Origin of the sequence: Streptomyces sp. NPDC002209 (assembly GCF_042890265.1) — a bacterium.
Taxonomy (GTDB): domain Bacteria; phylum Actinomycetota; class Actinomycetes; order Streptomycetales; family Streptomycetaceae; genus Streptomyces.
On sequence record NZ_JBIARX010000010.1, the window covers coordinates 1 to 114680 of the forward strand.

93 protein-coding genes, 2 tRNA genes and 1 riboswitch (1 of these 96 running past the window's edge) are annotated in these 114680 nt (G+C 72.5%); of the genes, 37 read left to right on the forward strand and 58 right to left on the reverse strand.

The genetic code is table 11. The annotated features are described in order from the left end of the window. Positions 1-406: 406 nt before the first annotated feature. Complete coding sequence (locus tag ACFYXK_RS20615; protein ID WP_389412433.1) at positions 407-1414, reverse strand: stage II sporulation protein M; 1008 nt, start codon at positions 1412-1414, stop codon at positions 407-409. Positions 1415-1525: 111 nt separating this feature from the next. On the opposite strand from ACFYXK_RS20615, the gene ACFYXK_RS20620 reads away from it, so the two are divergent. Continuing rightward, positions 1526-2476, forward strand: coding sequence for an RDD family protein (locus tag ACFYXK_RS20620; RefSeq protein ID WP_389412434.1), 951 nt, complete (start codon positions 1526-1528; stop codon positions 2474-2476). A gap of 13 nt (positions 2477-2489) precedes the next feature. Here the strand turns inward: ACFYXK_RS20620 and ACFYXK_RS20625 are convergent, their stop codons facing one another. From ACFYXK_RS20625 to ACFYXK_RS20660, 8 genes are all read right to left on the reverse strand, one after another. Next, positions 2490-3107, reverse strand: coding sequence for a hypothetical protein (locus ACFYXK_RS20625; RefSeq protein WP_389412435.1), 618 nt, complete (start codon positions 3105-3107; stop codon positions 2490-2492). Positions 3108-3196: 89 nt separating this feature from the next. Then, positions 3197-4633 carry an adenosylhomocysteinase gene (gene ahcY, locus ACFYXK_RS20630; protein WP_389412436.1) on the reverse strand — a complete coding sequence of 479 codons (1437 nt, stop codon included), beginning with the start codon at positions 4631-4633 and terminating at the stop codon, positions 3197-3199. Between the two features lie 273 nt (positions 4634-4906). Then, complete coding sequence (locus ACFYXK_RS20635; RefSeq protein WP_383514583.1) at positions 4907-5842, reverse strand: cation diffusion facilitator family transporter; 936 nt, start codon at positions 5840-5842, stop codon at positions 4907-4909. 93 nt (positions 5843-5935) lie between these two features. Then, positions 5936-7093 (reverse strand): mannose-6-phosphate isomerase, class I, encoded by a 1158-nt coding sequence (manA, locus tag ACFYXK_RS20640; RefSeq protein ID WP_389412437.1) that lies wholly within the window; start codon positions 7091-7093, stop codon positions 5936-5938. A 43-nt stretch (positions 7094-7136) separates the two neighbouring features. Continuing rightward, positions 7137-8270, reverse strand: a complete 1134-nt coding sequence (locus ACFYXK_RS20645) for an SIS domain-containing protein (protein WP_383514589.1) — start codon at positions 8268-8270, stop codon at positions 7137-7139. 140 nt (positions 8271-8410) lie between these two features. Continuing rightward, the gene (locus tag ACFYXK_RS20650; protein ID WP_030296876.1) at positions 8411-8596 is read right to left on the reverse strand and encodes a Trm112 family protein; all 186 of its coding nucleotides are present in this window, start codon (positions 8594-8596) and stop codon (positions 8411-8413) included. A 109-nt stretch (positions 8597-8705) separates the two neighbouring features. Then, entirely contained in the window at positions 8706-10076 is a 1371-nt protein-coding gene (locus ACFYXK_RS20655; protein WP_389412438.1) for a phosphomannomutase/phosphoglucomutase, read from the reverse strand. A 76-nt stretch (positions 10077-10152) separates the two neighbouring features. Then, positions 10153-10584 carry a DUF3499 domain-containing protein gene (locus ACFYXK_RS20660; protein WP_078988185.1) on the reverse strand — a complete coding sequence of 144 codons (432 nt, stop codon included), beginning with the start codon at positions 10582-10584 and terminating at the stop codon, positions 10153-10155. An 86-nt stretch (positions 10585-10670) separates the two neighbouring features. On the opposite strand from ACFYXK_RS20660, the gene ACFYXK_RS20665 reads away from it, so the two are divergent. Then, a complete protein-coding gene (locus tag ACFYXK_RS20665; protein WP_383514595.1) occupies positions 10671-11150 on the forward strand; it encodes a metallopeptidase family protein in 480 nt (159 codons plus the stop codon). Between the two features lie 19 nt (positions 11151-11169). On the opposite strand, the gene ACFYXK_RS20670 is transcribed toward ACFYXK_RS20665, so the two are convergent. From ACFYXK_RS20670 to ACFYXK_RS20680, 3 genes are all read right to left on the reverse strand, one after another. After that, positions 11170-12654 (reverse strand): DUF5719 family protein, encoded by a 1485-nt coding sequence (locus ACFYXK_RS20670; protein WP_389412439.1) that lies wholly within the window; start codon positions 12652-12654, stop codon positions 11170-11172. Further along, on the reverse strand, positions 12651-16301 hold the full coding sequence (locus ACFYXK_RS20675) for a glycosyltransferase (RefSeq protein ID WP_389412440.1): 3651 nt from the start codon (positions 16299-16301) through the stop codon (positions 12651-12653). The genes ACFYXK_RS20670 and ACFYXK_RS20675 overlap by 4 nt, the downstream gene beginning before the upstream one ends. A gap of 257 nt (positions 16302-16558) precedes the next feature. Then, entirely contained in the window at positions 16559-16822 is a 264-nt protein-coding gene (locus ACFYXK_RS20680; RefSeq protein ID WP_003983763.1) for a WhiB family transcriptional regulator, read from the reverse strand. A 647-nt stretch (positions 16823-17469) separates the two neighbouring features. Here ACFYXK_RS20680 and ACFYXK_RS20685 point away from each other — a divergent pair. The 3 genes from ACFYXK_RS20685 (at position 17470) to ACFYXK_RS20695 (ending at position 20393) form a co-directional block, all read left to right on the forward strand. After that, positions 17470-18033 (forward strand): cysteine dioxygenase, encoded by a 564-nt coding sequence (locus ACFYXK_RS20685; protein ID WP_389412441.1) that lies wholly within the window; start codon positions 17470-17472, stop codon positions 18031-18033. Positions 18034-18123: 90 nt separating this feature from the next. After that, a complete protein-coding gene (cofD, locus tag ACFYXK_RS20690; RefSeq protein WP_389412442.1) occupies positions 18124-19083 on the forward strand; it encodes a 2-phospho-L-lactate transferase in 960 nt (319 codons plus the stop codon). Beyond that, positions 19080-20393 carry a coenzyme F420-0:L-glutamate ligase gene (locus ACFYXK_RS20695; RefSeq protein ID WP_389412443.1) on the forward strand — a complete coding sequence of 438 codons (1314 nt, stop codon included), beginning with the start codon at positions 19080-19082 and terminating at the stop codon, positions 20391-20393. Before cofD ends, ACFYXK_RS20695 begins: the two co-directional genes overlap by 4 nt. A gap of 9 nt (positions 20394-20402) precedes the next feature. Here ACFYXK_RS20695 and ACFYXK_RS20700 read toward each other — a convergent pair whose 3' ends face one another. Both ACFYXK_RS20700 and ACFYXK_RS20705 read right to left on the reverse strand, forming a co-directional pair. After that, complete coding sequence (locus ACFYXK_RS20700) at positions 20403-21455, reverse strand: DNA-3-methyladenine glycosylase family protein (RefSeq protein ID WP_389412444.1); 1053 nt, start codon at positions 21453-21455, stop codon at positions 20403-20405. Between the two features lie 134 nt (positions 21456-21589). Then, complete coding sequence (locus tag ACFYXK_RS20705) at positions 21590-23014, reverse strand: peptidoglycan recognition protein (RefSeq protein ID WP_389412445.1); 1425 nt, start codon at positions 23012-23014, stop codon at positions 21590-21592. On the opposite strand from ACFYXK_RS20705, the gene ACFYXK_RS20710 reads away from it, so the two are divergent. The 5 genes from ACFYXK_RS20710 (at position 23013) to ACFYXK_RS20730 (ending at position 29026) form a co-directional block, all read left to right on the forward strand. Further along, the gene (locus tag ACFYXK_RS20710) at positions 23013-23144 is read left to right on the forward strand and encodes a hypothetical protein (RefSeq protein WP_389412446.1); all 132 of its coding nucleotides are present in this window, start codon (positions 23013-23015) and stop codon (positions 23142-23144) included. The genes ACFYXK_RS20705 and ACFYXK_RS20710 overlap by 2 nt on opposite strands. Positions 23145-23154: 10 nt before the next feature. Continuing rightward, complete coding sequence (locus ACFYXK_RS20715; RefSeq protein WP_389412447.1) at positions 23155-23907, forward strand: TIGR03089 family protein; 753 nt, start codon at positions 23155-23157, stop codon at positions 23905-23907. Between the two features lie 204 nt (positions 23908-24111). Continuing rightward, positions 24112-25320, forward strand: coding sequence for an LCP family protein (locus tag ACFYXK_RS20720; RefSeq protein WP_389412448.1), 1209 nt, complete (start codon positions 24112-24114; stop codon positions 25318-25320). A gap of 224 nt (positions 25321-25544) precedes the next feature. Next, a complete protein-coding gene (locus tag ACFYXK_RS20725) occupies positions 25545-27281 on the forward strand; it encodes an LCP family protein (protein ID WP_389412449.1) in 1737 nt (578 codons plus the stop codon). Between the two features lie 110 nt (positions 27282-27391). Then, the gene (locus tag ACFYXK_RS20730) at positions 27392-29026 is read left to right on the forward strand and encodes an LCP family protein (protein ID WP_389412450.1); all 1635 of its coding nucleotides are present in this window, start codon (positions 27392-27394) and stop codon (positions 29024-29026) included. 89 nt (positions 29027-29115) lie between these two features. On the opposite strand, the gene ACFYXK_RS20735 is transcribed toward ACFYXK_RS20730, so the two are convergent. Further along, the gene (locus ACFYXK_RS20735; protein ID WP_389412451.1) at positions 29116-30144 is read right to left on the reverse strand and encodes a glycosyltransferase family 2 protein; all 1029 of its coding nucleotides are present in this window, start codon (positions 30142-30144) and stop codon (positions 29116-29118) included. A gap of 175 nt (positions 30145-30319) precedes the next feature. Between ACFYXK_RS20735 and ACFYXK_RS20740 the strand changes: the two genes are divergently transcribed. Further along, positions 30320-31852: an LCP family protein gene (locus tag ACFYXK_RS20740; RefSeq protein ID WP_389412452.1), complete on the forward strand. Its 1533-nt coding sequence runs from the start codon at positions 30320-30322 to the stop codon at positions 31850-31852. 7 nt (positions 31853-31859) lie between these two features. Here ACFYXK_RS20740 and ACFYXK_RS20745 read toward each other — a convergent pair whose 3' ends face one another. Further along, a complete protein-coding gene (locus ACFYXK_RS20745; protein WP_389412453.1) occupies positions 31860-32411 on the reverse strand; it encodes an acyl-CoA thioesterase in 552 nt (183 codons plus the stop codon). A gap of 129 nt (positions 32412-32540) precedes the next feature. Between ACFYXK_RS20745 and ACFYXK_RS20750 the strand changes: the two genes are divergently transcribed. Next, positions 32541-33896, forward strand: coding sequence for an LCP family protein (locus ACFYXK_RS20750; protein ID WP_389412454.1), 1356 nt, complete (start codon positions 32541-32543; stop codon positions 33894-33896). A gap of 65 nt (positions 33897-33961) precedes the next feature. Here the strand turns inward: ACFYXK_RS20750 and ACFYXK_RS20755 are convergent, their stop codons facing one another. After that, positions 33962-35044, reverse strand: a complete 1083-nt coding sequence (locus ACFYXK_RS20755) for a sugar phosphate nucleotidyltransferase (RefSeq protein WP_389412632.1) — start codon at positions 35042-35044, stop codon at positions 33962-33964. A gap of 113 nt (positions 35045-35157) precedes the next feature. Then, positions 35158-36315 carry an acyl-CoA dehydrogenase family protein gene (locus ACFYXK_RS20760; RefSeq protein ID WP_389412455.1) on the reverse strand — a complete coding sequence of 386 codons (1158 nt, stop codon included), beginning with the start codon at positions 36313-36315 and terminating at the stop codon, positions 35158-35160. Between the two features lie 216 nt (positions 36316-36531). Between ACFYXK_RS20760 and ACFYXK_RS20765 the strand changes: the two genes are divergently transcribed. Continuing rightward, the gene (locus ACFYXK_RS20765; protein WP_389412456.1) at positions 36532-37875 is read left to right on the forward strand and encodes a UDP-glucose dehydrogenase family protein; all 1344 of its coding nucleotides are present in this window, start codon (positions 36532-36534) and stop codon (positions 37873-37875) included. 45 nt (positions 37876-37920) lie between these two features. Here the strand turns inward: ACFYXK_RS20765 and ACFYXK_RS20770 are convergent, their stop codons facing one another. From ACFYXK_RS20770 to ACFYXK_RS20785, 4 genes are all read right to left on the reverse strand, one after another. Continuing rightward, on the reverse strand, positions 37921-39024 hold the full coding sequence (locus tag ACFYXK_RS20770; RefSeq protein WP_389412457.1) for a dipeptidase: 1104 nt from the start codon (positions 39022-39024) through the stop codon (positions 37921-37923). 137 nt (positions 39025-39161) lie between these two features. Then, positions 39162-40358: a dipeptidase gene (locus tag ACFYXK_RS20775; protein ID WP_389412458.1), complete on the reverse strand. Its 1197-nt coding sequence runs from the start codon at positions 40356-40358 to the stop codon at positions 39162-39164. Continuing rightward, a complete protein-coding gene (purE, locus tag ACFYXK_RS20780) occupies positions 40355-40891 on the reverse strand; it encodes a 5-(carboxyamino)imidazole ribonucleotide mutase (RefSeq protein WP_389412459.1) in 537 nt (178 codons plus the stop codon). Before purE ends, ACFYXK_RS20775 begins: the two co-directional genes overlap by 4 nt. Then, complete coding sequence (locus ACFYXK_RS20785) at positions 40888-42006, reverse strand: 5-(carboxyamino)imidazole ribonucleotide synthase (protein WP_383515066.1); 1119 nt, start codon at positions 42004-42006, stop codon at positions 40888-40890. The genes purE and ACFYXK_RS20785 overlap by 4 nt, the downstream gene beginning before the upstream one ends. A gap of 244 nt (positions 42007-42250) precedes the next feature. Here ACFYXK_RS20785 and ACFYXK_RS20790 point away from each other — a divergent pair, with 244 nt between their 5' ends. Continuing rightward, positions 42251-42805: a GtrA family protein gene (locus tag ACFYXK_RS20790; RefSeq protein ID WP_389412460.1), complete on the forward strand. Its 555-nt coding sequence runs from the start codon at positions 42251-42253 to the stop codon at positions 42803-42805. Between the two features lie 33 nt (positions 42806-42838). Here ACFYXK_RS20790 and ACFYXK_RS20795 read toward each other — a convergent pair whose 3' ends face one another. Continuing rightward, entirely contained in the window at positions 42839-44104 is a 1266-nt protein-coding gene (locus tag ACFYXK_RS20795) for an ATP-binding protein (protein ID WP_389412461.1), read from the reverse strand. A 12-nt stretch (positions 44105-44116) separates the two neighbouring features. Next, positions 44117-44794 carry a response regulator transcription factor gene (locus ACFYXK_RS20800; protein WP_030865957.1) on the reverse strand — a complete coding sequence of 226 codons (678 nt, stop codon included), beginning with the start codon at positions 44792-44794 and terminating at the stop codon, positions 44117-44119. Between the two features lie 493 nt (positions 44795-45287). Here ACFYXK_RS20800 and ACFYXK_RS20805 point away from each other — a divergent pair, with 493 nt between their 5' ends. After that, on the forward strand, positions 45288-46781 hold the full coding sequence (locus tag ACFYXK_RS20805; protein ID WP_383514659.1) for a peptide MFS transporter: 1494 nt from the start codon (positions 45288-45290) through the stop codon (positions 46779-46781). Between the two features lie 69 nt (positions 46782-46850). On the opposite strand, the gene ACFYXK_RS20810 is transcribed toward ACFYXK_RS20805, so the two are convergent. From ACFYXK_RS20810 to hutU, 8 genes are all read right to left on the reverse strand, one after another. Further along, the gene (locus ACFYXK_RS20810; protein WP_389412462.1) at positions 46851-48197 is read right to left on the reverse strand and encodes a hypothetical protein; all 1347 of its coding nucleotides are present in this window, start codon (positions 48195-48197) and stop codon (positions 46851-46853) included. Continuing rightward, positions 48194-49294 carry a hypothetical protein gene (locus ACFYXK_RS20815; RefSeq protein ID WP_389412463.1) on the reverse strand — a complete coding sequence of 367 codons (1101 nt, stop codon included), beginning with the start codon at positions 49292-49294 and terminating at the stop codon, positions 48194-48196. The genes ACFYXK_RS20810 and ACFYXK_RS20815 overlap by 4 nt, the downstream gene beginning before the upstream one ends. Continuing rightward, positions 49291-50277 carry a hypothetical protein gene (locus ACFYXK_RS20820; protein ID WP_389412464.1) on the reverse strand — a complete coding sequence of 329 codons (987 nt, stop codon included), beginning with the start codon at positions 50275-50277 and terminating at the stop codon, positions 49291-49293. Before ACFYXK_RS20820 ends, ACFYXK_RS20815 begins: the two co-directional genes overlap by 4 nt. A 17-nt stretch (positions 50278-50294) precedes the next feature. Further along, positions 50295-50957: an LPXTG cell wall anchor domain-containing protein gene (locus ACFYXK_RS20825; protein WP_389412465.1), complete on the reverse strand. Its 663-nt coding sequence runs from the start codon at positions 50955-50957 to the stop codon at positions 50295-50297. Between the two features lie 158 nt (positions 50958-51115). Further along, positions 51116-52294 (reverse strand): imidazolonepropionase, encoded by a 1179-nt coding sequence (hutI, locus tag ACFYXK_RS20830; RefSeq protein WP_389412466.1) that lies wholly within the window; start codon positions 52292-52294, stop codon positions 51116-51118. A gap of 184 nt (positions 52295-52478) precedes the next feature. Then, complete coding sequence (locus ACFYXK_RS20835; protein ID WP_389412467.1) at positions 52479-53819, reverse strand: formimidoylglutamate deiminase; 1341 nt, start codon at positions 53817-53819, stop codon at positions 52479-52481. Continuing rightward, positions 53810-55000 carry an allantoate amidohydrolase gene (locus ACFYXK_RS20840; protein ID WP_389412633.1) on the reverse strand — a complete coding sequence of 397 codons (1191 nt, stop codon included), beginning with the start codon at positions 54998-55000 and terminating at the stop codon, positions 53810-53812. Before ACFYXK_RS20840 ends, ACFYXK_RS20835 begins: the two co-directional genes overlap by 10 nt. A 35-nt stretch (positions 55001-55035) precedes the next feature. Continuing rightward, positions 55036-56700, reverse strand: a complete 1665-nt coding sequence (hutU, locus tag ACFYXK_RS20845; RefSeq protein ID WP_389412468.1) for a urocanate hydratase — start codon at positions 56698-56700, stop codon at positions 55036-55038. A gap of 104 nt (positions 56701-56804) precedes the next feature. On the opposite strand from hutU, the gene ACFYXK_RS20850 reads away from it, so the two are divergent. After that, entirely contained in the window at positions 56805-58181 is a 1377-nt protein-coding gene (locus ACFYXK_RS20850; protein WP_389412469.1) for a diaminopimelate decarboxylase, read from the forward strand. A gap of 1254 nt (positions 58182-59435) precedes the next feature. On the opposite strand, the gene ACFYXK_RS20855 is transcribed toward ACFYXK_RS20850, so the two are convergent. After that, entirely contained in the window at positions 59436-60281 is an 846-nt protein-coding gene (locus ACFYXK_RS20855) for a MurR/RpiR family transcriptional regulator (RefSeq protein WP_266628678.1), read from the reverse strand. Positions 60282-60458: 177 nt separating this feature from the next. Between ACFYXK_RS20855 and ACFYXK_RS20860 the strand changes: the two genes are divergently transcribed. After that, complete coding sequence (locus ACFYXK_RS20860; RefSeq protein WP_389412470.1) at positions 60459-60824, forward strand: hypothetical protein; 366 nt, start codon at positions 60459-60461, stop codon at positions 60822-60824. 342 nt (positions 60825-61166) lie between these two features. Here the strand turns inward: ACFYXK_RS20860 and ACFYXK_RS20865 are convergent, their stop codons facing one another. Further along, complete coding sequence (locus ACFYXK_RS20865) at positions 61167-62549, reverse strand: cystathionine beta-synthase (protein WP_389412634.1); 1383 nt, start codon at positions 62547-62549, stop codon at positions 61167-61169. 134 nt (positions 62550-62683) lie between these two features. Here ACFYXK_RS20865 and ACFYXK_RS20870 point away from each other — a divergent pair, with 134 nt between their 5' ends. The 3 genes from ACFYXK_RS20870 (at position 62684) to ACFYXK_RS20880 (ending at position 66325) form a co-directional block, all read left to right on the forward strand. Next, positions 62684-63736 (forward strand): SGNH/GDSL hydrolase family protein, encoded by a 1053-nt coding sequence (locus tag ACFYXK_RS20870; protein ID WP_389412471.1) that lies wholly within the window; start codon positions 62684-62686, stop codon positions 63734-63736. A gap of 135 nt (positions 63737-63871) precedes the next feature. Next, the gene (locus ACFYXK_RS20875; protein WP_389412472.1) at positions 63872-65092 is read left to right on the forward strand and encodes an acetyl-CoA C-acetyltransferase; all 1221 of its coding nucleotides are present in this window, start codon (positions 63872-63874) and stop codon (positions 65090-65092) included. 420 nt (positions 65093-65512) lie between these two features. After that, positions 65513-66325: a hypothetical protein gene (locus ACFYXK_RS20880; RefSeq protein WP_389412635.1), complete on the forward strand. Its 813-nt coding sequence runs from the start codon at positions 65513-65515 to the stop codon at positions 66323-66325. Here ACFYXK_RS20880 and ACFYXK_RS20885 read toward each other — a convergent pair. Next, positions 66309-66674, reverse strand: coding sequence for a hypothetical protein (locus ACFYXK_RS20885; RefSeq protein ID WP_389412473.1), 366 nt, complete (start codon positions 66672-66674; stop codon positions 66309-66311). The genes ACFYXK_RS20880 and ACFYXK_RS20885 overlap by 17 nt on opposite strands. A 106-nt stretch (positions 66675-66780) precedes the next feature. Between ACFYXK_RS20885 and ACFYXK_RS20890 the strand changes: the two genes are divergently transcribed. Further along, entirely contained in the window at positions 66781-67011 is a 231-nt protein-coding gene (locus tag ACFYXK_RS20890; RefSeq protein ID WP_389412474.1) for a DUF4287 domain-containing protein, read from the forward strand. Positions 67012-67178: 167 nt separating this feature from the next. On the opposite strand, the gene ACFYXK_RS20895 is transcribed toward ACFYXK_RS20890, so the two are convergent. Both ACFYXK_RS20895 and ACFYXK_RS20900 read right to left on the reverse strand, forming a co-directional pair. Then, positions 67179-68027: a Bax inhibitor-1/YccA family protein gene (locus ACFYXK_RS20895; protein ID WP_389412475.1), complete on the reverse strand. Its 849-nt coding sequence runs from the start codon at positions 68025-68027 to the stop codon at positions 67179-67181. A gap of 135 nt (positions 68028-68162) precedes the next feature. Continuing rightward, positions 68163-68243 (reverse strand) — tRNA-Leu (locus tag ACFYXK_RS20900). A gap of 476 nt (positions 68244-68719) precedes the next feature. On the opposite strand from ACFYXK_RS20900, the gene ACFYXK_RS20905 reads away from it, so the two are divergent. Then, on the forward strand, positions 68720-69484 hold the full coding sequence (locus tag ACFYXK_RS20905) for an ABC transporter ATP-binding protein (protein ID WP_383515074.1): 765 nt from the start codon (positions 68720-68722) through the stop codon (positions 69482-69484). Positions 69485-69543: 59 nt separating this feature from the next. After that, positions 69544-72093: an ABC transporter permease gene (locus ACFYXK_RS20910; protein ID WP_389412476.1), complete on the forward strand. Its 2550-nt coding sequence runs from the start codon at positions 69544-69546 to the stop codon at positions 72091-72093. A 101-nt stretch (positions 72094-72194) separates the two neighbouring features. Here ACFYXK_RS20910 and ACFYXK_RS20915 read toward each other — a convergent pair whose 3' ends face one another. The 9 genes from ACFYXK_RS20915 to ACFYXK_RS20955 all read right to left on the reverse strand — a co-directional run bounded on the left by ACFYXK_RS20915 (position 72195) and on the right by ACFYXK_RS20955 (position 82994). Continuing rightward, positions 72195-73580 carry a class I SAM-dependent methyltransferase gene (locus tag ACFYXK_RS20915; RefSeq protein ID WP_389412477.1) on the reverse strand — a complete coding sequence of 462 codons (1386 nt, stop codon included), beginning with the start codon at positions 73578-73580 and terminating at the stop codon, positions 72195-72197. 223 nt (positions 73581-73803) lie between these two features. After that, the gene (locus ACFYXK_RS20920; protein ID WP_266666397.1) at positions 73804-75189 is read right to left on the reverse strand and encodes an NAD(P)/FAD-dependent oxidoreductase; all 1386 of its coding nucleotides are present in this window, start codon (positions 75187-75189) and stop codon (positions 73804-73806) included. A gap of 447 nt (positions 75190-75636) precedes the next feature. Then, a complete protein-coding gene (locus ACFYXK_RS20925; RefSeq protein WP_389412478.1) occupies positions 75637-76578 on the reverse strand; it encodes an exopolyphosphatase in 942 nt (313 codons plus the stop codon). Beyond that, positions 76575-77132 (reverse strand): DUF501 domain-containing protein, encoded by a 558-nt coding sequence (locus ACFYXK_RS20930; protein WP_389412479.1) that lies wholly within the window; start codon positions 77130-77132, stop codon positions 76575-76577. Before ACFYXK_RS20930 ends, ACFYXK_RS20925 begins: the two co-directional genes overlap by 4 nt. Positions 77133-77206: 74 nt before the next feature. After that, positions 77207-77695, reverse strand: coding sequence for a septum formation initiator family protein (locus tag ACFYXK_RS20935; protein ID WP_099891799.1), 489 nt, complete (start codon positions 77693-77695; stop codon positions 77207-77209). A gap of 106 nt (positions 77696-77801) precedes the next feature. Beyond that, on the reverse strand, positions 77802-79088 hold the full coding sequence (eno, locus tag ACFYXK_RS20940) for a phosphopyruvate hydratase (protein ID WP_030156501.1): 1287 nt from the start codon (positions 79086-79088) through the stop codon (positions 77802-77804). 318 nt (positions 79089-79406) lie between these two features. Beyond that, complete coding sequence (locus tag ACFYXK_RS20945) at positions 79407-80108, reverse strand: transglycosylase family protein (protein ID WP_389412480.1); 702 nt, start codon at positions 80106-80108, stop codon at positions 79407-79409. 2 nt (positions 80109-80110) lie between these two features. After that, positions 80111-80282, reverse strand: a riboswitch (cyclic di-AMP (ydaO/yuaA leader). 282 nt (positions 80283-80564) lie between these two features. After that, the gene (locus tag ACFYXK_RS20950; RefSeq protein WP_389412481.1) at positions 80565-81599 is read right to left on the reverse strand and encodes a transglycosylase family protein; all 1035 of its coding nucleotides are present in this window, start codon (positions 81597-81599) and stop codon (positions 80565-80567) included. Positions 81600-81701: 102 nt separating this feature from the next. Beyond that, positions 81702-82994, reverse strand: a complete 1293-nt coding sequence (locus ACFYXK_RS20955; RefSeq protein WP_389412482.1) for a cytochrome P450 — start codon at positions 82992-82994, stop codon at positions 81702-81704. A gap of 130 nt (positions 82995-83124) precedes the next feature. Here ACFYXK_RS20955 and ACFYXK_RS20960 point away from each other — a divergent pair, with 130 nt between their 5' ends. After that, positions 83125-84321 (forward strand): globin domain-containing protein, encoded by a 1197-nt coding sequence (locus ACFYXK_RS20960; RefSeq protein ID WP_389412483.1) that lies wholly within the window; start codon positions 83125-83127, stop codon positions 84319-84321. Positions 84322-84341: 20 nt separating this feature from the next. On the opposite strand, the gene ACFYXK_RS20965 is transcribed toward ACFYXK_RS20960, so the two are convergent. Both ACFYXK_RS20965 and ACFYXK_RS20970 read right to left on the reverse strand, forming a co-directional pair. After that, on the reverse strand, positions 84342-85331 hold the full coding sequence (locus tag ACFYXK_RS20965; protein WP_389412636.1) for a nucleoside triphosphate pyrophosphohydrolase: 990 nt from the start codon (positions 85329-85331) through the stop codon (positions 84342-84344). Positions 85332-85392: 61 nt separating this feature from the next. Further along, the gene (locus tag ACFYXK_RS20970) at positions 85393-86019 is read right to left on the reverse strand and encodes a SurA N-terminal domain-containing protein (protein WP_389412484.1); all 627 of its coding nucleotides are present in this window, start codon (positions 86017-86019) and stop codon (positions 85393-85395) included. A gap of 177 nt (positions 86020-86196) precedes the next feature. Between ACFYXK_RS20970 and ACFYXK_RS20975 the strand changes: the two genes are divergently transcribed. After that, a complete protein-coding gene (locus tag ACFYXK_RS20975) occupies positions 86197-88626 on the forward strand; it encodes a YfhO family protein (protein WP_389412485.1) in 2430 nt (809 codons plus the stop codon). 9 nt (positions 88627-88635) lie between these two features. Here ACFYXK_RS20975 and ACFYXK_RS20980 read toward each other — a convergent pair whose 3' ends face one another. Both ACFYXK_RS20980 and ACFYXK_RS20985 read right to left on the reverse strand, forming a co-directional pair. Continuing rightward, entirely contained in the window at positions 88636-90147 is a 1512-nt protein-coding gene (locus tag ACFYXK_RS20980; protein WP_389412486.1) for a protein kinase, read from the reverse strand. Then, positions 90144-90728, reverse strand: coding sequence for a hypothetical protein (locus ACFYXK_RS20985; RefSeq protein WP_389412487.1), 585 nt, complete (start codon positions 90726-90728; stop codon positions 90144-90146). The genes ACFYXK_RS20980 and ACFYXK_RS20985 overlap by 4 nt, the downstream gene beginning before the upstream one ends. A gap of 269 nt (positions 90729-90997) precedes the next feature. Here ACFYXK_RS20985 and ACFYXK_RS20990 point away from each other — a divergent pair, with 269 nt between their 5' ends. Both ACFYXK_RS20990 and ACFYXK_RS20995 read left to right on the forward strand, forming a co-directional pair. Beyond that, the gene (locus ACFYXK_RS20990; RefSeq protein WP_389412488.1) at positions 90998-91849 is read left to right on the forward strand and encodes a hypothetical protein; all 852 of its coding nucleotides are present in this window, start codon (positions 90998-91000) and stop codon (positions 91847-91849) included. A 72-nt stretch (positions 91850-91921) separates the two neighbouring features. Next, positions 91922-92104, forward strand: coding sequence for an antitoxin (locus ACFYXK_RS20995; protein WP_389412489.1), 183 nt, complete (start codon positions 91922-91924; stop codon positions 92102-92104). A 75-nt stretch (positions 92105-92179) separates the two neighbouring features. Here the strand turns inward: ACFYXK_RS20995 and mfd are convergent, their stop codons facing one another. From mfd to ACFYXK_RS21010, 3 genes are all read right to left on the reverse strand, one after another. Continuing rightward, a complete protein-coding gene (gene mfd, locus ACFYXK_RS21000; protein WP_389412490.1) occupies positions 92180-95713 on the reverse strand; it encodes a transcription-repair coupling factor in 3534 nt (1177 codons plus the stop codon). A gap of 202 nt (positions 95714-95915) precedes the next feature. Then, complete coding sequence (locus ACFYXK_RS21005; protein ID WP_389412637.1) at positions 95916-98441, reverse strand: ABC transporter permease; 2526 nt, start codon at positions 98439-98441, stop codon at positions 95916-95918. A gap of 53 nt (positions 98442-98494) precedes the next feature. Then, complete coding sequence (locus ACFYXK_RS21010; protein WP_369778606.1) at positions 98495-99271, reverse strand: ABC transporter ATP-binding protein; 777 nt, start codon at positions 99269-99271, stop codon at positions 98495-98497. 361 nt (positions 99272-99632) lie between these two features. On the opposite strand from ACFYXK_RS21010, the gene ACFYXK_RS21015 reads away from it, so the two are divergent. From ACFYXK_RS21015 to ACFYXK_RS21025, 3 genes are all read left to right on the forward strand, one after another. Further along, complete coding sequence (locus ACFYXK_RS21015; protein WP_389412491.1) at positions 99633-101333, forward strand: MFS transporter; 1701 nt, start codon at positions 99633-99635, stop codon at positions 101331-101333. 215 nt (positions 101334-101548) lie between these two features. After that, complete coding sequence (locus tag ACFYXK_RS21020; RefSeq protein ID WP_389412492.1) at positions 101549-101995, forward strand: hypothetical protein; 447 nt, start codon at positions 101549-101551, stop codon at positions 101993-101995. A gap of 91 nt (positions 101996-102086) precedes the next feature. Beyond that, positions 102087-102926: a hypothetical protein gene (locus ACFYXK_RS21025; RefSeq protein ID WP_389412493.1), complete on the forward strand. Its 840-nt coding sequence runs from the start codon at positions 102087-102089 to the stop codon at positions 102924-102926. Between the two features lie 25 nt (positions 102927-102951). On the opposite strand, the gene ACFYXK_RS21030 is transcribed toward ACFYXK_RS21025, so the two are convergent. After that, positions 102952-103809 carry an alpha/beta fold hydrolase gene (locus ACFYXK_RS21030; RefSeq protein ID WP_389412494.1) on the reverse strand — a complete coding sequence of 286 codons (858 nt, stop codon included), beginning with the start codon at positions 103807-103809 and terminating at the stop codon, positions 102952-102954. Positions 103810-103890: 81 nt separating this feature from the next. Here ACFYXK_RS21030 and ACFYXK_RS21035 point away from each other — a divergent pair, with 81 nt between their 5' ends. After that, a complete protein-coding gene (locus ACFYXK_RS21035; protein WP_389412495.1) occupies positions 103891-104439 on the forward strand; it encodes a CGNR zinc finger domain-containing protein in 549 nt (182 codons plus the stop codon). A 12-nt stretch (positions 104440-104451) separates the two neighbouring features. Here ACFYXK_RS21035 and ACFYXK_RS21040 read toward each other — a convergent pair whose 3' ends face one another. The 3 genes from ACFYXK_RS21040 to ACFYXK_RS21050 form a co-directional block, all read right to left on the reverse strand. Next, a complete protein-coding gene (locus tag ACFYXK_RS21040; protein ID WP_389412496.1) occupies positions 104452-105333 on the reverse strand; it encodes a DivIVA domain-containing protein in 882 nt (293 codons plus the stop codon). Between the two features lie 135 nt (positions 105334-105468). Beyond that, the gene (locus ACFYXK_RS21045; protein WP_389412497.1) at positions 105469-107895 is read right to left on the reverse strand and encodes an SUKH-4 family immunity protein; all 2427 of its coding nucleotides are present in this window, start codon (positions 107893-107895) and stop codon (positions 105469-105471) included. A gap of 7 nt (positions 107896-107902) precedes the next feature. Next, entirely contained in the window at positions 107903-108916 is a 1014-nt protein-coding gene (locus ACFYXK_RS21050) for an SMI1/KNR4 family protein (protein ID WP_383514765.1), read from the reverse strand. A gap of 230 nt (positions 108917-109146) precedes the next feature. On the opposite strand from ACFYXK_RS21050, the gene ACFYXK_RS21055 reads away from it, so the two are divergent. Then, the gene (locus ACFYXK_RS21055) at positions 109147-109737 is read left to right on the forward strand and encodes a YwqJ-related putative deaminase (protein WP_389412498.1); all 591 of its coding nucleotides are present in this window, start codon (positions 109147-109149) and stop codon (positions 109735-109737) included. Between the two features lie 11 nt (positions 109738-109748). Further along, positions 109749-110261 carry an SUKH-3 domain-containing protein gene (locus ACFYXK_RS21060; RefSeq protein ID WP_389412499.1) on the forward strand — a complete coding sequence of 171 codons (513 nt, stop codon included), beginning with the start codon at positions 109749-109751 and terminating at the stop codon, positions 110259-110261. A 90-nt stretch (positions 110262-110351) separates the two neighbouring features. Here ACFYXK_RS21060 and ACFYXK_RS21065 read toward each other — a convergent pair whose 3' ends face one another. Further along, on the reverse strand, positions 110352-111626 hold the full coding sequence (locus ACFYXK_RS21065; RefSeq protein WP_389412500.1) for a sensor histidine kinase: 1275 nt from the start codon (positions 111624-111626) through the stop codon (positions 110352-110354). 131 nt (positions 111627-111757) lie between these two features. Between ACFYXK_RS21065 and ACFYXK_RS21070 the strand changes: the two genes are divergently transcribed. From ACFYXK_RS21070 to ACFYXK_RS21085, 4 genes are all read left to right on the forward strand, one after another. After that, entirely contained in the window at positions 111758-112669 is a 912-nt protein-coding gene (locus ACFYXK_RS21070; RefSeq protein WP_389412501.1) for a hypothetical protein, read from the forward strand. A 10-nt stretch (positions 112670-112679) separates the two neighbouring features. Beyond that, a tRNA-Gln gene (locus ACFYXK_RS21075) sits at positions 112680-112751 on the forward strand. A 109-nt stretch (positions 112752-112860) separates the two neighbouring features. Continuing rightward, positions 112861-114306: a bifunctional UDP-N-acetylglucosamine diphosphorylase/glucosamine-1-phosphate N-acetyltransferase GlmU gene (gene glmU / locus ACFYXK_RS21080; protein ID WP_389412502.1), complete on the forward strand. Its 1446-nt coding sequence runs from the start codon at positions 112861-112863 to the stop codon at positions 114304-114306. 145 nt (positions 114307-114451) lie between these two features. Further along, positions 114452-114680, forward strand: partial view of a ribose-phosphate diphosphokinase gene (locus ACFYXK_RS21085; RefSeq protein ID WP_030297029.1) — the beginning only. Its footprint extends 749 nt past the window's final position; only the first 229 of its 978 coding nucleotides appear in the window; its start codon is at positions 114452-114454; its stop codon lies off the right edge, out of view.

Below are 114680 nucleotides of genomic sequence, written 5' to 3' on the forward strand. Positions count from 1 at the left end.
CACGCTGTTGAGTTCTCAAGGAACGGACGCTTCCTTTGTACTCACCCTCTCGGGCTTTCCTCCGGGCTTCGTTCTTCGTTTCCGACTCTATCAGACTCTTTCGTGTCCGATTCCCGGTCGAAGCGGGGTTTGCTTTCCAGGTTTTCGCTTTCGCGTTTTCCCTTTCCGGCGATGCCGACTCTATCAGAAGTTTTCCACCGGATTTCCCGGCTTCGGATTCCTGGATGAGGAGTCGACCGTGCCCCAGTGGAATTCAATTCCTTGGGGGCGAGAGAGATGTTAAGCGATCGCTGCCGAACTTGTCCAGTTCGAGGCAACCGTTGAAATCTACCTCCCCACGGCGGCTGTGTCAACAGTCGCCGTGGGACGACGAGGAGACTAGCAGCTCAGCAGGGTCGTACGCACATCAGGCCGCGGTCGGCAGCGTGGCCGTCTGGTCGGCGGCCTCCACGTCGCCCGCCTCGCCGGCGCGCGAGGCCCGGCCGCCCAGGACGTAGACGTACGCCAGGAACGCGGCCTCGGCGGCGACGCCGATCGCGATGCGGGCCCAGGTCGGGAGGCCGGAGGGGGTCACGAAGCCCTCGATCAGGCCGGATATGAACAGGACCACCGCCAGGCCGATCGCCATCCCGAGCGCGGCGCGGCCCTGCTCGGCGAGGGCGGCGCGGCGGGTGCGGGGGCCCGGGTCGATGACCGTCCAGCCGAGGCGGAGGCCGGTGCCCGCGGCGACGAAGACGGCGGTCAGTTCGAGCAGCCCGTGCGGAAGGATCAGGCCGAGGAACACGTCCAGGCGGTCGGCCGAGGCCATCAGGCCGATGCCGGTGCCGAGGTTGAGCATGTTCAGGAAGAGGATCCAGAGCACCGGAATCCCCAGGAACGCGCCCAGGACCAGGCACATCGCGGCCGCCTGTGCGTTGTTCGTCCAGACCTGCGCGGCGAACGAACCCGCCGGGTTGCTCGAGTAGTACGTCTCGTACCCGCCGCCCGGCTTCGTGAGCGCCTTCAGGTCGTCCGGCGCCGCGATGGCGCTCTGGACCTCCGGGTGGGTGGCTATCCACCAGCCCATGAGCACCGCTATCGCGACGGAGACCAGGGCCGTCGGTATCCACCAGCGGCGGCTGCGGTAGACCGCGGCCGGGAAGCCGACGGTGAAGAAGCGGGCCGCGTCGCGCCAGCCTCCGCGGCGGGCGCCGGTCACCGTGGCGCGGGCGCGGGCGACGAGCTGGGTCAGCCGGCCGGTGAGCCCGGGGTCGGGGGCGCTGGACTGGATCAGGGAGAGGTGCGTGGAGGCCCGCTGGTAGAGCGCGACCAGCTCGTCCGCCTCGGCGCCCGTCAGCCGGCGGCCGCGGCCCAGCAGCTGTTCGAGGCGGTCCCATTCCGCCCGGTGGGCCGTCACGAAGACGTCGAGATCCATCCGGTTACCGCTCCCCTGCCCCAGGACCGTGCTTCTGCTTACTCCTACCGTGGTCAGCTTGGCAGACTGGACGACCAAGGGGCGGGTCCGGTCACGGGAAAGGTGTGCAGGGTGAGCGATCTGGTGACGGGGGACGCGGTCGTCCTGGGGCTGCGGCCGGCGAGGCTGCCGAGCCGGGCGCTGGCGATCTTCCTCGACCTGCTCGTGTACCTCACCGGGTACCTGATCATCTCGATCGGGCTGACCGTCGCGACCGCCTCGCTGGACGTCGCCGCGCAGGCCGCGGTGTCGGTGGCGAGCTTCGTCCTGGTGCTGGTCGGCGTACCGATCGCGGTGGAGACGCTGTCCCACGGGCGCTCGCTCGGCAAGCTCGCCTGCGGGCTGCGGGTGGTGCGCGACGACGGCGGCCCGATCCGGTTCCGGCATGCGCTGGTGCGCGGGGCGATGGGGGTCGTGGAACTGCTGGGGACCTTCGGGGCCGTGGCCTGCATCGCATCGCTGGTGTCGGCGCGGGGGCGGCGGCTCGGTGACGTGTTCGCGGGGGCGCTGGTCGTCCGGGAGCGGGTGGCGGGGGCTCCGGTGATGCCGATGCCTCCGCCGCCGCCGTGGCTGGCCGGGCGGTTCTCCGGGCTGGATCTGTCGGCCGTACCGGACGGACTGTGGCTGGCGATACGGCAGTACCTGACGCGGATGAGCCAGCTGGACCCGCAGGTGGGCGCCGCGATGGCGGCGAAGCTCGCGGACGATCTGGTGGCGCGTACGGGGACGCCGCCGCCGGTGGGGGTGCCGGCTGCCGCGTTCCTGATGGCGGTGGTGCACGAGCGGCAGGTGCGGGATGCGGCGCGCGCCTTCGGGCCCGGCCGCCCGGCAGGTCCGGCAGGTCCGGCAGGTCCGGCAGGTCCTGGAGGTTCGGCAGGCTTCGGTGCTCCCGTGCCCGGCGGACTCGTGCCCGTCGCGCCCGTGCCCGTCGCCCCCGCCATGCCGGTCGCTCCGGCCGCGCCCGTCGCGCCCGTCGCGCCCGCGGAGCCCGTACGGCGGACCGGGTTCGCCCCGCCTGCCTGAGCGGCTGCTCCGGCTACTCCTCGAACGTCGAGGGCGGGCTCTCCAGGTGCTCGAGCTCGATGCCCGGGGCCGCGAGGACCACGTCCCCGGCCAGGTGGACCGTGTGGACCTCGCCGGTGTCCAGGGCGGTGACCCGGTACTCGTCCACCACGAGCGGACCGCTGTCCGTCGCGTGCTCGGCGTGCCCCAGCAGCGCCCAGGCCTGGTCGACCGTGCGGGGGGCCAGTACCGGGTCGGTGAGCGCGACGAGCCGGACCCGGGTGGCGGGGGCTCCGGGAGTCAGGCGCAGCAGGCGGGCCGTGGCGACGAGGAAGGCGGGCGAGGTGCCGGTGAAGCCGGCGGCGGGGACGTTGCCCTCGGTGGCCTCGCTGCCGGTGGGGTCGGAGCGCACCCAGGTGACTCCGTCGATGGCGGCGCCGCGGACCTGCCAGCTGGAGGCGTTCACCTCGAGGCGGATGGGGCGGCCGAGTTCGTCGACCGCCAGGTCGACCGAGCCTCGGTGGTCGCCGTCCGGGCCGGTGAGCTGGGAGACGTAGCGCCAGCCGGAGGGGCCGGGGGCGCAGTGGAAGTGCTCCTCGCCGAGGGGGGTGTGGTCGTGCGGGTCGTGGAGCGAGTAGCGGCCGCGGGGCATCGTGTCGGTCCTTGCCTGGGTACGGGGCAGGCCCCCGGCATCCGAGCCGGGGGCCTGCGTGACGTGCTGTCGCTACTGCCGCGCGGGCATCAGTAGCGGTAGTGGTCCGGCTTGTACGGGCCCTCGATCTTGACGCCGATGTAGTCGGCCTGCTCGGGGCGGAGCGTGGTGAGCCTGACGCCGAGGGCGTCGAGGTGGAGGCGGGCGACCTTCTCGTCGAGGTGCTTGGGCAGCACGTAGACGTCGGTCGGGTACTCCTGCGGCTTGGTGAAGAGCTCGATCTGGGCCAGGGTCTGGTCCGCGAACGAGTTCGACATCACGAACGACGGGTGGCCGGTCGCGTTGCCCAGGTTCAGCAGACGGCCCTCGGAGAGGACGATGAGGACCTTGCCGTCGGGGAACTTCCAGGTGTGGACCTGCGGCTTGACCTCGTCCTTGACGATGCCCTCGACCTTGGCCAGGCCGGCCATGTCGATCTCGTTGTCGAAGTGGCCGATGTTGCCCACGATCGCCTGGTGCTTCATCTTGGCCATGTCCGAGGCCATGATGATGTCCTTGTTGCCCGTGGTCGTGATGAAGATGTCCGCCGTCTCGACGACGTCGTCCAGCGTCGCGACCTGGAATCCGTCCATCGCCGCCTGCAGCGCGCAGATCGGGTCGATCTCGGTGACGATGACGCGCGCGCCCTGGCCGCGCAGCGACTCGGCGCAGCCCTTGCCGACGTCGCCGTAGCCGAACACGACCGCGACCTTGCCGCCGATGAGGACGTCGGTGGCGCGGTTGATGCCGTCGATGAGCGAGTGGCGGCAGCCGTACTTGTTGTCGAACTTCGACTTCGTGACGGCGTCGTTGACGTTGATCGCCGGGAACAGCAGCGTGCCCTCGGCCATCATTTCGTACAGGCGGTGGACACCGGTGGTGGTCTCCTCGGTGACACCGCGGATCTCGGACGCGAGCTGCGTCCACTTCTGCGGGGTCTCGCCGAGGGTGCGGTTCAGCAGGGTGAGGATGTGGCCGTACTCCTCGGAGTCCGCCGTGGACGGGTCCGGGGCGGAGCCGACCTTCTCGAACTCGACGCCCTTGTGGACGAGGAGGGTGGCGTCACCACCGTCGTCGAGGATCATGTTCGGGCCGCCGGTGGGGGTGTTCGGCCAGGTCAGCGCCTGCTCCGTGCACCACCAGTACTCCTCCAGCGTCTCGCCCTTCCAGGCGAAGACGGGGACGCCCTGCGGGTTCTCCGGGGTGCCGTTCGGGCCGACGGCGATGGCGGCGGCCGCGTGGTCCTGGGTGGAGAAGATGTTGCAGGAGGCCCAGCGGACGTCGGCGCCGAGGGCGACGAGGGTCTCGATCAGGACGGCCGTCTGCACGGTCATGTGCAGGGAGCCGGTGATGCGGGCGCCGGCCAGCGGCTGGGCCTCGGCGTACTCCCGGCGGATCGACATCAGGCCGGGCATCTCGTGCTCGGCCAGGGTGATCTCCTTGCGACCGAAGGCGGCAAGGGAAAGGTCTGCGACCTTGAAGTCCATGGGTGCTGCTCCTCATGGTTCGAGAGGGTGGGTACGGCTGAGCCGCGCATCGCCTGTGGGGACGGTGCACCGAGCACTCAGTCCGTCGGGGGCCCTCTCTCCCCTCGGCCGGTCGCGAGGACCGCCCGACCGCCATCAGCAGCGACGCCTGACACTGATGACGAATCTACACCGATCGGCCGAGGGCGCCCCAGTGGGTCGGGGAAGAAGTCGCCGCGCGCAGGGGCGCGTCGACGGGCGCGGCGGGGCCTTTCGTGCGGGTGTGGCGCGGGGTCAGGCCTTGGCGGAGGTGTCCGACTCCGCGTGGTAGATGTCCGGCTCCAGGTAGATCACACGGGCGATCGGGACCGCCTCGCGGATCCGGGCCTCGGCGGCGTTGATGGCGTCCGCCACCTGCGTCGCGGTGTCGTTGCCCTCGACCGCGATCTTGGCGGCGACCAGGAGCTCCTCCGGGCCGAGGTGGAGGGTGCGCATGTGGATGACGCGGGTGACGACGTCGCCGTCGACGAGCGCGGCCTTGATCTTCTCGACGTCCTCCGTGCCCGCGGCCTCGCCGAGCAGCAGGGACTTGGTCTCGGCGGCCAGCACGACCGCGATGACGAGCAGCAGCGTGCCGATGCAGAGGGTGCCGATGCCGTCCCAGACGCCGTCGCCGGTCGCGAGGGCGAGGCCGACGCCGCCGAGGGCGAGGACCAGGCCGACGAGCGCGCCGAAGTCCTCCAGCAGGACCACCGGCAGCTCGGGGGCCTTGGCCCGCTTGATGAACTGGGTCCACGACAGGGAGCCGCGGATCTCGTTCGACTCCTTGATCGCCGTACGGAAGGAGAAGCTCTCGGCGATGATGGCGAAGACGAGCACGCCGATCGGCCAGTACCAGGCCTCGATGGGGTGCGGGTGCTGGACCTTCTCCACGCCCTCGTAGATGGCGAACATGCCGCCGACGGTGAAGAGCACGATGGAGACGAGGAAGGCGTAGATGTAGCGTTCGCGCCCGTACCCGAAGGGGTGTTGGGGCGTCGCCTCGCGCTGGGCCTTCTTCCCGCCGAGGAGCAGCAGCCCCTGGTTGCCGGAGTCGGCCAGCGAGTGGACGCTTTCCGCGAGCATCGACGACGACCCGCTGAAGACGAAGGCCACGAACTTGGCTACAGCGATGGCGAGGTTGGCGGCGAGTGCCGCCACGATCGCCCTGGTTCCGCCCGACGCGCTCATGGGTTTCCGGAGTCCCTTCCTCGGTACGGCGCTCCTGCCCGGGGCGCCGCGCTACGGCGGCACATTGTTGCAGCAGTGGCCCCGGACGCCATGTCAGAGGGCGACGGTGGCGCGGAAGATCGTGCCGATTCCGGACAGTTCGACCTTTTCGCCTGCCGGGACGAAGACCGACTCTCCGGGGGACAACGTCACTTCACCGGCCTTCGGGCGGCCCGCCGTGCAGAGCAGGATCTGCGGGGCGTCGTCCGGGAGCGTGTGCGGGGCGGCGCCGGCGGCCAGGGCGAAGCGGGAGAGGCGGAATTCGTCGATGGGGCACTCGTAGACCTCCTCGCCGTTGCCCTCGGGGCGCTGCACGGCCGGGTCTCCGGGCTCGAACCGCACGATCTTCAGCAGCTCGGGCACGTCCACGTGTTTGGGGGTGAGTCCGGCGCGCAGCACGTTGTCGGAGTTGGCCAGCAGTTCCACGCCGAGGCCGTCGAGGTAGGCGTGCGGGACGCCGGCGCCGAGGAACATGGCCTCGCCGGGCTGGAGTCGGACGTGGTTGAGGAGCATGGCCGCGATCACGCCCGGGTCGCCCGGGAAGTGGTGCACGAGCGAGGCGTACGGCGCGTACGGGCCGCCGAGGCGTTCGATCGCGGCGCCGGCCTCGGCCACCGTACGGGCCATCTCGGCGCGGTCCGCGGTCAGTACGGCGGTGAGCATCTCGCGCAGGGCCGCCTCCTCGGGATGCGCCCGGAGCAGGTCGACGTACGGCACGAGGGAGTTGACGCCGAGGCCCGCGAGCAGGTCGGCGGCCTCCAGCGGCGGGCGGAAGCCGCACAGGCCGTCGAAGTGGGTGAGCGCGCAGATCATCTCGGGCTTGTGGTTGGGGTCCTTGTAGTTGCGGTGGGCCGCGTCGACGGGGATCCCGCGGCGCTCCTCGTCGGCGTAGCCCTCCTTCGCCTGCGCGAGGTCGGGGTGGACCTGGAGGGAGAGCGGGGCACCGGCCGCGAGGATCTTGAGGAGGAAGGGCAGCCGGGGGCCGAACCTGGCGACGGCGGCCGCGCCGAGCTCGCGCTCGGGGTCGGCGGCGATGACGTCCGCGAGGGTGGTCTCGCCGGCGCCGCGGTCGAGGCGGGACGGGGCGCCCGGGTGCGCGCCCATCCACATCTCGGCCTGGGGCTCCCCGGTGGGTGCGACGCCGAGGAGCTCGGGGATCGCGGTGGTCGATCCCCAGGCGTAGGGGCGGATCGTGTTCGTCAGGCGGTCCATCTTCGTCCGTCTTCCTGGATGAAGGGCCGGCACGGTGGTGTGCTCAGCCGTGTCCCCTGGTCGCCAGCGCCAGGTAGGCGGTGGCGAAATCCGTGACGGCGAGGAGTTCGGCGAGCTGTTCCAGTTCGCTGCCTTCCTCTGGTTCGAGCTCGCTGATGGCCGTGTCGTGGCTGAGGGCGAGTTCGCGCGCGGCCGGGGCGGCGGTGAGGCCGCCGGTGGGCCGGTCGCGCAGCAGGACGATGCGGGCGCGGAGGGCCTGGGGCTCCTCCACCCGGTCACGGAAGAAGTCTTCGGGATCGGCGCCGGCGGCGAAGGAGCCGGCGAGCAGGACCCCGTGGGCGGGCAACGCCTCGGGGAGGTCGGCGGCCAGTGCGGGGCGGCCGGCGAGTTCGGCGAGCGTGGCGGCGAAGCGGCGGCCGGCCGGGCCCGCGCCGGCGCCCTCGCTCCAGATGAGCGGGAGGGTGTCGGCGAGCTCGGCGGCGAGGGTCTTGGCCGGGTTGGAGTAGGTGGCGATGGCCGGTCCGCAGCGCTCGGCGGTGTGGTCGAGCCGGTCGGCGACGCGCTGGAGGGTGTCCGGGGCGGCGGTGATCAGCCCGACCTTGTCGAGGAGCAGCAGCAGCGGGGTCAGCAGGGCCCACAGGGCGCCGGGGCCGGCCGCGGCGGATTCGTCGTACTCCTGGTACGGGGCCTTGGCCATCGGTACGAGGAGCCCGTGCGCGCCGTCCACGGCCTCGCTCAGCGGGGAGCGCTCGGGCGCGACGGCGACGACGGTGCAGCCGCGCCGGTAGGCCTGCTCGGCGAGGACGGCGAGCCCGGGTTCGGTGCCGTCGGTGGTGGCGATGAGCAGCAGGTCGACGGAGCCGGCCCAGCCGGGCAGTGTCCAGCGCAGGGCGCCGGCGGCGTGTGCGACCCCGGTGGGGTGCAGGCGGGTGACGGGTGCGGAGGCTCCGGCGAGGGCGCCGAGCAGGTCGGCCACGCCGGTGGCGGCGGTGCCGGGGCCCGCGATGAGTACGGCGCGGGGCCGCCCGTCGGGGCGCAGGTCGGCGAGGCCTGCCTCGGTCGCGTGCCGGGCTGCGGTACGGACTCTGGCTCCGGCCTCGGCGGCGCCGCGGAGCAGGCCGCGGCGGTCGGCGCGGGCGAGTTCGTCCGGTGCGTCGAGGAGCGACTCGTCGAGCATTGCGGCCTCCGGCTGACAGCTGGTTCAGAAGGGCGGGCGACTCGGTTGCTCGGGCGCCCGGCGCTGCGACGGGCGCCCCGTGGTGCCTGTGCGGTACCCGCGCGGCCCGGGGACGGCCGCCCCGGGTGCCGGGCGGCGGCTCAGGCGGGGCGGCGGGCCTCGTCGACGAGGAGGACCGGGATGCCGTCGCGGACCGGGTAGGCGAGGCCGCAGTCCCGGCCGGTGCAGATCAGCTCGGGAGCCGCTTCGTCGGCCGACTTGTCCTCGAGGGGCGAGTGGCAGGCGGGGCAGGCGAGGATCTCCAGAAGGCCGGCTTCGAGCGGCATGGGGCGGTTCCCTTCGAACATGCGGATTGGGCGAGGTCAGCGTACCGCCGGGCCGCACGTCGCGCGGCCCGGCAGTGACACGGTGCTGAAGACGCGGCCTGGATGCGTCCTAGGCGCGGACGAGGGCGAGGACCTCGTCGCGGACCTTGGCGAGGGTCGCGGGGTCGCGGGCTTCGACGTTGAGGCGCAGCAGCGGCTCGGTGTTGGAGGCGCGCAGGTTGAACCACCAGTCGGCGGAGCTGGCGGTCAGGCCGTCGAGCTCGTCGAGGGTGATGCCCTCGGCGGCGGCGTACGCGGCCTTGACGGCGGCGAGGCGGTCGGCCTGGTCGGCGACGGTGGAGTTGATCTCGCCGGAGCCCTCGTAGCGGTCGTAGGAGGCGACCAGCTCGGAGAGCGGGCCGTCCTGGCCGCCGAGGGCCGCGAGGACGTGGAGCGCGGCGAGCATGCCGGTGTCCGCGTTCCAGAAGTCCTTGAAGTAGTAGTGCGCGGAGTGCTCGCCGCCGAAGATGGCGCCGGACTTGGCCATCTCCTCCTTGATGAAGGAGTGGCCGACGCGGGTGCGTACGGGGGTGCCGCCGTGCTCGCGGACGACCTCCGGGACGGACCAGGAGGTGATCAGGTTGTGGATCACGGTGCCGGTGCCGCCGTTGCGGGCCAGCTCGCGGGCCGCGACCAGGGCGGTGACGGCGGACGGGGAGACGCCCTCGCCGCGCTCGTCGACGACGAAGCAGCGGTCGGCGTCGCCGTCGAAGGCGAGGCCGAGGTCGGCGCCCTCGGCCTTCACGCGGGCCTGGAGGTCCACGATGTTCTTCGGGTCGAGGGGGTTGGCCTCGTGGTTCGGGAAGGTGCCGTCCAGCTCGAAGTACATCGGGACGACGTCGAGGGGCAGGCCCTCGAAGACGGTCGGGACGGTGTGGCCGCCCATCCCGTTGCCGGCGTCCACGACCACCTTGAGCGGGCGGATGCCGCTGAGGTCGACGAGGGACTTGAGGTGCTCGGCGTACCCGGCGAGGGTGTCCTGCTCGGTGACCGTGCCCGGGACGACGGCGTCGGCGACGGCCGGGGCGCCCTGGTCGGACCACTGCTCGACGAGCTCGCGGATGGCGGAGAGGCCGGTGTCCTGGCCGACGGGGGCGGCTCCGGCCCGGCACAGCTTGATGCCGTTGTAGCGGGCCGGGTTGTGCGAGGCCGTGAACATCGCGCCGGGCAGGTCCAGCGTGCCGGAGGCGTAGTACAGCTGGTCGGTGGAGCACAGCCCGATCAGGGTGACGTCGACGCCGCGGGCGGCGGCGCCGCGGGCGAAGGCGCCGGACAGGGCGGGCGAGGAGGGCCGCATGTCGTGGCCGACGACGATCGCCGTGGCGCCGGTGACCTCGACGAAGGCGGCACCGAACAGCTCGGCCAGCGACTCGTCCCACTCGTCGGGTACGACACCACGTACGTCGTACGCCTTGACGATGTTCGAAAGATCTGCGGCCACTGCCTGCCCTCCTGAGGTGCTGTGCGTGGGGCAAACCTACCCTGCACGGAGAGCGACTTTTCAGACCATGTGTATGTCAGGAGTCGGGCGAACGCAGGACGCGCAGGTGTCCTCGACGGGTCTCCCCGGTGTTGCCGCCGCCGCTGCCCGGACGGGTTCCCCCGGCCTCGGCGGCGCGGTCGTGGGGGCGGGCCGCCTCGCGGACGGCGTTGGCCAGGGCTTCGAGGTCGTCGCCGCTCGGGCGGGACGGCGCGGAGCCGTCGGTGAGGCGCACGACGTCCCAGCCGCGTGGGGCGGTCAGGCGCTCGGAGTGCTCGGCGCACAGGTCGTAGCAGTGGGGTTCCGCATAGGTGGCGAGCGGGCCGAGAACTGCGGTCGAATCGGCGTAGACGTACGTCAGTGTCGCGACGGCAGGGCGGCCGCACGCAGTGCGCGAACAGCGACGTACAAGGCTCACGACGTTGGACGGTACCGCACTCTTGACCGGGCCGCGACGACTCTCCCGCAGGCCACTCCCCGTGTCGTGCCTGCGGCGGGGCGCGGCGGGTCCGCAAACCCCCGGGTGGGAGGGGTTGCGGGGGCTACGCTGCGGGGGTGACGGACAGCCACCTGCCCCCTGCCCCGCCCCGCCCCGCCGAGCCTCCCGCCGAGCCGCGGCCCCGCCGTCGCGACCGGCACGGGCGCGGGATGCGCGGGCCGCTGGCCCCGCCGCAGGTGCCGCTGTCGGCGAGCCGGGCGGAGCTGTTCGGGGACCTCGTACGGGACTCGGTCGAGCGCCTGGAGCGGCGCTGGCCGCAGCTGGCGGAGGTGGAGTTCGTGGTCGCGGACGTCCCCGGGCCGCCGGGCGGCCCGGACGCCGGCTGGAACGACGAGGCGGTGCCGCTCGGGGCGCTGTCGGAGGCGACGGGCACGGGGCGGCCGGCGCGGGTCGTGGTGTTCCGCCGGCCGGTGGAGATCCGCACGAAGAGCCGGGACGAGCGGGCCCTGCTCGTGCACGAGATCGTGGTGGAGCAGGTGGCGGAGCTGCTGGGGCTGTCCCCGGAGACGGTGGACCCGCGGTACGGCCAGGACTGACGGGCCGTACCGCAGGCGCCTACTGCTGGTCGGTCAGGACCGTGAGGTCCTGCGTGGCCTTGGGGACCGAGACCATCGCGTGGTCGTCCGACAGCGGCTGGACCGTGAACATCGGGGTGCCCTCGTGGGGCAGGGTCAGGGTGCGGGCCGCGTACACGGGGCCGCCGGAGACGGTCTCGACCGTCAGCGCGTAGGCGCCCTTGGCCCCGGCCGGGGCCAGCGACACCGTCTGCGTCGTGCCCGCCTTGACCGTGACCTCCTTCGAGGCCGGCTCCCCGGCCTCGGTGCCCGCCGAGGCCGTGACCTTCACCTTCGCGTCGGTTCCGCCCGCCGCCGTCAGCGAGAGCACCGTCGCGTTCTCGTCGGCCCGGTTGTCGGCGACCGTCGCCCGCGTCCCCACCGGCCCGGTCGCCGGGACGAAGCCCAGGTCCTGCTTGGCGCCGCTGCCGCGGACCACGCGGACGGCCGCCACCACCGGGACGGCCTTCTTCTGGTTCGCCGGGGCCAGCAGCAGCGAGCCCGCCTCGCCGCGGGTGACGTCCTTCAGGTCGAGGCTCGCCGTCATGCCGCCCTTGAGGTGCAGCTGCTCGTTGCCCGCCGGGCTGATCGAGCCGCCCGGCCCGGCCAGCTTGACGGTGAGGTCCGCGTCCTCCTCGCCCGGGGCGAAGGCGACCAGCCGTACGGAGGTGGCGTCCGCCGGGATGCCGGGCAGCACCAGCGAGCCCGCCGGGTCGGCGGCGGCCGGCAGCCAGTCGGCGCCCACCCCCTCCTCGCCGACCTGCACGGAGGCGCCGACCCGGCCCGCCCGGGTCGTCACATGGGCGGTGACGTCCGCGAGCTGGGCCCCGGGGGCCAGGGAGGACAGCGAGACGGACTTGGTGGACCTGGGGTCGATGCGGATGTTCTCGCCGGTGCCGCCCTCGGACTTGACCGCCCCGTCCGGGCCGAACATCTTGATGTCGATCACGGCCGCGGTGTCGTCCGGGTTGGTGAGGTGCACGTAGTCCTCGCGCCCCTTGGCCGTACTCGCGCCCGGGAACCAGAAGTCGGTGCCGGGCGCGGTGCAGCCGACGCCGAGGACGCCGCGCGCCCGGCCGACCGAGACCTTCGTGGTCTGCTGCGCGGTCCAGCCGGGGGCCAGGATCCCGTCGGCGACACCCACCAGTGCGGGCGCCTCCGCGCCGGAGGCGGCGGCCCCGGCCGGCTTGCCGCGCTCCTTGAGCTCGAGGACCGGCTTGGCCTCCTTGGTCGCGCCGAGGAGGCGGGCCGTGCCCTTGCCGCCGCCGGCCGCGCCGGGGGTGATCGCCGTGTACGTGGTCTCCGCGATGTCCGAGGAGCTGGGCGCCGGGCAGACCAGCGCGGACCGCTCCACCGGCATCCGGGCCGCGGCCGCCGGCTTGGCGTCGGCGCCCGGCGCGGCGGGGGCGGTGAGGTAGCCGACGCCGGTGACGGCCGCCAGGGCCGCGGCCACCGCCGCCAGCGTCAGGGGTGCGCGCTGCTTCACTGCTGGGGGCTCCCGTCCGGACGCGGGTCGTGCTGTCCGTAGGTGTCGTACGGCTGCTCGTACGGGGGGTAGGGGTACGGCTGCTGTTGCGGCTGTGGCGGGTACCCCTGCTGGGGGTCGTATCCCTGCTGCGGGTAGGGGTACTGCTCGTACTCCGGGGCCTGGGCGGGCGTCGGCACGTACGGCTGCTGGGGCTGCTGGGGCTGCTGGGGCTGCTGGTCGTACGCGTAGCCCTGGTCGCCGTAGGCCTGGTACGCGTACGTCTCCTCCCCGTACACCGGCTGCGCCGGGATCTGCGCGTACGGATCGGCGACCGCGCCCGAGGGCTCCTCGGCGGCGGCCGTCGCGGCAGCCGCGGACTCCGCTTCCGCGCGCAGCCGGCGGGCCCGGCGGCCCTCTCCGGCCTCGCCCGCGGCGGCCCGGTCGGCGGCTTCCGCCTCCTCCTCGGGCAGGTCGTCGTCGAGGCTCGCCCGGCGGCCGGGCAGGGCCATCACGAGCAGCACCAGCGCGAGGAGGCCCTGGGCCCAGTGCCAGGCGGTCCGGGTCAGCGCGTCCTCGTGGACGAGGTCGAGGCGGCCGCCGGCGGCGGGCAGTTCGAAGCCCTGCGCCCAGCCGTCGAGGGTCTTGGGCTTGAGGGGCTTGCCGTCGAGGGTGGCCTGCCAGCCGGGGGCGGCCCGGTCGGCGATGCGCAGCACTCGGCCGGCACCGCCCGCCTCGCCCGCCGGGATCTTGGTGTGGGCCTCGACGGGGCCGGAGGCGACCGGGATGGGGGCCTCGCCCGGCTTGCCGGAGACGATGACGGCGCGGGCGACCTGGCGGTCCACGCGCCACAGGGCGCTGCCGTCGAGCTGGCTGAGGCGGCTGAGGCCGGGGGTGGCGTCGAGGACCTTGCGCATCTGCTGCGGGGCCCCGTCGCGGACCAGGATGTAGCGGATGGCGAAGCCGCTGAGCTGGTCGGTCTGGTCGGCGCCGGAGCCGGCGACGAGGCTGGAGACGACCTTGTCGAGCTGGGGGCTGCTGCCGGCCGCGGCGGCGAGTTCGGCGTCGCCGAGGCGGCCGCCGGAGCCGCGGACCAGGGTGTAGGAGACGGTGGCGGGCGAGGTGCCGCCGAGGACGAGGGTGCGGGCCTGGTCGCGGGTGCCGCTCTCCTCGGCGACGAACGCGGGGACCTGGACCGGGTCGCGCCGCTCCAGCGGGCCGTCGGCGCCGCTGATCATCCAGCCGGCGGCGCCGAGCAGCGGGCCTGCGGCGGCGCCGAGCGCGATCAGCGCGGCCAGCGGCTGGCGCCAGCCGAAGCTGCTGGCGGCGACCCGCTCCTTGGCGCCCTCGGCGCCGACGGCGGCGGCCGCGAGGAGGGCCAGTCCGTAGACGAGGGTGGCGGGCCCGGCCCAGCCGGTGCGGTTGACGACGACGGCCAGGAGCAGGGCGGCCAGGGCGGCGGCCCAGGCGGTGCGGACGGCGAACCGGCGCTCGGCGCGCAGCAGCGCGGCCAGGGCGGCGAGGACGATGCCGATGAGCAGCAGGCCGCCGGCGGTACGCGGGCCGCCGGGGCTGATGCCGAGCAGGTCCAGGGCGGTGGCCGAGCCGGAGCCGAACGGCAGGCCGGCCTCGTGCAGGAGCCGGCCGGGGTGCATGAACAGCGTCAGCGACCAGGGGGCGAGCACGAGGAGCGGGACGGCGAGGGTGGCGAGCAGCCGCAGGCCGTACGTCTTCCACTGGGCGCGGCGCAGCACGAGGGCGGCGGTGCCGAGGACGGCGGCCAGCAGCCACACGACGGGGGTGAAGGCCATGGCCAGGGTCAGCAGCAGGGTGTACGTCCACACCGGGCGCCAGCCGGCCCGTTCGCCCTCGGCCGCGCCGAACCCGAAGGCGGCGACCGCCGAGCGGGCGATGAGCGGGAGCAGGATCGCGAGGACGGCGGTGCCGAGGCGGCCGCCGGCGAGGGCGCCGGTGACGGCGGGCAGGAAGGCGTAGGCGACGGCCGCCCAGGCGCGCAGCAGCCGGGAGTCGACCAGCGGCCGGGAGGCGAAGTAGGCGGTGAGCCCGGCGAGCGGGACGGAGCAGACCAGCAGCAGGGTCAGCGCCGCGCCGGTGGAGCCGAACAGCACGGTGGCGAAGGCCCCGAGGACGGCGAGGTACGGGGGCGCTCCGGCGGTGGAGCCGGCGGCGACGGGCTGCCAGTCGTCGGTGTAGCTGCGCCAGAGGGCGAGCCCGCTGTCGGGGGCGGGCAGCAGGGCGCCGCCCATGAGGGAGCCGCCGCCGAGCAGGGCGCGGCAGGCGATGACGGAGACGAGCAGGAGGAGGGCGAAGAGGACGGGCGCGGGGTTGCGGGCGATCCGCTTGAGGCGCGCGAACTGTTCGATCTCGAGGTAGTCGGCGTCGTCGCCGCCGGGGCCGGACTCGACGGCTCCGCCGTGCCGGCCGACGGCGGCCGAGTCGGTGTCGCGGTCGCCGCCGAAGTACCCGGCGAGCTGTTCGGCGTTGGCCCGCAGGCTCGCGCCGGGCGGCGGGAACAGGGGGCGCAGTTCCTTGGCGGGGACGGCGGGGCGGCCCCGTCTGCGGCGGGCGCCGAGGATCCGGCCGGGGCGCAGCAGGGTGGCGAGGAGGCCGGTGATCTCGTCGACGGCCTGGCCGGGGGCCTTGCCGACGAGGTAGGCGAGGGTGCGCAGCACCGTGCCGACCAGGAGGCGCAGCAGGACGTACGGCAGGGCGCGCCCGGAGCTGTTGGCGAGCACCGTGTAGACGGCGCCGGCCTTGTCGACGCGGTGGGGGCTGGCGCTGGTGCGTCCGGCGCAGTCGACGGTGCGGCGCTCGCGGGCGGAGGCCTCGGCGTGCCGCAGGACGGCGTCGGGGGCGACGAGGACGGTGTGGCCGGCGCTCTGGGCGCGCCAGCAGAGGTCGACGTCGTCGCGCATGAGGGGCAGGCGGCGGTCGAAGCCGCCGAGGGCCTCGTAGACGTCGCGGCGCACCAGCATGCCGGCGGTGGAGACGGACAGGACGGGGCGGACCTGGTCGTGCTGGCCCTGGTCCTGTTCACGGCGGTCGAGGCCGGTCCAGCGGCGGCCGCTGCGGGCGATGGTGACGCCGGCCTCGAGGAGCTGCTTCTTGTCGTACCAGCCGCGCAGCTTGGGGCCGATGACGGCGGCGTCGGGGTTGTCCTCGGCGACGCGCAGCAGTTCGGTGAGGGCGTCGGGTTCGGGGGCGCTGTCGTCGTGGAGCAGCCAGAGCCACTGGACGGGGTCGCCGTGGGGGAGCTCGGGGAGCTCATGGGCGTCGTCGCGCCAGGTGCGGCTGACGGGGTCCCAGCCGCTGGGGCGCTTGAGGTAGGGGAGGTCCTCGGGGCTCGGGGTGCCCGCGGTGCGGGCGGCTTCGTCGACGGCGGCGCCGAAGCCGGTGCGGCGGGCGAGGTGGAGGACGCGGTCCTCGCCGAGGGCCTCGCCGAGCAGGCGTGCGGATTCGTCGGCGCTGCCGGTGTCGGCGGCGACGTGGCTCTGCGCGGGGCGTTCCTGGCCGAGGAGGCCGGCGAGCGTCCTGGGCAGCCAGCGGGCGCCGTCGTGGGCGACGAGGACCGCGGTGACCACGTGCCGGGGGAACTCGGGTGTGGCGGCAGCCTGGTAGGAGGCCGTCGACTGGCTGTGCAGGGACATCGCTCTACTGGCCCTCCGGCCTGGGGGTCCCCCCGGACGCGGTCCGGGGAGTGGGTCCGGGGGTGGTTGTGCTCCCGGAGGCTGCTGGACAGCGCCCCACACTAACGGCTGGGAACACAGCGGTCCGCCTCCTGCGGGGAAGGTGCAGGAGGCGGACCGTTTGCTCTGCTCATTGCTTTGTTCTGAAGCTTTGTTCCGAAGCTTGTTCTGCGTACCGACCGGTGTTGCCCAGTGTTGCCCTGTGTTGCGCTGCGTGCTCAGACGGCTGCTTTTTTCAGCCGTCGGCGTTCGCGCTCGGACAGGCCGCCCCAGATGCCGAATCGCTCGTCGTTGGCGAGTGCGTACTCGAGGCATTCGGAGCGGACTTCGCAGGCGAGGCAGACCTTCTTGGCCTCGCGGGTGGAGCCGCCCTTCTCGGGAAAGAAGGACTCGGGGTCGGTCTGGGCGCAAAGAGCACGCTCCTGCCATCCGAGCTCTTCGTCCGCCTCCTCGACCAGCAGTTCCTGAAACAGCTCGGTCATGTGCGCCCCTCGCTCTGTCTGTGCGTCCCCGTGGTGGTGCCGTTACTGATCGCTACGTAACGACACGAGTGAAATTACAAGTGGGCCGCTCCAGCGCAGTCAAGCCGAGATCTGCTATTGGGCCCCTTATTCACTCTGCGGAACCAAGCGTATGCAGAAAGTGTTCATATCGCCAAAAATCGTGACACATGCCACTGGCGCCCCACTGTGCCCGTGTTCACCCGCAATCGACGTACCACTCGGTGGTGTGGTTGCGATCAAGCCAAAGAAGCGGCGCAGATCACATTCCGGTCACGGAGCGGCGTGTCGTCGTCCGGGCGGTTCGGGTGGGCTCCGGCGTGACGTGGAGCGCCACCTCCCCTACATCGGAATGCACAAACCTTTCTCCGAGCACAGCAACCGGATCAGATGAAACTTTCGCGACAAACGAGGCATTGGGTTGACAGTCCGGCCCCCGACCCGGTCTCCTTGTCCCCATGTCAGTGACCTCAGCAGCCACCCGGACCCCCATTCGTGGGTTCCTGTGCGCTGCCCAGGTTCGCTGTTGCTGTTGCTGCTGTTGATGCCTTCGGAGCCGCGGCTCCCCTGAGCTCCGGCCACCCCCACAGCGACCGCCAGCACGACTGACATCCATCGAGGACTCCCCGATGAACACCACTGCGACCAACACCACTGCCGCACCCGTCGAGAGCGACCTCCAGATCGCCGGCGACATCCTCTCCGTCCAGCACCTCCTGCAGCCCGCCCGCGAGCACCCGGCCACCGTCGCCGAGTTCGTCGGCCTCTCGCGCAGCATCGCCGCGAACCGCGCCGAGTGGGAGCACCTGGTCGAGTACGACGCCACCACCCGCTGGTACCACCGGCTGCGCACCGTCCCCCAAGCTCTCGACTCCGCTCGAGCAGGGGGTGCCCCCATCGGCTACGAGGTCTGGCTGCTCAGCTGGGTCCCCGGCCAGGGCAGCGGCCTGCACGACCACGGCTCCTCCTCCGGCGTCCTGACCGTCCTCGACGGCGAGCTCACCGAGCACGGCCCGCGCGGACCGCTCGCCCTCGCCGCCGGCTCCCAGCGCGTCTTCGCCCCCGGGTACGCCCACGAGGTCGTCAACGACGGCCTCGACGGAGCGGTCAGCCTGCACGTCTACTTCCCGGGCCTGACCGAGATGCCGATGCACAACTGCTCCCCGGCCCGGCCCGAGACCCTTTCCGTCTGACGCGGCGGCCGGACCGCGCCCGGCGGCGGCGCCCGGCGCCCGACCGCCACCCTTCGACGACAGCCTGCGGCCGACTGACAGACTGTCCGCATGCGCATTGTTGTTCTGGCCGGCGGCATCGGCGGCGCCCGTTTCCTCCGGGGACTCAAGTCGGCGGTTCCCGACGCGGACATCACGGTCATCGGCAACACCGGTGACGACATTCACCTGTTCGGGCTGAAGGTGTGCCCCGATCTGGACACGGTGATGTACACCCTCGGCGGTGGCATCAACGAGGACCAGGGCTGGGGCCGCACCGACGAGTCCTTCACCGTCAAGGAGGAGCTCGCGGCGTACGGGGTCGGACCCACCTGGTTCGGCCTCGGGGACCGCGACTTCGCCACCCACATCGTCCGTACGCAGATGCTCGGCGCGGGTTACCCGCTGAGCGCCGTCACCGAGGCGCTCTGCGACCGCTGGCAGCCCGGGGTCCGGCTGCTGCCCATGTCCGACGACCGCGTCGAGACCCACGTCGCCGTCAACGATCCCGAGACCGGCGAGCGCCGCGTCATCCACTTCCAGGAGTACTGGGTCCGGCTGCGCGCCTCGCTCGACGCCGAGGCCGTCGTACCCGTCGGCGCCGAGCAGGCCAAGCCCGCTCCCGGCGTGCTCGAGGCCCTCGCGGCCGCCGACCTGATCGTCCTCCCGCCGTCCAACCCGGTCGTCTCGGTCGGCACCATCCTCGCCGTGCCCGGCATCCGCGAGGCCGTCGCCGCCGCCGGGGCGCCCGTCGTCGGCCTCTCCCCCATCGTCGGGGGCGCGCCCGTGCGCGGGATGGCCGACAAGGTGCTCGCCGCCGTCGGCGTCGAGTCCACCGCCGCGGCCGTCGCCCTGCACTACGGCAGCGACCTGCTCGACGGCTGGCTCGTGGACACCGCCGACGCGGACGCGGTCGCCGAGGTGGAGGCCGCCGGGATCGCCTGCCGCGCGGTGCCGCTGATGATGACCGACCTGGCCGCCACCGCCGCGATGGCCCGCGCCGCGCTGGACCTCGCGGAGGCCTCCCGGTGAGCGTCCCCTCCGTCCCCTCCGTTCCCTCGTACGAGGTGCGCGCCGTCGCCGGGATCCCGGAGGTCCGGCCCGGCGACGACCTCGCGCGGCTGATCGCCGCGGCCGGGCCGGGACTCCAGGACGGGGACGTCCTGCTGGTCACCTCGAAGATCGTCTCCAAGGCGGAGGGCCGGATCGTCCGCGCCGATTCCCGCGAGGACGCGATAGACGCGGAGACCGTACGGGTCGTCGCGCGCCGGGGCCCGCTGCGGATCGTCGAGAACCGGCAGGGGCTGGTCATGGCGGCGGCCGGCGTCGACGCCTCGAACACCGAGCCGGGCACGGTGCTGCTGCTCCCCGAGGACCCCGACGCCTCGGCCGCCGCGATCCGCGCCGGGCTGCGCGAGCTGCTGTCCGTCGACGTCGGCGTCATCGTGACCGACACCTTCGGGCGGCCGTGGCGCACCGGGCTCACCGACGTGGCGATCGGCTCGGCCGGGGTGCGGGTCCTCGACGACCTGCGCGGCGGGACCGACGCCCACGGCAATCCGCTGAGCGCGACGATAGTGGCCACGGCGGACGAGCTGGCCGCGGCCGGCGACCTGGTCAAGGGCAAGGCGGCCGGGCTGCCGGTGGCGGTCGTGCGCGGGCTGGGGCACGTACTGGGCGAGGGCTCGGCGGCGGCCGACCTGGTGCGCTCGCCGGCCGAGGACATGTTCCGGCTGGGCACCTCGGAGGCGGTACGGGAGGCCGTGACGCAGCGCCGCACGGTACGGGCCTTCACGGCGGACCCGGTCGACGCGGGCGCGGTCCGCCGGGCCGTGGCGGCGGCCGTGACGGCCCCGGCGCCGCACCACACGACGCCGTGGCGGTTCGTCCTGCTGGAGTCGGCGGCGGCGCGGCTGGAGCTGCTGGACGCGATGCGGGACGCGTGGGTCGAGGACCTGCGGCGGGACGGCAAGTCCGAGGAGTCCATCGCCAAGCGGGTCCGGCGCGGGGACGTGCTGCGCAATGCCCCGTACCTGGTGGTGCCGTGCATGGTGACGGACGGCGCGCACGACTACGGGCACGCCCGGCGCGATGCGGCGGAGCGGGAGATGTTCGTGGTCGCGATGGGCGCGGGCGTGCAGAACTTCCTGGTCGCGCTGGCCGGGGAGCGGCTGGGCTCGGCGTGGGTGTCCTCGACGATGTTCTGCCGGGACGTGGTGCGCAAGGTGCTCGGGCTGCCGCAGGGCTGGGACCCGATGGGCGCGGTGGCCGTGGGCCATGCCGCGGCGGCTCCGGCGCAGCGGCCGGCGCGGTCGGCGGAGGACTTCATCGAGGTCCGGTAGGGCGCCTGGTCACAGGCGGCCGATGTCCGTCTTGCGCATCTTCGGGGCGCGGCGGGGCGGTGCGTGGCCCGCGAGGAGGATCAGGCGGGCCGCGCGGTGGCGCTGGCCGGCGTACGGGGCGAGCAGCTCCAGCATGGCGTCGTCATCGGCGTCCCGGTTCCCGGCGAGGGCGTAGCCGATGATGCCGGGCAGGTGCAGGTCGCCGGTGGTGACGGCGTCGGCGGCGCCGTTGCTGCGCTGGAGGGTCTCGGCGGAGGTCCACGGGCCGATGCCGGGTACGGCCTCCAGCCGGGCGGCGGCCTGCGTGAGCTCCATGGCGGCGGCCTCCTCCAGCCGGTTCGCCACGCGGGCACAGCGGACGATCGCGGCGGAGCGCTTGGCGTCGACTCCGGCCTTGTGCCAGTCCCAGGACGGGATCATCGCCCAGGTCCGGGCGTCGGGCATGACGTACAGGCCCTGCGGGCCGTGTTCGGGGCCGGGGGCGGGCTCCCCGTACTGGGACACCAGGCGCCGCCAGGCGCGGTACGCCTCGTCGGTGGTGACCTTCTGCTCCAGGACGGTCGGGATCAGGGACTCCAGGACCAGTCCGGTACGGGTCAGGCGCAGGCCCGGGCGGCGGCGGTGGCTGGCGTGCACGAGGCGGTGGCGGGGGACGAAGGCGGCGGGGTCGTCGCCGTCGCCGAGGAGGGCGGGCAGGCCGTCGAGCATCCACTCGGCGCCGGGGCCCCAGGCTTCGGCGTGGACGGTGCCGGTGCTCGGGCGCAGGGCGACGCGGAGGGTGGCCGGGCCCCGGGGGGTGCGGCTGGTCTTCCAGACGGAGCCGTCGGGGGTGGTGCGGAAGGTGGGGTCGGCGGGGCCGCGTCTGAGCGGGCCGAGCGTGAGCCCGAGGTCGACGACCCCCTCGGGCTCCCACGTTCGGGCCAGGGCCCGGGCCCCGGGCCCCGCGGAGGCTTCGGTGCCTGCGGTGCCTGCGGTGCCTGCGGTGCCTGCGGTGCCTGCGGGCACGGTGGTGCGGCCGCCGCGGACGGCGGTGCGGGTGAGGGGGTCGAAGCGGCCGGCCATGCCATTGAGCGTAGCCCTGCGGGGCCGGTCCCCCACCCGGGCTGCGCCCGCCCGGACCCGTGCGGCTGCCCCGCCGCTGCCGGGACCCTGCCCCCGGACCCTCCCCCGGCCACCGCCGGGGGGCCGGGATCAGCCTAGGGGCGGCCCTGGAGTTTGGCCGATGAGGTGCGGGTGGGGGGGAGTTGGCCGTACAGGAGCTTGCCCGGGCATTCCGTGGCGAAGCCGTCGCGGTGGCCCGAGATGACGTTGAGCTTCACGTTCGTGCCCTTCGCGAAGAGGTTGCCGCCGCCCGACTTCAGGGTGGTCTTCGCCCGCGGGTCCCGGTTAAACAGCCCGAGCTTCCACGCCGTCAGCTGGGCCACCGCCTTCACCGCGGCGGCGGGCGGCGCGGTGCTCGTGTACGTGCCGATCACCGCGATGCCCATGCTGTCGGTGTTGAAGCCCATGGTGTGCGCGCCGAGCACGGCCTTGGCGACTCCGCCGGCCCGGCCCTCGTACACCGTGCCGCACTTGTCGACGGCGAAGTTGTAGCCGATGTCGCGCCAGCCGCTGCTGACCACGTGGTAGCGGTACAGGCTGCGCAGCACCTTCGGGGCGTCCTTGCAGGCGTAGTTGTTGCCCGAGGCGCTGTGGTGGACGAAGGCCGCCTTGACCGTGCTGGTGTAGACGAAGCCGGCCTCGCGCAGGGATTCGTCCGCGCCCCAGCCCAGCCGCGTGACGATCCGCGGCCGCGGGCCGATGTACGGGCGGGCCGCCGCGCTGAGGGTGCCTTCGCTGGCGAGGACCGCGTCGGCGGTGGAGTCCGCCTTGTTGAGCGCGGTGATCTCCTTCGCGCCGAGCGGGGCCAGCGGGACGTTGGCGGAGGAGGACTCCGCCGTCTCCATGGTCATGCCCGGCAGGGCCTCCACGTCGCCCTTGTCGTCGCCCTCGGGTTCGTCGGAGGTGCCCGACGCGCCGTTCTTGGCGTCGACCACCGTCACCGGGTCCGTCGCGCCCGGGTCGACGAGTTCGATCCGCATGCCGGACGGGAGCCGGGCCGCCGCGCGGGTGGCCGGGGCTCCGGGTTCCGCCTGGACGCGGACCTCGATTCCGTCGGAGTCGCCGACCCACAGCGGGGCCGTGCTGCCGCGGACCCGGCCGGTGCCGCTCTCCGCGGTGCCGAGGTCGGGGGCGTGTTCGCTGTTGTGGGTCTCGACGTCCTGCCAGTCGGACCAGGTCCCGGTCGCCACCGCGCGGGTGCGGACCTGGACCCGGCCGGACAGCTCGGTGCTCGCGTCGTCCCAGACGACGCCGACCAGCGAGAACCTCTTGACCTCGCGCGGCGGCAGACCCTGGGTCTCGGGCAGCCGCGGCGAGGCGCTCATGCCGGGGATGCCGGGGGACCGGTCGGCCGCGGGCCCCAGGGGGGCGAGCGGCAGCGACTGGGTGGACCCGGCTGGGGCCACGGGGGCGGCCGCGCCCATGGACGGCGCGGCCAGGGCCGGAGTGGAGAGCGCGAGCGGCAGGGCCAGGGCGGCGGCCGTCGCGACACCGATCGAGGAAGCAAGGAATCCACGCATGAAAGCGATGCTGAGCACACTCACCACGGAGCGCCATCGGAGAACTGACGGCCCGTCCGATCCGGGGCGGGTGTCCCTCGCCCGTACGGAGGAGCCGGTGCCCGCCGTACGGGCGAGGGCCCGCGCGTAGGCTGGGGCGGGTGAACGCCACTGACCGCACCCCTGCCGACCTGCTGCGATCCGCGCTCGCCGCCGATCCGGGCCGCCCTCTCGTCACCTTCTACGACGACGCCACGGGCGAGCGCGTCGAATTGTCCGTCGCCACCTTCGCCAATTGGGTGGCCAAGACCGCCAATCTGCTCCAGGGCGATCTGGGCGCCGAGCCCGGTGACCGGCTCGCGCTGCTGCTCCCCGCGCACTGGCAGAGCGCCGTGTGGCTGCTCGCCTGCGCCTCGGTCGGGGTCGTCGCCGAGGTGGGCGGGGATCCGGCCGGCGCCGATCTGGTGGTGAGCGGGCCCGACACGCTGGAGCAGGCCGCGGCCTGCTCCGGCGAGCGGGTCGCGCTGGCACTGCGGCCGCTGGGCGGGCGGTTCCCGCAGCCGCCCGCCGGGTTCGCGGACTACGCGGTGGAGGTGCCGGGGCAGGGCGACCGGTTCGCCCCGTTCGTCCCCGTGGACGCGAACGGCCCGGGGCTGGTGGTCGGCGGCGAGGAGCTCTCGTACGCACGGATCGTCGAGCGCGCCCGCGAGGACGCGGCGGAGCTCGGCCTCGGCGCGGGTTCGCGGCTGCTGTCCGGGCTCGGCTACGACAGCTGGGACGGGCTGTCGGCGGGACTGTTCGCCGCTCTGGCCGCGGGCGGGTCCGTGGTGCTGTGCCGGAACCTGGACCGGCTGGCGGCGGACGGCCTGGCGCAGCGGATCGAGAGCGAGCGCGTCACCCACACCGCCGCCTGAGGAGGCCCTGTCGCGGGGCGGAGCCGTCACCCACTCCGCCCAACCGCGGGGCCGGGCGATCTGTCACCCGCACGGCCCTAGACAGGGGGCTGCCCCCGGGCCGCACCGACGGGCCGGGGGCACGATCGGCAGAGGCCGTGCATCCACCCGTACGGCCCTCATGTGTCACCGACGCAGCCGGTGCGGCGAGGGGACGGAACCCGAGTGACGGACAGCGCAGGCATACCGGGCGGCACCCGGGCCGGGGGAGGCTCCTCGAAGCCTCCCCGCGGCCGCCGGCGCCGCCTGCTGCGCTGGATCGGGCTCGGGCTGGCCCTGCTGGTCCTGGCCGGGGCGGCCACCGGCTGGTGGCTCTACCGCAAGCTCGACGCGAACATCACCGAGGACACGTCCGCGGCGGCCGAGCTCGAGCGCTACGAGCGGGAGCGCCCCACCCACCTCGTGGGCGGCGCGCAGAACGTCCTGCTGATCGGCTCGGACTCGCGATCCGGCAAGGAGAACGCCCGGTACGGGCAGGACCGGGGCACCGAGCGCTCGGACACCGCGATCCTGCTGCACCTGCCCGCGGACCGCAGGAGTGCGACGGCGGTCTCGATACCCCGGGACCTGATGACGCGGATCCCCTCCTGCCTCACGGAGGGCGGGAGCAGGACCGCCGAGCGGCTCGCGCAGTTCAACTGGGCGTTCCAGTGGGGTGGGGCCGCCTGCACGATCCGTACGGTGGAGAAGCTCACCGGGATCCGGATCGACCACCACATGGTGGTGGATTTCGGCGGGTTCAAGAAGATGGTCGACGCGGTCGGCGGGGTGGACGTCTGCCTCATGCAGCCGATGGACGACCCCGAGGCGAAGCTGAAGCTCCCGGCCGGCCGGCAGACCCTGCACGGGGAGCAGGCCCTGGGCTTCGTGCGGGCCCGCTACAGCCTGGGCGACGGCAGCGACACCGAACGGATGGAGCGCCAGCAGCAGTTCCTCGGCTCGCTGGTCAAGAAGGTGCAGAGCAACGGGGTCCTTCTGAACCCGGGCCGGCTGTACCCGCTGCTGGACGCGGCGACCTCCTCGGTGACCACGGACCCGGGGCTGGCCTCGCTGCGCGACCTGTACGAACTGGTCCGGGGCATCCGGGACATACCGGCCGAGCAGGTCAAGTTCCTGACGGTGCCCCGCCGCCCGTACGCCGCCGACCCGAACCGGGACGAGCTGGTGCAGCCGGACGCGGCCCAACTCTTCGAGCGGTTGCGGACGGACAGGCCGCTGACGGTGACCCCGCCGACGGCCGAAACCGAACGGCTCCGGGAGACCGGCCGCGCCGCCGAGTCCGAGGCCTCCGCACCCCCGGCGGGAACCGGCTCCGCCCCGGCTCCCGTCCCCACCTTCAGGGGAACCACGGCGGGCACGGCCGATTGCCGGTAAAGCAATCCCAAAAGGCGGTGTCCGAACAGAAGGGGTTGGGGGGTTTGGCCCGTTATAAGGGGAGTGGAATTTGTCACCACCATGGTTTGCAGTTGACCTGGGCGGATAAGGTGAGCGATCCGGTGCCCCGGCCAGAAAAGAGGCCGTGCACCAGCAGCCGGATCGTTGACCGGGCGTCTTGGGGGAGGCGCGTCGCGAGGCACCGACGGAGGATTCGAGCAACCGTGGATGCGCAAAGCCGTGGGCGGGCGGACGAGATCGACCCCGCAGACCAGTGGGTGCTCAATCCCCGCACAGGCAACTACGAACTGCGACTGGACCGCTCCGCTGCGCAGCAGCGGCCCTCGGTGGCAGCGCCCCGCAGGCCCTCCTCGGCCCGCCCCGGAGCGCCGGCAGCCCCCAAGACCCCGTCCCCGGCGGTGCCCGCACCGCGGCGCGGCGAGGGTCCGCCCGGGCGGCGCGGCGGACGTCCGCGCAAGGGCGGCGGAGGCGGCGGCCGGCGCAAGAAGATCCTGGTCGTCACCGGCGGCACCCTGGCCTTCCTGCTGGTCGGCGGTTCGGTGGGTGCGTACCTCTACTACGACCACCTGAACAGCAACCTCAACGTCACCGACGTCGGCGACGCGGGTACGGGCGGGTTCAAGAAGGACCAGCCCATCAACATCCTGGTCATCGGCACCGACAAGCGCAGCGGCGCCGGCAACGAGGGCTACGGGGACGCGGAGAGCGTCGGCCACGCCGACACCACGATCCTCTTCCACGTCGCCAAGGACCGCAGCAACGCCACCGCGCTGTCCATCCCGCGCGACCTGATCACGAACATCCCGGCCTGCCCGACGAAGCAGCCCGACGGTTCGACGAAGACCATCCCCGGCCAGAAGGGGACGCGGTTCAACGTCAGCCTCGGCCAGGAGGGCCGCGACCCGGGCTGCACCATGCGCACGGTGAAGGAGATCACCGGGATCACCGTCGACAACTTCATGATGGTCGACTTCAACGCGGTGAAGGTGCTGAGCACGGCGGTCGGCGGTGTTCCGGTCTGTCTCGCGAAGGCCGTGGACGACGAGGACTCCAAGCTGAAGCTGGACGCCGGCGAGCACCGGCTGCAGGGCGAGCAGGCCCTGGCCTTCGTACGGACCCGGCACTCGTTCGGCAACCACGGCGACCTCGACCGGATCAAGACCCAGCAGCAGTTCCTGGGCTCGATGATGCGCGAGATGAAGTCGAAGGAGACGCTGACCAGTCCGAAGAAGTTCTTCTCCCTCGCCGAGGCGGCCACCAAGTCGCTGACCGTCGACTCGGGCATAGGGTCCATCGACAAACTCACCAACCTAGCCGGTGAGTTGAAGGACATAGACCTGAAGAACATCACCTTCACCACGCTCCCGGTGCTCGACAACCCGGCCGAGCCCGAGGGCAAGAAGGCGACCGTCGTCGTCGACCAGCGCCTGGCCGATCCGCTGCTGAAGATGATCCAGGGGGACGTCTCCCTGACGGAGGTCGAGAAGAAGGAGCAGGCGGCGAAGGACGCGGCCGACGCGGAGGCCAAGAGCAAGGCGGACGCCCTGCTCCAGGGCAACCGCGCGCCTGCGGGCGACGTACGGGTGGACGTCTACAACGGCGGCGGACCCGGGGGTGCCGCCTCCAGCACCCTGACCTGGCTGCAGAACAGCAAGGGCGTGAACAAGGCCAGCAACCGCGGCAATGCGCCCGCGAAGCTCGACGCGACCCAGCTGGAGTACGCGCCCAACCAGGCCGACCAGGCCCGGGCGCTGGCCGACATGATGGGTCTGCCGGCCACGGCACTGAAGATGGGCTCGGCGGACGCCGCGCCCAAGACCCCGATGAAGCTGACGCTCGGCGCGGACTTCAAGGGGGCGGGGGTCTCGCTGACGGCGCCTCAGAAGGCGCCGGAGGACATCCAGCGGGTCGAGGCCGACAAGGCGGTCTGCGCCAAGTAGGCCGAGCAGGGCAAGAAGGCCGGACAGCCCGGACCGGCTGTCCGGCCGGGGGCCGGCCTGTGCCGGTGGACCGGCACACCACGACACGAAGTGAATCTTGAGGGGGACGTGTGAGGCACAGCAGCGTGCGAGGGGAGGGGGCGCCCGCCCAGCCCGGCGGTGACATATCCGACGCCGGACCCGTCAGTGGCGGCGGGAAGCGGCAGGGCCGCCGGCGCGTGCTGCGCTGGGTGTCCTCCGTGCTGTCGTTCCTCATACTCGCGACGGCGGCGGGCGGCTACCTCTACTACCGCCACCTCAACGGCAGCATCAAGACGGACGCCCTGAACCTCGGCGAGACCAAGCTGGGCGGCTCCAAGCCCAACGCCTTCGGGCAGACCCCGCTGAACATCCTCCTCATCGGCTCCGACGCCCGTGACGACGCGGCCAACCAGGCCCTCGGCGGGGCCAGGGACACCTTCGACGGCCCGCCCCTCGCGGACGTGCAGATGCTGCTGCACCTGTCGGCGGACCGCAGCAACATGTCGGTCGTGTCGATGCCGCGCGACACGATGCTGATGATGCCGAAGTGCACCGAGCCGGGCGGCAAGGTCCACCAGGCCAGCAAGGGCCTCGTCCAGACCAACGAGTCCCTCGGCCGGGGCGGGCCGGGCTGCACGGTCGCCGCCTGGCAGGAGCTCACGCACATCCCGATCGACCACTTCATGATGATCGACTTCAAGGGCGTGGTGACGATGGCGGACGCCATCGGCGGCGTCCCGGTCTGCGTCCAGCAGAACGTGGAGTCGCGCACCAAGGACGGCAAGGGCTCCGGCCTGAAGCTCCCCGCCGGGACGAACACCATCCAGGGCGAGCAGGCCCTGCAGTGGCTGCGCACGCGCTACGGCTTCGAGGACGGCACCGACCTCGGCCGCACCCACGCCCAGCACATGTACATGAACTCGATGGCCCGCGAGTTCCGCAAGAACGCCAAGCTCAGCAACCCGGTGAAGCTCAACAGCCTGGCGCAGGCGGCCATCAAGGCCATGGTCGTGGACCCCGGCCTCAACAAGATCGACAAGCTGTACGACCTCAGCATGGAGCTCAAGAAGGTCCCCACCGGGCGGATCACCATGACCACCATGCCGTGGGTGTACAGCACCCGCGAGGAGGGCCGGGTCGAGCCCAAGCCGGTCGAGGCCGAGGGCCTGTTCCGGATGGTCCGAGAGGACATCGCACTCGACGGCAAGGGGTCCGGGAACCCGGCCGCCACCCCGCAGGCGCCGGCCGCCTCCGGCGCCTCCGGCTCCTCCGCGGCCCCGTCCCAGCCGGCCGCCGACCCTGCCGCACCTCCGGCGAAGATCCCGGTCACCGTGCGCAACGCGACCGGCGGCAAGGACGGCGCCCAGACCAGGGTCAAGGGCCGGGCCGACGACGTCGCCGCCCTCCTCGTCGGCAAGGGCTTCACCAAGGCCCAGTCCACGACGCAGACCGCGGCCGAGGACACCACCGTGATCCGCTTCTCGAGCCCGGACCAGGCGGGTGACGCGGCGGCCGTGGCCACCGCGCTCGGCCTGCCGGCGAGCTCCTTGGAGAAGTCCGACGACGTCACCGGGATCGTCCTGTTCGTCGGCAAGGACTGGCGGACCGGCAACGCGCCGACCCCGCCGCCGCCGGCCCCGACCAAAGCTCCGGACTCGGCCCGCCCGCTCAACGGCGACGACGACAAGGAGTGCATGGCGATCCAGCCGGGCTTCACCTGGTAGCGCACGCACGCGAAAGGGCCCGGGGTGCTGTCGGCCGACAGCACCCCGGGCCCTTTCGCGCTCCGCCTGCGCGGCTGTCGCCGGCCTGCTCAGACCTCGCTGGCGAGGTCGCGCTGCACTGCCGGGCGGCGGCTCGCGATGACCTTGGCCGCGAGCGAGCGCGGGCTGGTCAGGAAGCCGAAGCCCCAGGACATGTGCATGGTGGCCATGGCCACCGGGATCTGCGCCCGCGCCTTCAGGGACAGGCCCTTGCCGGCCGGGATCGAGCCGACCGTGATCGCCGCGAGGTAGCCGGCCGGGACCACGAAGCCCCACGGGGTGACGACCGCACCGGCCAGCACGCCGGCCGCGATCGCGCACAGGGCGGTCGGCGACGCCAGGTAGCGCAGGTTGATCGAGCCCGAGTGGTAGCGGGCCACGACGTGCCGCCAGCGGCCGTAGTCCTTGTACTGCTTGGCGAGCGCCCGTACGGACGGCCGCGGGCGGTACTGGACCTTCAGCTCGGGCGAGAACCAGATGAGCCCGCCGGCCTCGCGGATGCGGAAGTTCAGCTCCCAGTCCTGGGCGCGGATGAACTCCTCGTTGTATCCGCCGGCCAGCTCCAGCGCCTCGCGGCGGAAGACGCCCAGGTAGACGGTGTCGGCCGGACCGGCCTTGCCCCCGGTGTGGAAGGCCGCGTTGCCGACGCCGAGCTTCGAGGTCATCGCGGCGGCGACGGCGTCCTCCCAGGCGTTCTCGCCCTCGGCGTGCATGATGCCGCCGACGTTCTGCGCACCGGTCTCCTCCAGGAGGCGGACCGCGGTGGCGATGTAGTTCGGCGAGAGCATGCCGTGGCCGTCGACGCGCACCACGATGGGATGGCGCGAGGCCTTGATGGCGGCGTTCAGAGCGGCCGGGGTGCGGCCGGAGGGGTTCGGAACGGTGACGACGCGGGGGTCCTCGCGTACGAGCTCGGCGGCGATCTCGTCGGTGCGGTCCTTGGACGGCCCCAGAGCGATCACCACCTCCATCTCACCGGCGTACTCCTGTCCGAGGATGTGGCGGACGGAGTCACGCAGATGGCGCTCCTCGTTGAGCACCGGCATGATCACCGAGACTGCGGGCTGCTGGGCGGGCATGTGGTCCTTCACGGTCGGGTATCGGTGTCACGTTACCGCGTACGGGGGAAACGGGTGCGCGCCGCATGATCGGTAGGGACAGAGGCTGATCGTATGGGCCTACTGTTCTGACGATCTGCCCGCTGTGTCTGGTTCGTTCCTGTCGGCCCCTGCTGCCCCCGCGGAGGTGTCCCCCGTGCCCCAGCCACACCGCCCCACCCGACCCGCCCGGCCCCCGCAGCCGCAGCGCGCGCGGCGCGGCGGTGGTCCGGCCCGGCGCCGGGCGGACCGGCCGCGGTGGGGGGTACGGCTGGCGGCCGGGCTGGCCGTGGCGGTGCTGGGCTCCGGGGCGATCGGGCACGCGGTGATGACCGGCCTGGACACCGGGATCGACCGGGTGGACCCCTTCAAGGACATGAAGAACCGGCCGCAGGCCGGGCACGGGCTGAACTTCCTGCTGGTCGGCACCGACGGCCGGGACAGGATCACCCCGCAGGACAAGCGCGAGTACCGCCTCGGCGGCGCCCCCTGCCACTGCACCGACACCGTGATGCTGGTGCACCTCTCCGCGAACCGGGAGCGGGCCAGTGTCGTCAGCCTGCCCCGCGACAGCTACGCCGAGCTGCCCGCGCACCGGGACGAGTCCAGCGGGAAGCAGCACGGGCCGCACGCCGTGAAGCTCAATGCCGCGTACGCGGAGGGCGGGCCGCAGCTGACCGTGCGGACCGTCGAGAACATGACCCGGGTGAAGATCGACCACTACCTGGAGGTCGACTTCGCCAGCTTCATGAAGACCGTCGACGCGATGGGCGGCGTGGAGATCTGCACCGCCAAGGCCCTGCGCGACCAGAACACCGGCCTGGACCTGCCGCCCGGCACCCACCGGCTCGGCGGCGGACAGGCCCTCCAGTACGTGCGCTCGCGCCACGTGGACGGGGCCGCCGACCTCGGCCGCATGCAGCGCCAGCAGCGGTTCGTCGCCGCCCTGGTCAAGCAGGCGACCGGCGGCGGGGTGCTGCTGAACCCGGTGAAGTTCAAGGAGGTCAGCGCCACGCTGCTGGGCTCGGTCCGGGCCGACCGGGGCTTCGGGTCGGAGCAGATGCTGGCCCTGGGCCAGGCCCTGCGCGATTTCACCCCGGCCTCCTCGGAGTTCGCCTCGGTGCCGATCGGGGACCCCTCGTACCCCGTCAAGGGCATCGGCTCGACGGTGAAATGGGACGAGTCGAAGGCCGCGAAACTCTTCGAGGCGCTGCGCCAGGACCGGCCGCTGGTCCCCGCCGCACCGGGGCCGGTGCCAGGGCCGGGGCAGGCGCAGGGACAGGGGCAGCCGGGGCGCCGGGCACAGCAGCAGCTGGCGGTGCCGGTGGACGTGCCGCCGCAGCAGATCCGGGTGCAGGTGGAGAACGGGACGCGGATCGACGGGCTGGGCGGGCGCGTGGACACGGCGCTGCGCGCCACCGGCTTCGACACCACCCGGGCTCCGGTGGGCGGCGCGAGCCGCGACGTCAAGCGCACGGTGATCACGTACGACCCCCGCTGGGACCGCTCGGCCCGTACGGTCTCGACCGCGCTGCCCGGAAGCGAGCTGCGGGCGGTGGCGGGCCAGGGCCGGACGGTCCTGGTGATCGCCGGAGCGGACTACCGCAAGGTGGTGCCGGTCCGGCCGGAGGACCCGCACCAGGGCCGGTTCGGGGTGGTCACGGGCGACCAGGTGGTCTGCGGGAAGTGACCGCGGGTCAGTCGTCGTCGAAGCCCTGGGCCGCGCGCTCCTCGCGCAGCGCCATGATCGCCCGGCGGCGGGCGAGCCGGTGCGTGCGGCGGATCTGGGCCTCCTGGTTGCGGCGCCGGTCCTGGTCGGTCTCGGGGAGCACCGGCGGGACCGTACGCGGCTTGCCCTCGGCGTCCACGGCCGTGAAGACGAGGTAGGCGCTGCCGACCTGGGTGGCGGGGGTCGACTCGTTCCACCGCTCGGCCAGGACCCGTACGCCGATCTCCATGGAGGAGCGGCCGGTCCAGTTGCACTGGGCCTTCACGTGGACCAGGTCGCCCACGCGGACCGGTGCGAGGAAGGCCATCTCGTCCATGGACGCGGTGACGGCGGGACCGCCCGAGTGGCGCCCGGCGACGGCGCCGGCCGCGTCGTCCACCAGCTTCATGATCACACCGCCGTGCACCGTACCGAGGAGGTTGGTGTCGTTGGCCGTCATGATGTGGCTGAGGGTGGTCCGCGAGGCCGAGATCGGCTTGCCCTGCAGGTCGCCAGCCGTCTCGCCCGGTATCTCTGTCATGCGCCCACTTTAGGGGTGGCCGCCGGCCGCCCCCAAAGCCGACGCGGAGGCATCAGCTCTGCAACAGCACCGGAACGAAGCTCCGCCCGGACTGTCGGGCACCCCGTCCGGCCAGGCATCCTAGGCGGCATGAGTGAGTGGCCCCAGGGGCGCAACGACAGCGGCGACGACCGGTACGGACACGGCAGCGCACAGGCGCAGCCGGAAGGTGCCCGGCGGATGCCGCACGTCCAGCGCCGGCAGCAGCGGCCGGTGCCGCCGCAGCAGCAACCGCAGCGACCGGCGCAGCCGCCGGCCCGGCCCGGGCAGCCGCCCGCGTACGGGGTACCTCCGCAGCAGGCCCCGGGCCACGACACGTACGGCGGCTACGACAGCGGGTACAACACCGGCCAGGTCTACGGGCGCCCGCAGACCAGCCCCGCGGGTCCGGGCGGCCCGGGCGCTCCGAGCGGGCCCGGCGGCCCGGGAGGTCCCGGCGGGCCGGGCCGGCTGCCGGCCGGACCGGCCCCGGACTGGCGCAGGCGGATCAAGATCGGCTCCATCGTGCTGGTGACGGCGCTGCTCGCGACCACCATCGGCACCTACTTCTGGGCCGACTCCAAGGTGCGCCGCGAGGTCGACCTCGCCAAGGTCATCGAGCGCCCGAAGGAGGGCGACTGCACGACGTACCTGATCGTGGGCTCCGACAGCCGCGAGGGCCTGTCCGACGAGGACAAGAAGAAGCTCCACACCGGCTCGGCCGAGGGCAAGCGCACCGACTCGATGATGATCCTGGCGGCCTGCTCCAGCGGGAACACCATGATCTCGCTGCCGCGCGACTCCGACGTGGAGATCCCCTCCTTCGTCGGCTCCCAGTCGGGCAAGAAGTTCCCGGCGCAGGGCAGGCACACCAAGCTCAACGCGGCGTACGCGGAGGACGGCCCGGAGCTGCTGGTGCGCACCGTGGAGTACAACACGGGGCTGCGCATCGACCACTACGCGGAGATCGGCTTCGCCGGCTTCGCGAACATCGTGGACGCGCTCGGCGGTGTCGACATGAACATCGAGAAGGGCTTCAAGGACGAGAAGTCGGGCGCCGACTTCAAGGCCGGCGAGCAGACGCTCAACGGCGAGCAGGCCCTCGCCTTCGTCCGGACCCGGTACGCGTTCGCCGAGTCGGACCTGGCGCGTACGAAGAACCAGCAGAAGTTCCTGGCGACGCTGGCCAACCAGGCGGCCACGCCGGGCACGATCCTCAACCCGTTCAAGCTGTACCCGGTGCTGGGCGCGGGCCTGGACACGCTGATCGTGGACAAGGACATGTCGCTGTGGGACATGGCCGACATGTTCTTCGCGATGAAGGGCATCAGCGGCGGCGAGGGCGTGTCGATGAACATGCCGATCGCGGGCGAGCGCGGCGGCAACCTGCTCTGGGACAAGGCGAAGGTGCAGCAGCTCGTCAAGCAGATCCAGAAGGACGAGAAGGTCACCGTCACCGCCAACTAGGCGGACGCACGCCGGTGCATGACGATGCCGCCGACCGGGAAGGTCGGCGGCATCGTCGTACGCCGTTACCGGTCGGAGGAGAAGCGGACCGCGGCGGAGGGCAGTTCGGCCCCGCACCACACCCGCGCGCCCGCGCGCAGTTCGTTGTCCGAGCCGACGACGGCCCCGTCCCCGAGGACCGCGCCGTCCAGTACGGTGCGCGTGCCCACCGAGGCGCCGACGCCGATCAGGCTGGCGCGGACCTGGGTGTCCGGGCCGATGACCGCGCCGTCGAGCACGATGGATCCCTCGACGACCGCACCCGCCGCGATACGGGCTCCGGCGCCCACGACGGTGCCCCCGCACAGCTTGGCTCCGGCCGCCACCTCGGCGCCCGGGAGCACCAGGGACTCGCCGCGCGGGCCCGGCACGGCCGGGGAGGAGACGACTCCGCGTACGAGGTCGGCCGAGGCCTGGACGAAGGACTCGGGCTTGCCGAGGTCCAGCCAGTACGTGTTCTCGGTGACCCCGTGGAGCCTGGCCCCGGAGGCGAGCAGGCCGGGGAAGGTCTCGCGTTCGACGGAGACGGGGCGCCCGGCCGGGATGGAGTCGATCACGCTGCGGCGGAAGACGTAGCAGCCGGCGTTGATCTGGTCGGTGATGATCTCCTCGGGGGTCTGCGGCTTCTCGGTGAAGGCCAGCACCCGCCCCTCGGAGTCGGTGGGGACCAGGCCGAAGGCCCGCGGGTCCTCCACGCGCACCAGGTGCAGCGAGACGTCGGCGGCGGCCGCCCGGTGGGAGTCGACGAGCCCGGCGATGTCCAGGCCCGTGAGGATGTCGCCGTTGAAGACGAGGACGGAGGAGTCCGGTCCGCCGGTCAGCCGCTGCGCGGCGTTGCGGATGGCTCCGCCGGTGCCGAGCGGCTCGTCCTCGACGACGTACTCGAGCGAGACGCCGAAGGCGGAGCCGTCACCGAAGTACGGCTCGAAGACCTCGGCGAGGTAGCAGGTGGCCATCACGATGTGCGTGACGCCTGCGGCGGCGGCCCTGGCTATCTGGTGGGCGAGGAACGGAACCCCGGCCGCGCGCACCATGGGCTTGGGGGTGTTGACCGTGACGGGGCGCAGACGCGTCCCCTGCCCCCCGACCAGCAGGATGGCTTCCAAAATTGTTTCTCCCCACCCGGTTCGGGAGTCCGAAGGTCTCCAAAGTTAGCCCATCCGGGAGGCGGCACAGGCCGGAGGCGGCTGAATCGTGCTGCCGCCTCCGGCCGGCAGGGCTGCTACGGCAGGTTGCGCGCCATGACGATGCGCTGGACCTGGTTCGTGCCTTCGTAGATCTGGGTGATCTTCGCGTCGCGCATCATGCGCTCGACCGGGTAGTCGCGGGTGTAGCCGTAGCCGCCGAGGAGCTGGACGGCGTCCGTGGTGACCTCCATCGCGATGTCGGAGGCGAAGCACTTGGCCGCGGCGCCGAGGTAGGTGAGGTCGGCGTCGCCGCGCTCCGAGGCGGCGGCCGCCTGGTAGGTCAGCGCGCGGGCGGCGGAGACCTTCATGGCCATGTCCGCGAGCATGAACTGCACGCCCTGGAAGTCGCCGATCGGCTTGCCGAACTGCTTGCGCTCCCGGACGTAGCCCTTGGCGTAGTCCAGGGCGCCCTGGGCGATGCCGAGCGCCTGGGCGGCGATGGTGATGCGGGTGTGGTCGAGGGTCTTCATCGCGGTGGCGAAGCCGGTGCCCTCGGCGCCGATCATGCGGTCGGCGGGGATCCGCACGTTGTCGAGGTAGACCTCGCGGGTCGGGGAGCCCTTGATGCCGAGCTTCTTCTCGGGGGCGCCGAAGGAGACGCCCTCGTCGGACTTCTCGACGACGAAGGCGCTGATGCCCTTGGAGCGCATCGAAGGGTCGGTCACGGCCATGACCGTGTAGTACTCGGAGACGCCCGCGTTGGTGATCCAGCGCTTGACGCCGTTGAGGACCCAGAAGTCCCCGTCGCGCACGGCGCGGGTCTTCATGCCGGCGGCGTCGGAGCCCGCGTCGGGCTCGGAGAGGCAGTACGAGAACATGCCGTCGCCCTTGGCCAGCGGGCCGAGGTACTTCTTCTTCAGGTCCTCGGAGCCGGAGAGGATCACCGGGAGCGAGCCGAGCTTGTTCACGGCCGGGATCAGGGAGGAGGAGGCGCAGACGCGGGCCACCTCCTCGATCACGATCACGGTGGCGAGGGCGTCGGCGCCGGCGCCGCCGTAGCTCTCGGGGACGTGGACGGCGTGCAGGTCGTTGGCGACGAGCGCGTCGTGGGCCTCCTGCGGGAAGCGGGCCTCCTCGTCGACCGCGGCTGCGAACGGCAGGATCTTCGCCTCGGCGAGCGAGCGGACGGACTCGCGGAGCATGTCGTGCTCCTCGGCCGGGCGGTACAGGTCGAAGTCGGCAGAACCCGCCAAGACTCTCACTCCCCAAGTGTGGTGCGCGTGCGATGCGTATGCGCTGCGTGATGCTAACTACCGTTAAGTAACCCAAATCTTAGTGTCCGGCGTCCCAGCAGCGATATGTACGGGGTACGTGAGCTGCGTGACAGCCGGGTCTCCTGGGGAACGTCCCCGCGGACCGGCCCGACTATGCTCAGTGGCCGCAAACGGCCCCGCACCTCTGGAGCACCCATGGCCCCCCTCAGGATCACTGTGATCGGCACCGGCTACCTCGGCGCGACCCATGCCGCGGCGATGGCGGAGCTGGGCTTCGAGGTGCTCGGGCTGGACGTGGTGCCGGAGAAGATCGAGATGCTGTCCGCGGGCCGGGTGCCGATGTACGAGCCCGGGCTCGAGGAACTCCTCGCCCGGCACGTCGCGGGCCTGCCGGGCTCCACCGGGCGGCTGCGCTTCACCCAGTCCTGGGAGGAGGTCGGCGCCTTCGGCGACGTCCACTTCGTCTGCGTGAACACCCCGCAGAAGCACGGCGAGTACGCGTGCGACATGTCGTACGTCGACTCCGCGATGCAGTCGCTGGCCCCGCACCTGACCCGGCCGGTGCTGGTCGTCGGCAAGTCCACCGTGCCGGTGGGCTCGGCGGAGCGGCTCGCCGCCACGCTGACGTCGCTGGCCCCTGCGGGCGACGAGGTCGAGCTGGCGTGGAACCCGGAGTTCCTGCGGGAGGGCTTCGCCGTGCAGGACACCCTGCACCCCGACCGGATCGTGATCGGCGTCCAGGGCGACCGCGCCGAGAAGCTGCTGCGCGAGGTGTACGAGACGCCGATGGCGGAGGGCACCCCGCTGGTGGTGACCGACTTCCCGACGGCCGAGCTCGTCAAGACCGCCGCCAACTCCTTCCTCGCCACCAAGATCTCCTTCATCAACGCGATGGCGGAGGTCTGCGAGGCCGCCGGCGGCGACGTGGTCAAGCTGGCCGAGGCCATCGGGTACGACGAGCGGATCGGCTCGAAGTTCCTGCGCGCCGGCATCGGCTTCGGCGGCGGCTGCCTGCCCAAGGACATCCGGGCGTTCATGGCGCGCGCCGGCGAGCTCGGCGCGGACCAGGCGCTGACGTTCCTGCGCGAGGTCGACTCCATCAACATGCGCCGGCGCGGGCACATGGTCGAGCTGGCGCGCGAGGCCGTGGGCGGGTCCTTCCTCGGCAAGCGCGTCGCGGTGCTCGGCGCCACCTTCAAGCCGGACTCGGACGACGTCCGCGACTCCCCCGCCCTGAACGTGGCCGGGCAGATCCACCTCCAGGGCGGCCAGGTCACCGTCTACGACCCGAAGGGCATGGACAACGCCCGCCGCGTCTTCCCGACGCTCGGGTACGCGGACTCGGCGCTGGAGGCGGCCCGCGGCGCGGAGGTCGTCCTGCACCTCACCGAATGGCGCGAGTTCCGCGACCTCGACCCGGTGGAACTGGGCGAGGTCGTCACCGACCGCCTGATCCTCGACGGCCGCAACGCCCTCGACACCGACCGCTGGCGCGCGGCCGGCTGGACGTACCGCGCGATGGGCCGCCCCCGCGCCTAGGGACTGTCCGTCGTCAAAGGAGCGCCGGCCGCCGCCTGAGCCGCCCTACGCCGCCCTGCGGTGCTGGGCGGCGCGGGCCGTGAACTCCGCATCGCGCAGCACCCGCTGGGCGTTTTCCCAGGTCAGCATGGCCAGTTCGGTCTCCGACCAGCCCCGCTCGAGGAGTTCCGCGATCAGCCGCGGATAGCCCGAGGGATCGGTCAGGCCGGTCGGCCGGGGGGTTGCCTGCTCGGAGCCGAAGGTGGCGCCGAGGCCCACGCAGTGCGGTCCCGCGACGGCCCGCACGTGTTCCACGTGGTCGGCGACGGCGTGCAGCGAGTCCCCGGTCTGTGCGGCGTCGAAGGTCACCATCGCCAGACCGTTCGCCGCCCGCAGGGCCAGCAGCACCTCGTCGGTCACGTTCCCCGGATGCGGGTTCAGGGCCGCCGCAGCGGTGTGCGAGACGATCACCGGGGCCTTGGAGGCCCCCGCGAGCTGGCAGGCCACCTCCGGCGTACAGCCGGTCAGGTCCACCAGCATCGCCAGCCGGTTCATCTCCCGGACCACCTCGTGGCCGAAGGGCGTCAGGTCGTGGTGGGCCCAGGGCGCCCCCGCGGGCGCGAGGACCCGTACCCCCAGGGCGTGGAACGCACGCAGGGCGCCCAGCGAATCGGTCAGCGTACGGCCGGACACGGGGCCCAGGAACGAGGCGATCCGGCCCCGGTTGCGGGCATCGGCCATGTCGTCCGCGGTCAGCGCGAGGCACAGGCCGTCGGGATAACGGCGCATCAGGGCGAGCGCCACGTCGATCTGTTCCAGGGTCTCGGACACCACCTGGTCGGCGGCCGCGGCCTCGCGCGGCAGCAGCAGCGACCAGAACTGGGCGCCGACCCCGCCGGCGCGCAGCCGCGGGATGTCGGTGTCGACACCGCTGTCCGGGGTGTCGATGTCGTGGTACGGGCTCTGGCGCAGGGTCCAGACCAGTGTGTTGTGCCCGTCGGCGACGGGATGCACGGACAGCAGGGCGACGGCCCGCTCCAGGGCGCTGCCCGCTGCCGCGGCGGGAAGGTCCCCGGCTCCGGCGGAGCCGGGGCCCGCGGGCGCCGTATCGGCGGCGTAAGCGGTGTGTGCGGTGTACGCGGCGTTCTGTTCATCCTGCAGGTCGGCCATGGCGTTCGCTCCGGTCTCGGCGGCAGCAGGGAGGGATGCTGCCACCGTGACACGCCGGACGGCCCGATCGCCCGGCAGATGTGGCGTTCGGGTGTAACCCGCAGGTCACGCCCCTGGCCACGGCCGCCGGGCGGCCGCTACAGAACCGCGTTGGAGGGGCCGCGGGACACCGAGAGCTCGCGCGCCACCGCCTCGGCGTCGCGCAGCGCCCGTACCGCGTTGGACCAGGTCAGCTTGGCCAGGTCGGCGCGCGACCAGCCGCGCGTGAGGAGCTCCGCGATCAGGTTCGGGTACCCGGCCACGTCGTCCAGGCCGGCCGGGGTGAAGGCCGTGCCGTCGTAGTCGCCGCCGATGCCGATGTGGTCGACCCCGGCCACCTCGCGCATGTGGTCGAGGTGGTCGGCCACCGTGGCCGCCGTGGCCACCGGGCGCGGGCGCTCCGCCTCGAAGGCGCGGTGCAGGGCCATCGCCCCGGGCGAGGTGTCCAGGTGGTGGAAGCCGTGCGCCCGCAGGTTCTCGTCCGCGGCCAGGGTCCACTCGACCGCTGCCGGGAGGATGAACTTCGGCACGAACGTGGCCATCGCGACGCCGCCGTTGGCCGGCAGCTGCGCCAGCACGTCGTCCGGGATGTTGCGCGGGTGGTCGCACATCGCCAGCGAGGACGAGTGCGAGAAGATCACCGGCGCGGCCGAGACGGCGAGGGCGTCGCGCATCGTCGTCGCGGCGACGTGCGAGAGGTCGACGAGCATGCCGATGCGGTTCATCTCGCGGACGACCTCGCGGCCGAAGTCGCTCAGACCGCCGTGGCGCGGCTCGTCGGTCGCCGAGTCCGCCCAGTCGATCGTGTCGTTGTGCGTGAGCGTCATGTACCGCACGCCCAGCCGGTGCAGGGCGCGCAGCGTGGCGAGCGAGTTGTTGATGGAGTGGCCGCCCTCGGCACCCATCAGCGAGGCGATCCGGCCGTCGGCGCGGGCCGCCTCCATGTCGTCCGCCGTCAGGGCCCGCACCAGGTCCGCCGGGTAACGGTCGATCAGCTGGGCGACCGCGTCGATCTGCTCCAGGGTGGCGCTGACCGCCTCGTCGCCGGCGAAGTCGGAGCGGACGTAGACCGACCAGAACTGCGCGCCGACGCCGCCGGCGCGCAGCCGCGGGATGTCGGTGTGCAGCAGGCCGCTCTGGTCCCCGGCGATGTCGCGCTGCGCCAGGTCGTAGCGGACCTGCTCGCGCAGGGCCCACGGCAGGTCGTTGTGCCCGTCGACCACCGGGTGTTCGGCGAGCAGTTCGCGGGCCTCGGCGAGGCGGTCCGCCGCCACCGACGTGTGCGCCCCGCTCACTTGCCGAACCCGAAGGACTCCGCGCCCGCGACCTTCGTCCGCAGCCGCTTGCCCTTCTCGGTGGCCTGGTCGTTCAGCTCCTGCTGGAAGTCCTTCATCCGGCCGAGCAGCTCGGGGTCGTGGGCGGCCAGCATCCGTACGGCCAGCAGCCCGGCGTTGCGCGCCCCGGCGACGGAGACGGTGGCGACGGGAACCCCTGCGGGCATCTGGACGATCGACAGCAGGGAGTCCATGCCGTCGAGGTACTTCAGCGGCACGGGGACGCCGATGACGGGCAGCGGGGTCACCGAGGCGAGCATGCCGGGCAGGTGGGCGGCCCCGCCGGCGCCGGCGATGATCGCCTTCAGGCCGCGCTCGGCGGCCCGCTCCCCGTACGCGACCATCTCGCGCGGCATCCGGTGCGCGGAGACGACGTCGACCTCGTAGGGGATCTCGAACTCGTCCAGGGCCTGGGCGGCGGCCTCCATGACGGGCCAGTCGGAGTCCGAGCCCATGACGATGCCGATGACGGGACCTGTGGTGGAGGTGCTCATGCGGTGATCGTTCCCCTGAGGTAGCCGGCTGCGTGGCGTGCGCGTTCCAGCACATCGTCCAGGTCGTCGCCGTAGGTGTTGACGTGGCCGACCTTGCGGCCGTGTTTCACGTCCTTGCCGTACATGTGGATCTTGAGCTGCGGGTCGTGGGCCATGCAGTGCAGGTACGCCGCGTACATGTCGGGGTAGTCACCGCCGAGCACGTTCGCCATGACCGTCCAGCGGGCCCGGGGGCGCGGGTCGCCCAGGGGGAGGTCCAGGACCGCGCGGACGTGGTTGGCGAACTGGGAGGTGATCGCGCCGTCCTGGGTCCAGTGGCCGCTGTTGTGCGGGCGCATCGCCAGTTCGTTGACGAGGATCCGGCCGTCGGCGGTCTCGAACAGCTCCACGGCCAGGTGGCCGGTCACACCGAGTTCCTTGGCGATGCGCAGGGCCAGGGCCTGGGCCTCGCCCGCCAGCTCCTCGGACAGGTTCGGGGCGGGGGCGATCACCGTGTCGCACACGCCGTCCACCTGGACGGACTCGACGACGGGGTAGGCCACGGCCTGGCCGTGCGGGGAGCGGACGATGTTCGCCGCGAGCTCGCGGACGAAGTCGACCTTCTCCTCCGCCAGGACCGGGACGCCCGCCTTGAAGGGGGCCTCCGCGTCCTCGGGGGTCCGGACGAACCACACGCCCTTGCCGTCGTAGCCGCCGCGCACGGTCTTGAGGATGACCGGGAAGCCGCCCACCTCGTCCGCGAAGGCGGCCGCGTCCGCCGGATCGCTCACGATCCGGTGGCGGGGGCTCGGGGCGCCGATCTCGTCGAGCTTGGCGCGCATCACCCCCTTGTCCGCGGCGTGCATCAACGCATCGGGCCCCGGGCGGACGGGGATGCCGTCCGCTTCCAGGGCCCGCAGGTGGGCGATGGGCACGTGCTCGTGGTCGAAAGTGATCACATCGCAGCCGCGCGCGAAGGCGCGCAACGTCTCCAGATCGCGATAGTCGCCGATGACGACGTCGCTCACGACCTGGGCCGCCGAGTCCTGTGGGGTGTCACTGAGGAGCTTGAATCTGATGCCGAGGGGGATGCCCGCCTCGTGGGTCATGCGGGCGAGCTGACCGCCGCCGACCATGCCGACTACCGGGAACGTCACCTCTCCAGGGTATCCGCCGGTATTCCGCCATCCGGACGTGACCCTGGCCCGTTCTGGTCGACGCGCGTAGCATTCCCGCCCCGTGTGCCGTGCGTCGCACGGTGCGCGAAGGCACAGACGGGCCGGTGGGGCGACACTTAGCATGGCTGGGTTGACCGAAGGCGGCAGACGCCTCCACGGACGCCTCCGCGCGGGGCGGCGAAGGACAGGACCGATCCATCACATGAGCACCCCGCAGCAGGGATCCGCCCTCGATCGCCTCCGCGGCCTGGGCCGCGAGGTCGCGAAGTTCGGGGCCGTCGGCGGCGTGGGCGTGCTGGTCAACCTGGGTGTCTTCAACCTGATCCGCCACACGACGGACCTGCAGGTCGTCCGGGCGAGCGTCATAGCCACCGTCGTGGCCATCGTCACCAACTACATCGGCTTCCGGTACTTCACCTACCGCGACCGTGCGCGCACCGGGAGCTCCCGCGAGCTGCCGCTGTTCGCGGCCTTCAGCGTGATCGGCCTGGTGATCGAGAACGGCGTGCTGTACACGGCCACCTACGGGTTCGGCTGGGACGGCCCGCTCGCCACGAACGTGTTCAAGTTCATCGGCATCGGCACGGCCACCGTGTTCCGCTTCTGGTCGTACCGGACCTGGGTCTTCAAGGCCCTGCCGGAACGCGCGCCGGCCCCGGCCGCGGCCCGGGCCTCGGCCTCTGCGGTCGCCGCGCCGCACGGCGGGGGCGGGAGCGGCCCGAGCGCCGCGCGCGCCCCCGAGCCCGCCGGCAAGTAAGCCGTACGCGCCCCCCGCGGGCGCCCGCCCCGCTCAGCGGACCGTCTGCTCCGGCTCCGGCCGCTCCGGCGCCGTCCGGCTCAGGAACAGCGCGAACACCGGCGGCTGCGTCTGCAGCAGCTCCAGGCGCCCCCCGTCGGCCTCCGCGAGGTCCCGGGCCACCGCCAGACCGATCCCGGTGGAGTTGCGGCCGCTGATCGCCCGCTCGAAGATCCGGTTGCCGAGGTCCGGCGGGACCCCCGGCCCCTCGTCCGTGACCTCCAGCACCGCCTGGTTCCCGATCACCCGGGTACGCAGCGCGACCGTGCCGCCCCCGTGCATCAGGGCGTTCTCCACGAGCGTGGCCAGCACCTGCGAGACCGCTCCCGGGGTGCCGACGGCCCGCATGCCCGTCTTGCCGGAGCGCACGATGGCCCGGCCCGCGCTGCGGTAGGCCGGCCGCCACTCCTCCACCTGCTGCTTGACGACCTCGTCCAGGTCGAAGGGGACCGCCGAGCCCGTCCGCGGGTCCCGCGAGTTCGTCAGCAGCCGTTCGACCACGTCCGTGAGCCGCTCCACCTGGGTGAGGGCGATGCTCGCCTCCTCCCGGACGGTCTCCAGGTCCTCGGTGACCGTGATCTCCTCCAGCCGCATCGACAGGGCCGTGAGGGGGGTGCGCAGCTGGTGCGAGGCGTCCGCGGCCAGCCGCCGCTCGGCGGTCAGCATCCGGCCGATCCGCTCGGCGCTGGAGTCCAGCACGTCCGCGACCCGGTCCAGCTCGGGGACCCCGTACCGCTTGTGCCGGGGCCGCGGGTCGCCGGAGCCCAGCCGCTCGGCCGTCTCGGCCAGGTCGGTGAGCGGGGAGGCCAGCCGGTTGGCCTGCCGTACGGCGAGCAGGACGGCCGCGACGACGGCGAGCAGCGCCACCGCGCCGACCACGGCCAGGGTCCGCCCGACCTCGCGGGTCACCGTCGAGCGGGACTCCTCGACGACGACGATCTCGCCCTGTTCACCCTTGGCGGTGCCGCGGATGACGCTGTCGGGGATCCGGTCGCCGACCTCCACGGGCGGCTGCCCGGGGACGGTGATCCGGGCGTGGCTGCCGACGTCCAGCTGTTCGGCGAGGGCCTGGGCGTCGATGGGCTTGTGCTCCAGGACGTTCGCCTCGACGATGCCGACCAGGCGCAGCGCCTCGGACTCGATGCGGTCCTGGGCACTGCTGGTGATCGTCCGGGTCTCCACGATCACGAGGGAGACGCCGAAGACGGCGATGACGACGAGCACCACGGCGAGCGTGGAGTTGATCAGGCGGCGGCGCATGCTCCGGTGCCGCTAGCTCTTCTCGAAGCGGAAGCCGACGCCCCGGACGGTGGCGATGTAGCGCGGGTTCGCGGCGTCGTCGCCCAGCTTCTTGCGGAGCCAGGAGATGTGCATGTCGAGGGTCTTGGTGGAGGACCACCAGGTGGTGTCCCACACCTCGCGCATCAGCTGGTCGCGGGTGACGACCCGGCCGGCGTCGCGGACCAGGACCCGCAGCAGGTCGAACTCCTTGGCCGTGAGCTGGAGCTCCTCCTCCCCCATCCAGGCGCGGTGCGACTCGACGTCGATCCGCACGCCGTGGGTGGCGGGGGCCTGCGTGGCGTCGTTGGCGCCGCGCCGCAGCAGGGCCCGGACCCGGGCCAGCAGCTCGGCGAGGCGGAAGGGCTTGGTCACGTAGTCGTCGGCGCCGGCGTCCAGGCCGACGACCGTGTCGACCTCGTCCGCCCGGGCGGTGAGCACCAGGATGGGGAAGCCGTGGCCCTCGGCGCGCAGCCGGCGGGCGACCTCGAGGCCGTCCATGCCGGGCAGGCCCAGATCCAGGACGACGAGGTCGACGCCGCCCTGCAGTCCCGCGTCCAGGGCGGTGGGGCCGTCCTCCCGGACCTCGACCTCGTACCCCTCCCGGCGCAAAGCGCGGGCCAGGGGCTCCGAGATGGATGCGTCGTCCTCGGCGAGCAGTACACGCGTCATGTGGGTGATGGTAGTCCGCGGGGACGATGTGCAGGGGCGCACCTGCACACCCCTGTCTATCTGGTCTTATGTCTGAGGGCGGCCTTCGAATGTGGCCAAACGGTTCCCTGCCTGCCTGTGATCCATCTCTCAAGTCCTTTCATATGCCGCAGTGTCGTGTCGTATGGTGGCGAGACGCCTGATGCACTACCTCTGAGACCTTTGTGCCGAAAAGCGAGCCGAAGGTCTCGATTCTGTCCGGATCGATCAGGGGGTCTTGACGACCTTCCTCTTCGACTTCGGTGACAGTGAATGACCTGTGGGCCGGGCCCCGCGCGCGAAGATGCGCCCGGGGCGTGGATCCCGGTTACGGACATCCCGCTGCCCCCCTCCTCAAGGGACGGGGGCAGACCCCTGGGCGTGGGGTGGGACACCCGTCGCCGGTGCCGGCCACCCCCCACCGGGCGCTGTTCCGCTCACGAAGCGAAGCGTCCCGACCAAGCAAGGATCGACGATGGCTTCCAGCCTGACGAGGGACTCGGCCGCTACCGGCGAGAAGACCTTCCTCGGCCACCCCACCGGCCTGGCCTTCCTCTTCATGACCGAGATGTGGGAGCGCTACAGCTTCTACGGCATGCGCGCGCTGCTCGTGCTCTACCTGGCCACGAACGTGGCCGACGGTGGTCTCGGGATGAACGACGCGACCGCGGTCGCGATCTACTCCGTCTACAACGCGATGGTCTACCTGCTCGCCCTCCCGGGCGGCTGGCTGGGCGACCGCGTCTGGGGTGCCCGCAAGGCCGTGGCTGTCGCGGGTGTCGTCATCATGACGGGCCACTTCCTGCTGGCGGTGCCGGCGACCGTCTCGTTCTTCATCGGCCTGGCGCTCATCGCGGCCGGTTCCGGTGTGCTGAAGGCCAACATCTCCACGATGGTCGGCCAGCTGTACCGGGACGAGAACGACCCGCGCCGTGACGGCGGCTTCACGATCTTCTACATGGGCATCAACCTCGGTGCCTTCGTCGCCCCGCTGACCATCGGCTGGGTCGGCCAGGAGGTCAACTGGCACATCGGCTTCGCCATGGCCGGTGTCGGCATGGCCCTGGGCCTGCTGTTCTACTTCATCGGCTTCCGCCACCTGAACCCGGTCTCGAACCAGGTTCCGAGCCCGCTGAGCGCCGAGGAGAAGTCCTCGGTCGTCAAGAAGGGCCTGATCTGGCTGGGCGTCGCCGCCGCTGCCTACGCGATCATCGGCCTGGCCGGCATCTTCACGATCAACTACGCCCTGTGGCCGCTGACCATCGCCGGTCTCATCCTCCCGGCGTGGGCGATCCTGCGGATCAAGCGCGACAAGGACCTCTCGGTGGTCGAGCGGTCCCGCATGTCGGCGTACGTCTGGTTCTTCGCCGCGGCCGCGATCTTCTGGGCGATCTACGACCAGACCGGCTCCACGCTGGCCCTGTTCGCGAAGGACAGCACGGACAGCACGCTGTTCGGCTTCTCCTTCCCGGAGAGCTGGTTCCAGTCGCTGAACCCGCTGTTCGTGATGGCGCTCGCGCCGGTCTTCGCCTGGCTGTGGGTGGCCCTCGCCCGTCGCTCCAAGGAGCCGACCACCCTCGCGAAGTTCTCCTTCGCACTGGTCATGATCGGCGCCTCCTTCGGCGTCATGATGGTCGCCCAGGGCCTGGCCGGCGGCGACACGAAGGTCAGCCCGATGTGGCTGGTCGCCGTCTACTTCATCCAGACCGTCGGCGAGCTCACCCTCTCCCCCGTCGGCCTGTCGCTGACCACCAAGCTGGCGCCGCAGAAGTACGCCTCCCAGATGATGGGTGTCTTCTTCCTCGCGGTCACCGCCGGTGACTCGACCATCGCGCTGCTCCAGCTGCTCGGCGCCCCGACGGACACCCAGGGCTGGTTCGCCACCCAGGGCGTGCTCGCCGTCCTCGCCGGCATCGCGATCTACATGTACCGCAAGAAGGTCCAGCCCCTCATGGGCGGCGTGCACTGACGCACCCCCCGTACGCGCAGCGGCCCGGCACACCTCCTGGTGTGCCGGGCCGCTGCCGTTGTGTGCCGGCTACCGCGTGCCGCGCAGGCGGCGCCACGGGGTGAAGGTGAAGACCGCGCCGCCGAGCAGGATCACCGTGCCCGCCACCAGGGCGAGGGCCTTGATGCCGCCCTCGTCCTCGGCGCCCGTCTCGGCCAGGCCGCCCGAGGCGGTGGTGGAGCCGGTGGTGGCCGGCGAGCCGGAGCCGCCCTGCTGGGCGGTGGTGTCGAGCTCCAGCGAGACGCCGCTGCTGACCGCCTTGCAGGGCACGTTGATCGGCGTGGCCCCGGGGGCCATCGTGACGTCGATCGTCAGCTGGTCCGGGCTCAGCGTGACCTTGCCGGTCTTGCCGGGCTTGTAGGTGCCGGTCATGTCGCTGAGGCTGACCGGGGCCTTGTCCGGGATCGGCTCCGCGTTGGCCGGGCCGGAGACCTTGACCATGCCGCTGTCGGCGCCGCCGAGCTTGATGTTCATCGAGGGCTTGAGGGCCCCGGCCGGCAGGGCCATCGGGCTGGCCATCGCGCCCTTGGCGGTCTTGACGGTCAGGTCGTAGCTGCCGCCGTTCTTCTTGGCGTTGATCGTGACCGGGGTCTTGATGCCCCCGGGGACGACCGGACCGCAGTCGAAGGCGACCTCGACGGGCTTGCCCGGGAAGTCGGTCTGGCCACCGCCGCCGCCGCTGGTGGACCCGCCGCTGGTCGACCCGCCGCTCGTGGACCCGCCGCTCGCCGATCCACCGCTCGTGGACCCGCCGCTCGTCGATCCACCGCTCGTGGACCCGCCGCTGGTCGACCCGCCGCTCGTGGACCCGCCGCTCGTCGTGCCGCCGCTGGTGCCGGCCGCCACGTCGATGGTGGCCCCGACGCCCACGTCACCCGTGGGTGCGCACTTGGTGACGAAGGTGCCGAAGGAGAAGGTGACCGCGACGTCGTACTTGCCGGGGGTCAGCGTGATCTTGCCCGGTTTGGTGAGCTTCAGCTTCCCCTTCATCGTGGACATCTGCATGGGCGCCTTCTTGGGGATCGGCGGGTTCTTCTTCTCCCCGACGACCTTCAGCTCGCCGCCCCCGCCGCCCACCGTGATCCAGCCGGTGGGCTGGACCGAGTCCTGCGGGATGTCCATCAGGTCCGTGTTGTTCGAGGCCGGCTTCACGGTCTCCCAGGACACGTCGACCTCGTCCCCGACCTTCGCCGAGGCCGGAGCGCTGACCTTGGCGGTGGTCTCGCCCACCACCGGGTCGCCGCCGCCTGCCGGCGGCACGCACTTGACGTTGAACTTGGTCTCGGCCGCCTGGGCAGGGGTGGCCCCGATGGCTATGCCGGCGCCGCCGAGCAGCAGCGCGATCACGGCCGCGCTCACCCTCCGTTGCGTCTTCACGCATGTCCTTTCGTCGTCGGGCTGTTCTCAGACGGTGCGGACGCCTGGGGTACGTGTGGAGATCTCGGCCCCGGCGCGCTGTCCGGGGTGAACCACGGCAGGACCGCCGTGGGGGTCTGGGGGGAGTCCGGGGCAGCCGCCGGAGCGGACTCCGCGTCCGGGAGCGATGCCTGCGCACCCCGGTGGCGGCCGCCGGCCGGCGCCGTACGCGGCCGGACCCTGTCGACGACGGCCATGCCGATCCGGAAGACGGCGGCCGGGATCACCAGCAGGAGCAGGCCCCAGAACAGCAGCACCCCGTACGGGCGGTCCACGCCCCAGGGCTGGGTGGCCACGACCGTGTCCCCGTACTTGAGGGAGACCGTGTAGTCCCCGTGGGCCCCCGCCGCGAGGCTGACGTCCAGCCGGACCTCCGCCTTGCCGCCCGGCGGGATCGTGCCCTTCCACCGGACCTCGTCCCACAGCGGTGCGAAGACCCCGTGGGCGGTCCCGAGCTGGAAGACCGGGTCCTTGACCGGGGCCGAGCCCAGGTTGCCGACGGTGACGGTGAACTTCCGGCTGGGCGGGGCGCCGAACCAGGTCAGCACCCCGTCCTCGCCCTCGAGCCGGACCCCGGTGAGCATCGCCAGGCGCGCCGTGCCGGACTCGGCCGGCAGCTCGGCCACCGGATGGTCGGTGATCTTCAGGGGGGCGGCGACGGTGGACTGGTCCCCGTTGACGGAGGTGACGTTCACGACGCACGGGCAGGGCTTGGGCGGAGCCACCACGGGCAGCCGGGCGGTGAAGTGCCCGTCGTCGCCGACCGAGACCGCGGTTCCGTCGGCGTTGGCGCAGCTGTTGGTCCCGCCGATCATGTTCTGCCCGCAGACCAGCAGCATCACCAGGGTCTTGGCCCGCCAGCCGGTGCCGGTGACGGTGATCTCCGTGCCCTTCGCGGCCTCCTGGAGCGAGAGCGCCACGGCGGGCTTGCCCTCGGCGGCCACCGCGGCCGGGGCCGGGAACAGGACCAGGGCGCACACCGCCAGCCCCGCCGCCAGGAGGGCCCCGGCCCTGCCGCGAACCGTTCCGCCGACCGTTCCGCCGACCGTGGCGCTCACCTGGGTGCTCCCGTCAGCTCGTGTTCCGGTGCCCGGTTCCCCCCGGGTACGGGCTCCTCGTACGCCGGCGGCTCCCTGCGGCTGCGCCGGTTGCGTACGAGGAGCAGTGCGGCCGCGGTGACCCCGCCGAGGCCGAGCAGCCCGGCGCCCGTCCGGGCCGCGATCCCCCAGGGCACGAACCGGGCCGAGGCGGTGGCGGTGACCGGGGCCGCGCCGGGGGCGGTGACCGTGAGGGTGAGGTCGACGTCGTCGAGGACCGGGGCTCCGGGCCAGGGCTCGGTCAGCGACACCCGCTGGCCGGGGAGCAGCTCCACCGGCAGGGCGCGCGCGGTCCGGCCCGGGACCTCGCCGAAGAGGCCTTCCGCGCGGAGGGCCAGTTCGGGGGCGAGGGCCACGTTGCCGCGGTTGACGAGGGTGTACGCGACCACCGCGCGGGCGCCCTTGCCGCGCACGGAGACGTCCTCGACCGTGAGGGCGGCCAGCGTCGGGCCGCCGACGCGCAGGTCGACCCGTACGCCCACCTCACGGCCGTCTTCGGTGGCGACCACGGCGGCCGGGTGGTCGCCGGGGAGGGCGGCGGGCGGCAGGGTGACGGTGAAGGGGACCACCGCGCGGGTGCGCGGCGGGATCTTCACGGTGGCGGCGGCCCCGAAGCTGATCCAGGACCCGGCACCGGCCGATTCCCGTACGGGACGCACGGCGAAGGCGCCGCCGGCCGTGTTGTAGGCGTCGGCCCCGCGCAGGGTGACGGCGCGCTCCCGGTCGGAGATGTTGGTCAGGGCCAGCCGGTCCTCCAGGACGGTGCCGGCGGGGCCCGCGAGGTAGAAGGACGGCCGGGCCGCTGCGGCGCTGCCCGCGGCGGGCTCGGCGGTCCAGCCGGCCTCGTCCGCGGCGGCCCCCGCCGCGGACCCGTACAGCAGGGCCGCGGCGAACAGCGCGAGACACAGGCCCCGGACGCAGCGGGGGGTGTGGAGCACGGGCATGGCCGGGGGTGCTCCGTTCAGGACCGGGCCCGCTGGCCGCGCCGGGTCAGCCAGAGCACGCCGGCGGCGCCGGTGAGCAGCACGGTGCCGCCGAGGGTGCCGAGGGCGAGGGCGGAGTCGGTGGGCCCGGTCTGCGGGAGGGTGTCCTCCGGAGCGCCTTCGGACTGCGTACCCGCCGTCACCTCCAGCTCCAGGGACGGCTTGGGGCTGTTGCCGGGGGTGCAGGTGGTGGTGGTCCCCAGCGCCTTGATGGTGAGCACGCCCGCGGTGAAGGTGACCTTGCCGCTCTTCTTGGGGGTGTAGGTGCCGGAGAGGTCGGTGATCTTGATGGGGGTGTTGGCGGGCACGGCCTCGGGGTTGGACGGTCCCGAGACCGGCACGGACGCCTTCTCCGCCCCGTCGGCCATGATGACGGCGCTGGGGCTCATCGCGCCCTTGCCGAGTTCGACGGGGCTGGACGAGACGCCCTTCTGGAAGGACATCGTCAGCTTGTAGCCGGCGCCCTCCTTGACGGCCTTGATGTCGATGGGCGACACCGCCGACTTGTCCCCGATGGGGGTCTTGCAGTCGTACGCGACGTCGACGACGTCGGCGTGGGCTGCGGGGGCGGCCAGCAGGACCGCCGTTCCGGCCAGCGCGGAGGCCAGCGCAAGCGCGGTGGAGCGTTTCCGGTCGGTCACCTTCGTCTTCCCCTCGGGCCACAAGTTACTGACGACACATCAGATTGGTGGCTCAAGGTACGCCCGGGACCTTACGGAGGGAAGACACGGGACAGGCCTGGATCCACGGCCTTTCGGCCGCCTGGATTCAGGCCATGTCCGTGCGTGTCGGCGGTCGTTCAGACGGCGCGTACACCTCGCTGCCAGACGGCGCAGACGAGCGGGACGCCGGGGCGGTAGGCCAGGTGGACGTGGCTCGGGGCCTCCAGGAGGGCCAGGTCGGCACGGGCTCCGAGGGCGATCCGGCCGATGTCGGTGCGCCGCAGGGCGCGCGCACCGCCGGCGGTGGCCGCCCACAGCGCCTCGTCCGGGGTCATCCGCATGTCCCGGACCGCGAGCGCGATGCAGAACGGCATGGAACTCGTGTACGAGGAGCCCGGGTTGCAGTCCGTGGACAGCGCGACGGTGGCGCCCGCGTCGATGAGGCGGCGGGCGTCGGGCCACTGCGCGCGGGTGGAGAACTCGGCGCCCGGCAGCAGGGTGGCCACGGTGGTGTCCGCGGCCTGTACGAGGGCGTCGACGTCGGCGTCGGTGAGGTGGGTGCAGTGGTCGGCGGAGGCGGCCTCCAGCTCGACGGCGAGCTGCACGCCGGGGCCGTACGACAGCTGGTTGGCGTGCACGCGCGGGATCAGGCCGGCGGCGGCGCCGGCGGTGAGGATCGCGCGCGCCTGGTCGCCGTCGAAGGCGCCCTTCTCGCAGAACACGTCCACCCAGCGGGCGTACGGGGCGCAGGCCGCCAGCATCTCGCCGGTGACGAGGTCGACGTAGCCGGCCGGGTCCTCGGCGTAGTCGGGGGAGACGATGTGCGCGCCGAGGTAGGTGACCTCCTCGGTGTGCGCGGCGGCGATGCGCAGGGCGCGGGCCTCGTCCTCGACCGTGAGGCCGTAGCCGGACTTGGTCTCGAACGTGGTGGTGCCCTGGCGGCGCGCCTCGTCGAGGTGGCGCAGCAGGTTGGCCTCCAGCTCCGCGTCGGTGGCGGCGCGGGTGGCGGCGACGGTGGTGCGGATGCCGCCGGCGGAGTAGCTGCGGCCGGACATCCGGGCGTTGAACTCGGCGGTGCGGTCGCCGGCGAAGACGAGGTGCGAGTGGGAGTCGACGAAGCCGGGGATGACGGCCCGACCCTGCGCGTCGAAGACCTCGTCCGTGGCCGGGGCCTTGTCGGCGGGGCCGACCCAGGCGATCTTGTCGCCGTCGATGACGACCGTCGCGTTCTCGATCAGGCCCAGGGGGCTTCCGTCTCCGACGGACGGGTCGTTGGTGACGAGGCTGCCGATGTTGGTGATTGCGGTGGTGGTCATGGTTCCTCTCACGGTTTCCGTTCCCCCCACCCCTTCCCGAAACCGGGCTCCGCCCCGGACCCCGCGCCGCAAACGCCGGCGGGGCCGGACGTTCCAGCCCGTCCGGCGTTCGAGGACCGGGTCCGGGCAGCGCCCGGTTTCGGGAGGGGCGGGGTGGGGGAACGGCCCGCCGCAGGCGCCCCGGTCAGGCGCGTAGGGCGGCGATGGACTCGGACAGGGCGGACGGGACGTCCGGGACAAGGGTGTGCGACCCGTCGCGGACGATGTGGCGGCCGCCCACCACCGTGTGGCGGACGTCCGAGGCGGTGGCGGCGAAGACCGCCGTCTCGGCGCCGAGCCGCGGCAGCGGGCCCGCCGTACGGACGGAGTCCAGCGCGATCGTGGTGAAGTCCGCGAGCGCGCCCGCCTCCAGGCGGCCCGCGTCGGGCAGCCCGAGGGCGGCGTGGCCGCCGCCGGTGGCCGCGGTCAGCAGCGCGTTCGCCGTCCAGTGGCCCCGGGTCCGGCTGCGCAGGCGCTCGTTGAGCTCCATCGCCCGTGCCTCCTCCAGCAGGTCGATCACCGCATGGCTGTCGCTGCCCAGCGACAGCGGGCTGCCCGCGTGCTGGAGCTGCCGGGCCGGGCCGATGCCGTCGGCGAGGTCCCGCTCCGTCGTGGGACACATGCACGTACCGGTCGTGGTGCCACCCAGCAGCGCGATGTCCCCGTCCGTCAGGTGCGTGTTGTGGACGCCCGTGGTCCGCGGACCGAGCACCCCGTGGTCGGCCAGCAGCTGGGTCGGAGTACGCCCGTGCGCGGCCCGGCAGGCCTCGTTCTCGGCGGTCTGCTCGGAGAGGTGCACGTGCAGCGGGGCCTGCCGCTCCTCGGCCCAGCGGGCGACGGTGGCCAGCTGCCCGGCCGGTACGGCGCGCACGGAGTGGATCGCCGCCCCGATCAGGGCGTGCTCCCGGGGCTTGAGTGCCGAGACCCGCTCGGCCCACGCGTCGGCCGTGCCGTCGGAGAACCGCAGCTGGTGCGGGTTCGGTGCCTCGCCGAAGCCCGACGACAGGTACGCCGTGTCGAGCAGCGTGATCCGGATGCCCGCCTCGGCGGCCGCCTCGATCAGCGCCTCGCCCATCGCGTTCGGGTCGGCGTACGGGGCGCCGCCGGGCGCGTGGTGGACGTAGTGGAACTCGCCGACGTTGGTGATGCCCGCCAGGGCCATCTCCGCGTACACCGCGCGCGCGAGCGCGAAGTACGTGTCGGGGGTGAGGTTCTGGGCGACCTGGTACATGAACTCGCGCCAGGTCCAGAAGGTCCCGGAGCCCACCTGCACCAGGGAGCGCAGCGCCCGGTGGAAGGCGTGCGAATGCGCGTTGGCCAGCCCGGGGACGGTCAGGCCGCGCAGCGCCTCGGCGCCGGGCGGCGGGGTCTCGACCCCGGTCCGCAGGGCGGCGATCCGCCCGTCGGCGCCCGCCTCGAGGACCACGCCCGGCTCGACATGGGTGCCGAGCCAGGCGTGCTCCAGCCAGTACGTCGTCAGCGACATGCCAGCCCTTCCAGTACGTCGGCGAGGGCGAGGACGCCGGCCACGCAGTCGTCCTCGGGGGCGAACTCCCGCGGGGAGTGGGAGACGCCGGTCGGGTTCCGTACGAACAGCATCGCGGTCGGCACGGCCGCCGAGAGGATTCCGGCGTCGTGTCCCGCCCCGGTGCCGAGAACGGGGACGGAGCCGCCGAGGATGCGGTTCATCTCGTCGCGCAGGGCGTGCTCGAACTCGACGACCGGGGTGAAGGACTCCCTGACGACGGCCAGGTCGATCCCGTCCTGATCCGCGCGCTCGCGGGCGGCCTTCTCGACGGCGGTGACCACCGCGTCGAGGGTGGCCTGGTCGGCGGCGCGGGAGTCGAGCCAGCCGCGTACGAGCGACGGGATGGCGTTGACCCCGTTCGGCTCGACGGCGATCTTGCCGAAGGTCGCGACGGCTCCGGCGAGGGCCGCCTCCGTACGCGCGGCCAGGACGGTCGACGCGTACGTGAGCATCGGGTCGCGGCGGTCGACGAGACGGGTGGTGCCGGCGTGGTTGGCCTCGCCGCGGAAGTCGAACCGCCAGCGGCCGTGCGGCCAGATCGCGGACGCGATGCCGACGGAGTCGCCGGAGAGGTCCAGGGCCCGGCCCTGCTCGACGTGGAGCTCGACGAAGGCGCCGATGCGGGCGAGGCGCTCGGGGTCGGCGCCGATCGCCTGGGGGTCGTACCCGGCTGCCTCCATGGCCTGGGGCAGGCTGATCCCGTCGGCGTCGCGGAGCTCGTACGCCTTCTCCTTGGTCAGCTGCCCGGCGGCGAGCCGGGAGCCGACGCAGGCGAGGCCGAAGCGGGCCCCTTCCTCGTCGCCGAAGTTGGTGATGGCCAGGGGCCTGGCGAACTCCACGCCCCTCCTGCGGAGTTCGTCCAGGGCCGCGAAGGAGGACACCACGCCGAGCGGGCCGTCGAAGGCGCCGCCGTCGGGCACGGAGTCCAGGTGCGAGCCGGTGACGACGGCGTCACCGGCGAGGGGGTCGCCGAGCCAGGCCCACTGGTTGCCGTTGCGGTCCGTCTCGTACGCGAGGCCGCGGGCCTCCGCCTGGGCCCGGAACCAGGTCCGGCAGTCGGCGTCGGCACCGGTCCACGCGTAGCGGCGGTATCCGCCGGAGTCGGCGTGCCGGCCGATGGGGGCGAGCTCGTTCCACATGCTGTGGAACGAGGCCGCCCCTGCGGGGTTGTCGCTCACGCGTCGTCGCCCTCGCGCATGGGGACGCGGACGCCGCGCTCGTCGGCGACGGACTCGGCGATGTCGTAGCCCGCGTCGACGTGGCGGATGACGCCCATGCCCGGGTCGTTGGTCAGGACGCGGCGGATCTTCTCGCCCGCGAGCTTGGTGCCGTCGGCGACGGTGACCTGGCCGGCGTGGATCGAGCGGCCCATGCCGACGCCGCCGCCGTGGTGGATCGAGACCCAGGAGGCGCCGGAGGCGACGTTGACCATGGCGTTGAGCAGCGGCCAGTCGGCGATCGCGTCGGAGCCGTCGAGCATGGCCTCGGTCTCGCGGTACGGGGAGGCCACCGAACCGCAGTCGAGGTGGTCACGGCCGATGGCCAGCGGGGCGGCCAGCGTGCCGTCGGCCACCATCTCGTTGAAGCGCTCGCCCGCCTTGTCGCGCTCGCCGTAGCCGAGCCAGCAGATGCGCGCCGGCAGGCCCTGGAAGTGGACCCGCTCGCCGGCCATCTTGATCCAGCGGTGCAGCGACTCGTTCTCCGGGAAGAGCTCCAGCATCGCCTTGTCGGTCTTGGCGATGTCCGAGGCCTCGCCGGACAGGGCAGCCCAGCGGAACGGGCCCTTGCCCTCGCAGAACAGCGGGCGGATGTAGGCCGGGACGAAGCCGGGGAAGGCGAACGCGCGGTCGTAGCCGGCCAGCTGGGCCTCGCCGCGGATGGAGTTGCCGTAGTCGAAGACCTCGGAGCCGGCGTCCATGAAGCCGACCATGGCCTCGACGTGCTTCGCCATCGACTCGCGGGCGCGCGTGGTGAAGCCCGCCGGGTCCTTGGCCGCGTACGCCGCCATGTCGTCGAAGTCGACGCCGACGGGCAGGTACGCGAGCGGGTCGTGGGCGGAGGTCTGGTCCGTCACGATGTCGATCGGGGCGCCCTCGGCGAGCATCTGCGGGAGGAGCTCGGCCGCGTTGCCGAGCAGGCCGATGGAGAGGGGCTTGCGGGCGTCGCGCGCCTCGACCGCGAGCTGCAGCGCGTGCCGCAGGTTGTCGGCCTTCACGTCCAGGTAGCGGTGCTCGATGCGGCGCTCGATGGCGCGCGGGTCGACGTCGATGCAGATCGCGACGCCGTCGTTCATCGTCACGGCCAGCGGCTGGGCGCCGCCCATGCCGCCGAGGCCGGCGGTGAGGGTGATCGTGCCCGCGAGGGTGCCGTTGAACTTCTTGGCGGCGACGGCCGCGAAGGTCTCGTACGTGCCCTGCAGGATGCCCTGGGTGCCGATGTAGATCCAGGAACCGGCCGTCATTTGGCCGTACATGGTCAGGCCCAGCTGCTCCAGGCGGCGGAACTCCTCCCAGTTGGCCCAGTCGCCGACCAGGTTGGAGTTGGCGAGCAGCACGCGCGGCGCCCACTCGTGGGTCTGCATCACGCCGACCGGGCGGCCGGACTGGACGAGCATCGTCTCGTCCTGCTTGAGGGTCCGCAGGGTGCGGACCATCGCGTCGTACGAGCGCCAGTCGCGCGCCGCCTTGCCGGTGCCGCCGTAGACGACGAGCTTGTCGGGGTGCTCGGCGACCTCGGGGTCGAGGTTGTTCTGCAGCATCCGGAGGGCGGCTTCCTGCTGCCATCCCAGGGTGCTGAGCTCGGTGCCTCGCGCAGCACGTACGGGGCGGGGTCCTGACATGGCGGTGCCTCCTCCGATGTTGGTCAATCTATTCACATCCTGACTTCCTGAATAGATTCAGTCAACAGCTGCGGGCCGACCCGCCGGATGATTGGCTGACCGACATGGCTGTCGAGACGCACACGGCGGCGGGCGCGGCGGACGCCGCGGCGCGCCGGGACCTGGCCGTACGGGCCGCGGTCGAGCAGGGTCTGGTGGGCGGGGCGGATACCGCCGAGCCGCTCGTCTGCCTGCTGGACGTGACCGGGATCCGATCCTCCGCCGCCGCCCTGACCAGCGCCTTCGCGGCCGCGCTGGCGCCCGGCACGCCCGTCCTGCACGCCTTCGCGGTGAAGGCGTGCCCGCTCGTGCCGGTGCTGCGGCTGCTCGCGGACTGCGGCCTCGGCTGCGAGGTCGCCAGCCCCGGCGAGCTGGCGCTGGCCCGGGCGGCCGGGGTGGGGCCGGAGCGGACGGTCCTGGACTCCCCCGCCAAGACCGTGGCCGAGCTGCGCGAGGCGCTGGCGCTCGGGATCGCCGTCAACGCCGACAACCGGCAGGAACTGGAACGGCTGGACCTGCTGGTCGCCGAAGCTCCCACATCGGCCCCGCTGGGGATCCGGATCAACCCGCAGACGGGCGCGGGCGCCATCGACGCCCTCTCCACGGCCACCGCGACGTCGAAGTTCGGGATCGCGCTGCGGGACCCCGGGGCGCGCGAATGGCTCGTACGGGCCTTCCTGGACCGGCCGTGGCTGACCCGGCTGCACACCCACTCGGGCTCCCAGGGCGTGCCCCTCCCCCTGATCGCGGAAGGGGTCCGCGCCCTCCACTCCCTGGCGGAGGAGATCAACGCGGCGGCCGGCCGCCGCCAGGTCGACACCCTCGACATCGGCGGGGGCCTGCCGGTGAACTTCGCGTCGGACGCCGAGAGCCCGACGTACGCGCAGTACGTGGCGGCCCTCCGGGAGGCCGTCCCGGCCCTCTTCCGCGGCCGCTACGGCCTGGTGACGGAGTTCGGCAGGTCCCTGCTGGCCAAGCACGGGCTGGTGCTCTCCCGGGTCGAGTACACGAAGACCACCGGGGGCCGCCCGATCGCCCTCACCCACGCGGGGGTCCAGCTGGCGACCCGTACGGTCTACGCCCCGGGGGCGTGGCCGCTGCGGATCCTGCCGTACGACGCGAAGGGCACCCCGAAGACGGGCCCGCCCGTCGCCCAGGACATCGCGGGCCCGGCGTGCTTCGCGGGCGACCTGCTGGCCACGGCCCGGGAACTGCCGGAACTGGCTCCGGGGGACCTGATCGCGGTCCCGGACACGGGCGCGTACTTCTTCACGGCCCACTACGGCTACAACAGCCTCCCGCGCCCGGCGGTCCACGGCTTCACGACGACCCCCCGGGGCGAGGTCCGCTTCACCCTGGCCCGCCCGCCCCAGACGCCGGCGTCGATCGTGACGGAGGCGGGCGGCGATCTCCCCGAGGCCCTGGTGCGCGGGAACGACTGAGGGGCGGGGGCCTTCGCGGGGGCGGGGCCTCCACCCCCGCGGGGCAGGGCCGCGGTGCGGTGCCGGGCGGGAGCCGAGGAGCGGGCGGGCTGCGTCAGCCGGGATCGCCCAGTGGCGCCGGGGGCTTCGAGGTTCGGCGGCCAACTGGCCGGGATCGGGGAGGGTTTGGGGGTTTCCCGCCAGTCCCATAGTCCTTCCGGTGCGGGCCGGCCCGTCAAGGGCGCTCACTGCGTTCGCGTCGCTCCGCGATGGCCTGCGGCCACCCTTGACCGACCGTCCCACCCCGGAAAGACAAGGACTGCCGGGAAGCCCCCAAAAGAACGGTCACCTTGGACAGATGGACATACGGGTCCATCAGCGATGCAGGGGCCGACCCCGGGGACCGCACCCCCATACGGGGCCCGGATACAGGCCCTTCCCGGGTCGGGCCAGGCCAACCCGCACCAGACAGCGACCAGAAGCCCCTCAGTGGCCTGGAGGCGCGCCACATCGCGACGCGCTCCTCACGTCTCAGCGTCTGCGGCCCGTCGCGGGTTGGACACAGGCTGCCGCGAACCAACGGGACCATGGGCCGGATCCGTGCAGGGGAACTCCGCCGCCCCTCCGGGAGGCGGTATGACGGGGCGCCGCAGACGCCACACGGCCCGCCCGCCGGTTCGTCGTCGGCGGCCTGCGCCCGGCCCGTGCCGGGCTGATCGCCGCCCGTTCACCCCAGCCGTGCAGCGATCGCCGGCGGCCTGCTACCAGCCCAAGACGGCCGCCGGACGCCGAGACGTGAGGAGCGCGTAGCGATGTGGCGCGTCTGGACGCCCCCGGTGCCTCTCTGTTCGCTGTCCGGTGCGGGTTGGCCGGGCCCGACCCGGGAAGGGCCTGCTTCTGGGCCCTGTGCGGGGATCGGCCCCCCTTGGAGCGGGCCCCTGCATCGCTGATGGACCCGGGTCCGAAGCAGGAAGCACGGTGACCGTTCTTTTGGGGGCTTCCCGGCAGTCCTTGTCTTTCCGGGGTGGGACGGTCGGTCAAGGGTGGCCGCAGGCCATCGCGTAGCGACGCGAACGCAGTGAGCGCCCTTGAGGGACCGTCCGACCCCGGAAGGACTATGGGACTGGCGGGAAACCCCCAAACCCTCCCCGATCCCGGCCAGTTGGCCGCCGAACCTCGAAGCCCCCGGCGCCACTGGGCGATCCCGGCTGACGCAGCCCGCCCGCTCCTCGGCTCCCGCCCGGCACCGCGCCGCCGCCCGCCCCCGAAGGGCCGCTACTCCACGAACAGCCCTCGCGCCGCGGCGCGGGCGTCGAAGGCCTCCAGGCGGGCCTGGGCGTCGGGGAGGGCGTCCGCCATCGCCTCCAGCAGGACCCGGCCCAGCAGCATCGGCGCGCACGCCGTGTCGAAGGCCAGCCCCGTCCCGACGGGCGCCGGGATCAGCAGGTCCGAGGAGCGGGCCACCGGGGCGAACGCCGAGTCCGCGACCGTGACCACCTTCAGCCCGGCCGCCCGCGCGTGGTCCAGGGCCTCCGCCACCTCCCGCGGATGCCGGGGCAGCGCGAAGCACAGCAGCGCCGAGGCCCCCGCCCCGGCGGCCGCGTCGATCCGGTCGGCGAGCATCGAGCCGCCCTCGTCGAGGAGCCGTACGTCCGGATGCACCTTGGCGGCAAAGTACGCGAAACCGCGCGCCTGCGAGGACGCCGCCCGCAGCCCGAGCACGGGCAGCGGCCTCGATGCGGCGAGCACCCGGCCCGCCTCCTCGACCGGCGAGGGGTCGGCGAGCATCGCCGACAGCTGCCGCAGGTTCTCGATCTCACCCTGGACGGCCTGCTGGTACTCGTTGTACGCGTCCTCCTGCGCGGCCGCGGCGGCGCGCTCGGCGGGAGCCACCTCGCGCAGGTGCCGGCGCAGCGCCGGATACCCGTCGAAGCCGAGCGCCACCGCGAAGCGGGTCACCGAGGGCTGGCTCACCCCGGCCAGCTCGGCGAGCTCCACGCTCGACAGGAACGGCACGTCCGCCGCACCCCGGACCATGCAGTGGGCGATCCGCCGCTGGGTGGGCGTCAGCCGGTGCCCCTCGAACAGCTTCTGCAGCCGCGCTGCCGGGCTGTCGCTCATCCCGACCCCTCCGTCCCCGTGAATATTCAGTCACCGAGCACTCTGCATGCGGTTATGCAGCACGGCAAGCCGCGGACCGTTCCGCGAGACGGCTCGGGAAGCCCGGGGAGAGGGCGGCCCGGGATACGGGGGCTACCCCCAGTGCCGGGGCCGGCGGCCGTTCCTACGCTGGGGCGCATGGAGTCCCAGGAGCTGAAGAAGGAACTCGACGCGACATTGGACGCCCGGCGCGAGCTGGGGCCGGACTACGAAGCCGCGCTCGTGGACTCCTTCGTGGAGAAGGTCGACACCCAGGTCCGGCGCCGGCTGGCCGAGGAGCGCCTGGCCGCCGCCCGCGGGGGCCGGGACGGCGGCGCGCCGTCGCCGCTGGACGGCGGCTTCGGCGAACGCTTCGGCTTCGCGATCATCACGCTGGTCCTGGCGATCCCGCTGTCGGCCATCGGCGCCGCGCAGGCGGGGCTCAAGGGCCTGCTGGTCGCCTGGGCGGGCATTCTCGGCGTGAACTTCATCCACGCGACGAAGCGCCTCCGCCCGCGCCCCTGACCGCTGCGCGGGCACCGACCACGGCGCGGGCGAGCCGAGCCCCGGAAAAGAGTTGTGCGCGGGGACCGCCGCACCCTCGCTAGCGCGAGGGGCGGGACGACGGCGGTCCCCGCGAAGGACACGGGCCGGGTCAGGGCCGGCCGCGTCCGTGGCGTCCACGCGGTCCGGGAGCCGCTCCGGAATCACGCCAACGCCGTTCGGTGGTGCCGGCCGGGGCGTTTGCGCTCCTGCCGACAACCACCACTGTGCCGGAGCCGTGTTAAGCCGGTGCTGCCGTCACATGACGGGCCCGTACCTTTTGCGCGACATGCCGACACGGCGTCATCCCGCCACCGCCGACGCTTACTTCGCGCCCTTCGCGAGGAACGCCAGCAGGTCCTGGCGGCTGACCACACCGGTCGGCTTGCCCTCGACCAGCACGATCGCCGCGTCCGCCTCGCCCAGCACGGACATCAGCTCCGACACCGGCTCGCCCGAGCCGACCTGCGGCAGCGGCTTGCTCATGTGCTTCTCGAGCGGGTCGGACAGCGAGGCCTGCTTCGCGAACAGCGCCGCCAGCAGCTCCTTCTCCACGACCGAGCCGATGACCTCGGCGGCCATCACGTCCGGGTGGCCGGCGCCGGGCTTGACGATCGGCATCTGCGAGACGCCGTACTCGCGCAGCACCTCGATGGCCTCGCCCACGGTCTCCTCGGGGTGCATGTGGACCAGGGACGGCATGGCGCCCTCCTTGTCCGCGAGCACGTCGCCGATGCGCGCCGCGGGGCCCGCCTCCTCGAGGAAGCCGTGACCGGCCATCCACTCGTCGCTGAAGATCTTGCTCAGGTAGCCGCGGCCGCTGTCCGGCAGCAGGACGACGACCACGTCGTCCGGGCCGAGGCCCTCGGCGGCCTTCAGCGCCGCGACGACCGCCATGCCGCAGGAGCCGCCGACGAGCAGGCCCTCCTCCTTGGCGAGGCGGCGGGTCATCTGGAAGGAGTCCTTGTCGGACACCGCGATGATCTCGTCGGTGACGTTCGGGTCGTACGCGGTCGGCCAGAAGTCCTCGCCGACGCCCTCGACCAGGTACGGGCGGCCGGAGCCGCCGGAGTAGACCGAGCCCTCGGGGTCGGCGCCGATGACCTTGACCTTGCCGCCGGACACCTCCTTGAGGTAGTTGCCGGTGCCCGAGATCGTGCCGCCCGTGCCGACGCCGGCGACGAAGTGGGTGATCTTCCCGTCCGTCTGCTCCCACAGCTCGGGACCGGTGGTCTCGTAGTGCGAACGGGGGTTGTTCGGGTTGCTGTACTGGTCGGGCTTCCAGGCGCCGGGCTCGCGCGCGAGGCGGTCGGAGACGTTGTAGTACGAGTCCGGGTGCTCCGGGTCGACGGCGGTCGGGCAGACCACGACCTCGGCTCCGTACGCGCGCATCACGTTGATCTTGTCCATGGACACCTTGTCAGGGCAGACGAAGATGCACTTGTAGCCCTTCTGCTGGGCCACGATGGCGAGTCCTACGCCGGTGTTGCCGCTGGTCGGCTCCACGATGGTGCCGCCGGGCTTGAGGGCACCGCTCTGCTCGGCGGCCTCGATCATCCGGACGGCGATCCGGTCCTTCACGGATCCGCCGGGATTGAAGTACTCGACCTTGGCAAGGACGGTGGCCTGCAGGCCTTCGGTCACACGGTTGAGCTTCACCAGCGGGGTGTTGCCGACGAGGCTGATCATCGAGTCGTGGAATTGCACCATGTTCTCCAGGGAGGGGACTCCACGGGTTCTCCGGGAGGTCCGGCCAGACTATGCGGAAAGGGATTGGCCGACCGGCAGTACGGGGCAGGTAGGTCATCGAGGCCAGGCAGCAAAGCGAGGTGGCTCGAGAGGTGTCCAGGGCGAGGACGGCCCGCCGGATCGCGGCGGGCGCGGCGTACGGCGGCGGCGGGCTCGGGCTGGTCGGAGCCGCCGCCGTGGGGCTGGTGCTGGCGGAGGTCCAGTTCGCCAAGCGGACGGTGGGCACCGGACTGGGCGATCCGCCGCGGGCCGACGGACTGTACGGGAGCGAGTTCGCCAGACCGGAGGCGGGCCCCGGGCTGGAGCCGGGCACCGTGCCGCTGCGGCTCGCCATGCTGGGCGACTCCACGGCCGCCGGGCTCGGCGTGCGCCGGGCCAGGCAGACCCCGGCCGCGCTGCTGGCGTCGGGGCTGGCGGCGGTGGCCGAGCGCCCCGTGGAGCTGCGCAACGTGGCCCTCTCCGGGGCCATGTCCGACGACCTCGACCGCCAGGCGGGCCTGCTGCTGGACGGCGAGCTGCCGCCGCCGGACGTGTGCGTGATCATGATCGGGGCGAACGACGTGACGCGGCGCATGCCGCCGACGCAGTCGGTGCGCCACCTCACCTCGGCCGTGCGCCGGCTGCGGCTCGCGGGCTCCGAGGTCGTGGTCGGCACCTGCCCCGACCTGGGCACCATCGAGCCGGTGTACCAGCCGCTGCGGTGGCTGGCCCGCCGGGTCTCGCGCCAGCTGGCTGCCGCGCAGACCATAGGGGTCGTCGCCCTGGGGGCCCGCACGGTCTCGATGGGGGACCTGCTGGGCCCGGAATTCGCGGCGAACCCCCGCGAGATGTTCGGCCCGGACTCGTACCACCCCTCGGCGGAGGGGTACGCGACCGCCGCCATGGCCGTCCTCCCGACGCTGTGCGCGGCGCTCTCCCTGTGGCCGGAGTCGGACCGGCTGGAGGTGGCGCGGAACGAGGACATGCTGCCGGTGGCCAAGGCCGCGTCCGCCGCTGCCGGGCAGGCGGGCACCGAGGTCACGGCCGCCCGCGGCCCGTGGGCCCTCCTCAAGCACCGTCGCCGCCGCCGGGTCCCGGCCGAGGACGTCTCCGCGCCCCCGACCACCCCGGACCCCGTCCCGGGCCCCCAGGTGGCGGGCACCTAGGGGGAACAGAACGGCGGGGCGGGGCGTTTCACCCGCGGAGCGACCGGCATCACATGCCGAAGTCGGTGACCTCGACCGTACGGGGCGGTAACTTCGCATGCGGTCCCGCAACCACGCATCCCCCTTGGAGCCCCGATGCCCGAAGCAGTCATCGTTTCCACCGCCCGCTCCCCCATCGGGCGCGCCTTCAAGGGGTCCCTCAAGGACGTGCGTCCGGACGACCTGACCGCCACGATCATCCAGGCCGCGCTCGCCAAGATCCCCGAGCTGGACCCGCGCCAGATCGACGACCTGATGCTCGGCTGCGGCCTCCCCGGCGGCGAGCAGGGCCACAACCTCGCCCGGATCGTCGCCGTGCAGATGGGCATGGACTACCTGCCCGGCACCACGATCACCCGCTACTGCTCCTCCTCGCTCCAGACCTCCCGCATGGCGCTGCACGCCATCAAGGCCGGCGAGGGCGACGTCTTCATCTCCGCGGGCGTCGAGACGGTCTCCCGTTCCGTGAAGGGCTCCTCGGACGGCCTGCCGGACACCCACAACCCGCTGTTCGCCGACGCGGAGGCGCGTACCGCCGCCGTCTCCCAGAGCGAGGGCGCGTCCTGGCACGACCCGCGCGAGGACGGCCTGATCCCGGACGCGTACATCTCGATGGGTCAGACCGCCGAGAACCTGGCCCGCCTCAAGGGCGTGACCCGCCAGGACATGGACGAGTTCGGCGTCCGCTCGCAGAACCTCGCCGAGGCCGCGATCAAGAACGGCTTCTGGGAGCGGGAGATCACCCCGGTCACCACGCCGGACGGCACCGTCGTCTCCACGGACGACGGCCCGCGCGCCGGCGTCACGCTGGAGGGCGTCCAGGGCCTCAAGCCCGTCTTCCGCCCCGACGGCCTGGTCACGGCCGGGAACTGCTGCCCGCTCAACGACGGCGCCGCCGCGCTGGTCATCATGAGCGACACCAAGGCGCGTGAGCTCGGCCTGACCCCGCTGGCCCGGATCGTCTCCACCGGCGTCACCGGCCTGTCTCCCGAGATCATGGGCCTGGGCCCGGTCGAGGCGTCGAAGCAGGCCCTGAAGCGCGCCGGCCTGACCGTCGGCGACATAGACCTGTTCGAGATCAACGAGGCCTTCGCGGCCCAGGTCATCCCCTCCTACCGGGACCTGGAGATCCCGCTGGAGAAGCTGAACGTCAACGGTGGGGCCATCGCCGTCGGTCACCCGTTCGGGATGACCGGTGCCCGCATCACCGGCACTCTGATCAACAGCCTGCAGTTCCACGACAAGCAGTTCGGCCTCGAGACCATGTGCGTGGGCGGCGGCCAGGGCATGGCCATGGTCATCGAGCGCCTGAGCTGAGCCGGAGCGGAGGGTAGGGGTCGCCGCGACCGCATCGACATGCGGCTCCGCCGCGTGGCGAGCGGCGGCACCTGCCCGCAGCGCGGCGAAGACCGGCGCGACCACAAGAGGCGAGCGCCCGAGCTGAGCCGGAGCGGGCGTCCGTCCATGCGCCGCAAGGGATCCGCTTGATCCCTTGCGGCGTACGGACACCGAATCCAACCCCGTCGCGGCCGACCTGTGACCGAATCTCCCCCAGGATGTGACCTTTGTCCTGGGGGTTTGACATTTCCCCAGGTCAGGGCATATTCGCCAGCCCCCGGTGTGACCAAAGCCCTGTCCAATTCGTGACGTAATGCACTGCACGCCATTCCCAGGTCGGGACACTCTGATGTAGGAAGTCGGGGGATCGAATCAATCAGGAGTTAGTCAGTGAGCGCCATGTCTCTTGCCCTGCTGCTGACCACGGCCGCCGCCGCGGCCGTGGGCGCTGCTGCGCTGCACGCTGTACACGGCCTGCGCAAGCAGGTGGCGGCCCTCCGCGGTGAGCTGGCCACGCCGGCCCACGTCCGCGGCGGAACGACCGTCCCGCACGCCCGCAGTGCCGTGCATTCCCCCGCCGCCGAGATACGAGCCGCCGTGGCCGAGGCCCTGGCCGAGGAGCGCGAGCGCGAGCTCGCCGAGGCGCGGGCCTTCTGGGCCGCGCAGGAGGCCCGTGACGCCGCCGACGCCCCCTCCCTGCTGGGCGGCCTGCCCGGGCTCGGTGAGGACGGCCCGGCCGTCTTCCTGCCCCGCCAGGCCGATCTGGTGGGTCTGGAGCCGGTGCTCGGCGACGAGGCGGCCGACGACTACCCCGAGGATTCCGCCGAGCTGGCCGCCGCCCGCCGGCGCCACCCCTCGCACCCCGACTTCGTACCGGTCCAGGCCTCGGCCCCCGGCGCCGACCACGAGCGCACGGTCAGCCGCCTGGAGGAGCTCGCGGAGGCCCGTACGGCCCTCGCCGACGTCCGCCCGGGCCCGCTGGGCACGCTCGACGTGTACGTCTTCACCGACGGCACCACGCTGTGCATGACCCCGGGCCACCGGGAGACGGCGGAGCGCCTCGCCGAGGCCCTGCGCTCGGGCACCGCGCCGGTCCTGCTGGGCGGCTCGGGCATCTCGGGCGCCTATGCGCTGACCTTCTCCTGCGGCGACGCCCAGGACCCGGACAACAACGTCTACATCCTCGCGGACCGCGTCATCGCTTCGCTCTGAGCTCCGCCTGTTCCACCAGCCGCACGGCCTCGTCCAGCATCCCGGACGGGGCCTTCGCGCTGTGCGGGGTCTCCTCGGCAGCGGCGGCGCGCAGCGCCTCGGCGAGGTCCAGCCCGGCCACCGCGACCTGGTCCCCGACCACGAAGACCCCCGCGTCGGGCATCTTGCGCGCCGGAGCCGCCCCCTGGGCCTGCTCCCGCGCCTCCAGCGCCTGGGCCCGTACGGAGAGCTCCCTGGCCAGCTCCAGCGCCTCGGCGGCCGCCCCCTGCTGGAGGCGGCTCTGCGGCATGGCCCGCAACCGGTCGGCGAAACGTTCCACGGCGGCGGTCAGGGGCGAAGTATCAAGCACCCGGCCGACCTTACGCGCCGCCGCGGCACCATTGCCAACGGGCGAACTCTCCGGCACGGTGGCGTGAAGAGAACAGCACAGCACGGCGATACCTCCGGAGGCGCCCATGTCCGTAGAGTTCTCCGAGCAGACCCACCGCAACATGATCGACAGAATCCCCCGGACCACCGGTCGTGAAGTGTCCGACTGGCTCCGCACCGTGGACGACGGCCCCTCCCTCGTCCGGTTCGAGGAGAAGGTCAGCTGGCTGCGCGGCGCGCACGAACTCTCGTACGGCCAGGCCAAGGCGATCATCCACGAGTACGACCTGCGCAGGGCGGCCCGCAAATTCGGCTGAGCCCTCCCCGTCCCGATCCCCTCGACCCCTCGAATCCCTCGACCCCCCGATCCCTCTACCCGTCGTCCCCGACCCCGTACCCCCTCCGAGACGCGGGAAGGCCCCGCGAGCGGTGAGCTCGCGGGGCCTTCCCCACACCGGGTACGGGCGCCGGTACGGCCGGCCGACTAGTCGTCGCCGGAGAGGATCGAGAGGAGCCGCAGCAGCTCCGTGTAGATCCACACCAGGGTCACGGTCAGGGCGAACGCCGCCAGCCAGGCCTCGTCGCGCGGGGCACCGTACGCGATGCCGTCCTCGACCTGCTTGAAGTCCAGGGCGAGGAAGCAGGCGCCGAGGACGACGCCGACGATGCCGAACAGGATGCCGAGGCCGCCGCTGCGGAAGCCGAGGCCGTCACCGCCCGCGAAGACCGAGAACAGCAGGTTCGTGACCATGAGCAGCATGAAGCCCATGGCGGCCGCCATCACGAAGCCGTAGAAGCGGCGGGTGACGCGGATCCAGCGCATCTTGTACGCGAAGAGCACCGCGGCGAAGACGCACATCGTGCCGAGCACGGCCTGGATGACCACGCCGGCGCCGAGGTAGGTGCTGACGGCCGCGCTGAGGACACCGAGGAAGAAGCCCTCGAAGGCCGCGTAGCCCAGGATGATCGCCGGGGAGGCCTTGCGCTTGAAGGACTGGACGAGCCCGAGGACGAGCGCGACGAGCCCGGCGGCGAAGGCGACGCCGTACGACTTGCCGAGGTTCGCCGGGTCGACGGGCATGGCGATCCACGCGATCGTCGCCGTGAGGATGACCGTGCCGAGCGTCATGGCCGTACGGCTCACGACGTCGTCCATCGTCATGACGCCGGCGCGCGCGGGCGCCTGCGGCATGCCGGTGGTCACGTCGGTGGCGTAAGGATTCGTCGCGTACGGGTTGGTCCCGGCCTGCTGGTGCTGCGCGTCAAAGCCCGCGTAGCCCCCGCTGTCGCGGCTGAACCCCCGTCGCGAGAAGACCGGGTTGCTGCTCCTCATCTCACTCCTCCATGGCCACCGTGCGCGGCCTTGCAACAAGAGTAATGCGCTCGCAAAAAAAGCACCCTACTGCTGGAGGAGGATCTTAGGAGAAGGCACGGCGAAGCGCCGGAGATATTCAGGAGGGTGCGGGAGTGCCCGGAGCCGGACTTGAACCGGCACGGCCTAAGGCCAGCGAGGTTTAAGCTCGCCGTGTCTGCATTCCACCATCCGGGCAGGGCGTAGCGGCTCCCGTAAAAAGCACTGAACGCTGCGCCGAGCCTATCCGGAACGCCCAGGTCGACAGCGGGGTCTCTATCCGATGTTGTCTGATTTTATTGGCGCTTGAGGGGCCGTCAGGCACGAGAACACACGGTGGGCCCGTTACGGGCGGCGATCACCCCCGAAACGGGAATGACGGGATTTCGATGGCTCGCGCCACCCTGCCCGCCACCCTCCCGCCACCCCGGGCCACCCCGGGCCGCTCGCCCCTCCCGAGCACCGCCGGGCGCCCGGTCCGCCCCTGAGGACCACCCGGCCGGCCGTCATACCAGAGGAGGAGGCGGGCCGCCCGGCGATCAGACTCCAGTGGGCCTGGGAACGGGCACCTCGGCTGATCCCCGGCCGGGCGGGCGCGGCGACGATGGAAGGGTCCCGCCGATCAGCAGACCGCACCCCGGTCCGCAGCCCGAGGAGTCGCTTCCGTGACCACCATGAACTACGCCCCCCACACCACCCAGGCCGTGGCCGCCCGGGCCACCGGCCTCTCCAAGGTGTACGGCCAGGGCGAGACCCAGGTGGTCGCCCTCGACAACGTCTCCGTGGACTTCGGGCAGGGCCAGTTCACCGCGATCATGGGGCCCTCCGGCTCGGGCAAGTCCACCCTGATGCACTGCGTCGCCGGCCTGGACACCTTCTCCGCCGGCTCCGTCCGCATCGGCGACACCGAGCTCGGCACCCTCAAGGACAAGCAGCTGACCCAGCTGCGCCGGGACAAGATCGGCTTCATCTTCCAGGCGTTCAACCTGCTGCCGACGCTGACGGCGCTGGAGAACATCACCCTGCCGATGGACATCGCGGGCCGCAAGCCCGACAAGCAGTGGCTGGACACCGTCATCGAGATGGTCGGCCTCTCCGGCCGCCTCGGCCACCGCCCCACCCAGCTCTCCGGCGGCCAGCAGCAGCGCGTGGCCGTGGCCCGCGCCCTGGCCTCCCGCCCCGAGATCATCTTCGGTGACGAGCCCACCGGAAACCTGGACTCCCGCTCCGGTGCCGAGGTCCTCGGCTTCCTGCGCAACTCCGTCCGCGAGCTCGGCCAGACCGTCGTCATGGTCACCCACGACCCGGTCGCCGCCTCCTACGCGGACCGCGTCATCTTCCTCGCCGACGGCCGCATCGTCGACGAGATGCTCAGCCCCACGGCCGACGGGGTGCTCGACCGCATGAAGGCCTTCGACGCCAAGGGCCGCACCAGCTGAGGGACTGCCCCTCCGCCAGTCCTCCTCCGCTGACCCCCGACATCCTGGACTCCTCCACCATGTTCCGAACCGCCCTGCGCAACGTCCTCGCGCACAAGGCCAGGCTGCTGATGACGCTGCTCGCCGTCGTCCTCGGCGTCGCCTTCGTCTCCGGCACCCTCGTCTTCACCGACACCCTCGGCAAGGCCCTCTCCGGCCAGTCGGCCAAGAGCTACGACGGCGTGGCCGTCTCCGTGTCCTCGTACGGCCAGAGCCGCAACGAGGAGGGCCAGAAGGAGGGCGACCCGGGCATCAGCCAGCAGACCCTCGACAAGGTCAAGGCGCTGCCCGGCGTCGACTCCGTCTCCGGCCGGGTCTCCGGCTTCGCCGGCGTCGGTGACGAGAAGGGCAAGCTGATCGGCTCCGGCTGGTCCAACAAGGGCTCCAACTACGCCCCCGTCAAGGACGGCAAGGACCCCCGCTACACCTTCACCGAGGGCACCGGCCCGGCCAAGGCCGATCAGGTCGCCCTCGACAAGGAGACCGCGCTCAAGGGCAAGTACAAGACCGGCGACAAGGTCCGCGTCGCCACCAACGGCCCGGTGAAGGAGTACACCCTCTCCGGTGTCTTCACCACCGAGGACGGCGCGGTCAGCGCGGGCGGCAGCCTGGTCCTCTTCGACACCTCCGTCGCCCAGCAGCTGTACCTCAAGCCCGGCTTCTACGAGGAGATCTCCGTCGGCGCCAAGGCCGGCACCTCCGCCGACCAGCTGCTCACCGAGATCAAGCCGCTGGTCGACGCCAAGAACACCAAGGCGCAGACCGGTGCGGCGCTCGCCGAGCAGCAGGCGAAGGACGTGCAGAAGGGGATGAGCAACATGAACCAGATGCTCCTCGCCTTCGCCGGCATCGCCCTCTTCGTCGGTGTCTTCCTGATCTACAACACCTTCACCATGCTCGTCACCCAGCGCACCAAGGAGCTGGCCCTGCTGCGCGCCGTCGGCGCCAACCGCGGTCAGGTCATGCGCTCGGTGCTCTCCGAGGCCCTGGTCGTCGGCGTCGTCTCGGCCGCCGTGGGCCTGGTGGCCGGTGTGGGCCTCGCGGTCGGCATGCGCTCCGTGATCGAGTCCTTCGGCGCCAAGCTCCCGGCCGGCGACCTGGTGATCGCCCCGGGCACCGTCGTCGCCGCCCTGGTGATCGGCGTCCTCGTCACCACTCTCGCCGCCCTGCTGCCGGCCTGGCGCACCGGCCGGATCGCCCCGGTCGCCGCCATGGGCAGCGCCCACCTGCCGGCCACCGCCAAGTCCCTTGTCCTGCGCAACATCCTCGGCTCGGTCATCAGCCTCGTCGGCATCGGCGTGGTCATGCTCGGTGTGTCCATGGCCGGTGACGGCCGCATGGTCATCGGCGCCGGCGCGTTCTTCCTGATCATCGGCCTGATCGTGATCCTGCCGCTGCTGTCCAAGCCGGTCATCGCGGCGGTCCGCCCCGGGCTGCAGAAGGTGTTCGGCGTCCCCGGCAAGCTGGCCGCGCAGAACGCGGTGCGCAACCCGCGCCGCACCGCCGTCACGGCCGCCTCCCTGGCGATCGGCCTGACCCTGGTCACCACGCTGTCGGTGCTCGGCATCACCATGGGCAAGGCCGTCGACCGGATGAGCACGGACAAGCTCAAGGCCGACTACAGGGTCTCCATGGCAGCCGAGGGCATGCCCCTCGACAAGTCGGTCGCCGAGACCCTCGCCAAGAACCCCGCCGTCAAGGCGGTGTCCGAGCAGGCCGCCGGCTACCTCAAGATCGGCGACAGCTTCCGCTCCGCCTCCGGCGTCAACCCGGCCGCCATCGGCAAGCTGCTGAACATCGAGACCGTCAGCGGCTCGGTCGACTCCCTCGCCAAGGGCGAGGTCCTGGTCGCCGAGACCACCGCGAAGAAGCAGAACCTCTCCGTCGGCTCCGCGCTCCAGGTCCAGTACGACGACGGCCAGAAGGCCACGCTCAAGGTCGGCGGCGTCTACAAGGACCTCGAGGGCCTGCTCTCCCCGTACGTGCTCGACAACAAGATCCTCGGCGGGCACAGCGAGGACCAGTACATCCCCGAGGTCTACGTCAACACCGCCGGCGGCGCCTCCAAGGCCAACCAGCAGGCCGTCGTCGACGCCCTCGGCAAGAACCCGGCGATGACCGTCGCCACGCAGCAGGACATGCGCAACGAGATGGGCGGCATGATCAACACGATGCTGAACATCATGTACGGCCTGCTCGGCATGGCGCTGATCATCTCGGTGCTCGGCGTGGTCAACACCCTCGCGATGTCCGTCTTCGAACGGACCCAGGAGATCGGCATGCTGCGGGCGATCGGCCTCGACCGCGGCCGGGTCAAGAACATGATCCGCCTGGAGGCCGTGGTCATCTCGCTCTTCGGCGCGGTCCTCGGTGTCGTCATCGGCGTCTTCCTCGCCTGGGCGGTCGGCAGCACCTTCGCGAAGTCGGTCCCGAACTACGCACTGGTCCTGCCGTGGGACCGGATCGGCATCTTCCTCCTGCTGGCCGCCGTGGTCGGCGTCCTGGCCGCCATGTGGCCGGCCCGCAGCGCCGCCCGGCTGAACATGCTGACCGCCATCAAGACGGAGTAGCCGTCGCGGGGGCGAGGGGCGGGGAAGGGCCCCGGGGCACACGCCCCGGGGCCCTTCCCGCTTCCGTACGGGGTCTTCCGTACGAGGTCTGCCGTACGGGGTCACGCGCCCCAGGAGCGCAGCCGCAGCGGCAGACCCGAGCGGCCGGAGGCCGCGGACTTCACCGCGAGGACCTGGTTGACGCCGAGCCGGCCGTGCTCGAAGCCCAGCGCCGAGGCCGCCATGTACAGCAGCCAGACCCGGGCCCGCCCGGGCGAGGTCAGCCGTACGGCCGCCTCCCAGTGCTCCTCCAGCCGGGCCACCCAGGCGCGCAGGGTCAGCCCGTAGTGCTCGCGCAGCGCCTCCACGTCGCGGACCTCGAACCCGGCCCGCTCCAGCTCGCCCACCGTCGTGCCCAGCGGGGAGAGCTCGCCGTCGGGGAAGACGTAGGCGTCGATGAACTCGTCGACGCGGTAGGCCTCTTCGTCCGGCTCCGGCGGGCGCGCGATCTGGTGGTTCAGCAGCCGGCCGCCGGGGGCCAGCAGGGCGTGCAGGGTGCGGGCGTACTCGCGGTAGCGGTCGGCGCCGACGTGCTCGGCCATGCCGATGGACGAAATGGCGTCGTACGGGCCGTCCTTGACGTCCCGGTAGTCCTGGATCCGGATGTCGACCCGGTCGGCCAGGCCCTCCTCCGCGGCCCGCTTGCGGGCGTACACGGCCTGCTCGCGCGAGAGGGTGATGCCGGTGACGCGGACCCCGTACTCCCGGGCCGCGTGCAGGGCCATGGAGCCCCAGCCGCAGCCGACGTCGAGGAGCCGCTGGCCGGGCTCGAGGCCCAGCTTGCGGCAGACCAGGTCGAGTTTGTCCCGCTGGGCCTCCTCCAGCGTGGAGCCGGGGCTCCAGTAGGCGCAGGAGTACACCATCGAGGGGCCGAGGACGTGCTCGTAGAACTCGTTGCCGACGTCGTAGTGGTGGCTGATCGCCTGCCGGTCGCGGCTCCTGGTGTGCAGCGGCCCGCCGCGACGGGGGGCCTCCTCGGGCGGCGGCGCGGGCGCCGGCCACGGCCGGGCCAGGGCGACGAGCTCGCGCAGGGCGGAGCGGGCGGCCGGGTCGCGCAGCAGCGCGGCGGTCCCGGCGGCGCCCGCCGCAGCCCGGCCGGGCAGGTGCGGGCGCAGGGCGGCGAGTTTGCCGAGCCCGGAGCGGCGGACCGCCGGCTCGGCCTCGGGGGCGGCGGCGGGACCCCGCTCCCAGAGCAGACCGGCCACCCGGTCCAGCAGTTCGAACAGGTCGCCCTCGACGGTGATGTCGCCGGCGACCCAGGCACGGGCCAGGCCCAGTTCACCCGGTCGCCACAGGACGCGGCGCAGGGCGCGCCGGTTGGCCAGCACCAGGGTGGGGCCGGTAGGCGGTCCGGCCTCGCTGCCGTCCCAGGCCCGAATCCGGACGGGCACGGGGGCGCCCAGCAGTGTCTCGGCAAGAGTGGCCAGCCGCGGCGCGGCGTCGGTCATCGTAGGCACCTCCAGAACGATCCGACCGAACGGCCTACCCATTTCCGGGGGCCGTCAATCGGACACCGCTCCATCGGGCGGACCGCCGGAGGGGCTACGTGAGGGGGGGTGCCGGAGGGGCTGCAGGAGGGGCGCGCCGGGAACGCCGAAGGGGCCGCCCGCACCACGGATGGCGGGTGGCCCCTTCGGGGACGTGCTGGTGGAGTTGCCGGTCAGGCCCGGGTCAGGAGGCCTTTGCCTTCGCGGCGGGGGCTGCCGCGGCGGCCGGAGCCGGCGCCGGCTTGGCGGCCTCGTAGAACTCCTCGCGCGGGGTCTCGAGCGCACCGAGGGAGACGACCTCGCGCTTGAGGAACATGGCGAGGGTCCAGTCGGCGAAGACGCGGATCTTGCGGTTCCAGGTCGGCATGGCCATGCCGTGGTAGCCACGGTGCATGTACCAGGCGAGCCGGCCCTTGAGCTTGATCTTCATCTTGCCCATGACGATCATCGCGACGCCCTTGTGGAGGCCGAGGCCCGCCACCGCACCCTTGTTGGAGTGGGCGTACTCGTGCTGCGGGAAGCCCCGCATGCCCGAGATGACGTTGTCGCCGAGGACCTTGGCCTGGCGCAGCGCGTGCTGGGCGTTCGGCGGGCACCAGGCGTTCTCGACGCCGGCCTTGCGGGCGGCCATGTCCGGGACCTGGGCGTTGTCGCCCGCGGCCCAGATGTAGTCGGTGCCCTGGACCTGGAGGGTCGGGGCGGTGTCGACGTGGCCGCGCGGGCCGAGCGGCAGGCCGTAGCGGGCCAGCGCCGGGTTGGGCTTGACGCCGGCGGTCCACACGATGGTGTTGGAGTCGACCTCGAGGCCGTTCTTCAGCACCACGTGGCCGTCCACGCAGGAGTCCATGGAGGTGTTGAGGTAGATCTCGATGCCGCGCGACTCGAGGTGCTCCTTGCCCCAGGTGCCGAGCTTGGGCCCGACCTCGGGGAGGATCTTGTCGGCCGCGTCCACCAGGATGAAGCGCATGTCCTCGCGCTTGATGGTGGTGTAGTACTTCGCGGCGTCGCGGGCCATGTCCTCGACCTCGCCGATCGTCTCGGCACCGGCGAAGCCGCCGCCGACGAAGACGAAGGTGAGGGCCTTGCGGCGGACGTTCTCGTCCGTCGTGGACTCGGCCTTGTCGAGCTGCTCGAGTACGTGGTTGCGCAGGCCGATGCCCTCTTCGACGCCCTTCATGCCGATGCCCTGTTCGGCGAGGCCGGGGATCGGGAAGGTGCGGGAGACGGCGCCGAGCGCGATCACCAGGTAGTCGAAAGGCAGCTCGTACGCCTCGCCGACGAGCGGCGTGACGACGGCGACCTTGCGGTCCTGGTCGATGCTGGTGACCCGGCCGGTGAGAACCTCTGCCTTGGGCAGCACGCGTCGCAGCGGGACGACGACGTGCCGAGGCGAGATGCTGCCTGCGGCCACTTCAGGGAGGAAGGGCTGGTAGGTCATGTACGAGCGCGGGTCGACGACCGTGACGGTCGCCTCGCCGTAACGCATCTTCTTCATGATGCGCTTGGCTGCGTACAGGCCTACGTACCCACCTCCTACAACGAGGATCCTGGGACGCTCCGTGGTGCTCATGGAACGAGTATCCAGCACCCAAAGGGGTGTCGCTCGTGAGCCCCTTCACAAGGTGTCGGAAGGCCTCTGCTACACTGCGCGGCCCACGTGACGGAGGTCATGGCGCCGAACGGGAACCAGGGTGTAACGGGAGTCGTTGTTCACCCGTCCTGAACTGGGCTCAAGGCCTGTAAGCGGAGTAGACCACCGGGTTGGTGGATACCTACCGACGAGGCCGGACCGCACCCTCGAAACGCACGAACGCTCACGCAAAAGGGGCCTGCGGGCCCCGGGAGGCCCCCGAAGGGCCCTTCCCGCGGCCCATCAGGCCCCTTTTCCTTGTGAAGAACTTCACGAACTTTCTGTGGGCGAGGGGATCTAAGACCCCCGTAAAGGCCCTCAGAGGTCCTCGGCAGGCCTCCCGCGACCCTCGCACGAGCCCCGCACCAGCCCCCCGCGACCCACCCGTCAGGCGATGGACCAGGCGATTCCGTCGAGGATGTCGTGCTCCGAGACGACGACTTCCGAGGCCCCGATGCGCTCCATGATCGCGAGCAGCACCAGGGTGCCCGCGCCGATGACGTCCACCCGGCCCGGGTGCAGGACCGGGATCGCCGCGCGCTCGGCGTGCGTGGCCGTCAGCATCCGCTCGCTGATCTCCCGGACCGTCCCGTAGGGGACGCGCGCGTGGTGGATCGCCGAGGAGATGTACTCCGGCAGCCCGAGGGCGATCCCCGCGACCGTGGTCACGGAGCCGGCCAGGCCCACCAGCGTGCGCGCCTCGGAGAGCGGGACCGTCTGCTCGACGCGGTCCAGCGCCGCCTCGATGTCGGCCCGTATGGCGGCGATCTGCGGGGCGGTCGGCGGGTCGGTGACCGCGCCGTCCACCACCAGGTGGCGCTCGGTCATGCGGACGCAGCCCACGTCGACCGAGAGGGCCGCCCGGACGTGCTCCTCGCCGACCACGAACTCGGTCGAGCCGCCGCCGATGTCCACCACCAGGAAGGGCTTGTCCATGTGGGTGGTGCCCGTCAGCTCCTTGGTGGCGCCGATGAAGGAGAACTCCGCCTCCTGGTCACCGGAGATCACCTCGGGCTCGACGCCCAGGATGCCGAGGACACCCTGGACGAACTCGTCCCGGTTCTCGGCGTCGCGGGAGGCCGAGGTCGCCACGAAGCGCAGGCGCTCCGCACCCAGCTCCTCGATGACCGCCGCGTACTCGCGGCAGGCCGCGAAGGTGCGCTCCAGCGCCTCCGGGGCCAGCCGCCCCGTCTTGTCCACGCCCTGGCCGAGGCGGACGATCGTCATCCGCCGGTCCAGCTCGACCAGCTCGCCCGTGGCGGGGTCGCAGTCCGCGACGAGCAGGCGGATGGAGTTCGTCCCGCAGTCGATGCCGGCGACCCGGGTCACGCGTGCGACTCCGTCTCGTCCGCGGTCTGCGCCTTCTGCGCGCACGGGGTGACGCAGGCGCCCTTGGCCCACCACTCCGGCAGCATGGCGAGGGCCTCGTCGCCGAACGGGTTCACCCCGGGGCCGGCCGCCAGCGAGTGGCCGACCAGCACGTGCAGGCACTTCACCCGGTCCGGCATCCCGCCGGCGCTCGGGAAGCCCTGGAGCACCTCGATGGCGTCGCGGCGCCGGATGTAGTCCTCGTGCGCGGCCTGGTAGGCGGCGGCCAGCTCGGGGTCCTCGGCGAGGCGTGCCTGCATCTCCTTCATCACGCCGTTCGCCTCGAGCGTGCCGATCGCGGAGGCCGCGCGCGGGCAGGTGAGGTAGTACAGCGTGGGGAAGGGCGTGCCGTCGGGGAGGCGCGGGGCGGTCTCCACCACGTCCGGCTGGCCGCAGGGGCAGCGGTGGGCGATGGCGCGCAGCCCGCGCGGCGGGCGGCCGAGCTGCTGCTGGAACGCGTCGATGTCCGCGTCGGTCGGCTCGGTCCGGTCGGTCTGGGGCGGGGGCGTCTGCATGCCTGGAGGAAGTCTCTTCGTTCTCGTGGATGGGTGCGGTACTCGGGGTGCGGTACTCGGAGTGCCGCTGTTCGTCACTCGCCGGGGCGGTCGGCCTTGTCGACGCCGTCCCAGACGTTCGAGTACCAGGGCCGGTCGGATCCGGCCGTTCCGGTGCGGTGCCGCTCGGCGGCCCCGGCCCCGGGGTCGGTCATGATGTAGCTGATCTCGCCCGGGCGGACGAAGTGCAGGTGCTTGCGCGCCTGCTGCTCCGCGTACGCGTTGTCCTGCCAGCGGGCCTTCTCGTCGCGGAGGCGTTCGAGGCGCCGGCTCGCGGCCTCGGCGGCCCGCCGCTGCTCCGCGATCTCCGAGCGCTGGGAGACGTACTGGCGCATCGGATACGCGAGGGCGACGACCAGCGTACAGAGGACGAGCACCAGGAGCGCGGCCCGGCCGGTGAGCCGGCTGCGGCGGACCTGGCGGCGCGTCTGCGAGCGGTAGACGTGGGCGGCGGTCCGCTCGCCGAGCTGCTTGAGCCTGGTCGCGGTGGAGAAGGTGGAGAACCGATCCCGGTTCCCGGCCATTGATCCCGCCTCCCCTTGTACGCGGTACGCACTACGCAATACGTCCCCGCACACGGTACGGGACCGAGTGCGGGGACGTACGGAGGCTAGACCCCGAGGCTGGTGATTAGCCCTTGAAGCGCGGGAAGGCGGAGCGGCCCGCGTACACCGCGGCGTCGTCGAGGATCTCCTCGATGCGCAGCAGCTGGTTGTACTTGGCGACGCGGTCCGAGCGGGCCGGGGCGCCGGTCTTGATCTGACCGCAGTTCACGGCGACGGCGAGGTCGGCGATGGTGACGTCCTCGGTCTCGCCGGAGCGGTGCGACATCATGCACTTGAAGCCGTTGCGCTGGGCCATCTCGACGGCGTCGAGGGTCTCGGTCAGCGAACCGATCTGGTTCACCTTGACGAGCAGGGCGTTCGCGGAGCCCTCCTCGATACCGCGGGCCAGGCGCTCGGGGTTGGTGACGAAGAGGTCGTCGCCGACGATCTGGACCTTGGCGCCGAGGCGGTCGGTGATGACCTTCCAGCCGGCCCAGTCGTCCTCGTACAGCGGGTCCTCGATGGAGACGAGCGGGTACGCGGAGACGAGCTCCTCGTAGTACTCGGTCATCTCGGCGGCCGAGCGGGACTGGCCCTCGAACTCGTACTTGCCGTCCTTGTAGAACTCGGACGCGGCGACGTCGAGCGCGAGCGCGATGTCCTTGCCCGGGGTGTAGCCGGCCTGCTTGATGGCCTCGACGATGAGGTCGAGCGCGGCGCGGTTGGACTCCAGGTTCGGGGCGAAGCCGCCCTCGTCGCCCAGGCCGGTGGACAGACCCTTGGTGTGCAGGACCTTCTTGAGGGTGTGGTAGACCTCGGCACCCCAGCGCAGGGCCTCGGAGAAGGACTCCGCGCCGATCGGGGCGATCATGAACTCCTGGATGTCCACGTTGGAGTCGGCGTGCGACCCACCGTTGAGGATGTTCATCATCGGAACGGGCAGCAGGTGCGCGTTCGGGCCGCCGAGGTAGCGGAAGAGCGGAAGGTCCGAGGCCTCGGACGCGGCGTGCGCGACGGCGAGGGACACGCCGAGGATGGCGTTGGCGCCGAGCGAGCCCTTGTTGTCGGTGGCGTCCAGGTCGAACATGGCCTGGTCGATCAGGCGCTGCTCGGTGGCGTCGTAGCCAACGAGCTCCGGGCCGATCTGCTCGATGACCGCGAGGACGGCCTTCTCGACACCCTTGCCCATGTAACGGTTGGGGTCACCGTCGCGGAGCTCAATGGCCTCGAAGGCACCGGTGGAGGCGCCGGACGGAACTGCAGCACGGCCGGTGCTGCCATCGTCGAGGCCCACCTCGACCTCGACCGTGGGGTTGCCTCGGGAGTCCAGGATTTCCCGGGCTACGACGACGTCGATGGACGGCACGAGCATCTCCTTCTGGGATGTGACGCTGGGTGTGCGGTGGCATGTCAGGCCGTGGGATGGCCCCGCCGACTAGAGCCTAACCGGCTCCGGGCACTCGGCCAGCCGACCGCCCGCCCCCTGGGACGAAAAAGGGCCCGAATACCCGCCTTCCGGTACATAGGACGCCTGACCGCGGGCGTCCCGGCCGGTCCGGGGCGGGGCCGGAAGGGGAACAGGAGGGGAACGGGCCGGACAAACGCCACCGCCCGGCGCGTGGGGGGAAGACGCGCCGGGCGGTGGGGATGCTGCGTGCGGTGCTCGCTGCCGCAGTTGTTACGGCAGGGTTCAGCTGAGCTTCAGCTTCTGACCCGGGAAGATCAGGTCGGCGTCCGAGACGATGTCCTTGTTCAGCTCGAAGAGCTTCTCCCAGCCGCCCTTGACGCCGTTGGCCTCGGCGATGGTGCCCAGGGTGTCGCCGGACTTGACCTCGTACGAGCCGTTGCCGGTCTTCGGGGCCGGGGCCTCGGAGCGCTCGGAGCGGGTCGTCGGGGCCTCGGAGCGCTTCGTCTCCTTCTTCGGCTCGGTCTTCTTCGGCTGGGTCTTCTTGGTCTCGGTCTTCTGCTCCGTCTTCTTCGGGGTGTCGGTCGTACCACCGCCGGTGTAGGAGGAGTTGGAGAGACCGACGCCGCAGGACGGCCACGCGCCCTTGCCCTGGCCCTTGAGGACCTTCTCGGCGATGGCTATCTGCTGCGACTTGGAGGCCTGGTTGGCCTGCGCGGCGTACGCCTTGCCGCCGTACGCGGCCCAGGTGGAGGACGAGAACTGCAGGCCGCCGTAGTAGCCGTTGCCCGTGTTGATCGACCAGTTGCCGCCGGACTCGCACTGCGCAACGCGGTCCCACTCGCCCGCGGTGGCGGCGGAGGCCGAGCCGGCCGCCATCAGCGGGGCGGCGACGGCGACACCGGCGACGCCGGCGAGCGTGACGATGCGGGTGGTCCGCTGAATGGCCGTGGCGCGGCGGTGCTTGCCCTTGCCGGAAAGCAGCATGGAGTTCTCCTCACCGACGCCTACGAGGTGAGCTGTCGGGTTCGGGCGGATGAGTGCCCGGCCGTGCGACGTGGCGCACGACTTAACCCCTAGCCGTTTCCGTGACCGTCTCTCAACGGCCGGTCCCGGCGCCTACCTTGGTTCCCCCGCTCCTGCCTTCGGCGCTTGACGCGACGACTGTTCCCTCCGGCCGCCGGCAGGATTCGGCGATGCGGTCGAAGGAGCCCGCGGTGGCGGGCGACTCAGAAGGTAGACATGTCTCTCCCCGATGTTCAACGAGGAACACCGGGGAGAAACGGCCCCTACTTGCGCTCCCTTTAGGGGCGTTTGCGCAGGTGAGGACGGGGTTTGCGGAAGGCTCCAGGCGGGACACGCCAGTTGACCGGAAGAGACACATGTCTCACTTGCAGATAACGGACATTCAGCTCTTTCTGGGTGTCCGAAGTGCCGCTATTCCTAGCTTAGATCCAGGTTCTGGCCGGGCTTGATCAGATCGGCGTCGTTGCCGATGACCTGCTCGTTGGCCTGGTAGAGCGCGTTCCAGCCGCCCTTGACCCCCTTGGCAGACGCGATGGTGGCCAGACTGTCGCCCGCCTGGACGGTGTACGAGGGCGCCGACGACCCCTCAGATGCGGCGGGCCGCTCGAGGGCGGGCGTACCACGGTGCTTGCCGGTGGCGGAGGGGTCGGGGATGGCACTCGGGTTGGTGGAGGCACCCGGGGCGCCCGGTGCCGCGGGGGCGCCGGGGTCGGCCGGGACGACCGGAGCGGTCGGGTCCGCCGGGTTCCCGGGCGTGGTCGGGGTCCCCGGGGTCGTGGGCGCGGTGGGTGTCGTCGGGGCCGTGGGGGTACCCGGGTTCGTGGTCGGGTCGCCCGGGAGCACCGGGACGGTCGGCGACGTGGACGGCATGTCCGGGTCGGGCATGACGGGCAGTCCGCTGTTCGGTGCGAGCGGCGCCGGCGGAAGCGTGAAGACCGGGGCCGGGGTCGGGGCGCCGAAGTCGTGCGCCTTCGCGCCGGTGCCGCCGGCCGGGACCGAGTCGTCGGGGCGCGCGGGGCTCGGGGCGACGGGGCCGAGCGTGCCGGGCAGACCCGGGTCCACGGCCGCGGCGGGGGCCTGCTGGGTCAGCCCGGCCGACTCCGAGCACTGCCCCCACGCCTGGGGGCCCTGGGCGCCCAGGACCCGCTCGGCGACGGCGATCTGCTGCGAACGGCTGGCGAGGTCGGGGCGCTCGGCGAAGTCGAGACCGCCCGAGGAGTTCCACTGCTCCTGCGTGAACGAAAGTCCGCCGTACGACCCGCTGCCGGAGTTGGCGCTCCAGGAGCCGCCGCTCTCGCACTCGGCGACCTTGTCCCACGTGGAGGTGTCCGCCGCGCTCGCGCCGGTGGCGGCGAGCAGTGGCAGTGCCAGGGCGGAACCGGTGACTCCGGCGGTGACGACTATCGCGGGTACCTGGCGGGGGCGTCTGTGGCGGCCGTTCCCGGAACGCATGAGCTGCACCTTTCGCATAACGGCTGGGTAACGGCAGAACCTAGCCGTCTTAGCACGTTAGTCACAACTCTTGACGGGGGCTGACTTACGGTCAGGGAGCCTTCAGATGTTTCGAGCTGTGAACCTGACGGGAAGAGTGCGCAGGCCACGCATGATCAGACCCCCGCGCCAGCGAAGCTCGTTGGGCGGAACAGCGAGTTCCAGATCCGGCAGACGCGTCAGCAAAGTCGCAAGCGCCGTCTGCCCTTCAAGTCGTGCGAGCGGAGCACCCAGGCAGTAGTGGATGCCGTGCCCGTATCCGAGGTGCTGGTTGTCGGTGCGGGAGAGGTCGAGGGTGTCGGGATCGGCGAACCGCTCGGGGTCCCGGTCGGCCGCGGCGAGGACGACGAGAACCGGATCGCCGGCCGCGACGTCCTGTCCTCCGAGGGTCAGCGGCTCGGTGGCGAAGCGCCAGGTGGCCAGTTCCACGGGGCCGTCGTAGCGCAGCAGCTCCTCGATGCCGGTCTCCAGCAGGCCGCTCTCGCCGGCGGCGAGGGACTCCTGGAGGCGGGTGCGCTGATCGGGGTTCATGAAGAGGGCGTGCACCCCGTTGCCGATCAGGTTGACCGTGGTTTCGAAACCGGCGAACAGGAGGATGAAGGCCATGGCCGTGGCCTCGGCCTCCGTCAGGTGGTCCCCGTGGTCGCTCGCGCGGATCAGGTCGGAGATGAGGTCATTGCCCAGATCATCCCTTTTGCGGTGGATGAGTTCACCGAGGTAGGTCCGCATCTGCTTCACGGAGCGGGCGACACCGCCGCGCGGGCCGCCGCCGTGCCGGATCATCATCCCGGCCCAGTCGCGGAAGTCGTCCTGGTCCTCGCGCGGTACGCCGAGCATCTCGCAGATGGCGTAGATGGGCAGCGGGAAGGCGAACTCGTGGATGAGGTCCGCTTCCCCCTCGCCCCCCTCCCCCGCCTTTTCGACGATCTTGTCGATGAGGTGGTCGGTCAGCTCCTGCACCCGCGGGGTGAACTCGGCCACCCTGCGCGGGGTGAACGCCTTCGACACCAGCCGCCGCAGCCGGGTGTGGTCCGGCGGGTCGATGTTGAGCAGATGCGTCATCAGCTCCGCCTTGCGCTCCCCCGGGATCCCGGTCTTGCCCTTGGCGTGCGCCGGCTCCGCGTGGTGCGCCGGGTTCTTGCTGAGGCGCTGGTCCGCGAGGGCCTGGCGGGCGTCGGCGTACCGGGTGACCAGCCAGGCCTCGACCCCGCTGGGGAGCTTGGTGCGGTGCACCGGGGAGTGCTCGCGCAGCCAGGCGTACGCCGGGTACGGATCGGTCGCGAACTCCCAGTCGAACAGGGTGGGGCCCTGGGGAGGAATGCTGTCTTCGGGGGCTGCGGAGGTCGGCTCGTGCACCCGCTGACCGTATCCCGCGGACCGGCTGCCATCCCATATGGGGTGTTCGCCGCGGCTGTCCGTAGATCGGCCATCGCTTGACCTCGCGTTCCCCGGCCCTCCTACTTTCGGTTCTGTGGATGCGAGGATCTTGAAGAGCAGTTTCGCGGTGGTGGAGAGAAGGGCCGAGCACGCGGTCAAGTACTTCTACTCCCACCTCTTCTGGCACAACCCCGGGATCCGTGAACTCTTCCCGGCCTCCGCCGAGGACATGGAACGCCAGCGCGACCGGCTCTTCGCCGCGCTGACCCACGTGGTCGCCCACCTCGACGACGAGGGCCTCCTCCCCTATCTCCACGACCTCGGCCGCGACCACCGCAAGTTCCTCGCCCGGCCCGAGCACTACGCGGCCGTCGGCTCCAGCCTGCTCGCCGCGCTCGCCCGGACCTCCGGCGAGGCCTGGACCCCGGGCGTGGAGAAGGCCTGGTCCGAGGCGTACCAGGTGATAGCCGACGCCATGATGGAAGGAGCCGCCGCGAGCGAGGACCCGCCGTGGTGGGACGCCGAGATCGTGCGCCACCTCCAGTACGGGCAGGACATAGGGGTGCTGACCCTGCGCCCGCACGCCCCCTTCCCCTATCTCCCCGGCCAGTACGTGAGCGTGAGCAGCGAGCGGGTCCCGACGACCTGGCGCACGTACTCCATGGGGAACGCCCCGCGCCCGGACGGCACCCTCGACCTGCACGTCAGCCGCATCGAGCACGGCCGGCTCAGCACCGCCCTGGTCCGCGAGGCCCGGCCCGGCGACATGCTGCGGCTCGGCGCGGCCGGCGGGCAGCTGACCTTCCGCCGCGCCGACCGGCCGGTCAGCTTCATCGCGGCCGGCACCGGCTGGGCGCCGATCCGGGCCATGCTGGAGGAGCTCGCCGGGCAGCCCCCCGATCAGGACGTACGGCTCTTCGTCGTCGCCCGGGACGCCGCCCACCTCTACGACCGGCCGCTGATAGACGAGTACGCCGCCGCCTTCGGCTGGCTCGGCGTCACCTACATCACGCCCGCCCCCGGGCAGCACCGCAACCAGGCCACCGGGCGGCTCGCGACGGCGCTCGGCCACCGGGCGCTCTGGCCCGACCAGGACGTCTACCTCAGCGGCCCGCCGCCGTTCGTCGACGAGACCGCGCACCTGCTCCGGGAGCTCGGCGCCCTCCCCGGCCGGATCTTCCACGACTCCGTCCCCGCCGCCGGCACGGGCCACGGCCCCAACGGCCGGCCCCTGGGCTTCGGGGAGTGGTTCCTGAGCCGCCCCGCACCGCACTGGCACAACCCGTCGGGGCGCGCGCCCCGGTAGGGGTCCCTGCTGCCCGCGGGCTACTCGCCGACGCCCTCGGCGGCGCGGATCGCGTCCCGGTAGACGCGGGCCGCGGCGCGCAGCGCGGTCTCGGGGTCGACGCCCGCCGCCTCGGCACGCGCCGCCAGTTCGAGCAGTTCGTACCCGATGCCCTCGCCGCGGGGCAGCTCCACGGCCACGCCGCCCGTGCGGACCCGGCCGGCGAGCTTGGCCGCGAGCGCGAGACCGGGCTGGCCCAGCGGGATCCCGTCGGTGACCGACTCCCGCTGCTTCTCGACCGCCTTGGTGCGCTGCCAGTGCGCGCTGACGTCCTCAGGGGTCTGCGCGTCCGCGTCGCCGAAGACGTGCGGGTGCCGGTGGATCAGCTTCTCGACGAGGCTGCCGGCCACGTCGTCGATGGAGAACGGCTCCTCGGGATGCTCCTCGGCGATGCGCGCGTGGAAGACCACCTGGAGGAGTACGTCGCCGAGCTCCTCGCGCAGCGCCTCCCGGTCCCCGTCCTCGATGGCCTCGACCAGCTCGTACGCCTCCTCCGTGGCGTACTTGACCAGTCCTTCGTGGGTCTGGCGCGAGGTCCAGGGGCATTCCCGGCGGACCCGGTCCATCACCTGGACGAGGTCGAGCAGGCGGGCGCCGGGCAGATCGTAGGAGCCGGGAAGCAGCTCGAGGTCGGGCATGTCGACGCGGCCGGAGCCGGCGAGCCGGGCCAGTCCGTCGGTGAGCCGCTGGTCGCCCTCGCCGCTCGGGATCACCACGACCGTGCGGCCGCCGGCGCAGGCCTCGACCAGCGCGTGCGCGTCCGGGGTCTCGTGCGCGACCTCGACGCCCGCCTCGCGCAGGTACGGCAGCTGCGGGTGGCCCGGGTCGGCGCACAGCACCCGGTCCGCGGCGTGCAGGGTCTGCCAGGCCGGCCAGGACAGCAGGCCGGGCGCGACCCGGTGGCTGGCGGTCAGCAGGACGATCCGGCCGGCGGCGGTGTCGCCGGCGGCGGCAGGATCGGCGGCGGGCACGGCGGGGGCGGGTTCGGCGGCGTGGTCGTTCACCCTCCGAACCTACCTCCGGACGGGCGGCTCAGGCTCCGGCGGGGGCCTGCTCGGGCCTGGTCCGCTGGACGATCCAGGGGGTGTCCTGGTCACCGAGCACGATCTGCTGCGCATCCCAGACGCCGTAGCGCGGGTTCACCTCGATGTGCAGCGCCTTCGCGGCGGACGCGAGCTTCTCGACGGCCTTGTCCTGGCTGCCGTAGTGGTCGAAGAGCTTGTCGCGCAGCAGCTTGAAGCGGGCGTCGGCGTCGAGCTGGCCGGGCGCCAGCTGGGCCTGCTCGAGGGCGGCCGCGGCCAGCTTCTCGCTGCCGCCGGCCTTCTCCAGCTGGGCCTTGCGGAAGTCCTGGACCTCCTTCTCGCCGACGCTCACGCCCGCGTCCTTCGCGGCGCGTTCCAGGACGACGGTCTGGATCATCTTGTTGAGCTTGACGCGCTCCAGGCCGGGCGAGGCCTGGATGAGCTGCGCGGCGGTCGGCCCGGACTCGTTCTGCGCCGCGCGGACGTCGCTCACCTGGGCCTGGAGCGCGGAGGTGGTGATGCGTTCGCCGCCGACGACGGCCGCGGTACCGGGGCGGGCCTGACCCGAGCAGGCGGACAGCAGGGGGGCCGCCGCGAGCAGGGCGGCGGAGACGGAGAGCGCAGTGCGACGGTGCAAAGGAGCCTCCAGGGCCGGGAGATTGTGCGTCGGTGCACAAGGGCCGTGCGGTGATCGATGGTATGCAGTCAGGGTGGTCCGGGCCACCGGTTCGACCAACGATTCCCGGGGTGTTGGGGTGCGTATTCACTCGGTGGCCACCCTTTGGTCCACCGGCGCTGCCAAAGTCGGCCCACCATGTCGACACCGCACCGCTCGCCGCGCCGCCGGAGCCTGCACGGCTCGGCCCTCGCCGCCCTGATCACGGCGGTGGCCGTGTGCGCCGGGGACGCGGCCGCCCGCGTGTTCCCGTACGGGCACCGCCACCGCAGCATCAACGACCTCGGGAACCAGTTCGTCCCCTTCCACGCCCACCTGTGGGACCTCCTGCACGGGCGCGCGGAGGGCGGGCTGCTGCTCAACTGGCAGTCCGGCTACGGCACGAGCTTCCTGCCCGACTTCGGCACCTACCTCTCGAGCCCGTTCGCGGTGCTCGTCGCGCTGTTCCCGCGCGAGGACATCGACCTCGCCGTGTACGTGGTCACCGTGCTCAAGATGGCTGCCGCCGCGGCGGCGATGGCCTGGCTGCTGCGCACGCAGCGCCGCGGGCCGTGGTGGGCGGCGGGACTGCTGGCCGCCTCGTACGCGCTGTGCGGCTGGTCGGTGATCGAGGCCTCGTACAACCCGATGTGGCTGGACGGGCTGATCGCGTTCCCGCTCCTGTGTCTGACGGGTGAATGGGCGCTGCGGGGGCGCCGGCCGGCGGTCGCCGTCCTCGTGGTGGCGCTGTGCTGGACGGCGAACTTCTACACGGCCTACATGGCGACCCTGGGCGCGGCGCTGGTGCTCGTGTTGCGGGTGGTGCTGACGCGCCAGGGAGTACGGGAGCGGCTGCGGGTGCTCGTCCGCGGGGCGGGGACGACGCTGCTGGGCATCGCGGTGTCCGCCCCGGTGCTGGTCCCCCTCTTCCTGAGCTCGAAGCAGGCGTACCCGGGGTGGACGCGGCAGTTCGCGCCGGTGTCCTGGCCGGACCTCTTCGCGCGGGTCCTGCCCGCCACGTACTCCTTCTCCTCGCCGGCGCTGTTCGTGGGTACGGGGACGCTGCTGCTGGTGGCGGCCCTGCCGTTCCACCGGGCGGTGCCGCCGGCGACCCGCCTGGGGTGGGCGGGGCTGACGGCGGCCGTCCTGCTCTCCTTCCAGTGGACGCCGACGCACCTGGCCTGGCACGTGTTCGCGACCCCGAACGGCAGCCCGTACCGGCAGACCTTCGTGCTGGCCGGGGTGGCGGTGATCGCCGCGTGGACCGGGCTGGCGACGGCCGGGCTGCCGGGGCCGCGGGCGCTGGCCGCCGGGGCGGCGGTGCTGGCCGCGGCGGCCGCGGCGGCGAGCGGCAGCACCCTGGCGACGGCGTGGGGGTTCGCTCTGTTCTGCGGCGGGCTGGCGCTCGCGGCGGGGGCCTGGTGGTGCCTGCGCCACCGCAGGCTGGTCCTGCCCGCGGCCGGGGTGCTGGCGCTGGTACTCGTCGGCCAGGCCGCGGCGACGACGGCGTTCGGGCACAAGGGCAAGCTGGGCGGCCTGGACGACTACCCCTCGTGGGGGGCGGCGCACACGGCGCGCGCCGAGGCCCTGGCCGGCGCCGAGGGCTGGCCGGCGTACCGCACGGACCCGAGCCGGCCGGCGCTGTCGGGCAACGATCCGCTGCTGCTGGGCGGTGAGGGCGGCGCGTACTACAGCAGCCACACCCCCGACGTGTTCACGCGGACGATGGTGGCCCTCGGGGCGGGCTGGACCTCGCGCGGGCGCAACGTGCAGAGCATCGACAACCCGGTGACGGACGCGGTGTTCGCGGTCGGCGCCCGCCTGCGGCCGGACGGCACGATCGGCCGCGCGCAGGTGCCGCCGCTGATCACGATCCGCCCGCCGGGGCCCACGCCGTCGTACGCCGACGGCGACGGGCCCCCCTTCGCCAACCAGGAACTCCTGCTGGGCGCCCGGGTGTACGAGGACCCCGTCTCCCCCGGGGTGTGCCGGGCGGGCACGGAGGCCTACCTCTGGGCCCCGGAGTACAACGCGACGGCCCGCCTCGCGGACGGCCCCGCCTTCCGGCTGAACGGCAACGCCCCCCGCAACCGGGCGGCCCTGCAGCCGCTGGGCGCCTCCCGGGGGGCCTCATCGGCTCTGGTCTTCGACGCTGCCGCGCCGCCGCGCTGGGCCCTGTCCTGCCTGGACCGCGCCCGCCTGGACCCGGCGGTGGCCGCGCTCCGCGCGTCGGCGCCCACCTCCCTGCGGGTCGGCTCGTCGACCGTGCGCGCCACCGTCCCGGCGGGCACCGCGGGCACGGCGGTCCTCTCGTCCCCGGCGATCGCGGGCTGGACCTGCAACGACCGGCCGGCCACGCCGTACCTGGGCCTGGTCTCCGTCCCCGTGACCCCGGGCACCACGGCGATCACCTGTACGTTCCGCCCCCCGGGCCTCCTCCCGGGCACGGCCGTCGCGACAGCGGCCCTCCTGCTGCTGGGCGCGTTCCTCGCGGTGCAGCGCCGCCGCAGGCCCCGGGCCGGCCGGACGGTCGCACCGGGCGCCCGGGAGGCCGGCGCCTCCGCGGAGCTCGCCGCGACCGGGGCGTGAGCGCCGGCGTCAGCGGACCTGGCTCAGCCAGTGCAGGGTGCGGCGGACCTCCGTCGAGAAGGGGTGCGCCGGGCCGTGGACGCGCTCGGCGTCGAACAGGAGGCGGGCCAGGGTGTCGTGGGCCGCGGGGCGGTCGCCCATGGAGAGCAGCAGCTGGGCTATCCGGCGGCGGACCTCCAGCGGGAGGCCGGGGTCCGGGTTGGCGTAGTGGTTCTCGAACAGCGGGAGCAGGGAGCGGTATTCGGCCAGGGCGGCGCCGGGGGCGCCGAGCTGCTCCAGGCACTGGGCCGCGTCGTAGCGGAAGCGCAGGGACTGGGGGTCGCCGGCCGGGAACTCGTCGGCGAGGCGGCGCAGTTCGGGCAGGGCGCGGCGGTACTGGCCGTCGTCCATCAGCGTGGCGGCGTACTGCTTGCGCAGGGAGCGGACCACCGGTGAGTGCGCGCCGTGCTCGGCCTCGGCCGCCGGGAGGATCCCGCCGAGGATGTCCACGGCCTGGGTGAGGCGGCCCTCGTCCAGGAGGCTGCGCGCCTCGTCCACCGCGGCCGGGATGTCCGGCTTCCGGGGCGGCGTCGGCGGGACGGTCGGCTGCGGCGGAACGGTGGAGGCGCGGTCCGGCCAGGGGGCGTGGGGGCGCAGGAAGGGGCGGGTCGGGTCGAGCGTGCCCGCCGGCGTGCCCTCCTTGGGCAGCAGCGAGGCGAGGGCCTCGTACACGTGCTGTGCGGAGGCGGGCCGGTCCTGCGGGTCCTTCGCGAGGAGGTGGAGCAGGACCGCCTCGAGCTGGTGCGGGATCTCGGGGCGCATCCTGCGGACCGGAACGGGCGGCTCGTACAGGTGGCGGTGCAGTACGCCGAGTGCGGTGGACCCGGCGAACGGGACGTTGCCGCTGAGGAGTTCGTACAGCAGGACGCCGAGTGCGTAGAGGTCGGTGTGGGGGCCCACCGCGCCGCCCATCGCCTGCTCGGGCGCCATGTACGCCGGACTGCCGATCGGCGTGCCGGTGCTGGTGAGGCGGGTGGTGTCGGTGTCCATCACCGAGGCGACACCGAGGTCGAGGACCAGCACGGTGCCGTCCGGGCGGATCATCACGTTGCGCGGCTTCAGGTCGCGGTGCACGATCGGCACCGCGTGCACGGCCGACAGCACCCCGCACAGCTGGGCGACCACGGCGACCGCCCACGGCCAGGGGTAGGGGTCGTGCTGGGCGAGGTGGTCGGCGAGGTCGGTGCCCTCGACGTAGCCCATGACGAGGAACAGCTCGTCGCCGTCGCTGCCCGCGTCGTGGACCGTGACCAGGCCCGGGTGGTCCACCTGCGCCGTGACCCGGCATTCGCGCACGAAGCGGCGGCGCAGCTCGTCGGCGACGGAGCCGGGGCCCGCCACCTTGTCGGGGCGCAGCAGTTTGACGGCGACGCGGCGGTCCAGCCGCTGGTCGTACGCCGTCCAGACCTGGCCCATGCCGCCCTGTCCCAGGATGGAGGCGAGCTGGTAGCGCTCGCCGATGATCCGGTCGTCATCGGTCACCGGGCCGGGCCCTCGCCCTCGTTGCCGGGCGTGTTCGGGTTCGCCTGCGGATTCGGGTGCGGGTGCGGCGTCTGCTTGCGCAGCAGCTCGCTCAGCTCGTCGAGCTCGGCGCGCACCTGTCCGATCCGCGGCGGGGTGGCCGGCCCGGGAGCCGGTGCGGGGGCCGGGCTCGGCGTCGGGGTCGGCGTGTGCTGCTGGGCCGGCGGGTATCCGTACGCCGGCCGGGCCTGCTGCTGCGGCGGAACGTACGGCGCGGGCTGCGCCGGGTACCAGGGGGCGGCCGGGGCCGCCGCCGCGCGGGCTGCGTAGTGGCGGATGTCGGAGACGAGGAAGTACACGCAGGTCAGGAAGCCGGTGATGATGATGCCGAAGGCGCCGGTATCGCTCTGCCAGCCGTCGGTGTCGGGCGTCTTGTCGGCGCCGATCAGCGCGATCCAGGCGACGCTGAGCGCGCAGTTGACGGCCAGCAGCCACCAGTCCCGGGGCTTGCGGGTGACGACCGCGAGCCGCAGCATCGTGCCCCATCCCAGGAAGCCGCAGCTCAGGACGGGCAGCAGGGCGAACAGCACGCGCAGTGCCACGATTCCCCCGGTACTGGGCTGGGGGCCTTGCTGCGGCGGGAGGCCGGGGCCGTGCATCGCTGCTCCTGACGGACCGATTCGACGAAGTTTCGGGTCTGAGCGTATACAGCGTTTCCGGCCGCCAGTGAGGGGATGCGCGCAACCGTTGCAGGGTCGCCGCACACCTTCGTCCGCCGCGGGCCGAGCCGCCGGGGCGGAAATCGCCGGGGCCTCCTGACCGGCGGCGACTACCCTCGGCAGTCGAGTTGCTGTTCCTAGGGGGAATCCACATGCGCAGCCGGACCATCGGCATGTCGGTGCTGGCCACTTCGGCCCTGTTCGGGCTGACGACGGCCTGCCTGCCGGGGGGCGGGGGCAAGGCCGCCGACGTCGGCAGGGCGGCCCGCGCCGCCGAGCAGGCCTCGGACGCGGCCACGCAGTCGCCGACGGCCAGGGGCAAGGACAAGAGCACGGGCGTGCTCGCCGACCTGTCGGGCGCCGAGATCCTGAGCCAGTCGTACGAGGCCATGCGCAAGGTCGAGTCGGCGCACGTCGTCGCGAAGCTGCGCGAGGAGGGCAAGCAGGTGGAGTTCGACCTCTCCCTCGACAAGAAGGGCGGCTGCAACGGCGCGATCCGGTACGAGGCCATGGGCAAGGTGGACCTCGTCAAGTCCACCGACCTCGTGCACTTCAAGGGGGACACCGACTACTGGCGGGCCGTGGCCGCGAAGAAGCACACCCCCAAGAAGCAGACGGACGCGATGGTCACGATGCTCGCCGACCGCTGGCTGAAGATGCCGCTCTCCGATCCCGAGGCGGCCTCGTTCGCCCACGTCTGCGACCTGGGCAAACTGACGGGCGGGAGCAGCAAGCCCAGCCCGCTGGCCCGCAAGGGCGAGACGGTCGCCATCGACGGCAAGCAGGCGCTGACCATCACCTCGGCGGCCAAGGAGGGCACGGAGGTCGACTACATAGCCACCCAGGGCACCCCGTACCTGCTCAAGTCCACGATTTCGGGGGACGAGAGCGGGGAGATCCTCTTCTCCGCGTTCGGCACGCCGGTCGACACGGCCCTGCCGGAGGGCACGGACGTCCTGGACCTGTCGAAGCTGGGCGGCGGCGGCCCCGCCGAATCGGTCTGAGACCGACCTCGGCGGGCGGATCCCCGAGAACGCGCGTAGCGTCGCAAAAGGGATACGGAAGGGAGCCCTCGCATGGGGATCTTCGACAGGGCCAAGGAAATGCTGCACGGCCACAGCAAGCAGGCGAAGCAGGCGTCGGACGCCGCCGAGCAGCAGATCAACCAGCGCACCGGCGGCAAGTACGCCGAGCAGGTCGACCAGGGCCAGCAGCAGGTCGAGAAGCAGCTGGGCATCGACGACGACCCGAACAGGTAGCCCACGCCCGACCGGCCCGCGGCGCGGCCGGGGACCCGTGGGTCACCGGCCGCGCGCCCGGCCGTGCGCGACGGGCTACGACCCGAGGATCGTGGTGAGGAACTCCCCGGTCCAGGCCAGCAGTTCCCGCCCGACCAGCGGCTTCCCGCCCACCCGGGCGGTCTTCGGCCGCGGGATCAGCACCTGCGAGGTGGCCGGCTTGAGCACCGAGCCCGGGTAGAGCCGCTTGAGGCGCAGCTCCTGCGATTCGCGCAACTCCACCGGCCCGAAGCGGATGTTGACGCCCTGGAGGGTGATGTCGCCGACCCCGCAGGCCCGCGACAGCATCCGCAGCCCCGCCACCAGCAGCAGGTTCTCCACGGGCTCCGGCAGCTTGCCGTAGCGGTCGTGGAGCTCCTCGCGCACCGCCTTGATGTCCGCCTCGGAGTTCGCCGACGCGATGGACCGGTACGCCTGCAGGCGCAGCCGCTCGCCGGGCGCGTAGTCGTGCGGGACGTGCGCGTCGACGGGCAGCTCGATCTTGACCTCCAGCGGCGGCTCCTCCTCCACCCCGCCTTCGACGGCCGCCCGGTAGTCGGCGACGGCCTCGCCGACCATGCGGATGTAGAGGTCGAAGCCGACGCCCGCGATGTGGCCGGACTGCTCGCCGCCGAGCAGGTTGCCCGCGCCGCGGATCTCCAGGTCCTTCATCGCCACGTACATGCCGGCACCCATCTCGGTGTGCTGGGCGATCGTCGCGAGCCGCTCGTGCGCGGTCTCGGTCAGCGGCTTCTCCGGCGGGTACAGGAAGTACGCGTACCCGCGCTCGCGGCCTCGGCCCACGCGGCCGCGCAGCTGGTGCAGCTGGGAGAGGCCGAAGTTGTCGCCGCGCTCCACGATGAGGGTGTTGGCGTTGGAGATGTCGATGCCGGACTCGACGATCGTCGTGGAGACGAGGACGTCGAACTTCTTCTCCCAGAAGTCCACGACGACCTGTTCCAGGGCCTGTTCGGACATCTGCCCGTGCGCGGTCGCGATCCGCGCCTCGGGCACGATCTCGCGCAGCTTGGCGGCCGCCCGGTCGATGGACTCGACCCGGTTGTGGATGTAGAAGCACTGGCCCTCGCGCAGCAGTTCGCGGCGGATGGCCGCGCCGATCTGCTTCTCCTCGTACGGGCCGACGAACGTGAGGACCGGGTGGCGCTCCTCCGGCGGGGTGGTGATGGTCGACATCTCGCGGATGCCGGTCACCGCCATCTCCAGGGTGCGCGGGATCGGGGTCGCGGACATCGTCAGTACGTCGACGTTGGCGCGCAGCTTCTTCAGCTGCTCCTTGTGCTCGACGCCGAAGCGCTGCTCCTCGTCGACGATGACCAGGCCCAGGTCCTTGAACTTGGTCTCCTGCGAGAAGAGCCGGTGGGTGCCGATGACGATGTCGACCGAGCCCTCCTTCAGGCCCTCCAGGGTGGCCTTGGACTCGGTGTCGCTCTGGAAGCGGGAGAGCGCCTTCACGCTGACCGGGAACTGGCTGTAGCGCTCGGAGAAGGTCCCGAAGTGCTGCTGCACGAGGAGGGTGGTGGGGACCAGGACGGCGACCTGCTTGCCGTCCTGGACCGCCTTGAAGGCGGCTCGCACGGCAATCTCGGTCTTGCCGTAGCCGACGTCGCCGCAGATCAGGCGGTCCATGGGGACGGACTTCTCCATGTCCTCCTTGACCTCGGCGATGGTGGTGAGCTGGTCGGGGGTCTCCGCGTACGGGAAGGCGTCCTCCAGCTCGCGCTGCCAGGGGGTGTCCGGGCCGAAGGTGTGGCCGGGGGCCGCCATGCGCGCGCTGTACAGCTTGATCAGGTCGGCGGCGATCTCCTTGACCGCCTTCTTGGCGCGCGCCTTGGTCTTGGTCCAGTCGGCGCCGCCGAGCCGGTGCAGGGTCGGGGCCTCGCCCCCGACGTACTTGGTGACCTGCTCCAGCTGGTCGGTCGGGATGTAGAGGCGGTCGCCGGGCTGGCCGCGCTTGGCGGGGGCGTACTCGACGAGGAGGTACTCGCGGGTGGCGCCCTGCACGGTGCGCTGGACCATCTCGATGTAGCGGCCGACGCCGTGCTGCTCGTGGACGATGTAGTCGCCGACCTCCAGGGTGAGGGGGTCGATGGACTTGCGGCGCCGGGTCGGCATCCGGCCCAGGTCCTTGGTGGCGGTGCGCTGGCCGGTCAGGTCGGTCTCGGTGAGGACGGCGAGCCTGAGCGCGGGGTCGACGAACCCGTTGTCGAGGGAGCCGCAGGCGACATGGACGATCGACGGCTCCAGGGTGCGCAGATCGGCCTCGAGCCGGGCCGCGATGCCCTCGCCGCCGAGCACCTCGACGGTGCGGGCGGCCGGGCCGTGGCCCTCGGTGAGGTAGACGGTGTGCCAGCCGTCGGAGATCCAGCCCTTGGTGTCGGCGAGCGCGCGGGCGGTGTCGCCGCGGTAGGCCTCGGGGGCGTGCATGCCGAGCTTGAGGGTGTCGGCGGCCAGGTCGGCGTCGTCCGCCGCGAAGGGGGACACCGACCACCACATCATGCCCAGCTCGCGCGCGTGCTCCCGTACGTCCGCGATCCCGCGCAGCGAGGCCGCGCCGACGTCGATCGGGGCCTCGCCGCCGCCGGCGGTGGCGGCCCAGGAGGCCATCAGGAACTCCTGCGAGGTCGCCACCAGGTCGGCGGCCCGGGTGCGCACCCGCTCCGGGTCGCACACCACGGCCATGGACCCGGCCGGCAGGACGTCGATCAGCAGTTCCATGTCGTCGACCAGGACCGGGGCGAGGGACTCCATGCCCTCCACCGCGATCCCCTCGGCGATCTTGTTCAGCAGTTCACCGAGCTCGGGGTGGGCCTCGGCGAGGGCCGCGGCCCGCTCCCGTACCTCGTCGGTCAGCAGCAGCTCCCGGCAGGGCGGGGCCCACAGCCCGTGCTCGGCGACCTCCAGGGAGCGCTGGTCGGCGACCTTGAAGTAGCGGATCTCCTCGACCTCGTCGCCCCAGAACTCCACGCGCAGCGGGTGCTCCTCGGTCGGCGGGAACACGTCGAGGATGCCGCCGCGCACGGCGAACTCCCCGCGCTTCTCGACGAGCTCGACGCGGGAGTACGCCGCCGCGGCCAGCGCCTCGGTGACCTCCCCCAGATCCTTGCTCTCGCCCTGCCGCAGGCTCACCGGGACCAGGTCGCCGAGCCCCTTGACCTGCGGCTGGAGCACGGAGCGGATCGGCGCGACGACGACGGAGACGGGCCCCGCGGCCGGATCGTCCTTGCTCGGGTGCACGAGACGGCGCAGTACGGCGAGCCGCCGACCCACGGTGTCGCTGCGCGGCGAGAGCCGCTCGTGCGGAAGGGTCTCCCAGGACGGGTACTCGGCCACTTCGTCGGGCGGCAGGAACGAGCGCAGCGCCGCGGCCAGGTCCTCGGCCTCCCGCCCGGTGGCGGTGACCGCGAGCACGGTCCGCTCGGTCCGGGCGGCCAGCGCGGCGATGGCGAAGGGCCGTGCGGCCGGCGGTCCGACGAGGTCCACGTGCATGCGGTTGCCGTCACCGGCCGCGGTGACCGCCTCGGCGAGGGCCGGGTCCCGGGTGACGGCGTCGAGCAGTCCGTGCAGGCTCATGAAAGGAGGCTTCCGTCCGGTGGAGGGGCAACGCGAAGGGCCCGACACGTCTCACGGGCCGGGGCTTCCCACCCTACGACGCCGCCCCCTCGCCCGCGCGAGGGATTGCGGTCACTCCGGCGAGTGACGCAATGACCGCCGGCGGCCCCGGTCCGCCCGGATGGGCCGACCGGGGCCGCCGGCCCCCCGTACGACCGCGCAGCTACTCGCTCGCGATCGCGTTCAGTACGTTCATCCGCCCTGCCCGGAAGGCCGGGACCAGTGCGGCGAACAGGCCCACGAAGGCCGACCCGGCGAAGACGCCGATGATCGTCGGCCAGGGGATCTCCAGCACCTTCAGGCCCTGGAGGGCGAGCAGCTGCTGCGCGGTCGCTCCCCAGCCCATGCCGAGGCCGAGGCCCAGGAGGGCGCCGAAGAGGGCGATGACCACCGACTCCAGGCGGATCATGCGGCGCAGCTGGCGGCGGGAGAGGCCGATGGCGCGCATCAGACCGATCTCGCGGGTCCGCTCGACCACGGAGAGGGCGAGGGTGTTCACGACGCCCAGGACCGCCACGATGATCGCGAGGGCGAGGAGCCCGTAGACCATGTTCAGCAGCTGGCCGACCTGGTCCTGGAGGTCCTTCTTGTAGTCGGTCTGGTTGCGCACCTGGTACTGCGGGTACTCGGCGAGCGCCGTCTTGACCGCCGCGTACGCGGAGTCGGCCTTCCCGTCGGCGGCTTTGGCCAGCAGCATGAAGGGCAGGGGCATCCGGTCGGCCGGAATGTACTGCTGCGCGGTCGCGGTGCTGACGTACATCGCGCCCTTGTCGATGTTCCCCTCGTCCGAGGTGATCGCGGCGACCTTCAGCTTGGCGCTCCGGCCGTCGGTGAAGGCGACCGTCATCTCGTCGCCGACCTTGACGTGGTGCTCGTCCGCGTAGAGCGAGCCGACCGACATCGCGCCGTTGCCGTACGCCGCCGCGTGCTCGCCGGCCACCATCTTGCGCCGGACGTCCTGGACGTACGTGGGGTCGTTGACGCTCAGCTCGGCGTCCTTGGCGGAGCCGTCCGGCGCGGTGATCTTCGCCTTCACCAGCCGGTACGCAGTGACGTGGTCGAGGTCCTTCGCGCCGCGCAGCGCCTGCTCGGCCTGCGGGACGACCGGCTGCTGCGCCTGGGACTGGACGATGTAGTCCGCCCCGACCGACTTGTCGAGCTCGTCGGTGGCGGAGGCCACCATCGAGGAGCCGACCACCGAGAGGCAGGCGACCAGCGCCAGTCCGATCATCAGCGCGGCGGCGGTGGCGCCGGTGCGGCGCGGGTTGCGCAGCGCGTTGCGCTCGGCGAGCCGGCCGACGGACCCGAAGGGCCGCAGCACCACGCCCGAGAGCAGCCGGACCACGCCGCCGGCGAGCAGCGGGCCGATCACGATGAAGCCGATGAGGGTGAACAGCACGCCCAGGGCCAGCCAGAGCGAGCCGGGCACGGCCTTGTCGGCGGCCGCGGCGAGGAACAGTCCCGCGCCGCCGATGCCGGTCAGGACCAGGCCCAGGGCCGCTCGGACGCGGCCGGCCTTCTTGTCGCCGGGGGTGCCGGCGTCGCGCAGGGCGGCCATCGGGGAGACCTTGCCGGCCCGGCGGGCCGGGATGAACGCCGAGACGACGGTGACGATGGTGCCGAGCACCAGGCCCACGACCGGGGTGGTCCAGGCGATGGTCAGGTCGTCGGTGGACAGGTGCATGCCCATCTGGCCCATGAGCTTCATCAGGCCGACGGCCAGGCCCACACCGGCGCCGACGCCGAGGAGCGAGCCGACGAGGCCGAGCAGCAGGGCCTCGACGACCACGGACCCCAGCACCTGGCCGCTGTCGGCGCCGATGGCGCGCATCAGGCCGATCTCGCGGGTGCGCTGGGCGACCAGCATCGAGAAGGTGTTGAAGATCAGGAAGATGCCGACGAGGAACGCGATCCCGGCGAATCCGAGCATCACGTACTTCATGACGTTGAGGAAGGAGCCGACGTCCTTGCGGTTGGCGTCCGCGGCCTCCTTCGCGGTCTGCAGCTTGTAGGTGCCGGCGCCGACGGCGGCCGCGACGTTCTGCTTGAGCTGCTCGTCGCCGACCCCGTCCTTGGCGGTCACGTTGACGTGCGTGAAGAGGCCGGGGGCGCCGAGCAGCTTCTCCTGCGCGGTCGCGGTGTCGAAGTAGACGATCGCGGCACCCGGGTTGGTCACGGTGAAGGTGGCGATCCCGCTGATCCGGGCGCGGATGTCGCCGGTGACGGCGATGGTGCGCAGCTCGTCGCCCAGCTTCAGGTGGTGCTTCTCGGCGGTGTCGGCGTCGACCATCATCTCGGTCGGGCCGCGCGGGGCCCGACCGGAGGTGATCTTCATCGACTTGAGCTCGTTGTCGTTCCAGTTGCCCGCGATGGTCGGGGCACCGGTCGTCGAGCCCAGGTTCTCGTTCTTGGCGTTGACGACCGTGACGGACATCGAGACGACGCCGCCCTCGGCGCCCTTGACGCCGTCGGCCTTCTTGACCTGCTCGACGACCGAGGCGGCCAGCACCTCGGGCTTGCCGCGGTCCGGGACGCCCTCGCCGCCCTCGGCCGCCTTGGGGCTGACCGTGACATCGGAGTTGGTGACCGCGAACAGCTTGTCGAAGGTGGTGTTCATGGTGTCGGTGAACACCAGGGTGCCGCAGACGAACGCGACGGAGAGCAGGACGGCGACGGCGGAGAGCGCCATCCGCCCCTTGTGCGCGACGAAGTTGCGCCTCGAGGTCTTCAGGACGGTGTTGCTCACGAGGTCCGCCCGCGCGCGTCGAAGTCCTTCATGCGGTCGAGGACCTGGTCGGCGGTGGGCCCGTACATCTCGTCCACGATCCGGCCGTCTGCCAGGAAGATCACGCGGTCCGCGTACGAGGCGGCCACCGGGTCGTGCGTGACCATCACGATGGTCTGGCCGAGCTCGTCCACCGAGCGGCGCAGGAAGCCGAGGACCTCGGCGCCGGCCCGGGAGTCCAGGTTTCCGGTGGGCTCGTCGCCGAAGATGATCTGCGGGCGGGCCGCCAGGGCGCGGGCGACGGCCACGCGCTGCTGCTGGCCGCCGGAGAGCTCGGTCGGGCGGTGCTTGAGGCGGCCCGCGAGGCCGACGGTCTCCACGACCCGGTTCAGCCACTCCGCGTCGGGCTTGCGGCCCGCTATGTCCATGGGGAGCGTGATGTTCTCCAGGGCGTTGAGCGTCGGCAGCAGGTTGAACGCCTGGAAGATGAAGCCGATCCGGTCGCGGCGCAGCTGCGTGAGCTTCTTGTCCTTCAGGCCGGTGATCTCGGTGTCGTCCAGGTGGATCTGCCCGCTGGTCACCGTGTCGAGACCGGCGAGGCAGTGCATGAGCGTGGACTTGCCGGAGCCGGAGGGGCCCATGATCGCCGTGAACTGGCCGCGCTTGATGTCCACGTCCACCTCGTCGAGGGCGACCACGCGGGTCTCCCCGGCGCCGTAGGCCTTGACGACCTTGCGCGCCCGGGCCGCGACGGCTTCATGCCCTCCAGTACCCCCGTGCCTGGTTTCGGTCATAGCCGTTGTCACGGTGCTTCCCCTCGTTCGTCGCGCTGCTGCGCTTGTGCCCGGTTCCGGCACGTCGGCCGGATCCGGCGTGTGATGCCGTCGTGAAGTCTGCGCGGCGGAGGCGGCCGGCGCGCTGGTGCCCATCGCCGTATCCACCGGGGGGTTAACCCCACCCCCGCTCGTATGAACCAGTTAAGGACCTCCCCGGGCCGTCCTCCTCCTCCGCCGGGACGAAAGCCCCCTGGACCCTTGTGAGGAGCAACCCCTAGGGGTTCTCCACCCTTTGGGGGACCGGCTCTGGGGGATACCGCTGGATACGCCGTGATGAGAGGGTGTTCCCCGCAGGTACGTGCACGGTGAAAGGATCTTGGTGGGCGCGGAGGAGAGCACGGGAGAGCGCACCGGGGACGCTGCAGGAGAGAGCGGCGAAGCCGTCGCCGGGCGTCCGGTTTCAGCCAAGAGCGGCGGGGCCGGCGCCGGGCCGGGAGCGGGGGCACGAGCCGCGGCCGAGGCCGCATCCGGGGCCCCGGCGGCCCCCGGGAGCGGCAGCCGGCCCCCGCGCACCGCGCTCGTCGCCGCCCTCATGCTGAGCATGGCCCTCGTCGCCCTCGACCTCTCCATCGTCTCCACCGCCGTCCCCCAGATCGTCGGCGACCTCGGCGGGTTCTCCGTCTTCTCCTGGCTCTTCGCCGGCTACCTGCTCGCCGTCACCGTCACCCTCCCCGTCTACGGGAAGCTCTCCGACACCCTCGGCCGGGGGCCCGTCCTGCTCTTCGGCATAGCCCTGTTCGTCGTCGGCTCGCTGCTGTGCGCGCTCGCCTGGAACATGGCCGCCCTCATCGCCTTCCGCATCGTCCAGGGGCTGGGCGGCGGCGCCCTCCAGGGCACCGTGCAGACCCTGGCCGCCGACCTGTACCCGCTCAAGGACCGCCCGAGGATCCAAGCCAGGATGTCCACCGTCTGGGCCGTCTCCGCCGTGGCCGGCCCCGCGCTCGGCGGACTCATCGCCTCGTACGCCGACTGGCGCTGGATCTTCCTCATCAACCTGCCGCTGGGCGGCCTGGCCGGGTGGATGCTCGCCCGCCACCTCGTCGAGCCCGTACGGTCCCCCGGGCGCCGCGGCCCGATCGACTGGGCGGGCGCCCTCGGCGTCTTCGCCTGCGGCGGGCTGCTGCTCTTCGCGCTGGTGCAGGGCGGAGTCGCCTGGCCCTGGCTGTCCGCGCCCTCGCTCGGACTGCTGGGCGCGAGCGCGGTGCTGGTGGCGGTGGTCGTCCGGATCGAACGCCGGGCCGAGGAACCGATCATTCCGGGATGGGTCTGGCGCCGCCGCACCATCGCCGCCGTGAACCTGGCCCTCGGCGCACTCGGCCTGCTCATGGTCGCCCCGATGGTCTTCGTCCCGACGTACGCCCAGTCGGTGCTCGGCCTCGGGCCCGTCAGCGCCGGGCTCGTCATGTCCGCGATGACCCTCACCTGGCCCGTGTCCGCCGCCCTCAGCCAGCACGTCTACCGGCGCATCGGCTTCCGCAACTCCGCCGCCGTCGGGATCTCGCTGGCCGGCGTGATCCTGTTCTCGTTCACGCTGCTGCCGTATCCCGCCCGGCCCTGGCAGCCCACGCTGATCATGCTGCTGCTGGGCGCCGCCCTCGGCCTCTTCCAGCTGCCGCTGATCATCGGGGTCCAGTCCACCGTGGGCTGGTCCGAAAGGGGTACGACGACGGCCTCGGTGCTGTTCTGCCGCCAGGTCGGCCAGAGCCTCGGGGCCGCCCTGCTGGGGGCCGTCGCCAACGCGACCATCGCCGCCCGGCTGGCCGACGCCCCGATGCCCGGACTGCCGGACCAGCTCGACGACGTCTCCAAGGCCCTCGACCGGCCCGGGCTGCTCCCGCAGGCCGCCGCCGACTACCTGCGCGAGGCGGTGGCCGCCGCCGTGGACCACGTCTTCCTCGGCGCGACCGCCGCGGCCGTGGCGGCCCTGCTGGTCCTGCTCCTGGTGGCTCCGCGGCGGTTCCCGATACTGGCGGAGCACCAGGGGCACCAGGGGTCCGGTCCGGACGCGCGCGAGCCGTAGCGCCCGCTCCGGCCGGCCCCGGGTCCGGCCGGAGCGGGCGGAGCGCGCCTCCCGGCAGGTGTCAAGCCACGGGATCCCGCGACCTGACGGGGCGCGGACGCCGGGGCTTACTTGAGGCGGGCCCGGCTCGCGGAGCGGCCCACCCAGAGCGGCCGGAACAGCCCCGGCCGCACGGTCCACCGGGCATTCGTCCCGCCGCCCCAAGGAGAACTCCCATGACCCACCCCTTCCGGACCCGGCGTTTCCTCGTGTTCGCCGCCTCGACCGCCGCGGCGGCGGGAGCCGTGCTGCTGCCCACCGGCGCGTTCGCCGCCCCCGCGACGACGCCGCACACCGTCGTCGCCGACAGCCCGCCGGCGAACCCCTGCGACGGCCCCGGCAACATGGCGTGCAGCGGACCCCAGACCGGCACCATCGGGCACGTGGACGAGGGCGGCGGCGCCGTCGTCGTCGATCCCGGCGGGACGCCGCCCGACACCAAGGCCGGCCAGGGCAGGCACGGCCCCGGCAAGTGGGGCAAGAAGCACCCGGGCAAGAACCTCCCCGTCCCGGTCGGCAGCACCGACGACGGCGGATCGGTGCAACCCCCCATCGGTCGCGACGTGGTCTGTGACGTGGCCCCCTGCGGCCCCTCGACGCTTCCCCGGATCGAGGCCCTGTAGAGGGCACCCGGCGCCACCCCGCTTGTCATGCCCCCGGTCAACGGAGTACACCTCGGAGTCCTGAATCCGAGATCCGTTCCGGGGGGACGACATGGTTTCCGCACTCTTCGCACTGGCCTTACTGGCCGCCGTGGCCGGGCCGATCGGCCTGCGGCTGCGCCGCCACCCGGGCTTCGTCACCGGCCGCGACGGCCGGCTCTCCACCTCCACCACCCTGGCACTGGCCTGGACGGTGATCCTGGTCTGGCTCCTGCTCACGATCCTCGCGTACGGGCTCACGGCCGGCGGCGGCGCCGACTGGTTCGCCGGGGAGCACGGCCCGCTGTCCTCGCTGACCACCGTGTACCTGCCGCTGCTCGGGGGCCCGTACGTGGCCCTGATCGCGGCGAAGACGGTCGTCGGCATCCGCCTGGAGAACGGCACCATGGCCAAGCCCGCCCCGAGGCCCACGGACTCCGGGAAGCGGCCGCTGCGCGAGCTGATCGCGAACGACAGCGGGCGCACCGACCTCGTGGACCTCCAGTACGTGGCGCTGAGCGCGGTCACGATGCTGTACGTGGTGCTGTTCTTCCTCTCCGACGTGGGCGGCGGGCTCCCCCACCTCCCCGCCGAGATCTGGGCGCTGACGGGCGCACCGGCCGGGGCCTACCTGGTGAACAAGATGGCCACGCGGGCGAATCCGGTGATCACGGGTGTGGCGGTGCAGGGCGCCGCCCTGGTGGTGGAGGGCGGCGGCTTCGGGCCCGAAGCCCGGGTGGAGCTCGACTCCACCGCCCTGGCGACCGAGTACGACCCGGCGTCGGGCACCCTGACGGCGCAGTTGCCGGCCTCCGCGCCGACCGCCTTCACGGTGGTGGTCACCGCCCGCGGCCTGCGCAGCGACCCCTACCGCCACGCGCCGGCGGTCCCGGCCCCGCGGCCGGCGGGCTAGTACGCCGAGGGCGGGGCGGGGCGGGTCACGGGAGCTTCGCGAGGAACTCCCCGATCAGCGGGGCGATCTCCGCGAGGTGGGTCTCCAGCGCGAAGTGCCCCGCCCCCTCGAAGACGTGCACCTGGGCATCCGGCGCATCGCGCAGGTACGCCTTCGCCCCCGCCGGGGTGAAGAACGGGTCCCCCGCGCCCCAGACGACCAGGACCGGCACCCCGGCGGCACGCAGCCAGGCCTGCCAGGCGGGGTAGTGGGCGAAGTTCGACGCGTAGTCGAAGGCCAGGTCGGCCTGCGCGTCGGCCCGCCCCGGCAGCCCGAGGTAGTGCACGTCGAGCGTCCGGCCGTCCGGGGAGACCAGGCTCGTGTCGGCGACGCCGGTCTCGTACTGGAAGCGGATGCCCTCCGGGGTGAACAGCCCCCGCACCCGCTCCTCGTGGCCCGGCACGTCCCGCCGCAGTCCGGCGAACTCGCGGGCCGCGTCGGAGAGCCCCTCCTCGTAGGCGTTGCCGTTCTGCACGATCAGGCCCGTCACGCGGTCGGGCCGCCGCGCGGCGAGCCGCAGCCCGACGGGGGCGCCGAAGTCGAAGACGTACAGCGCGAAGCGGTCCAGTCCGAGGGCGTCGGTGAACCCCTCCACGACGTCGGCGAGCCGGTCGAAGGTGTACGTGAACCCGTCCGGGGCCTCGGTCCGGCCGAAGCCGGGGTAGTCGGGGGCGATGAGCCGGTACGGGGTGTCGCCGAGCGCGTCCATCAGCCGGGCGAACTGGTGCGAGGAGGTGGGGAAACCGTGCAGGAGCAGCAGGACCGGGCCGTCGGCGGGGCCGCTCTCGCGGTAGGCGACGCGGACCCCGTGCACCTCGGCGGTGCGGTGGTGGACGAGCTGCATCACATGCCTCCAATGGCTTTGTTTCCATTAGTCTCACCGGAGATCGCTAATGGGTCAAGTGCTTCAAGTACCATTAGCTGCATGACGTTCCCGCTCACCGGTGAGCCCCTCGCCCTGGACCTCCTCAACACCCGGCCCGTCGGCGCGGGCGACCTGATCGCCGGCCCCGAGGGGCTCGCGGCCTGGCTGGCCGTCCAGGAAGACCGGCTCGAGCCGGTCGCAGAGGTGGGCCCGGCAGAGGTGGCAGCCGTGCACGCCGTACGGGAGGCGGCCGGCGCGGCGCTCGCGGCCGCACGGCGCGGCGAGCAGCCCCCGGCCGGCGCGCTGCACGCACTGAACGAGGCATCGGCGGGCGCCCCCGCCCACCGCGCTCTCGCCTGGACCCCGGGAACCGGCCTGACGGCCGCCCCGCACCGCAGGGGCACCCCGGCCCGGCGGCTCGCGGCCGAGCTGGCGCAGGCGACGGCGGACCTCCTGACGGACCCCCGGGTGCAGGACGTACGGGAGTGCGAGGGCGCCGACTGCGTCCTGCTGTTCCTGCCGGCGCACCCGAGGCGGCGCTGGTGCGTGGCCTCGACCTGCGGCAACCGCGCCAGGGTCGCCCGCTACTACGCCCGCCACAAATCCTGACCGGGCGCCGGGTCAGCCCTCCGCCGGGGCGCGGCCCGTCAGGGCCGCAAGGCTCGAGCGGACGTGGTTCATGTGGGCCCGCATCTCGTCCTGCGCCTCCGCGTGCTCGCGCAGGATCCGGTCCGTCTCACGGCCCGCACGCTCCTCCCGGACCCGGGCCTGCGCCAGCAGCTCCGCGGCCCGCGCCTCCGCGTCCTCCTGCCCGTGCCGCGCCGACTCCTCCGCCTCCGCGTGACCGCGCCGCGCCTCCGCCAGCCGGCCCTCCGCGTGCCGCTCCAGCTCCGCGAGGCGCGCCTCCAGATCGGCCTCCCGGGCCGCCAGCTCCCGCTCCGCCGCGTCCCACTGCTCCACGTGCTCCTGCTCGCGGTCGGCCAGCAGGGCATCCGACCGGCGCCGCATCTCGGCCAGCGCCGTCTGCGCCTGCGAGCGCCACTCCGCCGCATCGTCCCTGGCCTCCGCCCGGACCGCGTCAGCCTCCCGCTCCGCCCGCAGCAGCCCCTGCCGCGCCCGGACCTCCGTCTGCTCGCGCACCGCCTCCGCGTCCTGCCGCGCCAGCTCCGCCACCCGGTCCGCGTACGCCTCGGCCGCGCCCGTCGCGTCCACCGCGTCCACCCGCGCGTCGCGGCGCACGGCGTCCGCCTCCTCCTCCACCAGCAGCAGGATCCGCCGGGCCCGCTCGCTCAGCTCGTCGTACGTCTGCGGAGCCAGCTCCGCCACCGCCTCGCGCAGCCTCCCCGCCTCCGCCTCCATCCGCTTCGCCAGGACGGTCAGCCGCGCCACCCGCTCCCACGCCTCGTCCCGGCCGGCGGAGAGCCGGGCGAGATACCGGTCGACCTCTTCCGCGCGGTAGCCGCGACCTCGTACGGTCGCGAAACCCGGTCCGTGAGGTGACATGGGTGCAGTCATCCTGGAAGCGCCTCTCTCGGGGGGATTCCTGTCAAGGATGCGCCATTTGCTCTCGGAAGCCGGAATGGCCGGGCCGAGACCCCGTACGAGGGTCCCGGCCCGGCCATCCAACTGATCATCCGATCAGAGCAATCCGTCCCACATCTGCTCCAGGAGCACCGACCACCAGCTCTCCGGCGACGCCAGCGCCGCACTGTCGAGCCCGGCCAGATTCGTCTGGAAATCGACGGTCCAGCGCCCCGCCTGCTCCGGCGTCAGATGCTGGCGCAGACGCCACATGTGACCCAGCATCGCCAGCGAACGGGCGAACTGCGGCAGGCTCGAATTCACGAACTGCGGCGGCACCGGCGCACCGCCGGGACCGGCCTCCACCGGAACCGCCACGATGTGCGCCGTCCCGTACTGCACGCACAGCGCCTTGCCGAAGTCGCTGCCCACCACCAGGTACGAACCCGCGTCCGACGCAGGCTGCACCTGCCGCTGCGCGGCCAGCTCCGCCAGCGTCGGCACCGGCTGGCCCGGCACCGCCTGCGCCCAGAAGAACGGCCCGAAGTCCGTCGGCAGACCCGCCCACACCAGCGTCTGCGCCACGATCTCCGGCACACCCTGACGGGAGACCGCCCGCTGGTCGAAGCGGAACACACCCTGCGGACCGAACGCCCCGGCCAGCTCCGCGCCGATGGCGTCCAGCGGAATCGCCGGCTGGAGCGGCACCTGCTGCAGCGGCGCCCGTACCGGCGCGGGGCGCGCCGGACCGTCCGCCACCTGGTGCAGCTCACCCTGATGGGTCAGCAGATGCCGCATGCCCTGCTGACGGCCCGCGTGGTCCTTGCCGTACGGGGCCACGCTCGTGATCCGGACCTGCGGCCAGGTCTCGCGGATCATCCGCGCGCAGTAGCCGCCGGGCAGCTCGCACGACTCCAGCTCGGTGTGCAGTTCCAGCACCTGCTGCGGCGGCACGTTCATCGCGCGCAGCTCGTACAGGATCTGCCACTCGGGGTGCGGGGTGCCGGGCGCGGAACGCCGGATGAGCTGCTGCTCGGAGCCGTCGGGCGCCCGGTAGCGCAGTACGGCCTGGTAGCCCGGGCCGACGGTGGGCGCACCGGTGGGCGCCGGGGGCTGCGCCGCGGGACCGGGACCGGCCTGCGGCTGCCCGGGCGGACCGGGAGGCGCGGGCGGCTGACCCGTCACGGCCGGACCGGCCAGCATCGTCGCGGCATGGTCGAGCCCGCCGCCGGGCGCACCGGGCGCACCGGGAGCCCCCGGCGGACCGGGAGGCTGGGGTACGCCGGGACCCGCGAGCATGGTGGCCGCCTGATGGGCCGAGCCACCGGGCGCCCCGGGCGGGCCGGGAGGCGCGGGCGGCTGACCGGCACCCGGAGCACCGGGCGGACCGGGAGGCGCAGGCTGACCCGTCACGGCCGGACCCGCCAGCATCGTCGCCGCATGATCCAGCCCACGCCCCAGCGAACCCGGAGCACCAGGCGGACCCGGAGGCGCCGGCGGCTGCCCCGCACCCGGAGCACCCGGCGGACCCGGAGGCGCAGGCTGACCCGTCACGGCCGGACCCGCCAGCATCGTCGCCGCATGGTCCAGCCCGCCACCGGGCGCACCCGGAGCACCCGGAGCACCCGGAGCACCCGGAGCACCAGGCGCACCAGGCGCACCGGGAGCCCCCGGCGGGCCGGGCGGCGTCACCGGCTGCCCGCCCGGCCGGGAGACCTGGGCCTTGCTCGTCGGCGCATCGGCGATGGACCCGGAATCCGGGCCCGCGTCGGCCCCGAGGTGCAACGCAGGCGCGATCGCCGTCTTCGGGAGCTGGCTGCCCCCGGCCATCAGCGTGGTCTTCGCCTCCGAGGCCGTGCCGGACGGCGGCGCCATGTCCTCCAGGTCCGAGCCCGACAGGGGCGGCGCGAACACCGTCGCGGGCAGCGGTACGGACACGTCGTCCGCACCGGGGTTCACATCGGTCCCGGCCCACGGCGTGGCCCCCACGGGCACCCCGTCGTTGGCCGTCGGCTCGTACGGCACCTCGCGGCGCAGCGGCACCGCCTCCACCGGCTCGGGCGCGGACGCCCGAACGGGTTCCGGCGCAGCCGGAACCACAGGCTCCGGCGCAGACACGGGGGCAGGGGCGGGCTCAGGCACCGGCGCAGCCGCGGCCGGCGCCGGCGGAATCCCCGCCCGGTCCGCCGCCTCCTGCAGCCACTCCGGCGGACTCAGCATGAACGAGGTCTGCTCCGAGTCGATCCGCGGCGCCGGCACCGAAGCCTCCGCCACCGGCGCGGCCGCAGCCCCGTACTCCTCCTCGTACCGGCGGATCACCTCACCCACCGGCAGCCCGGGCCACAGCGTCACCTCACCGCTGTCCCGCGCGATGACCAGCCTCTGCCGGCCGCCACCGGACACCGGACCGGCCGCGCGGTCCTCCGCCCACACCACGAACCCGAGCCCGAACTCCCGTACGCGCACCTCCCGGTGCTGGTACGCGGGCACGTCCCCGTTGATCCACTCCTCGGCGCGCTCCTGCGCCTGCGCAAACGTCACCATCGCGCCGTCACCCCTCCACCGGTGCCGCACCCGGCCCCGCAACCGACCCGGACACGGGAACCGAGCGGGCGAATCCGCCGTCCACCATCAGACCGGCCACCGTCTCCAACTCCGGCGGGTTCCCCGCCAACCGCTCCAGGAAGGCATCGAAATCGGCACCGCACGGCAGCAACAACCGCTCCACGCGCTCCTGCACCGACCAGCCGTCCCGGTCGCGGGCGTCGTCGTACGGGGAGAACCAGACCGAGCCGATCGCCTGGCCCTTCACCTTCACCGCGAGCAGACCCCCCTGGACGAAGGCCACGCACAGGTAGTCCTTCGTCAGGTGGTCCCGCAGACACTTGTTGACGTACACGAGGTCGTTGACCGCCGCCTCCTCACGCACCGTGAAGAAGGGCTGGTCCACCAGCAGACCGAGCTCCACGTCCAGCCCCGCGCCCACCGGCGCACAGCCGCCCGCCGCCTTCAGGAACGCGCGGTACGCCTCCGGCAGCCGGTAGCCGAGGTCCTCCTCGACACCCTGCACCGCCTCCTCGGACACCGACACCACCGACTTCGGCAGCCCCAGGTGCACCGGACGCAACTCCTGCAACGGCCGCGTCCCACGCTTGCCGTGGTCGACCGGCGCCGTCGCCAGGCCCGCGTGATGCCGCAGCAGCGCCTTCACCTCGACCGGGACCAGCTCCATCCGACGCGTCTTCGCCACGTGGTGCCACGTCCAGCCGTGCGGGGTCGCCACCGGTCCGACGGTGTCCCACAGCGCATGGCCAGCCGCGTGCATCGCCGCGTTCGCGGACACGCAGTCCGTCAGCCGCAGCTCGTCCACACCGAAGCCCTCCGGCGGCTCGGCGATCTCCACCGCCGCACGCGCGTACGGGGAGAAGTCGGGATGTCCGTCCCCGTCCATCCGCACACCGTGGGGATGCCGAGCAGCCCGGACCGGGTCCGGGAAATGCACGACCTGCCCCGAGTACGCGGCGTTGGGTGGCGCGGCCTGCTGCCCGAGCCGACCTGTCGTCATGGCGGTAGCCCCCTGCTGGATCTGGCTGGTTCACCACAGCCTATGTGCTCCGGCAAGAGCGTCACCCGCCCGCAACCCCCGCACCCGCGCACGGGCCAGGAACATCCGAATTGATACGAATATTCGACCCCGCTTCCACACGACAGGTGACATTTGACAGGCTGTCCCCTCAGCACGGGGGCGTGCGCGACAGCGGCCACCACCGCCGCCACGGGAGGGAAGACGCGACCATGCAGAACACCGCCACACGCACAGACACGGCCGACGGCGCCTCAGGAACGGGCGGACAGGCCGCACAGGACGGACAGACAGCCGGACCGGCGGGCGGCCCGGCCGGCGACCCGCGCCTGCGCTGGAGCAGCACCGACGGCCGACCCGCCGCCCCCGTACTGCGCTTCCGCCGCGACGGCATCCTCCCCACCGTCGCCGCAGCCCTCTCCGTACGCGGCGAAACCCTCACCGGCACCGCCGGCAAGGCCGACCAGCCACCCGCACTCCACCCCCTCGTCCAGGACTTCCTCGACACCCTCACCAGCGGCCAGCGGGAACGCTTCACCGGCCGCTGCCCCGAGGCGATCCTGCTCTCCCGCCACCTCACCGCCGCCGAAGGCGCCCGCAGCCGCCGCGCCTCCCGCAAACCCCTCACCGCGAACGAAGCCCGCCGCTCCCTGAAACACTCCAAGATCACCGCCCGCCGCATCCGCGAAGACGGCGACCCGCTCCACGGCACCTACGCACCCCCGTGCCGCTCCTGCGAAGCCCTCCTCGCCCACTTCGGCGTCCGCGCCGTCGACCTCACCCCCGCGTCAGAGAAGGCCTGACCCCCGCCACCATGACCACCTCCTCCGCCTCCTACGACCGCTCCTCGGCCACCCGCTTCCCCGCCGCCGTGGACACCGCCCTGCGCACCGCCGGCTGGGAGCCCGGCCGCTGGGACATCAAGCAGGCCGAGTTCTGGGCCGACGCCCTGCGGGACCACACCACCCCCGCCGGACACCGGCACACCGTCTTCCCCGCAGCCGTCGAGGCCTGGGCCGAATTCGGCGGGCTCACCGTCACCGCCCCCGGCACCGGCCGCCAGATAGCGCCCGTCCCCGTGCGCCTGGACCCCCTCACCGGACTCCACCTCGCACGCACCTTCGCCGACCTCGGCCGCGCGCTGTCCACCGAGCTCTGCCCCCTCGGCGTCGACGCCGACGCCGGCTCGCACCTCGCCATCGACCGCGAGGGCCGCGTCTACGGCATCGACCACACCGGCGACTGGTACCTCGGCGGCGCCGTGGACGAAGCCCTGACCCTCCTCCTGACCGGCCTCCAGCCCACCCGCCTCACCACGACCCCCTGACCCCGACCCCCTGACCCCGACCCCGCCCGGGGCCCGCCCTGCGGAACGGCCGCGGCACAGCCCCGGAACGGCGGCCGCCCCGGGGCGGGCTCATGCCCGCCGGGGACCACCCGGCAGGACCGCCGAGACCTTGAAACCACCCTCGTCCGTCGGACCGGACACGAACACCCCGCCCAGCCCGAGCACCCGCTCACGCATCCCGACCAGCCCGTTCCCACCGCTCGGCAGCCCCGGCCGCACCCCGTCCGCCCCGCACGGCCCGTTCTCCACCTGCATGGCCACCTCACCCTCCCGATGAGCCAGCCGCACCACGACCCGCGCCCCCGGCGCATGCTTGTGGCAGTTGGTCAAAGCCTCCTGCACCACCCGGTACGCCGTCTGCTCCACCTCCGCCGGATACCCCGCCCCCGCACCCCGGACATCCAGCTCGACGACCATCCCGGCCGCCCGCGACTGCCCGACCAGCGCCTCCAGCTCACCCAGCGAGGGCCCGGGCCCGTCCTCGAAACCCCCCACCAGCGCAGCCACCGGCACCACCGCAGGAGCCCGCTTCGGCGACTCGGCCGCCCGCAGCACCCCCAACATCTCCCGCAGCTCCGTCAACGCCTGCCGCCCCATGTCACCCACCAGCGCCGCGTTCTTCGCCGCCCGCACCGGATCCTTGGCCGCCACCGCCTCCAGCGCCGCCGCATGCACCACCATCAGCGACACCCGGTGCGCCACCACGTCGTGCATCTCCCGCGCGATCCGCGTCCGCTCCTCCGTACGGGCCCACTCGGCCCGCTCCTCCGCCCGGTCCGCGAGCAGCGACAGCTCCCGCTCCAGCGAGTCCGCCCGCTCCTGCAGGCTCTCCATCAGCCGCCGCCGCGCCCCTATGTACAGACCCAGCAGCACCGGCGGCACGGTCAGCGCCACCGCCACGAACACCGACAGCACGATGACGAGCGACTGCGAGGCCCCCTGGTCCCCGCTGGTCCGCACGTACATCACCACGAACGTCGCCACCAGCGACATCGAGGCCAGCGTCGCGGTGATCCGCCGCGGCACCTCACAGGCGGCAAGCGTGTACAGCCCCACCACCCCGAGCAGGAACCCCATCGCAGCCGGCGACACGGCGATCCCCACCAGCACCACCGCGATCGGCCAGCGCCGGCGCAGCACCAGCGTGGACCCCACCACGATCCCGAACAGCACCCCGACCGCCACCGGCACCCCGGCCTCGCGCGCGAAGGGCACCCCCTCGACGGCGCACTCGACGGCGGACACCGCCGCCAGCCCCACATCGAGCACGGCCCCCCGCCGCCGCTCCCACCACAAGGGCCCGTCGCGCCCGGCCCCGCCCTGCTCTTCCCCCGTAAAGGTCATGCCGTCCAGCGTACGCAGCGCCCCCAGCACAGAGGCGACCGAAATTCCGGCAGACCTGCGGTAATCGCACGTACGACTGAATCGTCCGCTGACCAAGACCTGAATCCCGCATTCCGGACGACATTGGCGACATGACCGAAATCCGACGTCGCCCGGGCGACGGCACAGGCGGCCTCCGCACGGGCGCCGCAACCTTCGAGGACCTCCGCGAACAGGCCATCGCCCTCCGTCGCGAGGGCCTCAGCCGCCGCCAGATCCGCGACCGCCTGCGCGTCCACAACAACGACATCCTGGGCCGCCTCCTGGACGGCGAACCGGCCCCCGAATGGACCAGGCGCCCGAACGCGAAGGACGACCTCCGCGACCGCGCCCGCGAACTCCGCCTCCAGGGCATGACCTACGACCAGATCCAGCTCGAGCTCGGCTGCTCGAAGAGCTCGATCTCCCTCTGGGTCCGCGACCTCCCGAGGCCGGCTCCGAAACGGACCCCTGGCGAGCAGGCGACGCTCGCCTCCCGCAAGCGCTGGGAACGCGAACACGCGGTACGGGACAAGCAGCGGACGGACACGAAATCCGCAGCGCGATCCGAGATCGGGAACCTCGGCGACAAGGAGCTCTTCGCCGCAGGAGTCGCCCTGTATTGGGCGGAAGGAGCTAAGGACAAGACGTACGACCGCCGAGAGAAGGTGCATTTCATCAACAGTGACCCGGGGGTCATCCGGGTGTTCATCGCCTGGCTCGAGCTCATCGGCGTCGAGCGCGAGCGCATCCGCTATCGCGTGGCGATCCACGAATCGGCCGACGTGGCCGCGGCCGAGCTGTACTGGGCCGACCTCGTAGGCGTGGACGTGAAGCTGTTCGCCAGGACCACCCTCAAGCGGCACAACCCCAAGACCACCCGCAAGAACGTCGGAGAGAACTATCGAGGCTGCTTGATTCTGTACGTCAGCCAAAGCGCCGAACTTTATCGTCGCATCGAAGGCTGGTGGTGCGGCATAGTAGATGCCGTCGACTCGACCGACGAAGATCAATGTCCGGTTTAGTCCAAAATGGTCCCCTGTGGTGTAATTGGCAGCACTGAGGCTTTTGGTGCCTTATGTCCGGGTTCGAGTCCTGGCGGGGGAGCTTCACAGGTTCGGGTCCTGACCGGTCGGTCGGGACCCGGCCTCGTTCCCGGGGTGTAACGCCCCGGTATCCTTCACGGGTCCACCACCCGAAGCCGAAGGGCATCCCCGTGAGCGCCAACCGCCCGGCAGCCGTCGTCGTACTCGCAGCGGGTGAAGGCACCCGCATGAAGTCGGCCACTCCCAAGGTTCTGCACGAGATCTGCGGGCGCTCGCTCGTGGGCCACGTCGTCGCCGCCTCGCGCGAGCTGGACCCCGCACACCTCGTGGTCGTCGTCGGCCACGCCCGCGAGCAGGTCACCGCGCACCTCGCCGGGATCGACGCCGGCGTCCGCACCGCCGTCCAGTACGAGCAGAACGGCACCGGGCACGCCGTCCGCATGGCCCTGGAAGAGCTCGGCGGCCAGCAGGACGGCACCGTGGTCGTCGTCTGCGGCGACACCCCCCTGCTGACCGGCGAGACCCTCGAGCAGCTCGCGGCCACGCACGAGGCCGACGGCAACGCCGTCACCGTGCTCACCGCCGAGGTCCCGGACTCCACCGGCTACGGCCGGATCATCCGCGGCGCGGACGGGGCCGTCACCGCCATCGTCGAGCACAAGGACGCCACCGACTCCCAGCGCGCGATCCGGGAGATCAACTCCGGGGTCTTCGCCTTCGACGGGGCCCTCCTCGCCGACGCCCTCGGCAAGGTGCGTACGGACAACAGCCAGGGCGAGGAGTACCTCACCGACGTGCTCGGCATCCTGCGCGAGGCGGGGCACCGCGTCGGCGCGGCGGTCGGCGCCGACCACCGCCAGATCCTGGGGATCAACAACCGCGTGCAGCTCGCCGAGGCCCGCGCCCTGCTGAACGCGCGCCTGCTGGAGCAGGCGATGCTCGCGGGCGTGACGGTGGTCGACCCGGCGAGCACGTTCGTGGACGTGACGGTGACGTTCGGGCAGGACGCGCTGATCCACCCCGGCACGCAGCTGCTCGGCACGACGCACGTCGCCGAGGGCGCCGAGGTCGGTCCGAACACGCGGCTCAAGGACACGCAGGTGGGCCCGCGGGCCCGCGTGGACAACACGGTGGCGGACACGGCGGTGATCGGCGAGTCGGCGTCCGTCGGCCCGTACGCGTACCTGCGCCCCGGCACGAACCTGGGCCTGAAGGCGAAGGCCGGCACGTACGTGGAGATGAAGAACGCGACGATCGGTGAGGGCACGAAGGTGCCGCACCTGTCGTACGTGGGTGACGCGACGATCGGCGAGTACACGAACATCGGCGCGGCGAGCGTGTTCGTGAACTACGACGGTGAGCACAAGCACCACACCACGGTCGGCTCACACTGCAAGACGGGTTCGGACAACATGTTTGTGGCGCCGGTCACGATCGGGGACGGCGCGTACACGGCCGCCGGATCGGTGATCACGAAGGATGTGCCGCCGGGTGCGCTGGCGGTGGCCCGTGGTCAGCAGCGGAATATCGAGGGCTGGGTGGCCCGCAAGCGTCCGGGAAGCGCTGCGGCGACGGCGGCTCAGTCGGCGGTCCAGGAGGACTCCGACCCCCGTTGAGGCCTCGTTGAGGTGAACTGACCGGAAACAGGTACGCCCGGGACGGCGTACCGTGATAGGTGCACGCAATTCGGCTGGCTCACCGTGTGCGGGACGGACGCACACGGGGGCGAGCAGCTTTCAACACGTCTGAGGAGACTGTGCTGTGACCGGGATCAAGACGACCGGCGAGAAGAAGCTGATGCTCTTCTCCGGCCGCGCCCACCCCGAGCTGGCCGAGGAGGTTGCGCATCAGCTGGGCGTTGCCCTCGTGCCGACCAAGGCTTTCGACTTCGCGAACGGTGAGATCTACGTTCGTTTCCAGGAGTCGGCTCGTGGCGCGGACTGCTTCCTGATCCAGAGCCACACGGCTCCGATCAACAAGTGGATCATGG

What these genes read in the sequence shown, in the direction of transcription:
- ACFYXK_RS20710 (WP_389412446.1), top strand. Translation starts at nt 23,013, where the DNA reads ATGAAAGCGATGCTGAGCACACTCACCACGGAGCGCCATCGGAGAACT.
- ACFYXK_RS20790 (WP_389412460.1), top strand. Translation starts at nt 42,251, where the DNA reads ATGAGCACCCCGCAGCAGGGATCCGCCCTCGATCGCCTCCGCGGCCTG.
- ACFYXK_RS20835 (WP_389412467.1), bottom strand. Translation starts at nt 53,819, where the DNA reads ATGTCGCTGACGACGTACTGGCTGGAGCACGCCTGGCTCGGCACCCAT.
- ACFYXK_RS20820 (WP_389412464.1), bottom strand. Translation starts at nt 50,277, where the DNA reads ATGCCCGTGCTCCACACCCCCCGCTGCGTCCGGGGCCTGTGTCTCGCG.
- ACFYXK_RS20930 (WP_389412479.1), bottom strand. Translation starts at nt 77,132, where the DNA reads ATGCAGACGCCCCCGCCCCAGACCGACCGGACCGAGCCGACCGACGCG.
- purE (WP_389412459.1), bottom strand. Translation starts at nt 40,891, where the DNA reads ATGAGCACCTCCACCACAGGTCCCGTCATCGGCATCGTCATGGGCTCG.
- ACFYXK_RS20995 (WP_389412489.1), top strand. Translation starts at nt 91,922, where the DNA reads ATGGGGATCTTCGACAGGGCCAAGGAAATGCTGCACGGCCACAGCAAG.
- mfd (WP_389412490.1), bottom strand. Translation starts at nt 95,713, where the DNA reads ATGAGCCTGCACGGACTGCTCGACGCCGTCACCCGGGACCCGGCCCTC.
- ACFYXK_RS20750 (WP_389412454.1), top strand. Translation starts at nt 32,541, where the DNA reads ATGAGTGAGTGGCCCCAGGGGCGCAACGACAGCGGCGACGACCGGTAC.
- ACFYXK_RS20805 (WP_383514659.1), top strand. Translation starts at nt 45,288, where the DNA reads ATGGCTTCCAGCCTGACGAGGGACTCGGCCGCTACCGGCGAGAAGACC.
- ACFYXK_RS20705 (WP_389412445.1), bottom strand. Translation starts at nt 23,014, where the DNA reads ATGCGTGGATTCCTTGCTTCCTCGATCGGTGTCGCGACGGCCGCCGCC.
- cofD (WP_389412442.1), top strand. Translation starts at nt 18,124, where the DNA reads ATGCGCATTGTTGTTCTGGCCGGCGGCATCGGCGGCGCCCGTTTCCTC.
- ACFYXK_RS20950 (WP_389412481.1), bottom strand. Translation starts at nt 81,599, where the DNA reads ATGCGTTCCGGGAACGGCCGCCACAGACGCCCCCGCCAGGTACCCGCG.
- ACFYXK_RS20650 (WP_030296876.1), bottom strand. Translation starts at nt 8,596, where the DNA reads ATGCCGCTCGAAGCCGGCCTTCTGGAGATCCTCGCCTGCCCCGCCTGC.
- ACFYXK_RS20880 (WP_389412635.1), top strand. Translation starts at nt 65,513, where the DNA reads ATGTCTCTTGCCCTGCTGCTGACCACGGCCGCCGCCGCGGCCGTGGGC.
- ACFYXK_RS20935 (WP_099891799.1), bottom strand. Translation starts at nt 77,695, where the DNA reads ATGGCCGGGAACCGGGATCGGTTCTCCACCTTCTCCACCGCGACCAGG.
- ACFYXK_RS20915 (WP_389412477.1), bottom strand. Translation starts at nt 73,580, where the DNA reads ATGACCGACGCCGCGCCGCGGCTGGCCACTCTTGCCGAGACACTGCTG.
- ACFYXK_RS20675 (WP_389412440.1), bottom strand. Translation starts at nt 16,301, where the DNA reads ATGTCCCTGCACAGCCAGTCGACGGCCTCCTACCAGGCTGCCGCCACA.
- ACFYXK_RS21045 (WP_389412497.1), bottom strand. Translation starts at nt 107,895, where the DNA reads ATGGTGACGTTTGCGCAGGCGCAGGAGCGCGCCGAGGAGTGGATCAAC.
- eno (WP_030156501.1), bottom strand. Translation starts at nt 79,088, where the DNA reads ATGCTCGTGCCGTCCATCGACGTCGTCGTAGCCCGGGAAATCCTGGAC.
- ACFYXK_RS20785 (WP_383515066.1), bottom strand. Translation starts at nt 42,006, where the DNA reads ATGGTCGGCGGCGGTCAGCTCGCCCGCATGACCCACGAGGCGGGCATC.
- ACFYXK_RS20800 (WP_030865957.1), bottom strand. Translation starts at nt 44,794, where the DNA reads ATGACGCGTGTACTGCTCGCCGAGGACGACGCATCCATCTCGGAGCCC.
- ACFYXK_RS21065 (WP_389412500.1), bottom strand. Translation starts at nt 111,626, where the DNA reads ATGACCTTTACGGGGGAAGAGCAGGGCGGGGCCGGGCGCGACGGGCCC.
- hutI (WP_389412466.1), bottom strand. Translation starts at nt 52,294, where the DNA reads ATGACCACCACCGCAATCACCAACATCGGCAGCCTCGTCACCAACGAC.
- ACFYXK_RS20745 (WP_389412453.1), bottom strand. Translation starts at nt 32,411, where the DNA reads ATGACAGAGATACCGGGCGAGACGGCTGGCGACCTGCAGGGCAAGCCG.
- ACFYXK_RS20735 (WP_389412451.1), bottom strand. Translation starts at nt 30,144, where the DNA reads ATGCCCGCCCAGCAGCCCGCAGTCTCGGTGATCATGCCGGTGCTCAAC.
- ACFYXK_RS20910 (WP_389412476.1), top strand. Translation starts at nt 69,544, where the DNA reads ATGTTCCGAACCGCCCTGCGCAACGTCCTCGCGCACAAGGCCAGGCTG.
- hutU (WP_389412468.1), bottom strand. Translation starts at nt 56,700, where the DNA reads ATGTCAGGACCCCGCCCCGTACGTGCTGCGCGAGGCACCGAGCTCAGC.
- ACFYXK_RS20795 (WP_389412461.1), bottom strand. Translation starts at nt 44,104, where the DNA reads ATGCGCCGCCGCCTGATCAACTCCACGCTCGCCGTGGTGCTCGTCGTC.
- ACFYXK_RS21060 (WP_389412499.1), top strand. Translation starts at nt 109,749, where the DNA reads ATGACCACCTCCTCCGCCTCCTACGACCGCTCCTCGGCCACCCGCTTC.
- ACFYXK_RS21030 (WP_389412494.1), bottom strand. Translation starts at nt 103,809, where the DNA reads ATGCAGCTCGTCCACCACCGCACCGCCGAGGTGCACGGGGTCCGCGTC.
- ACFYXK_RS20765 (WP_389412456.1), top strand. Translation starts at nt 36,532, where the DNA reads ATGGCCCCCCTCAGGATCACTGTGATCGGCACCGGCTACCTCGGCGCG.
- ACFYXK_RS21070 (WP_389412501.1), top strand. Translation starts at nt 111,758, where the DNA reads ATGACCGAAATCCGACGTCGCCCGGGCGACGGCACAGGCGGCCTCCGC.
- ACFYXK_RS20700 (WP_389412444.1), bottom strand. Translation starts at nt 21,455, where the DNA reads ATGGCCGGCCGCTTCGACCCCCTCACCCGCACCGCCGTCCGCGGCGGC.
- ACFYXK_RS20615 (WP_389412433.1), bottom strand. Translation starts at nt 1,414, where the DNA reads ATGGATCTCGACGTCTTCGTGACGGCCCACCGGGCGGAATGGGACCGC.
- ACFYXK_RS21025 (WP_389412493.1), top strand. Translation starts at nt 102,087, where the DNA reads ATGGTTTCCGCACTCTTCGCACTGGCCTTACTGGCCGCCGTGGCCGGG.
- ACFYXK_RS20920 (WP_266666397.1), bottom strand. Translation starts at nt 75,189, where the DNA reads ATGAGCACCACGGAGCGTCCCAGGATCCTCGTTGTAGGAGGTGGGTAC.
- ACFYXK_RS20905 (WP_383515074.1), top strand. Translation starts at nt 68,720, where the DNA reads ATGAACTACGCCCCCCACACCACCCAGGCCGTGGCCGCCCGGGCCACC.
- ACFYXK_RS21020 (WP_389412492.1), top strand. Translation starts at nt 101,549, where the DNA reads ATGACCCACCCCTTCCGGACCCGGCGTTTCCTCGTGTTCGCCGCCTCG.
- ACFYXK_RS20840 (WP_389412633.1), bottom strand. Translation starts at nt 55,000, where the DNA reads ATGTGGAACGAGCTCGCCCCCATCGGCCGGCACGCCGACTCCGGCGGA.
- ACFYXK_RS21055 (WP_389412498.1), top strand. Translation starts at nt 109,147, where the DNA reads ATGCAGAACACCGCCACACGCACAGACACGGCCGACGGCGCCTCAGGA.
- ACFYXK_RS20975 (WP_389412485.1), top strand. Translation starts at nt 86,197, where the DNA reads ATGTCGACACCGCACCGCTCGCCGCGCCGCCGGAGCCTGCACGGCTCG.
- ACFYXK_RS20625 (WP_389412435.1), bottom strand. Translation starts at nt 3,107, where the DNA reads ATGCCCCGCGGCCGCTACTCGCTCCACGACCCGCACGACCACACCCCC.
- ACFYXK_RS21050 (WP_383514765.1), bottom strand. Translation starts at nt 108,916, where the DNA reads ATGACGACAGGTCGGCTCGGGCAGCAGGCCGCGCCACCCAACGCCGCG.
- ACFYXK_RS20945 (WP_389412480.1), bottom strand. Translation starts at nt 80,108, where the DNA reads ATGCTGCTTTCCGGCAAGGGCAAGCACCGCCGCGCCACGGCCATTCAG.
- ahcY (WP_389412436.1), bottom strand. Translation starts at nt 4,633, where the DNA reads ATGGACTTCAAGGTCGCAGACCTTTCCCTTGCCGCCTTCGGTCGCAAG.
- ACFYXK_RS20850 (WP_389412469.1), top strand. Translation starts at nt 56,805, where the DNA reads ATGGCTGTCGAGACGCACACGGCGGCGGGCGCGGCGGACGCCGCGGCG.
- ACFYXK_RS20990 (WP_389412488.1), top strand. Translation starts at nt 90,998, where the DNA reads ATGCGCAGCCGGACCATCGGCATGTCGGTGCTGGCCACTTCGGCCCTG.
- ACFYXK_RS21005 (WP_389412637.1), bottom strand. Translation starts at nt 98,441, where the DNA reads ATGGCGCTCTCCGCCGTCGCCGTCCTGCTCTCCGTCGCGTTCGTCTGC.
- ACFYXK_RS20890 (WP_389412474.1), top strand. Translation starts at nt 66,781, where the DNA reads ATGTCCGTAGAGTTCTCCGAGCAGACCCACCGCAACATGATCGACAGA.
- ACFYXK_RS21010 (WP_369778606.1), bottom strand. Translation starts at nt 99,271, where the DNA reads ATGACCGAAACCAGGCACGGGGGTACTGGAGGGCATGAAGCCGTCGCG.
- ACFYXK_RS20645 (WP_383514589.1), bottom strand. Translation starts at nt 8,270, where the DNA reads ATGCTCGACGAGTCGCTCCTCGACGCACCGGACGAACTCGCCCGCGCC.
- ACFYXK_RS20855 (WP_266628678.1), bottom strand. Translation starts at nt 60,281, where the DNA reads ATGAGCGACAGCCCGGCAGCGCGGCTGCAGAAGCTGTTCGAGGGGCAC.
- ACFYXK_RS20770 (WP_389412457.1), bottom strand. Translation starts at nt 39,024, where the DNA reads ATGGCCGACCTGCAGGATGAACAGAACGCCGCGTACACCGCACACACC.
- manA (WP_389412437.1), bottom strand. Translation starts at nt 7,093, where the DNA reads ATGGACCGCCTGACGAACACGATCCGCCCCTACGCCTGGGGATCGACC.
- ACFYXK_RS20635 (WP_383514583.1), bottom strand. Translation starts at nt 5,842, where the DNA reads ATGAGCGCGTCGGGCGGAACCAGGGCGATCGTGGCGGCACTCGCCGCC.
- ACFYXK_RS21035 (WP_389412495.1), top strand. Translation starts at nt 103,891, where the DNA reads ATGACGTTCCCGCTCACCGGTGAGCCCCTCGCCCTGGACCTCCTCAAC.
- ACFYXK_RS20875 (WP_389412472.1), top strand. Translation starts at nt 63,872, where the DNA reads ATGCCCGAAGCAGTCATCGTTTCCACCGCCCGCTCCCCCATCGGGCGC.
- ACFYXK_RS21040 (WP_389412496.1), bottom strand. Translation starts at nt 105,333, where the DNA reads ATGTCACCTCACGGACCGGGTTTCGCGACCGTACGAGGTCGCGGCTAC.
- ACFYXK_RS20895 (WP_389412475.1), bottom strand. Translation starts at nt 68,027, where the DNA reads ATGAGGAGCAGCAACCCGGTCTTCTCGCGACGGGGGTTCAGCCGCGAC.
- ACFYXK_RS20680 (WP_003983763.1), bottom strand. Translation starts at nt 16,822, where the DNA reads ATGACCGAGCTGTTTCAGGAACTGCTGGTCGAGGAGGCGGACGAAGAG.
- ACFYXK_RS20860 (WP_389412470.1), top strand. Translation starts at nt 60,459, where the DNA reads ATGGAGTCCCAGGAGCTGAAGAAGGAACTCGACGCGACATTGGACGCC.
- ACFYXK_RS20685 (WP_389412441.1), top strand. Translation starts at nt 17,470, where the DNA reads ATGAACACCACTGCGACCAACACCACTGCCGCACCCGTCGAGAGCGAC.